Here is a 112,980-nt window from a genome sequence, read left to right on the forward strand (position 1 = left end):
CCTGCACGCCCATCGTTGCCTGCGGATACTGCGTGATGTCGGCGAACTTCGACGCGCCGGAGCCGATGAAGAGCTGGGGCACGTTCTTCGATTGCAGATATTTCGCGATCGCCGTGTTGTGGGCGGTGCCGATCGAGGAGAAGATCAGCGCGACCTCGTCGCTCTCGACCAGCCTGCGCGTCTGCTCGACCGATTTCGGCGGCGCGTAGCTGTCGTCGAGCGAGATCAGATTGACCTTGCGGCCGTTGATGCCGCCCTTCTCGTTCAGCATCCTGAAATAGCCGACCTCGCCCTTGCCGAGCGCGCCGAAGGCCGACACCGGCCCGCTATAGGGCATGGTCTGGCCGATCCTGATTTCGGTGGCGGTGACGCCGCGCAGCTCGGCGGCGTGAGAGGGGACGGTGATCGACAGGAACGATATGGCGCAAAGCGCGTCCAATGCCCTCGCAAAGCGCATCGGCTTCCCCTCCCCTTTTGTCCGGCGCGGTCACGCCGCACCTTTATTTGGGAAGAGCATGCCATGACATCGGCACGGACTCCAATCACTATCGAACCGGGTGGGCCTGCGAAAGCGTGCCCACCACGGCCTGTCGCGACTTCCGAGGGATGGCGGGCCCGGCGCGAGGGCGCCCTTGCCCAACCTGTCCGCTCGGACGACCGGCTTGCACCGGTGAGCTTTACCTGCAGGGATGGCGGTTGCCGTCGAAGCCCAGATAGGTGCCGGTTGCCGGATCGAAGGAACGATAGCGCGCGGCGCAGGACCGCGACATCGCGCCGTCCGCGCGGGCCACAACGTTGCCCACGCCTTGCACGCCCGCGGCACCGTCCGGCAGCTCGAGGCCGAGCCGGCCGGCCGGCGTCAGCGTGCCATTCAAATTGCGATCGGGATTTTCCGCCTCGTACGTACCCGGATGACTGCTGGCAAAGCCGGATTGAGCGAAAGCGGAGCCTGCGGTCAGGGCCGACAACACAATCACGGCGGCGAAAGTCTTGAATCCAGTCATGGTCGAACTCCATCATGGCCGGTGCATCGTGCGGCCGGTGCGAGGGAAGTGGATCGACATGGCGCGCGGGACAAGCGCGACTTGCGGCCCGGCGCGATCTCACCGTTCAAATGCAGAAAGAGCCGTGTGTTTGCGGAACACGCGCGCATGATTGCGTCGCCGCCGCGCGGCAGGCTCTGTCATCTTCACGTCTCGGTGCGACACTGTCTCGAGAGGTGACGCAATGGCGGCGCAATGCGCTAGTATCCGGCGACCGAACAGGAAGACGCACATGATGTTTCGCAATCTCTTCGCCGCGCTTCTCGTCGTGGTCTCGGTCAACGCAGCCCATGCGGCGCCGCGATGGCTGAACCTGCCGCCGACGCCGACCTTGCCCAAGGCCGCGCAGAGCGGCCTCGCACCCGTCAACGGCATCAAGGTCTGGTACGCAATGTTCGGCCGCGGCGAGCCCGTGCTGCTGCTGCACGGCGGCCTCGCCAACGCCAATTACTGGGGCCACCAGGTCCGCGCGCTGCAGCGGCATTATCAGGTCATCGTCATGGAGAGCCGCGGACACGGGCGCAGCACGCGCAACCAGGAACCGTATGGCTACGATCTGATGGCCTCGGACGTCATCGGGCTGCTCGACCATTTAGGGATCAAGAAGACGGCGATCGTCGGCTGGAGCGACGGCGCGATCATCGGGCTCGACATCGCGATGAAGCACCCGGAGCGGGTGAGCAGGCTGTTCGCCTTCGCGGCGAACTCGGATCCCTCGGGCGTTGCCGACATCGCATCGAGCGAGGTCTTCAATGCGTACATCGCCAGGGCCGGAGAGGAATACAAACGCCTCTCGCCGACGCCAACGGCGTACAAGAGCTTCGTCGAGGAGATCACCAAGATGTGGGAGAGCCAGCCGAAATGGACGGCTTCAGACCTTGCGGCGATCAAGGTGCCGACCTGGATCGTGGACGGCGACCATGATGAGGCGATCAAGCGCGAGAACACCGAGTTCATGGCCGCGAACATTCCGGACGCGGGTTTGCTGATCCAGCCGGAGGTCAGCCATTTCTCGTTCCTGCAGGATCCCGGGCAGTTCAATGATGATGTGCTGCGGTTTTTGGAGCGTGGGGCAGCCGCGGCGAAGTGAGATCTCGTAGGGTGGGCAAAGCGCAAGCGTGCCCACCATCTCTATCGCGACATCCAAGAGATCGTGGGCACGGCGCTACGCGCCTTTGCCCACCCTACGGGGCCGGTGCGCGTGATTGCGCCCGCGGCTCTTCGCTGCGCTCGCAATGACGGAGTATGGGGTTGCGGCGTGCTTTCTCTCGTGTCCCGGACGCGCTGCAGCGTGCAACGCTGCTGCGCAGAGCCGGGACCCAGGAGGCCACGCACTCCGCTGCAGCATGGGCCCCGGCTCTGCGGAGCGGCGCTTCGCGCCGCACCGCGTCCGGGGCACGAGAGCTGGGTTCAGGGCGCAGTTGCGCCCCCACCGTTATTGCGAGCGCAGCGAAGCAATCCAGAACTTCTCCGCGGTGGCAGCCTGGATTGCTTCGCTGCGCTCGCAATGACGGAGCTTGCGGTTGCGGCGCGCCGCCCTCTCGTGTCCCGGACGCGCTGCAGCGTGCAACGTTGCTGCGCAGAGCCGGGACCCAGGAGGCCACGCACTCCGCTGCAGCATGGGCCCCGGCTCTGCGGAGCGGCGCTTCGCGCCGCACCGCGTCCGGGGCACGGGAGCTGAGCTTCTGGCGCGTCAGCACCACCCAATAAAAAACGCGGCGTTGCCGCCGCGTTTTTCAATTCGTCCTGCCGCTTGCGTTACGCCTGCGGCTGGGGCTCCAGGCCGGGATCGGCATCGGGCCGCGGGCGCGGCGACTTGCCGGCCGGGGGCACGGCGGAGGCGCGCGGGGTGGTCGGCTCGAGCACGGACTCGCGGTTCGGCTTCTTGCCCTTGAGCAGGTCGACGATCTCGTCGCCCGAGAGCGTTTCGAACTCGAGCAGGCCCTTGGCCAGCGCTTCGAGGTCGCCATGCTTCTCGGTGAGGATGCGGGTCGCTTCCTTGTAGCCTTCCTCGACCAGGCGGCGGATCTCGGAGTCGATCTTCTGCACGGTCGCCTCGGAGGCGTTCTGCGTGCGCGAGACCGACATGCCCAGGAACACCTCGTCCTGGTTCTCGCCATAGGAGACGGTGCCGAGCTCTTCCGACAGGCCCCAGCGCGTCACCATCATGCGGGCGAGGCGCGTGGCCTGCTCGATGTCGGAGGCGGCGCCCGAGGTCACCTTCTCGCGGCCGAAGATCAGCTCTTCGGCGACGCGGCCGCCCATCATGATGGCGAGGCGCGAGGTCATCTGCTCCAGGGACATCGACAGCTTGTCGCGCTCCGGCAGCTGCATGACCATGCCGAGTGCACGGCCGCGCGGAATGATGGTCGCCTTGTGGATCGGATCGGTCGCGGGCACGTTGAGGCCGACGATGGCGTGGCCGCCCTCGTGATAGGCCGTCAGCAGCTTCTCTTCCTCGGTCATGACGAGCGACTTGCGCTCGGCGCCCATCATCACCTTGTCCTTGGCTTCCTCGAACTCGGCCTGGGTCACCATCCGCTTGTTGCGGCGGGCGGCGGTGAGCGCGGCTTCGTTGACGAGGTTCATCAGGTCGGCGCCGGAGAAGCCCGGGGTGCCGCGCGCGATGGTCTTGAGGTTGATATCCGGCGCCAGCGGCACCTTGCGGACGTGAACCTTGAGGATCTGCTCGCGACCAACGACGTCGGGATTGGGCACCACGACCTGACGGTCGAAGCGGCCCGGACGCAGCAGCGCGGGATCGAGCACGTCGGGGCGGTTGGTCGCGGCGATCAGGATCACGCCCTCGTTCGCCTCGAAGCCGTCCATCTCGACAAGCAGCTGGTTCAGCGTCTGCTCGCGCTCGTCATTGCCGCCGCCGAGACCGGCGCCGCGATGACGACCGACCGCGTCGATTTCGTCGATGAAGATGATGCAGGGCGCGTTCTTCTTGGCCTGCTCGAACATGTCGCGGACGCGGCTGGCGCCGACGCCGACGAACATCTCGACGAAGTCCGAACCCGAAATGGTGAAGAACGGCACGTTGGCTTCGCCCGCGACCGCACGCGCGATCAGGGTCTTACCGGTGCCGGGAGGGCCGACCAGCAGCACGCCGCGCGGAATACGGCCGCCGAGGCGCTGGAACTTGCCGGGGTCGCGCAGGAATTCGACGATCTCCTGCAGGTCCTGCTTGGCTTCGTCGACGCCGGCGACGTCCTCGAAGGTGACGCGGCCATGCGCTTCGGTCAGCATCTTGGCGCGCGACTTGCCGAAGCCCATCGCCTTGCCGGCGCCGCCCTGCATCTGCCGCGACAGGAAGATCCACACGCCGATCAGCGCGATGAAGGGCAGCCAGGAGACCAGCAGCGAGACGAACCACGGCACGTTGTCGCCGGGCGGCTTCGCGGTGATCTGGACCTTGCTGTCATAGAGGCGCTTCACCAGCGTCGGGTCGTTCGGCGCATAGGTCTGGAAGCTCGAGCCGTTGGTGAAGGTGCCGTGGATGTCCGGCCCCTGGATCACGACGTCGCGCACATTGCCGCGGTCAACTTCGCTCAGGAGCTGGGAGAAGGCGATGTCCTGCGAGGAGGCGCGCTGACCCGGATTCTGGAAGAGCGTGAACAACGCCAATAGCAACAAGACAATGATGACCCAGAGGGCGAAGTTGCGCAGATTGGCGTTCATCGATCTTCCTTCGTGGTCGCGCGGATCGCGGCCCTGATCCTTCAGGAGTTACTCGACCCAGTTACTTGGGGCTATTCGAGGAAATCCCCAAGGAATCCTCATCGTTAGACGCATACAATTTAGGTGCCGCCCCGCTCGATGCCAAGGGAACGAGATGGGACTATTTATCCCATCTTAGGGCGATTCCCGCTGAAATAATGGCGCCCGAAGCGGGGTTTTTCCTGCCTGGTTAAGGTGTCCTGACAACCTCGGCCGGAAGCGGCCGGTGTCATGATCCGCCCTCATCCGCCCTTGAAGTCCCCTCGGGATCGCCGGGCCGGCGCAGGCACGATGGAGATACGCCCCCCGGCAAGGCTGATCAAGGCTCCCGCAAGGGTCTGCTTCAAGATCGCACGGCCATTTGCGGCTGCGCGGGGGCCTGCAGCCAGGGCCTGATCGAGCGCGGACAGCAGGGTTTCGACCTTGCCGAGTTCCGCCGGCCCCTCATGGCCGAGGGCATCGATGGCCCGCAGCAGCAGCCGCAGGCGAACCTCCTCCGGCAGGCCCGCGAAGGCGCGCGCCTCGAAGCTGCGCGCGGCCGGCCCATGCGGCGCATCGTCGCGATCCCTCAAACGGAGGAAGCGCTCGGCACCGTCGGTCAGCACCTCGACCGCCGCATTGGCACGCGCCAGCCGGCCCGCGAGCCGCGCCAGGCTCCTGGCATCGCCGCCCTCGGCCGCGAGTTGCGGCAGCAGCGCGCGTAGCCGCGGCCGGGTAAACGTCGTGTCGCGATTGGTGGGATCCTCGGCGAAGCCGATCTTCGCCCGCCTCAACGTCGCAACGAGCTGCGACTTCGGCACGTCGAGCAGCGGACGCGTCAGCACGACGCCATCGCGCTCGGTCAGCTCCGCCATCGCCGACAGCCCGGCCAGCCCGCTGCCGCGGAGCATGCGCATCAGCAGCGTCTCGGCCTGGTCGTCGCGGGTATGGGCCGTCAGCACATGGCTCGCGCCGGCTTTTCGCGCGGCTTCCGCGAGCAGGCGGTAGCGGGCTTCGCGTGCGGCGGCAGGCAGTCCGGTCTTCGGCTTGGCGCCGCGCCAGCGCAGGGTCCGGTGCGGCAGGCCGAGCTCGGCCGCGAGCCGCTTGACCTCGCGCGCCTCGCGCGCCGCTTCCGGACGCAGGCCGTGATCGACGGTGACGACGGTGAGAAGAGGCCCGCGCGCAAGACTGCGCCGCCAGCGCGCCGCGAGCCACATCAGCGCGACGGAGTCAGGCCCGCCGGAGACGGCGAGCACGAGCGCCGGCGCGCCTTTCAACGCGGCGAAGAGCTGCTTCGCCGTGCGCGCCGAGATCGGTGAATTGTCGTCGTCTGACATGACGCTGCAATCGCCCGCGGATGGACCGACTGTTTAGCGCAATGCCGTCCGCCTTGTCAGCGGATCAGCACTTCACCCGCTTCTGCTCGCGGTCGACCGCGGCTTTGACGCCGGCGGAGGCACGCGGATATTTGCGGCCGATCTCGCCGAAGGCGGCGCAGGCCGCCTCCTTCTCCTTCAGCGCGGCGAGCGACTGGCCGAGCCGCAGCAGCGCATCGGGCGCCTTGGCCGATTTGTCGTATTTGGTGGTGACCGCGAGGAATGCTTCCGCGGAATCGCGATATTGCTGGCGCTGGAAATAGCTTTCGCCGAGCCAGTATTGCGCGTCGCCGAGCAGCGGGTCGCTCGGATATTTCTGCGCGAAATTCTTCATGGTCTGCTCGGCGAGCGCATAGTCCTTGCGCTGCATGTAGCCGATGCCGAGGTCGAACTCGTCGCGCGGCGTCGCCGAGGGCGGCAGCGTCGTGAGGCCGGCGCCGCCACCCGGTGCCGGATAACCCTGCTGCTGGGCCGGCGGATAGCCGGGCTGGGCCGCGGGCGGCACGCCCTGCTGGTAGCGCGGGCTGGTGTTGGCGAGATCGAGCGGCTCGCCGGCGTTGCGGCCACCGGGCGCACCGGCCTGCTGGCCTGCCGGCATCGGCTGCTGACCGCCGCCGAGCGCGCGCGGTGCGCCGGGGGCATTGGGATTCTGGTTCGGATCGAACGCATCGCCGCGGCGGCGCGAGCCCGGAGCACCGGGGGCCGGCTGCTCCTGCGCGATCGGCGCGGGAGGCGCGCCCTGCGGCTGCTCGTAATTCGGCTGCATGGCCTGCTGCTGTTGCGGCGGCTGCTGGCGATAGGCTGGGGCGACCTGCGCGGGCGGCACCGCGGTGACGCTGGGCTGCACCGGCACCTGCCCGGGAGCGGCTTGCGCGCCGCCCTCGAGCGCGCGCAGGCGCTCCTCGAGCTGGCGGTTGCGGTATTGCAGCTCCTCGTTCTGGCCGGTGAGCTGGCGCAGCTGGTTCTCCAGCCGCTCGATCCGAATCTCGGGATCGTCATCGGTCTGGGCGAAGACGGGCGAGCACAAGGAGAGCAGCGCGGCGGTCGCCACGGAGCCGGTGAAAACCTTCAATCTGGATGACATCTTGCCCTGACGACGAAAGCAAATGGCCTGCGACGGAACTTTCGACGCGCCACACATCGAAGTGGAGTACGCCAAAAATGTGACTGCGACAAAGGGGTTTCTGTCACAGATCGCTGAAACGAAACCGGCGCCCGTGAGGGCGCCGGCATGATCTATTCCTGAAGATGAACGGCGCCTGAAAGCGTCAGGAGCTCGCGTTCAGCACGGTGACGGCGCGGCGGTTCTGCGACCAGCAGGAGATGTCGTTACAGACGGCCACCGGGCGCTCCTTGCCGTAGGAGATCGTGCGCATGCGGTTCGGATCGATGCCGCGCGAGGCGAGGAACGAACGCACAGACTGGGCACGACGGGCGCCGAGCGCGATGTTGTATTCGCGGGTGCCGCGCTCGTCGGCATGGCCTTCGATGGTGAAGGAGTAGCGCGGATAGCTCTGCAGCCACTGCGCCTGCTTCTCCAGCGTCACGATCGCCTGCGGGGTCAGATCGGTCTGGTCGCTCTCGAAGAACACGCGGTCGCCGACGTTGACGACGAAGTCCTGCTGACTGCCGGGCGTCGCCGCATTGGCCATCGCATCCGTCGCGGCATTCTTGTTGGCGCAGGCGCCCATCGACAGTGCGACGGCAAGCACCGCGGCCAGCTTCAATCCCTGGAGGATACGCATAGGATGTTTCATTCCGGAGCCTCCACGCTCACGTTAGTCCACTGCTGTCCGGTCTACAGGGGGTTGGTTAAGCGAACGTTCCGTCAACCTTGACGGAACCTTGCCTCAGCCGGTCAAATGCCCCCAACCCGCGAAAAGCAACCGTCATGGTTAATGGTTTGTAAATGTGGCGCGAGGGTGAAGGCAAGCCGCACCGGCAGGCAAAATCGCTGGTTTTGCTGGAATTTTGGGCCTTGAGCGGGATGTGATGCGGTACGAGCCGTGGCCGAAGGCTCAAGCGACCGTCATGTAGCCGACGCAGATCCTAGGCGTGGACGGCGTCGTGAACGGCCTCCGGCACCAGCATCGGCCGCGCCGGGACCTGGCGCTGGACGCCGCGCCCGAACAGCATCCGCCGCTCGAAGGCGGTGGAGCGCATGATCGGATAGCGCTCGAACACCTTCTTGCGGAAGGTCGGGAAGTCCGCCGCCATCAGCCCGAACGGTTTCGTCAGACCCGGAACCAGACGCGGCTCGGCAATGGTCTCGTGCAGGAACACCCGGCGGTAGAAGGCCTGATGCTCGGGGCGCACGATCGCAAGGCCGAGATCGGCGTTGAAGTGCTCGCAGGCCATGTAGGCGAGCCGGGTGGTCAGATAGGGCAATTCCGGGACGCGCTTGACCTGGTCGGGATCGGCGACGAACCGCGTCGGGTCGATCATGACCTCGCCGCGATCGAGCCGCGGCAGCAGGATATCCGGGAAGACGTCGGCCGAGGTGGACTGGCGCCAGTCCGCGGTCAGCACGCTGATGCGCACCGAGCTGCAGAGCTTGCCCTGGAGATAGACGCCGAAGGTCCACGCGTTCGGCAATTCGTCATATTGGTCGGTGACGCGTGCTTCCGCGGATTCCTTGACCGCGCCCTCGCGCAGGTAGGCGCGGTAGCGGAGATTGTAGATCTCCTCCTTCTCCGCGGCGGTTTCGGCGAGGTGATAGTCGACGTCGGTCAGGAGCTCGGCACCCCGTCCAACAGCCGAAATGATCGCTCTGGCTGAGGACTGCATTCCAACTCCCTTACCCACCACCGCTCACACAAACGCGCGGGACAACTTCCACGCGCGTGATGATTTCTTAACAGCTTCTTAACAATGAAGCAAAGCAATCGAATGGTTAGGGTTAACCCCCCGTAGCACTACGGTAGGTAGCAACAGTCTGAAACCACAGCATATTCCCGATAGTGGGATTAGGCGAAAGAGCGCGAGGCGACGACCTGGAGCAGGCTCTCGCCGCGCCGTCCATGCGAGGCGTTGAGGAGCTGGCGCATGCGCACGGCGGGCACTGGGCGGCTGAACAGATAGCCCTGCGCCTCCGAGACGGTGCCGTCGGCGCTGATCAGTTCGAGCTGTTCGTTGGTCTCGATGCCCTCGACCACGACCGCCATGCCGAGGTCGGCCGACAGGCGGGCCACGCCGCGCAGCAGCGTCAGCGGGCGGTCGGTGTCGATGCCTTCCAGGAAGGAGCGGTCGATCTTGACCTTCTGCATCGGGAAATTGTGCAGGTAGCTGAGGCTCGAATAGCCGGTGCCGAAATCGTCGAGCGAGATGCGCACGCCGAGCGCATGCAGTTGCGACAGGATATCGTGGGTGAGCTGGGTGTTGCGCAGCAGCGAGGACTCGGTGATCTCGATCTCGAGCCGATGCGCCGGAAGCCCCGAGACCTCCAGCGCATAACGGATTTCGCTCAGCACGTCGCGCTGGTGGAATTGCTGCGGCGAGAAGTTGACGGCGACGCTGACGCCCTCCGGCCACTTCATGCATTCCATGCAGGCGCGGCGCAGGATCCAGCGGCCGAGATCGACGATCAGGCCCATGTCCTCGGCAACCGGAATGATGTCGATCGGGGAGACCGTGCCGCGCACCGGATGATTCCAGCGCAGCAGCGCCTCGCAGGTGGTGATCTTGCCGGACTTGAGGTTGACCAGCGGCTGGTAGAACAGCTCGAACTCCTCGTTGGCGAGCGCCTTGCGCAGGTCGAGCTCGAGGATGCGGCGGGCTTCGACGGTCGCCGCCATCTCGTCGCGGAAGAAGCAGAAGGTGCCGCGGCCGTCGGCCTTGGCGCGGTACAGCGCCATGTCGGCGTTCTTGAGCAGGGTGTCGGCGCTGACCTTGGCGTCCGGCGAAGTCAGCGCGATGCCGACGCTGGCGCCGATCTCGACCAGGTGATTGTCGATGCGATAGCGCTCGCTGAGCCGCTCGACGATGCGGCGGGCAAGGCTCGCGGCATCCTCGGCCGAAGAGATGTTCTGCTGGAACACGACGAACTCGTCGCCGCCGAAGCGGGCGACGAAATCCTCCGGCCGCAGCATCTCGCGCAGGCGGTTGGCGACCGCGCACAGGAGCTGGTCGCCGCAGGGATGGCCGAGCGTGTCGTTGACCTGCTTGAACTGGTCGAGGTCGACGAACAGCAGCGCCGAGAGGCGTTCGGCATGGTGCGCGTTTGCCAGCAGCCGCTCGATCTCGTCGCGGAAGGAGACGCGGTTGGGCAGCGCGGTGAGCTCGTCATAGCGGGCGAGATGGCTGATGCGGGCTTCGGCGTTGGTGCGCTCGGTGATGTCCTCGAGCAGCAGCACGGTGCCGCCGCCGGTCATCGGCTGGAACGTCCAGGCCAGCGTGCGGCTGCGCGCGGAATCCGGATCGGCGGTGACGATCTCGCAGATCCGCGCATGTGCGATCTCGGCCAGGATCTGGTTGCCGCTCTCCGCCGAGATGGTGCCGGCGGCGATGCAGGCCGAGACGATGTCGGCCGCGGTCGCGCCGCGCTTGACCAGGTCCTCGGGCAGGCCCATCAGCTCGCCGAAGCGATGGTTCATCACCGCAAGGCGGCCGTCGGCGCGGAACATGCACAGGCCGTGCGGCATGTTGTTGAGCGCGGTGTCGAACTGGCTGGCCAGCGCGGATTCGCGGAAGCTCGAGGTCAGCGCCTTGACGAAGATCGCGTGCAGGCTGAGGTTGATGTTCTTCAGGCCGATGAAGAAGAACATGAGCAGGATCGCGAGGCCGACGTGATAAGGGCCGCCGTGCAGCAGCAGCGCGAGCGACATCGGACCGCAGGCGAGTGCGACGTGCCACTGGATCACCCGGGGCTGACCGTAATTGCGTGCGGCGCCGCCGGCGGTGTAGCCGATGCCGATGGCGACAGCGAGCATGTCGGCGACCGGATCCTCGTTGTTGTAGATGACGACGAAGGCCCAGATACCGAGCACGGCCGCATAGCTGAGCGCGCCGATCCAGTAGCGCGGCTCCAGGTGCTTGGCCTCTTCGAACGACAGCGGGTGTGCGCGGTTCTCGTATCCGCGCATCTGGAACGCGCGGGCGGTGCCGATGGCGATCAGCAGGAACGCGAGCGGCCACAGCCAGACGTCGCCGGTCTTCAACGCAGTCATGACCGCGGCCACGGCTGCGGAGGCCGAGCCGAGGAAGATCGCCCAGAAATTCTGAACCATAGAGTTGATGAGAGCGGCGTAGAGTATCGGCTCCAGCTCGTCTCGATCGCTCTGCTTCTGGTCGGCCAGCTGCATTGGCTACTTACGCGTCCTGTTTAGCGCGTACTTTTACCCAGCCCAGGTGAAGCCTTTCTGAGGGAACATCGTTAAAGTCGAGTTGTTTTTCGGCAATTGCGAACCCAATTGCGCTGAAATATCAAGCAACTAGGCAAGCGTTGCCGGGCACAAGGTGAAGGAAAGCTTGCTTTCCCCACCGAACGCGAAAAAAACGGCGCTTTTTTTCGGAAACATCGCGCGTCTGAACGCGCGATTTATTGGCCAGCGGTCGAGGACAATAGCGGCGACCATGCCGGGTCGGAGGCGAAGCCCGGCGTCGGCACCTTCAGCTCGTTGCGGCCGGAGATGTCGACCGAGTAGAGCGACGGTCCGCCGTTGCCGCCGGGATCGCGGAAGAACATCAGCACGCGGCCGTTCGGCGAGAAGGTCGGGCCCTCATTGTGGAAGCCGGAGGTGAGCAGCCGCTCGCCGCTGCCATCAGGCTTCATGACGCCGATCGAGAACTGCCCGCCGCCCTGCCGGGTGAAGGCGATGTAATCGCCCTTCGGCGACCACACCGGCGTCGAATAGCTCGCGTTGGTATCGTCCTTGGAGAACGAGATGCGCTGCGCCGCTCCTCCGCCCGCGCCCATCACGTAGATCTGCGACCTGCCGCCGCGATCGGACTCGAAGCAGATGCGGGTGCCGTCCGGCGAATAGGACGGAGACGTGTCGATCGCCGGTGTGTCGGTGAGGCGCGTGGTCGAGCGCGAGCGCAGATCCATCACGAACAGGTTGGAATTGCCGCCCTGCTGCAGGCTCATGATGACGCGCTGGCCGTCCGGCGAGAAGCGCGGCGCAAAGGTCATGCCCGGGAAGTTGCCGACGATCTCGCGCTGGCCGGTCTCGATGTTGAAGAGATAGACCTTCGGATCGCCCTGCCCGAACTCCATGTAGGTGATCTCTTGCGAGTTCGGCGAGAAGCGCGGCGTCAGCACGAGGTCGGAGCCGCGGGTCAGATAGCGCACGTTGGCGCCGTCCTGGTCCATCATCGCGAGCCGCTTGACGCGGCGCTCCTTCGGACCGGTCTCGTCGACGAACACGACGCGGCTGTCGAAATAGCCCTTCTCGCCGGTCATGCGCTCGTAGATCTGGTCGGAGATGATGTGGGCAATGCGGCGCCAATATTCCGGCGAGGTGAAATATTGCTGGCCGGCCAGCTGCTGTCCGGACACGACGTCCCACAGACGGAATTCGGCCTTGAGGCGGCCGTCCGGCTGCCGCGTCATGCGGCCGGTGACGAGCGCCTGCGCGTTGAGGGTCTTCCAGTTCTGGAATTGCGGCGCGACGTCGATGTTGCTGATGCGCTCGATGAAGGCAGCCTGGTCGATCGGGGCGAACAGGCCCGAGCGCTTCAAATTGTTGGTGATGACCTGCGTCACGCCATTGCTGACGTCGCCGTCGGACGGCGAACCCGGCACGAAGCCGCTGATCGCGATCGGGATCGGCTGGAAGCCCGTGGGATCGATGCGGAGGCGGCCATCCTGACCTTGAGCGAAGGCGCGTCCGCCACCGAGCACGGCAAGCGTCGATCCAGTCAGGGTCATGAAGCGGCGGCGGTTCATCGAACGGGCATCATTCATTGCAAAATTCTTTTGTTCGGATGTCACAACATGTCTTTCAGGCCGAAAGTCATCGGGATGAGCTTCCAGCTCTCGTATTGCTGCTTCGGCATGAACGAATAGACCTGGCACTGCACGATGGCGCGCTTCGCGCTCTCGGCGACCGCCTGGGCGATCGATCGCGACGGTCCCCTCACCGCGACGACAACGGGCTCGGATGCGAGCGAGCCATCGATCTTCATGGAGATGTCGATGTCGGCTTCATACTGATCGGCGTCCTGCCCGTCATAGGGGACCGAGAAGCAGCGCTTGACCGCGCTCCCGAAAGCACCCCGCCAGGTCGCAACGTTGTTGGCGGCAGTCCCGGTCGCCGATCCCAGCGACGCCGACGCATTCAGCGCCGAGCCGGTCTGTTCGTGCCGGGTCGCGGCACGCTTGTCGAGGTCGCGCTGGATCTGCGCGGGATCGAAGCTGCGCTCCTTCGGCTTCGGCTGCTGCTGCGGCTGCACGGCCGCGACCTTCTGCTCGACCGGCTTCGGCGGCGGCTTCTTGGTGTCCAGCTTCTTCTGCAGCTCGGCGATCGGATCTTCCTTGGCCGGATCAGGCTTCTTTTCCTGCGGCTTCGGCTCTTCCTTCGGCTTGGCTTCGGCGACCGGCTTCGGCGGCTCGGGCTTCTTCTCGACCGGCTTCTCGACGGGCTTCGGCGGCGGCTCCGGCTGCGAATTGGTCTTGATCAGCTCTTTCTTCTCGGTGACCTTGCCGACCGCGTCTTCCTCAGGCTTGGCTTCCGCGATCTTCTCGACCTTGGGCTTCGGCTCTTCCTTCTTGCCGGTCTTCTGCCCTGCCATCATCTTGGCGAGCTGATCGGTGGAGATGATATCGACCGGAAGCGACTCCTCCGGCGCGATGTAGGCCTTGCTGCTAAAGGTGACGAGGCCCCACCCCAGCACGAGGATGTGGAGGGTAATCGACGCAACGAGTGTCTTGTCGACCTTCACCTTCACTGGCTTTAAGACCCCTGATCCGCTTCCGTGACGAGCGCCAGCTTCTTGAATCCGGCACCCGACAACAGGCCCATCACCTTGGCCACGGTGCCGTAATCCGCCTTCTTGTCGGCGCGCAGATAGATGCGCTCCTCGAGCCCGCCGCGGGCATCCGTGATCGCCTTCAGCTTCGGCACCAGCTCGTTGATCGCGACCTCGGCGTCGTTGATGAAGACCTTGCCCTTGATGTCGACCGACATCTGCAGCGGCTTCTGGTCGTTGTTCTCGAGGCTCTTGGCCTGGGTCTGCGGCAGGTCGAGCGGCACGCCGACCGTCAGCATCGGCGCCGACACCATGAAGATGATGAGCAGCACCAGCATCACGTCGACCATCGGCGTGACATTGATCTCGGCCACGACGGGCTTGCGCCGGCCACGGCGCCCGCCGCCTCCGGACGAACTCGCAACGTTCATCGCCATGATCGCGTGCCCAAATTGCCCTTCACACTATACATGCCGTCCGTCAGCCCCGCTCGTCGATCTGGCGGGACAAAATGGCTGAAAATTCATCAGCGAAGCCCTCGAGCCGCTGGGCCTGCCGGTTCACCTCGGAAGTGAACTTATTGTAGAAAATAGTGGCAGGAATGGCAGCGATAAGGCCGACCGCGGTCGCAAACAGCGCTTCCGCGATGCCCGGGGCGACCACCGCCAGGGAGGTATTTTTCGACGCCGCGATCGACTGGAAGCTCGACATGATGCCCCAGACGGTGCCGAACAGGCCGACGAAGGGGCCGGCGGAGCCGACGGTGGCGAGCACCAGAAGGCGGCGTTCCAGCCGCTCGACCTCGCGCGCGATCGAGACGTTCATGACCTTGTCGATGCGCATCTGCAGGCCTGCGACCGAGCGGGCGTGGCTCTCGAACGAGCGTTTCCACTCGCGCATCGCCGCCACGAAACAGGCCGCCATGGAATGCGTCGGCTTGGCCGAGAGCGTGCGATAGAGTTCCTCGATCGACTCGCCCGACCAGAAGGCCTGCTCGAAACGGTCCATCGAGCGGCGGGTGCGGGCGAACAGGAAGATCTTGTCGATGGCGATCGCCCAGACCCAGACGGAGCAGGACAGAAGTCCCAGCATCACCGCTTTCACGATCCAGTGAGCCTGCCAGAACAGCGCGATCAGCGACACGTCCGCGGAAGCGGCAACCGGAAGGGCTGACTGAGCCACGTCGGCCGGATTCATAAGCAGTATCCTCTCAAGGCGATCTCTAAACCTCATGTCCCGGCCAGCAAATGACCGCCGGTTCCCCAACCGCCGCGCTAACCGCGCAGCCGGCAAGCCCGCTCAAAGCCTTGTCTTTCTGGGGTGCAGGGCTCGTCCAAAGCCGGCCGCCTGCATTCCCTGCCAACATGTCAAAACTAAGGGCCTTGGCCCCACGCCTTGACTTCGGGCTCCGGGCACGCCTGTCCACCCTTACCAGAGCCCGCCGATGGTTAATGCGGGGTTACCGGCGGCGAATTTGGCTGCGGGAAAGGTAGGCGGTGCAGGGGGATGGCAACTGCGCGGCGTTGCTGGAGGCGAAAACTGCCAGCTCCGAGCAGGGTCGGTTCCCTCCCCCCTTGCGGGGGAGGGTTAGGGAGAGGGGTGCCACACGGGCACTCGCTCTGAGACGAAGATCCCTGGCGCGCAATAAACACCGTTTCCTGGGCTACCCCTCTCCCCCACCCTCCCCCGCAAGGGGGGAGGGAGCGCAGGGGTGCGCCTTGGCGAGCATCGTGCGTCACCACTCCTCATGCTCCATCAGCGCCCGCGAGCTGATAGGGTCCGTTCGCGGACAACAACGTGCCGGCACCACCGGCCAGCCCAAGGGAACTCCCCATGCCGAAACCACAGACAAATGTGCGGTGGATGACCGCCGCGGTCGTATCGATCTGTCTCGTCGCATACAGCACCGCGCGTGCGGCCTCGGTTGCGCCGGTCGCGGCGGAAAACGGCATGGTGGTGTCGGCGCAGCATCTGGCGACAGAGGTGGGCGTCGAGGTGCTCAAGCGCGGCGGCAATGCCGTCGATGCGGCCGTTGCCGTCGGCTATGCCCTTGCCGTCGTCTATCCGGCGGCGGGCAATCTCGGCGGCGGCGGGTTCATGACGATCCAGCTCGCCGACGGCCGCAAGACCTTCCTCGATTTCCGCGAGACCGCGCCCAAGGGGGCGACGGCCAACATGTATCTCGACAAGGACGGCAACGTCATCAAGGGCATCTCGACCAAGGGGCATCTGGCCGTGGGCGTGCCAGGGTCCGTCTCGGGCATGGAATATGCGCGCGAGAAATACGGCACCATGAAGCGCGCCGATCTGCTCGCCCCCGCGATCCAGCTCGCCGAGCAGGGATTTGTGCTCGACCAGGGCGACATCGACCTGCTGCGCACGGCAACCGACGATTTCAAGGACGATCCCGCATCGGCCGCGATCTTCCTCAAGGATGGCCAGCCGTTCGGCGTCGGCGACAAGCTGACGCAATCCGAATTGGCGAAGACCCTGCGCGAGATCAGCAGCAAGGGCACCGACGGTTTCTATAAAGGCTGGGTCGGCAGCGCGATCGTGGCGTCGAGCCAGGCCGGCAAGGGCCTGCTGACGCAGGACGACCTCGACGGCTACAAGACGCGCGAGCTCGCACCCGTCGAATGCGACTATCGCGGCTATCACGTGGTGTCCGCGCCGCCACCGAGCTCGGGCGGCGTCGTCATCTGCGAAATCCTGAATATCCTGGAGGGGTATCCGCTCAAAGAGCTGGGCTATCACTCCGCGGCTGCCACGCACGTGCAGATCGAAGCGATGCGGCACGCTTACGTGGACCGCAACAGCTATCTCGGCGATCCCGACTTCGTGAAAAATCCGCTCGACCGCCTGCTCGACAAGGCCTACGCGGCCAAGATCCGCGCCGTGATCGACCCGAACAAGGCCGGCATCTCCAAGGACATCAAGCCAGGCGTCCCGCCGCACGAGGGCAGCAACACCACGCACTATTCAATCGCGGACAAGGACGGCAACGCGGTGTCCGTCACCTACACGCTGAACGACTGGTTCGGCGCCAAGGTCACGGCTGCGAAGACCGGCGTGCTGCTCAACGACGAAATGGACGACTTCACCGCCAAGGTCGGCGTTCCCAACCTGTATGGACTGGTGCAGGGCGAGGCCAATTCCATCGCGCCCGGCAAGCGGCCGCTGTCCTCGATGAGCCCGACCATCGTCAGCAAGGACGGCAAGCCGGTGATGGTGGTGGGCACGCCCGGCGGCAGCCGCATCATCACGGCCGTGCTGCAGACCATGATCAACGCCATCGACTACGGCATGAACGCGCAGGAAGCCGTCGACATGCCGCGCATCCACCAGCAATGGCTGCCGGACCTGACCAATGTCGAGAACTATGCGCTGTCGCCGGACACGCAGAAGATTCTGGAGGGCATGGGCCACAAGTTCGGCCCGCCGCAACCGGCCAATCATCTCGCGGTGATCATCGTCGGCGCGCCGTCGCTTGGCGGCAAGCAAGTCGGCAACAACCGCTACTACGGTGCGAACGATCCGCGCCGCAACAGCGGGCTGGCGGCGGGGTATTAAGAGAATGCGTACGGCGTAATCCACCTTTTGATCTCAGCGGTGGCAGAAGAGGTGGGTTACGCCAGCGGACTGCGCTTCGCGCAGCCGCAGGGCTAACCCACCCTACAGCCGCGTCGCTACCACTTCTCCTTCGAGGTCCGCACGTCGAGCTCGAACGACCAGGCGCGTTCGGGCTGGCGGTAGAGAAAGGCGAAGGCGTCGACGATGCCTTCGATGTCGATCAGGCTGTCCTCGCACCCGGCGGCGTCCGGGAAGCGCGAGAAGATCTTGTCGCCGGCAATGGCACCGTCGACCACGACATGGCCGACATGGATGCCGTCGGGCGCATATTCCTTGGCCATGGCCTGCGCCAGCGTGCGCAGGCCGGCCTTGGACGAGTTGAAGGCGCCGTAGCCGGAGCGGCCGCGCAGCGAGGCGCTGGCGCCGGTGAAGAGCAGCGTGCCGGTCTTTTTCGGCACCATGCGGCGCACCGCCTCGCGGCCGAACAGGAATCCGCCGAAGCACACGACGCGCCAGGCATTCTCGAAATAGCCGGCGTCCATCTCGATGATCTTGCCAGGCGTGTTGTTGCCGGCGTTGTAGATGGCGAGATCGAGGTCAGCGCCGGCGGCATCGAACAGGGCGACGATGTCGCGCTCGCTGGTCGCATCCGCGACGATGGGTACGGCGCTGCCGCCGGCTTTGGTGATGTCGTCGGCAACGGCCTGCAGCGCGGACAGCGTCCGGCCCGCGACGATCACCTTGAGTCCATCGGCCGCCAAGCGCTTGCAGAGCCGGGCTCCGAGCCCGCGGTCCGGGCCGACGCCGATCACGATTGCCGTCTTCATTGAAGTCTCCGAGGAAATGAGGGGATCAGGCCACCGATGCGGGCTCGGGGCAGTTGGTCAGTCGCGCGGGGTTGCCGACCGCGGTGCAGCCGGCGGGGACGTCCGACGTCAGCAGCGTGTCCGCGCCGATCTTTGCGAAATCGCCGATGGCGATGTCGCCGAGGATGGTCGCGCCGCCGCCGATATAGACGCCGCGGCCGATGCGCGGCGAGCGTGTCGGCAGCTCGCTGCGACGGCCGATGCTGACGTTCTGCAGGATGGTGACGTCGTCGCCGATCACCACATGGGCGCCGATCACGATGCCGGTGGCGTGGTCGAGATAGACCCCCGCCCCTACGCTGGCGGCCGGATGAATGCTGACCTGCAGGACGTTCGAGGCTTCGTTCTGGAACAGCAGCGCCGCATCGATCTGGCCGCCATGCCAGAGCCAGTGCGAGACGCGAAAGGCCTGCAGCGCCACGTAGCCCTTGTAATGCAGCCATGGCGGCAACAGCTCGGCGATGGCGGGATCGCGCAGTGCGATGGACTGCAGGTCGCGGCTGGCGGTCTCGATCAGATCCGGCCGGCTGCGAAAGGCGTCGCGGGCAAAGGACGCAAAGCGCGCATGCTCGGCGGCGCTGCGGCCAAGCCGCTGGCCGATCAGATCGGCCAGCGCCGCGGCAAGATCGTCATGCGCGAGAATGGCGCCGGCGAGCGCCTGGCCGAACACGGGGTCGGCGGCCGCGGCGCGCTGCGCCTCGCTGCGAAGCTTCCGCCACAGGCCATCGCTCGCCATGATCGCAGCTTCCGCCATCGTCGCCTCCGCTCCGCCCTCGCACGTGTGCAGGCGAATATAGGCGGTCCGGATCAGGGCGCCAGTGATGCCGGAGGGACGCAACGCCGCTCGGGTGCGCGCCCTGACCGCGTCCGCTTGCGCAGATTGAGCGCGTACAGCCAGCCGCCGCCTGCGACGAGGACCGGAAGGACGTAAAGCGCGAAATCGCGGAGCAGGATCATGGGACGAGGTCCGACTTGGCGAACTTGACCGCGCGCCGGAGCGCGAACGCGGCGAGCTGATAGAGTCCAAAACTGAGAAAAACCTTCCAGGCGTTGCCGACCACGAATTCGGGATAGAATTTGATCTCGGTCGGCCAGTGATTGAGGAACGCAATCGTCAGCGGAACATAATCCCCGAACCGATCGAATAGCGTCGACGCGCGCTCAAGCAGCGCAGTGTCCCGGATGATCTCCTTGCCTTCGTTCGTCATAGCCTTGCCCGTTGGCGCTGTCAGGGCTTGGTCGGGCCCGGCACGGACGAGGTTCTATCGATCCTGCACATGTGCGTGATCAACGCCACAAAGCGACCGCCCGCCGGCACAGAGGCGAAAATGGCAGTCGGGATCGCGCGCGCAGCCGCCATAGACGATGCCGATATAGCCCAGCAGCGCGAAGGCGGTGAGGCCGAGCAGGAGGCGGGTGCGGAGGTCCATGGGCTCTTAGTGTCGGCGCACCGTGAGCCGGTTCTATGGGGCACCGTCATGGCCGGGCTTGTCCTGGCCATCCAGGTTGTGCCGAGCACATCGAAGGACGTGGATGCCCGGGCCTTCGCCGCGCCGAAGCGGCTTCGGCCGCGCAGGCGGGACGAGCCCGGGCATGACGACCGCCGCCAAAAGCCAAACCGCCCGCCTGCGGGTTGCGCAGACGGGCGGCTCGGGGCCATCAGGACTTTGGGGGCATGTGCCTGAAGGCTTTGAGATCTGGCAGCCTTGCTAGATCAGCCCTGCTAGATCAGCCTTGGGGCTGGTCGGTCGGCGGCGGGGTCGGACGCGTCTTGTGCTGCGCCATGAACTGGTCGAACTCTTCCTTGTCCTTGGCGTGACGCAGACGGTCGAGGAAGTTCTTGAACTCGACCTGCTCTTCCTCGAGCCGGCGCAGCGTCTCGCTGCGATATTCGTCGAAGGCGCGGTTGCCGGAGGACGGCGGGCCGAAGCCAAAGCCGAAGCCACGGCGCTCCATGCGGTCGCGCATGCGGTCCATCTTGTACTGCATCCGCTCCATCTTGTTCTGCCAGCGATCCTGGTTGCTCCAGCACGACATTCTTCTGCTCCCGAGTGTGAAAAAGAGAAGGGCAAGTCCGATCGGCCACCAGATGATGAAGCCGAGAATGGTCACGGCGATCCAGCCGGGATGCCAGGGCGTGTCGAGCATGCGGGGCCGCTCGTACTGCTGCTGGTGGTCCGAGGGGCCGCGCCAGCGATTGACGTCAGCGGTGTAGGCCATTTCCCATCTCCATCACGGCATCAGCGCCGTTGTGAATGTAAATAACATTTACATAGCTAGCCCATCCCGCGATTTTGTCAAGCTGGCGGCCTGACACGCCCGCGTGATTATTTGCGCAACTTTATTTCGGCTTGCCCCAGGGGCCGCCCGGCGGCACGCCCGAACCGGAGGAAGCCTCCGGCGGCACCGGCGGCGGCTCGGCGCCTTTCGCGGGCGGACGGCGGTCGGTCGGGAAGCCGAGCCCGCGCAGATAGATCAGCACCTCGGCCTCGAGCAGCTCGTCCGGCGACATCGGCAGCTTCCGCCGCGCCGCATCGCCGCGCGAGAACAGCGAGGCCACGCCATGGGCCATCGACCAGATGTGCAGCGCCATCATCATCGCCGGCGGGCGCGGCGTGCCGGGCGGGGCTAGCGCGGCAAGCCGCTCGGCCGCGGCACGAATAATGTTGAAGGCGCGCTCGCTGGCGGCCTGAAGCGCGGGATTGGCATCGACCGGCAGGCCCGATTCGAACATCGCGTTGTAGAACGCCGGCTCCTCGCGGGCGAAGGCGAGATAGGCCTTGCCGACGCGCTCGAACGCCGTGACCGTGTCGGGCCGGCCGTCGTCCCAGGCCGCGGTAAGGCGGGATTCGAACTGCTCGAAGCCGCGCTGGGCGATCGAGGACAACAGCTCGTCGCGGTCGCGGAAATGCCGGTAGGGCGCCGCCGCGCTGACGCCGGCCATGCGCGCGGCATCGGCGAAGGTGAAGCCTGCCGCGCCCTTCTCGGCGATCAGCCCGAGGGCGGCCTGCAACAGGGCCTCCTTCAGATTTCCGTGGTGATAGCCGCGCTCGGCGCGGCGCTGCTCCTTGCGCCAGCTCATGTGAACGGCTTTTACATGAGCCGGGCGTGAAGGTCACTAGCGGCGATGAGGCGTGATTAACCCCGTATTCTCCGCAGTCATCCCGGCCCGGGGCGGCTCAAGGAGCCGAGCCCGGAATCTCGAGATTCTCAGGTGCGCAACTGTGCGCACCATAGTTCGGTCCTGCGGACCGCCCCGGAATGACTGCTAGCAGCTACATCTGCGGAATCGCCAGCACGGGCATGACCTCGATCGCCTCGCCCGGGAAGATCGCAAAGTGCGGATGGTTCTCGAACAGTTTTGCAGCCTCCTCCTGCGAGGCGGCGCGCACCACGGTGAAGCCGGTCAGCGCGTTGCTGATCTCGGTGATGCCCCGTCCGTCGATCCGGCGGGTCTTGCCGAGCGGGCCACCCAGTTCGACGATGACAGCCTTGTGCTTCTCGACCCAGCCGTGCCAGGCGGCCATGCCCTCGCGCTCCCTGGCCTTCCGTTCGGCCTCGGGAAGCGCCTGCCAGGCCTTCATCCTTTCGCCGCTCATGCTGCCGAGATAGACGGCGAGGAATTTGTGTTCGGTGCTCATCGGTTCTCTCCTTGGTTGATCGATTGACGAGGGGTGCGATGTCATCGCGGGCGGTGGACTATTTCTTCAGATCGTCGAAGCCGGCGGCGGCGGCCTGCACCTCGGGCGGAAAGTCGGCCATCTCCTGCACCTGGCGGATCTCGATGACTTCATTGGCCGAGGCCGGGCACTTCTTGGCCCACGCGATCGCCTCGGCGCGCGAGCCGACCTCGATCATCCAGTAGCCGCCCAGAACTTCCTTGGCTTCCGCGAAGGGACCGTCGGTGACGACCGCCTCGCCGGTCGCGAACGAGACGCGCGCGCCCATCGAGAGCGGGTGCAGGCCGTCCAGCGTGATCAGCACGCCGGCATCCTTGAGCGCCTCGTTGTAGCGCATCATCGCGGCGACGCGCTCGGGATCGAGTTGGACGTCCGGCGGGGCGTTCTCGTAGCCGAGCGGGATCATCAGCATCATGAATCGCATGGGGGGTCCTTGCTTTCACTGTCGGCGAGAGCGGCGGCAGAGCCGCCCACCCTCACCTGCAAGACGAGCGGGACCTCACGGAACCGACAAGGGCGGCGAAAATTATTCGGCCGGTTTCGCGCGCCGCTAGCGCCCCTGGGGCAGGAAGCGGCCGTCCTGACGGGCTGCGCCGAAATAGACCTCGATCCGGCGTACCTTGCCACCGGCAAAAGTGAAGAACTCTGTGTTGCGGAAGCTCCTGCCGTCTGTTGCCAGGCAGCGATAGGTGACGAAGGCCTCGTCGCCACGCACGAAGATGCGCTCGATCTCGTGACGCGCGATCCAGCCGGTATCCTTCCAGCAGCGTTCGAAATAGGCCGCCTTGTCGAGATCGTCGTCGAACGGGCTGGTGAAACGGAAATCGTCCGCGAGCGCGTCGCTCACGCGTTGCCGGTCATTGGCGAGATAGGCGGCGAACAGGTCCCGAATCATGCGCTCATTGTCGTCAGGCATCGATCGTCTCCGTGGCGAGCATTTCAATGAAAGACGATCGGCGATCGGCGACGCCGACAACGATCAGACACGGTCTGCGGCACCACGCCGCGAAAAAAATGCAGATTCATTTCCGTACAAATACGGCCCACCTATGAACCACGCCGTGCATATGAAGCGAGAACCCTCGCAAGTTGAAATAGATGATCCACGCAAGCGCGACCGCGGAACCCGTCGCGGTTTTTGCCAAGGTTTACAGATGCTCAAGAAGAGCATGCAACTTTTCGTCTTAGGGGAGCACTACGGACATGCTCTCGATTGTCACCGGGATATTGCGGGGCTCACGTGTTCAATTTTCAGAGCAAGAAGGTCAAGCATGCGGTCGCAGAGGTCGAGGCGCTCGATCGTTCGCAGGCCGTGATCGAATTCGGTCTCGACGGCACCATCCTCGATGCCAACGAGAACCTGCTCAAGATGAGCGGCTACACGCTCGCCGAGATCAAGGGCAAGCACCACAGCATCTTCGTCAGCCCGGCCGAGCGCGAGAGCGCGCGCTATCGCGACTTCTGGGCCAGCCTGAACCGCGGCGAGTTCCAGACCACGCAATACAAGCGCTACGGCAAGAACGGCAAGGAGGTCTGGGTCCATGCCTCCTATGCGCCGCTGCTCGACGACAACGGCAAGGTGGTCAGCTTCATCAAGTTCGCCACCGACATCACGGCCTACAAGATGCGGACCATGGAGGATGCGGGCAAGCTCGCCGCGATCGGCCGTGCGCAGGCGGTAATCGAGTTCAACATGGACGGCACCATCGTCACCGCCAACGAGAACTTCCTCAATGCGATGGGCTACTCGCTCGACGAAATCCAGGGCAAGCACCACTCCATGTTCGTGACGCCGGAGGACCGCGCGGGCTCGGCCTATGCAGATTTCTGGGCGCGGCTGAACCGCGGCCAGTTCGAGGCGGCCGAATACAAGCGGCTCGGCAAGGGCGGCAAGGAAATCTGGATCCTGGCGACCTACAACCCGATCCTCGACGAGATGGGCAGGCCGTTCAAGGTGGTGAAGTTCGCCACCGACGTCACCGCGCAGAAGATGAAGGCGGCCGACAATGACGGCCAGCTCGCCGCGATCCAGAAGTCGCAGGCGGTGATCGAGTTCAACATGGACGGCACGATCCGCACCGCCAACCAGAACTTCCTCGGCGCGATGGGCTATTCGCTGGCCGAGATCAAGGGCCAGCATCATTCGATGTTCGTCGAGCCGAACGAGAAGAATTCCGCGGCCTACCGCCAGTTCTGGGACGCGCTCAATCGCGGTGAATATCAGGCCGCCGAGTACAAGCGGATCGCCAAGGGCGGGCGCGAGATCTGGATCCAGGCGTCCTACAACCCGATCTTCGACCTCAACGGCAAGCCCTACAAGGTGGTGAAATACGCCACCGACATCACGGCGCAGGCGATCGGCCGCAAGAAGGCCGACAACGCCCGCGGCATGATCGAGGCGGTCGCCGCCGGCAGCGAGCAGATGAGCGCATCGATCCGCGAAATCTCCGAGACCATGACGAAGTCGCGCGAGACGTCCAAGGTCGCGACCACAAGGGTCGAGTCCGCCGACCACCAGGCCCAGAAGCTGACGGCCGCCGCCCAGGCCATGAGCGGCATCGTCGAGATGATCTCGGGCATCACCAGCCAGATCAATCTGCTCGCGCTCAACGCCACGATCGAATCGGCCCGTGCCGGCGAAGCGGGACGCGGCTTTGCGGTGGTCGCCTCCGAGGTGAAGAACCTCGCGAGCCAGGCCAAGCAGGCGACCGACACGATCACGTCGGAAATCGACGCACTGAACACCATCTCCGGCGACGTCGCGAGCTCGCTGACCGCGATCAAGGCCGCGATCGCCGGCGTCAACGAGTTCATCGCCTCCACCGCCGCCGCGGTCGAGGAGCAGAGCATCGTGACCGCGGACATGTCGGCCAACATGCAGCGTGCCTCGGCGGAGCTGGCGTAAGGGCTCGCTCTTCGCTATCCCCGTTATCACTATCTCCGTCATCCTGAGGTGCTCGCCGTGCGCAAGCGCGGTGAGCCTCGAAGGATGAATCGGCCCGGATGCAGCCGGACCGTCGCCCTTCGAGGGCCGCTGAAGAAGCGGCCGCCTCAGGGTGACGGATTGGCATTTTTCCAGCCGTACGCAGCCCTCGCCTGCCTCTTCCTCGCCGGCACAAAAGCGCAGTAAAAGGAGCCCGCACTCCCGCGCCCTATGCTATCCGAGGACACATTTCCCATGCCGCAAGCCCCGCAAAAAGTCGCCCTCGTGACCGGAGCCGCTCGCGGCATTGGGCTTGCGACCGCGAAGAAGTTCCTTGGCGAGGGCTGGCGCGTGGCGCTGCTCGACATCGAGGGCGAGCTGCTCGGCCGCGCGGTCGCGGAGATCGGCCAGGACGAGGCGACGCTGGCGCTGACCTGCGACGTCTCCGACGCAACCGCGGTCGGCGCCGCGATGACGGCGGTCGAGCGGCGGTTCGGCCGGCTCGACGCGCTGGTCAACAACGCCGGGATCGCCGTGTTCGCGCCGCTGACGGAGACGTCGGACGCCGACTGGCGCCGCGTGCTCGAGGTCAACCTCACCGGCCCGTTCCTCTGCACCAAGGCCGCGGTGCCCCTGATGCGCGACAGCGATGGCGGCGCCATCGTCAACATCACCTCGATCTCGGCCGTGCGCGCCTCGACGCTGCGCTCGGCCTACGGCACCAGCAAGGCCGGGCTCGCCCATCTGACGAAACAGCTCGCGGTCGAGCTCGCCTCGCTCAACATCCGCGTCAACGCGGTCGCGCCGGGACCAGTCGACACCGCGATGGCCAAGCAGGTGCATTCCAAGGAGATCCGCGCCGATTATCACGACGCGATCCCGCTGAACCGCTACGGCCTGGAAGAGGAACTCGCGGAGGCCATTTATTTCCTGTGCTCAGGCAACGCGAGCTACATCACCGGCCAAATTTTGGCCGTCGATGGCGGCTTCGATGCGGCAGGCATCGGCCTGCCGACGCTGCGCGGGCAAAGGCGGAACGGGTAGAACCTTGGAGGAGCGTTAGCACTGCGGCTACGCGAAGCGTGACCGCGGGGCGCAACCCACCTCTTTTCACGCGGCGCGAAAGATGGTGGGTTACGCCAACGGACTGCGCTACGCGCAACCGTCGGCTAACCCACCCTACGAAACCGAGTTGGTGGAGAGTTCATGCGACGCGTCATCATCCTCACGGCCCTGGCGCTCGCATCCGCCCTGCTCGCCGCCGCGCCCGCCGCGGCGGAAATCCGCATCATCCAGTCGCCGGGCGGCCAGGTCGGGCCGTTCCTCGATCTGTTCGAGAAGGTGCGCGAGAGCGGCGAGCGCGTGGTGATCGACGGTCCGTGCCTGTCCGCCTGCACGCTCGTGCTCAGCATCGTGCCCGGCGAGCGCATCTGCGTCACCCGGCGCGCCGTGCTCGGCTTCCACGCCGCGCGTTCGATCGACCGGCGCGGGCGCGTCTACGCCGAGCCGGAGGCATCGGATGCGGTGCTGGCCGCCTATCCCGGACCGGTGCGCGACTGGATCAGCCGCCGCGGCGGACTCACCTCGCGCCTGTTGCTGCTGAAGGGGCGCGATCTCGCCGCGATCTATCCGCGCTGCCGGTGACGCCGGCGCACTGCATCTGACCGCGATCGATCCGCCATTGTCCGGCGATTAGGCAGTTCGGCGAAATTCCCTCGCTGCAGGCGCCAAATCCGCTCAAGCGCTTTGCAAGCGCTGCACAATTTACGCGGTTTCCAGCTTTTTCCTGCGGATTATGATGCGCTTGGCCGGACTGAGGCCGCGGCGGCGTCACAATCTCAGCAGTGGTCACAGTTTAGGAATGGTTCCGCGTTTTCAAGATTGCTCATTTTCAGACGGCTCGCAGACCATGCAGCCCATCGATTTCCGCTACTGCCTGTCCGACCAGGGACGGATCGTCCTCGGTCGGCTGAGCTCCGAGGAAACCGCCGAGTTCGAATTGCTGTCGCGACGCGACCGCGAAGGCCTGATGGACCTCGCCTCCGAGCTGCGGCTGCTCGAGCTCTATGTGAAATATGCCGGCCCGAGCGCAGACGTCACCCGCACGCCGCCGCAAGCCGGCCGGCGCGCTGGCGAGCCGCTGCGGCCGAGGAGACAGCCGTCCTCCCGGACGGCGCGACCGCGCAACTACGTCGTTTCGATGCTTGTCATCGCAAGCGTCAGCTTCACGCTCATCGCATTGCTCGTGAGCTGAGGGGCAGGCGCGCCGGCGTCGTTGCCCGTCACGCGCTCGAGCGGTTCTAGTAGAACCGCTGGATCATCTGCGCCATTTCCATGCTCGCGCAGATGAGCATACCCCAAAGTGCAAAGTTGATCTGTAGCGCCGCCGCCATCGGTCGCTCCCCTTCCAAGTCGCGCTCACCCCAGTTTGTAGAATTTATGAAGGAATGATTAGCGATTCTGACACGGAGTTCACAGCCTAATATTGCGCCAGTTGTTGTGCGATGCGGGCCGCACCGTCTTCACGAAGCGGCCTCACTGCTCTCACACAATCATGCGAGATTTTGATTCCATATTCGGCCATGCCGGCCGCCGTTTCCCTTAAGTTCCATTTAACCGGCGCGGCGCAAGATGTCCCAAGCGGATTTTGCGTGTCGCGTACCGCACCATTAGGCCCGGCATGATTCGACACGCCCTCGTCTTGCTTACTTTTTGCGCAACACTCATGGGATGCGCGGCCGCGCCGGCGCAGGAGCGGCGGCCGATCGCCTGGGACGGTCTCGGCCAGAATCCGAACCGCGCTCACGTCACGAAGCGGCGCACGGCGAACCCGACGCCGGTGAAGGACAATCCCAATCAGGAACGGGAACGCGTGCTCGCCACCCTGCGTCCGTATTCCGAGGCGTGGTGGGCGGTCCACGACGAGATCGAAGCGGAAAACGACAGGAAGCTCGGCACCAAGCTCGTAATCTGCCCCCGCTGTGTCGGCTCGCCGCCGCCTGGCGACGAAGTGACCGGCTCGATCCGATGAGAGGCTTTCTGCTCGATCAGTGCATGACGTGACCGGCCCGAACGCGCCTCCTGCTCGCAACGATCGAGCGAGGCGCGCCGGTCCTGTCAGGCGGTGACGGCTGTCACATTCCTTCGGCGGGACAGTTCACCATCCAGGGAATGCCGAACTTGTCGACGCACATGCCGAAGCCCTTGGCCCAGAATGTCTTGCTGTAGGGCATGTTGACGGTGCCGCCGTCGGCCAGCGCGTTGAACTTGCGCTCGCCATCCGCGGGATCCGCGACCGTGATCGAAACCGCAAAACCCTGCGGCTTGCTGAAATGCTCGGGCGGCACGTCGGAGGCCATCAGCACAGTGCCGCCGGGCAGCGACATCCGTGCATGCATGATCATCTTCTCGCGGCCGGGCGCGGCGGGCATGTCCGGCGGCGCGTCCGACGAACGCATCATGGCGTCGATCTTGCCGCCCAAGACCTTGGCGTAATAGGTGAACGCCGCTTCGCAGGTGTCCTGATAGAACAGATAGGGATTGAGCATCGTTTCTCTCCTCTTCACTTCCTGGGCAATCGTTGGCGTTACTTCTCGGTGAGCTTCTTGAGGCTGGCGAGACCCGCCTCGAAATCCTTGCCGATCATGCTGTCCATGTTGATGAACACCTGCATCACCTTGGACAGGAACGGCGCCGGACCGTACATCGCCCATGTGACCAGCGTAGTCTCGCCTTGCGGCACAAAGGTGAACTCGGCGGTGTTTTGGCCTTCGAAGGGGCGCTCGAAATCGAGCTTGATGCGGAGCTTTGACGGCGTGCTCGCGTCGAGGATCTCCATGTGGCCGGCGCCGACATTGTTGTTGCCGTCCCAGGCATAGGTCGCGCCCTTTCCGGCCGCAGTTCCACCGTAGCTGCGCTTCATGGCGGGATCGCGGTTCTCGTAGGGCGACCAGCCGGTCCAGAAGTGGAAATCGGAGACAAGCGGATAGATCGCGGCCGCCGGCGCCTTCACGGCGAGCGAGCGCTCGACACGGAAGGTGTCGGGCTTGGTCAGGGCAAAGACCAGGACGCCCGCAATTCCGACCGCGAGCACGACGGCGATGACAGTAATGGCTTTCAGCATGAATGGCTCCCTTGATGGGATTAAGACGAAGGGGGATGGCCGGGGCCGACAAGGAAGAAGTGAAATTGTTTGGCTGTCATTCCGGGGCACCCGAAGGGTGAACCTGGAATCTCGAGATCCCGGGTTCGATGCTGCGCATCGCCCCGGAATGACGGTGCGCGTGGATGCCCGGGACAAGCCCGGGCATGACGATGTGGAAGCACCCTGCCCTACTTCGCCTTCGCGCTCTGCTTCGCGCCCTCGCCGGCCGCCTTCGGCTGGCTGTCCCGGATCAGCCGATCGAGATGCATGCGGATGTGGGCGGCTTCCGCGGAGGTGTTGGCCAGCGCGATGGCGCGGTCGAAGGCGACACGGGCCTCGTCGTTGCGGCCGAGCTGCATCAGGAAGGCGCCGCGCACGCCGTAGAAATGGAAGTAATTGGCGAGCTTCGGCGCCAGCGGCTCGATCAGGTCGAGCGCGGCTTGCGGTCCGCGCACCTTGGAGACGGCGACCGCGCGGTTGAGCGTCACCACCGGCGAGGGCTGCACCACTTCGAGCGCGCCATAGAGCAGGTCGATCTGGGTCCAGTCGGTCTCCTCCGGCGTCGCAGCGCGGGCATGCAGTGCGGCGATCGCGGCCTGGATCTGGTAGGGCCCGGTGCGGCGATGGCGCATCGCCTTGTCGATCAGCGCGAGGCCCTCGGCGATCATGGGGCCGTTCCACAGCGAGCGGTCCTGGTCGTCGAGCAGGATCAGCGAGCCGTCCGCGGCAAAGCGCGCGGCGCTGCGCGCATGCTGCAGCAGGATCAGCGCCGTCAGTCCCATGATCTCCGGCTCGCTCTGGAACAGCCGCAGCAACAGCCGCGCCAGCCGGATCGCCTCCTCGCACAGCGGCTTCCTGATTTCGGCGGTGTCGCCGCTTGCCGAATAGCCCTCGTTGAAGATCAGGTAGATCATCGCGGCGACGCCGGCGAGCCGCTCCGAGCGTTCGATCGCGCCCGGCGCCTCGAACGGTGTCCCGGCCTCGGCGACCTTCGCCTTGGCGCGCGTGATGCGCTGCTCCATCGCGGCGTCCGAGACCAGGAAGGCGCGCGCGATCTGCTTCACCGTGAGGCCCGAGACGATGCGCAGCGCGAGCGCGATCTGCTGCGTCGCCGGCAGTTGCGGGTGACAGCAGATGAACATCAGCCGCAGAATGTCGTCGCGATAATGCGAGCCATCGAGCCGTTCGGCCAACGCGCCTTCCGCATCGTCGAGGTCCGAGATGGCCTGGTCGTCCTCCGGCAGCGGCTGCTGCTTGCGGGCACGGCGCACCTCGTCGATTGCGACATTGCGGCCGACCATGATCAGCCAGGCCGCGGGATCGCGCGGCGGTCCGTTCTGCGGCCAGGTCTTCAGCGCCCGCAGGCAGGCGTTCTGGAAAGCTTCCTCCGCGGTATCGAGGTCACGGAAGTAGCGCAGCAGCGCGCCCACCGCCTGGGGTCGCGCCGAGGTCAGCGCAGTCTCGATCCAGGCGGTATCGGTGTCGCTCACGCCGAAATTCCTCCGGGCCGGAACACGCCGACGGGACGCACCTCATAGGCGCCGCCGGGATTGGCCGCGCCAAGGTCGCGCGCGACATCGAGCGCCTCGTCGAGATTCTTGCAGTCCACGATGTAGAAGCCGAGCAGTTGCTCCTTGGTCTCGGCATAGGGACCGTCGAGCACCAGCGGCGGATCCTCCTTGCGCAGCGTCGCCGCCGCCGTGGTCGGCAGTAGCCGCGCTACCGGCCCGAGCCGGCCCTGCCGTGTCAGGTTCTCCTGCACCACGGCGAGCTTCTTCATCACGGCCTCGTCCTGCTCCTTGCTCCAGGAGCCGACGAAGTCCTCATCGTGATAGCAAAGTATCGCATAAAGCATGGGCAGCCACCTTCCCCGACCTCTTGTTCTGAAGACGGTCCAATATGCCCCGCCCCGACAGGGATGCGGAAAAAATTTGCAAGAAAAATCCGGCGGATCGTGTCAAGGAGGGCCTGCAAAAGCGGAACCTTATGAGGCACTACGAATGACCAAGGGCACACTCGCCGTCCTGATCAACAGCACGCAGCAGAACTGGCTGCCGGAACGCTGGAAGGTCCGGTTCGATGCGGTCTGCGGCGGCCGCCGCGTGGTGCTGCTGCCCGATGGCACGCTTGATCCGGCCGAGGTGCACTATGCCGCGGTGTGGAAGCCGGTGCCGGGCGATCTCGGCTCTTTTCCCAATCTGCGGGCGATCTTCAACCTGGGCGCCGGCGTCGATGCGCTGATGGCCGACAAGAGCCTGCCCGGCGTGCCGCTGGTGCGCGTCGCCGTGCCCGACCTGACCAACCGTATGACCGAATATGTCGTGCTGCACGTGCTGATGCACCACCGCCAGGAGCTGTACTTGCGGGACTCGCAGCGCGTAAAGCGCTGGGCGCCGCTCTATCAGTGGCCGGCAAGCGCCGTCACGGTCGGCATGATGGGGCTCGGCACCCTCGGCGCGGATGCGGCCGACGTGCTGCGGCGCCTCGGCTTCCGCGTCACCGGCTGGAGCCGCAGCCCGCGCGTGATCGATGGCGTCGAATGCTTCCATGGCACGGACGGAATGGATGCGTTCCTGCGCAAGACCGACATCCTGGTCTCGCTGCTCCCGCTGACGCCCGACACGCACGGCATCCTCAACCGCGACGTCTTTGCAAAGCTCAACCGCACCAGCCCGCTCGGTGCGCCCGTGCTGATCAATGCCGGCCGCGGCGGCCTGCAGAACGAGGCCGACATTCTGGCCTGCCTCGACGACGGTACCCTCGGCGCCGTCTCGCTCGACGTCTTCGTGCAGGAGCCGCAGCCGAACGACAGCCGGTTCTGGACCCACCCCAAGGTGGTGCTGACCCCGCACAACGCCGCCGACACCGACGCAGAAGCCATCTCGGCCTATGTCGCCGAGCAGATCGCGCGGTTCGAGGCGGGCGGCGCGCTGGAGAATGTGGTGGATCGGGTCAGGGGGTATTAGCGGCTCGCTGTTTTCGCGAACGCCAGCGCCTCGTGCTCTGTGTCGTCCCGGCCTAGTGCGCGATTGCGCACGGGGGCCGGGACCCATAACCACAGGCCGTAGTTTGGCGGAGGGTCGCAGTTCGGTACTACGACCAATCGTGCTCGATAGATTCCACGGTATGGGTCCCGGCCTGCGCCGGGACGACACCTGTGTCGGAGCAGGCAGCCGAGGCAATAAACCCACAACCACCCCGCGCCCTGTCCCGTTCACCCTCTCTTAGCGAGAAGTTGATAGGCGTTGTTAACCAACGCTCAAACAACGAGTCGGACATGCGGACGAGCCTCGGCCTCAGGATGCGGATCACGGTTGCGCTGGCGGTGACGGCGGCGGCGACTGCGCTGATCGCGGTGCTCGGCGCGATGTGGATCATCGCCGGGATCATCGACCGCGCCGACCAGCGCGAGCTGCGCAGCCATTACGACGCGCTGCTGTCCCGGATCGCCGAGGAGTCCCGCCGCGCCGCCGCGATGAGCACGGTGGTGGCCGCGATGCCGGCGACGCAGGACGCGATGGCGAAGCAGGATCGCGACGCACTCGTCGGCCTGTTCGGACCGGTGTTTGCCGCGACCAAATCGGAATACGGCGTCGAGCAGTTCCAGTTCCACCTTCCACCGGCGACCTCGTTCCTGCGCGTGCACCAGCCCGCCAAGTTCGGCGACGATCTCTCCGGCTTCCGCAAGACCGTCGTCCTCACCAACCAGGATCGCAAGGTCGTGGTCGGCCTCGAGGGCGGCGTCGCCGGGCTCGGCATCCGCGGCGTGGTGCCGATCGCGCAAGGGAGCAGGCATCTCGGCTCGGTCGAATTCGGCCTGACCTTCGGCCAGTCCTTCCTCGACGACTTCAAGGCCAACCGTCATGTCGACGTGGCCTTCCACCTCGCCGACGGCGCGAACTTCAAGCTCTTCGGCGGCACGCTGAAGGGCAAGAGCTTCTTCGATGCGGCCGAGTACGGCCGCGCCGCCGGCGGCGATTTCACCGTGCGGCAGGCGAAACTGGACACGACGCCGGTTGCCGCGCTGCTCGGACCGATCAGGGATTTTTCCGGCAAGCCGATCGGCGCCGTCGAGCTCGTGATGGACAATGCCGACTACGAGGCTTCGGCCGACCGCGCCTGGATGCTCGCGATCGGCATCGCCGCGCTCGGGCTCGTGCTGGCGGGCATCGTCGGCTATCTCATCGCCCGCAGCATCTCGCGGCCGATCCTGTCGATCACGAACGTGATGCGCGAGCTTGCGGACGGACGTCTCGACGTGGCCGTGCCCGAAAGCCGGGCGAACGACGAGGTCGGCGCGATGGTGAAGGCGGTCGCGGTGTTCCGCGACAACGCGGTGAATTTTGCAAAACTCCAGGCCGAGCAGCTCGAGGCCAAGGCGCAGTCGGAAGCGGAGAAGCGGCGCGCCTTCGCCGCACTGGCCGACAATTTCGAAGCCAGCATTCGCGACGTGGTCACGACGGTGTCGGCGGCCGCCGTCGAGATGGAACACACCGCACGCTCGATGTCGGCCATCGTCGCGCAGTCGCGCGAGCAGACCCGCACGGTGTCGTCGGCCTCGGCGCTCGCCTCGGAGAACGTCCAGACCGTCGCGGCCGCCGCGGAAGAGCTGTCGTCGTCGATGACCGAGATCAGCCGGCGGCTGGCGCATGCGACCGAGGTCGTCGGCAAGGCCGCCAGCGACGGTCGGCAGTCGAATGCGCGCGTGCAGAGCCTCGCCGACGCCGCGCAGAAGATCGGCGATGTCGTCTCCTTCATCAACGGCATCGCGGGACAGACCAACCTGCTCGCGCTCAATGCGACCATCGAGGCGGCGCGCGCGGGCGAGGCCGGCCGCGGCTTCGCCGTGGTCGCCTCCGAAGTGAAGGCGCTGGCGACGCAGACGGCAAAGGCGACGGAAGAGATCGGCGCACAGGTGACGGCCGTTCAGGGCGAAACCAGCGGTGCGGTGGACGGCATCCAGTCGATCTGTGCGACGATCCAGCAGGTCGACGAGATCTCCGCGGCGATCGCCGCCGCCGTCGGCCAGCAGGGCACCGCCACGCAGGAGATCGCACAGAACGTCCAGCAGGCCGCCGCCCGCACCGGTGAGGTCTCGCAGAACATCGCCGGCGTCACCGACGGCATCGCAGCCACGGGCACGGCCGCCGAGGAGGTGCTGGGCTCGGCAATCGAGCTGGCCAAGCAATCGCAGCGGCTGCGCGACGAGGTCGATCGTTTCCTCGCGAATATCCGCGCGGCGTAGGTAGGCGACGACTGGCCCCTCGGGCGTCGTCCTGGCGAAAGCCAGGACCCATTACCTCAGGCCAAGGTTTTAGCGCGGCGGCGGCAACTCCGAGTTATCGCCAAACTGCATTCGGTGGCTATGGGTCCTGGCTTTCGCCAGGACGACGTTGGGGGGAGAGCTTGCGCCACATACTCACTGTCGTTCCGGCGCGCCCCGGGACGACGGCCTACCCCTTCGTCCCCAGCATCACGTCGATCGCGCCCTTCACGATCGCTTCGAGCTCCTTGCGCGGGACGCGGGCGCGCGAGCGGATGGCGATGGTATGGACAGTGGCGGAGGCGATTTGCGCCAGCGCGAACGGATCGGCGCTCTCCGGCAACTCGCCTTTCTCTTTCGCGCGGCGGAAGCAGCTTGCGAACGCCTTGTCGAGCCCGGCAAGGCCGTCGAGCACCATGGCGCGGATGTCAGGATCGCCGACGGCTTCGGAGGCCGCGGTGACGACCGTGAAGCAGCCGCGCGGGCCCGTGTCGCCGGACAGATAGATGTCCAGCGCGGCCGCGTAAATGCGCTCCAGCCGCTGGCGCAGCGGCATCTCCTGGCGGAAGATCTCGACCATGGAGGCGACCGCCTGTTCGCGATAGCGCTGGTAGCTCTTGATGTAGAGCTCGCGCTTGTCGCCGAACGCACCGTAGAGGCTCGGCCGGTTCATGCCGGTCGCTTCGCTCAAATCATCGAGCGAAGTCGCCGCGAAGCCTTGCTTGCGAAACAGATCGAGCGCCTTGCCGAGCGCGACATCGGGCTCGTAGGCGCGTGGGCGGCCGCGGCGTTTCGGTTCGCTACGGCGCTCGGGTGGATTGGCAGCAGATGGCGGTTTCGATTTTTGTACCATTTCGCAAAATAATCCTTGACCACCGATATATTATGCAAGATGGTACAAAAATCAATCTGGCCAGGTTGAGCGACACCCGAAAAGGAATTGCCCAAGGAGGCTACAGATGGATCTCTATTTCTCGCCGCTCGCCTGTTCGATGGCGACGCGCGTCGCTTTGTATGAAGCCGGCGCCGATGCGAACTATCTCGAAGTCGATCCGCCGACCAAGAAGGTGCTGAGCGACGGCTCCGACTTCCGTACCGTGAACCCGATCGGCCTCGTGCCGACGCTGCGCACCGACGAGGGCGTGGTGCTGACCGAGAACGCCGCGATCCTGCAATATGTCGCGGACCGTTTTCCGCAGTCCGGCCTCGGCGCCACGGCAGGCATCGAGCGCACAAGGCTGCATCAATGGCTTTGCTTCATCGGCACCGAGCTGCACAAGGGGCTCTTCATTCCCGTGCTCGATCGCAAGGCGCCGCAGGAAGCCAAGGCCTATGTGCTGGAGAAGAACCTGTCGCGGCTCGACTATCTCGACAACTACCTGAAGGGCCGCGACTTCCTGCTCGACCATTTCAGCGTGGCCGACGCCTATCTCGTCACGGTCATCAACTGGACCATGGCGACGCCGCCGATCGAGCTCGCGAAATGGCCGAACGTGAAGGCCTACTTCGAGCGCCTGCGCCAGCGGCCGTCGGTCGCAAAGGCCATTGCGGAGGAGTTCGAGCTGTACAAGGCCGAGCTCGCGCGGAAGAAGGCGGCGGCGTAACCGAGAATGTCGTCATGCCCGGGCATAGCCGTCCAGAGGACGGCGTCGCTTCGGCTCGCCTATGTCCCGGGCATCCACGTTCTTCGTACCGAGAACAGGGCGTGGATGGCCGGGACAAGCTCGGCCATGACGGTGTTGAACCTTCGGCGTCCCCATGTGGGGCCGGGACGCTCTACCCGTACAGCACCCGCGGCAGAATCGTGACGATGCCCGGCCACAGCGTCAGCAGCAGCACGAAGCCGATCATGATCACCAGATACGGCAGCGTGACGCGCGCGATGTAGCCGAGTCCGTCCTCGGTCAGGCCCTGGATCACGAACAGGTTGAAGCCGACCGGCGGGGTGATCTGCGCCATCTCGACCGCGAGCACGAGGAAGATGCCGAACCAGATCTCGTCGAAGCCGGCGCCCTTCACGATCGGCAGCACGATCGGCAGCGTCATCACGATCATCGAGAAGCCGTCGAGGAAACAGCCGAGGATCAGATAGAAGATGACCAGCACGACGATCAGCATGAAGGGCGACAGGCCGAGCCCCTTGACGAAGGCGGCCACCGCCTGAGGAATGCCGAGGAACGCTGCGGCATTGCCGAGGATCGAGGCGCCCAGCACGATCAGCGCGATCATCGAGCACGTCACGACGGAGCCGATCAGCACGTCGCGCATTACCTGTTGCGACATCGAGCCCTGCGCCCAGGCGACCAGCCCCGCGCCGAGCACGCCGACCGCCGCGGCCTCCGAGGGCGTCGCGAGCCCGCCATACATCGAGCCGAGCACACAGGCGATCAGGAAGAGCGCCGGCGCGAGGTCCTTCAGCGCGGCGAAACGTTCGCCCCACGGCACCAGCGAGAGCTTTGCTTCGGTCTCCGGCACCATCGATGGCTTGAGCGTGGTGTGCAGCATCACCCAGCCCATGAAGGTGGCGGCGAGCAGCAGTCCGGGCAGCACGCCCGCCGTGAACAGCTTGAGAATGGAGACGTCGCCGAGCACGCCGTAGATGATCATGATGTTGGACGGCGGGATCAGGAAGCCGAGCGTGCCGGCGCCGGCGAGCGAGCCGATCGCGATGTCGCGCGAATAGCCGCGGCGCAGGAGTTCGTTGAGCGACATGCGGCCGATCACCTGCGTCGTTGCGGCCGACGAGCCCGAGATCGCCGCGAAGATGGTGCAACCGATCACGTTCACATGCAGCAGGCGGCCCGGCAGCAGTCCGGCCCAGGGCGCGAGGCCCTGAAACAGCGAGCGCGACAGGCGGGTGCGGAACAGCAGCTCGCCCATCAGGATGAACAACGGCAGCGCCAGCAGCTCCTGCGTGGTCAGAATGTTCCAGGCGTATTGCGGCAGCAGCTTGTCGAGCGGGATCGAGCGGAACATCGCCAGCAGCAGCGTGGCGGTGAGCGCAAGCGTGAGGCCGATCCACACGCCGCAGGCCAGCAGCGCAAACAGGATCGCGAACAGAGCGAGGACTTCGATGGTCATGCGATCCAAAATCCGGGTGCGGGCAAGACGGTCATTCGACGGGCGAGGCCTTCATGCGGTGGTCCTCCAGCGGCAGGCCGAGCACCGCCTGGATCGCGCGCGCCAGGAACTGCAGCGTGAGCAGCAGCATGCCGAAGGTGACGACGGCCTCCGGAAACCACAGCGGCGTGTCGCTCGAGGTCGAGACCTGGCCGCGCACATAGGCGCTGAAGGCGAACTTGGCCATGGCCGAGGTCAGGAACGCCATGAAGGCGAAGCCGGCCGCCGCCGAGAGAATCTCGAGCGCGCGCTGCACCGGCGCCGGCGCATTCTTCAGCAGCAGCACCACGCGGATGTGGCCGCCGACGCGCAGGGTCATGGCGGCGCCGAAGGTGAACGAGGCCGCCATGAGGTAGGAAGAATATTCCCACGCGATCGAGATGCTCGGCGGGAAGAACGGCAGGAAGTTCGAGAGGAAGCGGGTTGCGACCTCGCACAGCATCAACAGCGTCAGCGTCAGCAGGCAGCCGCCGCCGATCCAGCCGTCGAGCCGGCCGAGACGGTCGATGCCGTCGAGGAGGATGCGCAGCGGCGCGGGCGCCGCTGCATTGAGGCTTTGCGGTGCTTCAGGCGAGACGCTCACCACGGCTCCGCCCTCAGCCGCGCTTCATTTCAGCGAGATAGGCCCGCACCGGCTTTTCGGCCGCCGGCACGCGCTTGACGAAGGCATCGAGCTGCGGCGCGGTCTTGGCCCGGATGTCCTTCATCATCGCGCCCGACACCGGCACCACCTCCATGCCGCCCTCCTTCAGGCGAGCGAGGCTGTCGGCGTCGGCCTTGAGCGAGTTGGCCCAGAAGCCCGGCTCCATCTTCGCAGCGATATCCGCGACGAGCTTCTGCTGATCGGCGCTGAGCGCCTTCCAGGAGTCGAGATTGACGGTGAGCATCTGCGACGACCAGACATGGTTGGTCGGGTAGACGTATTTGAGGAATTCCCAGAACTTGCCGTCGACGCCCGACACCGACGACGTCGAGACGCCCGAGACGGCGCCCGATGCCAGAGCGGGAATCGTCTCGCCCCAGGGGATCATCACCGGGGCCATGCCGACCACGGCCAGCATGTCGACCGCGTTCTTGTCGGGTACGCGGATCTTGATGTTCTTCAGGCCCTCGACGTCGGCGACCTTGACCTTGAGATGCAGGTACTGCGTCGGCCACGGCACGATGTAGAGGATCTTCTGGTTGTTGCGCGCCGCGACCTTCTCGTATTCGGGCCGCACATATTTGTGCAGCACCTTGAGCTCGTCCATCGAGCCGCACAGGAAGGGAATGCTCTCGACGCCCATGAAGGGCTCGTCACCGACCTGCTGGATGTTGAGGACGTCGGCGAGCGGCACGAGGCCGTCGCGCACCGCGCGCAGATGCTCGGGACCCTTGAAGCCGAGCTGACCGCCCGCCTTCACGGTGATGGCGACCGAGCCGTTGCTCTGCTTCTTCACTTCCTCAGCGAACGCCATCGCATTCTGGGTGTGGAAATTGCCGTCCGGCCAGACCGTCGACATGTCCCAGCTCGTCGTCGCCGCCCGCGCACGGGTGGAGATGTGTCCGGCGGCGAGCAACGTCGCTGCGCCCGCGGTGAAGTTACGTCGCGTGATCATCGAGCCCCTCCGTTTGTTACCGCGCGCGCTGACGCATCAGCGCGCGTACCCATAGACTGCAGCCGCATTGTCGGCGGACACAAGCCCGCTGTCGATGTCGTCCTTGACCGCAGCGCGGTCGCGCTCGGTGGGAGCGCCGATGCCGGCGCCGCCGGGCGTGTGCACCACCAGCCTGTCATCCGGCGGCACCTGCTGAAAGCCTTTTCCACGCAACTTCTTGCCGGATTTCAAACCGACATAGCCGGCCTCGCCGTTCTTGCCGCCATCGCGCCCGCGCGGCGGATGGTCGATGCGGTCGAATGCGGCGAGGATGTCGAACGGCGCATCGACGCCGCTGCCGACCTCGATGATCTGGCCGAGGCCGCCACGGGTGCGCCCTGCTCCGCCGGAATCCGGACGCAGCTCCTTGCGCCAGAAGATCAGCGGCGTCTGCGTCTCCGCGATCTCGACCGGCGTGCCGCGCACGCCGCTTGGATAGGCGGTCGCCGACAGCCCGTCCTTGCCGAAGCGCGCGCCGGTACCGCCATTGGAGGTCACCGCCATCGAGAACCCGTAATTGCCGCCGACGCCCGAGCGGGTCTGGCCGCGCACGTTGAGATTCCACAGGCAGGACGTGCCCTCGGCCGGCACGCGCTCGGGAATGATCTGGCGCAGGCAGCCGAACACCACGTCGGGCAGCATCTGACCGATGATGTGGCGCGAGGCCACCGGCGCGGGCTTCGGCGCATTGAGGATCGCTCCAGCAGGCGCCGACACCGTCAGCGGCGAGAGCGAGCCGGCATTGTTGGGGATCTGCGAGGCGACGACGCAGCCGAGGCCGAACACGGTATAGGCCGTGGTGTAGGACAGGGGCACGTTGATGCCGAACTTCGAGGCGGCGGAGGTGCCGTCGAAATCGACGTGGATGCCGTCATCCGAGATCGTCAGCGTCGCCGCCAGCGTGACCGGCGCATCGTAGCCGTCCACCACCATAGTGTTGCGCCAGCTCCCCTTCGGCAGCTTTGCGATCTCGGCCAGAACCGCCTCGCGCGAGCGGTCGCAGATGTAGTCGCCGAGCACGTCGAGCGTGTCGATGCCGAACTCGGTCATCATCTCGACCAGGCGCTCGCAGCCGACGTCGTTGCAGCCGGCGAGCGAATAGGTGTCGCCCTCGGTGTCGATCGGCAGCCGCGTGTTGGTGCGGATCATCGCCATCAGCGTTTCGTTGACGACGCCCTGGTCGATCAGCTTCAGCATGGGGATGTAGAGCCCCTCCATGAACACGTCGGTGGCGTCAGGCCCGAAGCCGATGCCGCCGATGTCCATGAGATGGCTGGTGCAGGAGAACAGCGCAACGACCTTGCCGTCCTTGAAGCAGGGCGTGGTGACGACGAAGTCGTTGAGATGGCCGGTGCCCATCCAGGGATCGTTGGTGATGTAGGCGTCACCTTCCTTCATCGTTTCCAGCGGGAAATGATTGATGAAGTGCTTGACCGATTCCGCCATCGAGTTGACGTGGCCGGGCGTGCCGGTCACCGCCTGCGCCAGCATGCGCCCCCTGAGGTCGAACACGCCGGCGGAGAGGTCGCCGCATTCGCGCACGATCGGGCTGAAAGCGGTGCGCAGCAACACCTGCGCCTGCTCCTCGACCACGGCGATCAGCCGGTGCCACATGATCTGAAGGTCGATCAGGCTCGCGCCATTTGCCTTGCTCATGATCAGGCCGCCTTCCGTTCCATGACGATGCTGCCGGCACCGTCGATATGCGCGTCAAAACTGGTCGAAACAAAAGTAGACGTCTCGTCTTCCGCGATCACGGCGGGGCCCGCGATGGTCGCGCCCGGCGCCATGTCCTCGCGCCGATAGAGCGGGATCTCGATCACCTCGCCTGCCCTTCCGTCGAAGAACTTTCGGCTGCCGGAGGCCTTGGCCGCAGGCTTGCGCGTGACGGCCGCGACAGTAGACGGATTGCGCGCCTCGGTGGTCGCGAGCACCGACCAGCTCAAGACCTCGATCGCAGCGCCCGGGATCGGACGCTCGAACATCGCCGAATAATCCGCCTCGAACTTCTGGCGCAGGCCGGCGAGATCGGCCGAGGTGAGCGGCCGGTTCGGCAGCTCGACGGTGATCTCGTGGCCCTGGCCGACATAGCGCATGAAGGCCGCACGGCGCTCCCGCACCGGTGCACCGGCCGCACCCGGCTCGACCAGCGCGCGGGCTTCGGTCACCATCTCCTGCAACAGGTCGGAGACAGCCTTGGTGTCGAAATCATCGAGTCGCACATGGCGGCTGCGCACCAGCTCATAGGCGATGGGAGCCGCGAGGAAGCCGACCGCCGAGCCGACACCGGCATTCGACGGCACGATCACCTTGGAGACGCCGATCTTCTCGGCGACACGGGCCGCATGCAGCGGCGCGGCGCCACCGAACGCGATCAGCGTGTGCTGGCCGACGATCTCGCCGCGTTCGACCGCATGCACGCGCGCTGCGCTCGCCATGTTCTCGCAGACCACCTCGTGCACGGCATAGGCGGCCGTCTCCGCCGACAGGCCGAGCGGCTCGCCGACACTGCTCAGCAGGGCTTTCTTCGACAGTTCCGGATCGAGCTTGATCGTGCCTCCGGCAAAGGCGTCGGGATCGATCATGCCGAGGGCAACGTCCGCATCCGTCACCGCCGGACGCTGGCCGCCGCGGCCGTAGCAGGCCGGACCCGGCTCCGACGAGGCACTCTCCGGGCCGACGGTGACGCGCTTCATCGCATCGACATGGGCGATCGAGCCGCCGCCGGCGCCGATCTCGACCATCTCGATCACGGGAATGCGCACCGGCAGGCCGGAGCCCTTGAGGAAGCGCGCCGCGCGGTCGACCTCGAACACGCGCGAGGTCTCGGGCTGATACTTTTCAATCAGGCAGATCTTTGCGGTGGTGCCGCCCATGTCGAAGGAGAGCACCTTGCTCTCGCCGAGGCGTGCGGCGATCTGCGCCGAGAAGATCGCCCCGCCGGCGGGACCGGATTCGACGAGACGCACGGGAAAGCGCCGCGCCGTCTCGATCGAGGTGACGCCGCCGCCCGAGGTCACGAGATAGATCGCGCCGCGGAACTGCTCGACCTGCAGGGCATCGGCCATGCGGGCGAGATAACCGTCGATCAGCGGCTGCACATAGGCATTGGCGACCGCCGTCGATGTGCGCTCATATTCACGGATTTCCGGGCAAACGGCCGAAGACACCGTCACGGAGATGCCGGGCATCTCCTCGGCGATGATCGCCGCAGCGCGGCGCTCGTGCTCGGGATTGGCGTAGGAGTGCAGGAAGGCGATGGCGACGCTCTCGACCTTCAACTCGCGCAATTTCGGCGCGAGTGCGCGCACGGCCATCTCGTCCAGCGGGAGGCGAATGGCGCCGTGGGCGTCGATACGCTCGGGCACGGTGAAGCGCAGGGAACGCGGCGCCAGCGGCTTCGGCTTGTCGATGCCGAGATCATACTGGTCGTAGCGGCTCTCGGTGCCGATATCGAGCACGTCGCGGAAGCCATCGGTCGCGATCAGCGCCGTTTTTGCGCCGCGGCGCTCGATGATCGCGTTGGTCGCGAGCGTCGTGCCGTGAATGAAGACGTCGATGTCGCTGATATGGGCACGCGCATCGGCGAGGATGAGACGCATGCCGTCCAGCACCGCTTGTTCGGGGCGCTGTGGCGTCGTCAGCACCTTGCGGGTTTTGCGCACCTCGCCCACGTCCAGCACGATGTCGGTGAACGTGCCACCGATATCAACGGCAAGCCGCACCTCGGCTCCCTCAAGCATTCCAAATTCTCCGGCTGATCGTCAAAACTCAGGGCGAAAACGCAGCAATTTCCATGCCATGGACGACGAGGACAACGCAGCGCCCGGCCATTCTGCTTGGCACCTATGCAATAGGCAAGGCGTGTTCGCCGCCCGCGCGATCAGAGCAGGAATGCAAGCGCCGCTTCGCAGCGCTCCTCGACCTTGAGCGTCAGGAGATCGTCGGCCCGGGTGCGCCCGAGATTGACCGCAGCGATCGGGATTTTGCGGTTCGCGGCGGCCTGCACGAAGCGGAAGCCGGAATAGACCATCAGCGACGAGCCGACGATCAGCATGGCGTCGGCCTGCGACAGATGGTCCTGCGCGGTCGCGACGATGTCGCGCGGCACGTTCTCGCCGAAGAATACGACGTCGGGCTTGAGAATGCCGCCGCAGGCTTCGCAAGCAGGCACGCTGAACGAGGAAAAATCCGCATGCTCCAGATCGGCGTCGCCGTCAGGCGCATCCGCGGCGTCGAGCGCCAGCCATTCCGCGTTCATGCGCCCCAGCGTGTCCTGGAATTCGCTGCGCGGCGTCTTCGCTCTGCAACCCATGCAGCGGACGAGATCGAGCCGTCCGTGCAGATCGATCACCTGCCGGTGGCCGGCGGATTGATGCAGCCGGTCGACATTCTGGGTCAGCAGCATCTCGCAGCGGCCGCCCGCCTCGAGGCGGGCCAGGGCATGATGCGCATCATTCGGCCTCGCCTGGCCGAACCGCCGCCAGCCGATCAGGCTGCGGGCCCAATAGCGCTGGCGCGTGTGCTCCTCATTCATGAACGCCTGGAAATTGACCGGCTGGGTCCGTTTCCAATTGCCATGGCTGTCGCGGTAGTCGGGAATGCCCGAATTGGTGCTGCAGCCGGCGCCGGTCAGAACGAACAGTCGTTCGTGCCGGCCGACGAAGTCCTGGAGCGGGGAGTTTGCCACCGGAGGGTTTGCCATGGCGCAGATGTAGTCTGCGCCGGCGGATTCTGCCAGATGCCGCACGGCCCCCCTTCGGCGCTCCGGACTAGCTCGCCCAGTTCTCGCGAAACTCCGGAAACAGCGTCAGGCCCCCACAGGCATAGATCGTCTGCCCGGTGATGTAGCTCGCATCGTCGGAGGCGAGGAAAGCGAACACGGCCGCGATCTCCTCCGGCGTACCGACACGGCCGAGCGGAATGTGGCTGGTGACGACGCCGCGCTTTTCGGGATCGCCGGTCCAGGCCGCGTTGATCGGCGTGTCGATGGCGCCGGGACCGACCGCATTGACGCGAATGCCGCGGCTGGCGAACTCCAGCGCCAGCGTGCGCGTCAGGTTGGCCATGCCGCCCTTGCTGATGGAGTAGGCGAGATAGCCGGGTTTCGGAATGATCTGGTGGACGCTGGAGCAGTTGATGATGCTGCCGCCTCCGCCGCGCGCCACGAAATGCGCAAGCGCCTTCTGCGCGCAGAGCACGGCGCCGTTGAGGTTGACGTCGATGATGCGGCGATAGGTTTCGACGTCGAGCGCATCGCTCGGCGATTCCTGCTGGAAGCCGGCATTGTTGACGAGACAGTCGAGGCGCTTGAAGCGCGCCAGCACCGTCTCGAACATCGCGGCGATGTCCTGCTCGTTGCCGACGTTGGCCTTGACGATGATGTGATCGAGCCGGCCGTGGCCACGGTCGCTCGATGCCGTCCGCGCCAGCGCCAGCGTCTCCTCGGCCCTTCCGGCGTGTTCGAAATAGTTGATGGCGACGGTCGCGCCTTCCTGCGCGAGCCGGATGGCGACGGCCCGGCCGATGCCTTGCGAGGCGCCCGTCACCAGCGCGTACTGGCCGACGAGGCGCGAGGGAAAGGAAGTTGAGCGTTCGGTGTGCGGCATGTGTTTTCTCCAGATGCGATCATCATGGATGGAACCGGCATTTTGTTCCATCCCTCCCGCGCATTCCTGGGATTCACTCCACGCGACGTGCCAGCGGCGAGGTCAGGATCTGATAGAGGATGATGGCGCCGAAGGTCGCGGTACCGATGCCTCCGATCGTGAACGCGCCAAACTTGAGCGTGAGGTCGCCGGCGCCCGCGGTCAGCGCCACGGCGACGGTGATGAGATTCGCAGGGTTTGCGAAGTCGACCTTGTTCTCGACCCAGATCCGGCCCGCCATCGCGGCGATCAGGCCGAACAGCACGATCGAGAGGCCGCCGATGACCGGACCCGGGATCGAGAGAATCAGCGCGCCGAATTTCGGTGAGAAGCCGAGCAGGATCGACACCGTGGCAGCGAAGGCGAACAGCAGGGTCGAATAGACCTTCGTCGCCGCCATCACGCCGATATTCTCGGCATAGGTGGTGACGCCGGTGCCGCCGCCACAGGCCGCAACGATGGTCGCAAGGCTGTCGGCGAACAAGGCGCGCCCGAGATAGGCATCCAGACTCCGGCCCGTCATGGCGCCGACGGCCTTGATGTGCCCGAGATTCTCGGCGACGAGGATGACCGCGACCGGCGCGATCAGAAAGATCGCATCGGCCTGGAAGGTCGGCGTGGTGAAGCTCGGCAGGCCGAGCCACGGCGCGGCTGAAAGCTGGGTGAAGTCGATCGGCTTGCCGAAGCCGAGGCCGTTCGCGAACAGCATGTACAAAAGATATCCGCCGATCGCGCCGAGGATGATCGGCAGGCGGCGCCACAGGCCGGGCGCTGCAACGGCCACCACGCCGATCATCAGCACGGTGGCAAGCCCGATCCCGGTGTCGAACCCATTCGCGCTCACCGCCTTGACCGCGACCGGCGCGAGGTTGAGGCCGATGGCGGCGACGACGGCGCCGGTGACGGCCGGCGGCATCAGGCGCTCGACCCAGCCCGTGCCCAACCACATCACGATCAGCGCGATCACGCCATAGAGCACGCCCGCGCCGACGATGCCGCCGAGCGCAACCGAGATGTTCGGGTTCGGTCCATGCCCGGCATAGCCTGTGGCGGCGATGACGACGGCGATGAAGGCGAAGCTGGAGCCGAGATAGCTCGGCACGCGCCCGGCGACGATGACGAAGAAGATCAGCGTGCCGATGCCCGAGAACAGGACCGCGACGTTGGGATCGAACCCCATCAGCAGCGGCGCGATGATCGTCGAGCCGGACATCGCAACGCAATGTTGCAGACCGGAGACGATGGTCTGGCCCCATGGCAGCCGCTCCTCCGGCATGATCACGCCCGAGGTCTTGAGTTTCCAGCGCGGGAAATAGCCCTGTGCCTGCTCGTCCGAGCCCGTTGCGATCGTCATGTTCCCCCCATTGCGGTGCAGCGATTGATGTTCGTGCGATCCGACAAAAATGTGATTGTCGCTTCTGCGGCGTCCATCACATGATGCGAGTCATGCAAGATTCAAATCTTGCGGAATCAATGCGTTCCGGGGCTCATCATATGACACAGATTGCGATCCAGCCAGCCGCTCACCGCCGGCATCAGCCCTGGTACAAGATCCTCTATGTGCAGGTTCTGATCGCAATCGCCCTCGGCGTGCTCGTCGGCTATTTCTATCCCGACCTCGGCAAGGCCTTGAAGCCGCTCGGCGACGGCTTCATCGCGCTGATCAAGATGATGATCGCGCCCGTCATCTTCTGCACCGTGGTGCACGGCATCTCCTCGATGGGCGACCTCAAGCGCGTCGGCCGGGTCGGGCTGAAGTCGCTGATCTATTTCGAGACGGTCTCGACCGTGGCCCTCGCGGTCGGCCTGCTCGTCGGCGAGATCCTGCAGCCCGGGCACGGCTTCAACATCGACCCGGCCACGATCGATCCGAAGTCGGTGGCGACCTACGTCACCAAGGCCAAGGAAGAAGGCATCGTCGCTCATCTGATGGCGATCATCCCCGACAGCTATGTCGGCGCGATCGCGCGCGGCGACCTGTTGCAGGTGCTGCTGATCTCGATTCTCTCCGGCTTCGCCATCGCCTTCCTCGGCAAGGCCGGCGAGCCCATCGCGGAGGCGATCGACAAGGCGGCGAAGATGTTCTTCGGCATCATCCGCATCATCGTGCGCGTGGCACCGATCGGCGCCTTCGGCGCGATGGCGTTCACCGTCGGCGCCTACGGCCTCGGCTCGCTGCTCAACCTCGCCGCCCTGATCGGCACGTTCTATCTCACCAGCATGCTGTTCGTGCTGATCGTGCTGGGTGCGATCGCCCGCCTCGCCGGCTTCTCGATCCTGCGTTTCATCGCCTACATCAAAGACGAACTGCTGATCGTGCTCGGCACCTCGTCGTCGGAGACGGTCCTGCCGCAGATGATCCAGAAGATGGAGCATCTCGGCGCCTCGCGCTCGGTCGTCGGCCTCGTGATCCCGACCGGCTACAGCTTCAATCTCGACGGCACCAACATCTACATGACGCTGGCGACGCTGTTCCTGGCGCAGGCGACCAACACGCATCTGACCATCTGGCAGGAGCTCGGCATTCTCGGCATCGCCATGATCACCTCGAAGGGCGCTTCGGGCGTGACCGGCGCCGGCTTCATCACGCTCGCCGCGACGCTGTCGATCGTGCCCGACATTCCGATCCAGTCGATCGCGATCCTGGTCGGCATCGACAAGTTCATGAGCGAATGCCGCGCGCTGACCAATTTGATCGGCAATGGCGTCGCCTGCGTCGTCATCAGCATCTCCGAAGGCGAGCTCGACCGCGAGGCGCTGCATGAGACCATGGCGCATCCACTGGAGATCGGCGAAGCGCTGGAACCGGGCGGCAGCGCGGCATCGTAGGCCGCGCACGGCGTTTCAATCTCTCCCCGCACGTTCAGCGCGCCCGGTTCCACGCGGTAGTTTACCGGAGTGGTAAGTTGATGCGGTTCGAGTCACAACAGCGGTGTTGGGATCACTTATTGATAGTTATTCTTTCCACCCGACGCGCTGGGGGCAGGGTGTCGGGTATTTGATGGTCACTGCCAAGACTCGCTTTCAAGACTCGCTTCTAGATCAAGACCGCGAGGCGGGATCAGACGATCCCGCCATGCTCGCGTTGCATCTTGCCGGCAAGATCGAGCCGCCGCGTGACCCCGATTGCCTGCAGGAACGCCTCGTCGTGGCTGACGACGAGCAGCGCGCCGTCATAGGCCCGCAAGCCTGCTTCGACGGCCTCGATGGAGTCGATGTCGAGATGATTGGTCGGCTCGTCCAGGATCAGCAGCGACGGCGGCGCTGAACCGCCCAGTACGCAGGCGAGCCCTGCGCGAAACATCTGGCCGCCGCTCAGGCTTGCAGCCTCTTGCAAGGCCGCATCGGCGCGAAACATGAAGCGCGCCAGCGCCGCATGGCATTCATTCGCCCCCGCCTTCGGATTGAGACGCCGGAAGTTCTCCAGGATCGAGATCTCAGGATCGAGCAGGCTGACCGCCTGGTCGAACAGCGCGAAGTCCGGCCGGACCCGCACGATGCCCGAGAACGGTCGCAGCTCGCCGGCGATCAGCTTCAGCAGCGTCGTCTTGCCGGAGCCGTTGGGCCCGACCAGCGCGACGCGCTCGGGACCGACGATCGCGAGCGAGAGATCGCGCAGGATCGGCTGCTCCGGCCGGTAGCCGGCATTGACGCCGTCGAGCCAGAGCACCTCCCTGCCCGCCGGCAGATGTGTCGCGGGCAGCTTCACCGACAGCGGCTGCAGAATCTCGATGCGCCGGCGCGCGGTGTCGACGGCGTGGAGCGCTTCCGCGCGCCGCCGCTCGGCGATTTGCGCGGTTTTTCCACCGGAATCCTCGCTGCGATCCCTGCGGGCACCGGCGAGGATGCGCGGCATGTCGCCCTTCGCGCGCTTCTTCCGGCCGCCGCTGTCCTTCTGCGCTTTCCTCTCCACGGCCTCCTGCGCCTTGCCGTCGATCTCGGACAGGCGCTTCTCGGCATGCGCGAGATCGTGCCTGACGGCTGCGAGCGCGATGGCCTTTTGCGCACGGTAGCTCGTCCAGTTGCCGCCGTAGCGCGTGGCGCCGAGCGAGGTCAGCTCGACGATCGCGTCCATGGTGTCGAGCAGGCCGCGGTCGTGGCTGACAACGATCGCGCCGCCGCGCCAGGCAACGAGCAGATCGGTGACCGCCTTGCGTCCATCCCGGTCGAGATTGTTGGTGGGCTCGTCGAGCAGCAGGAAGTCCGGTTCGGAAAAGACCAGCGCCGCGAGGCGAACCCGCGTGATCTGGCCGCCGGACAGACGGGACAGCTCCGTCTCAGTGGACGGCCCGAACCCGAGGCGCGCCAGCGCGGCCTCGAGCCGCGATTCGAGGGTCCAGTCGATCGTGGCGATGTCGTCGGCGGAGGCATCGCCTCGTTCGGCGCGGCGCAGCAGCTCCAGCGCCCGCCGCACGCCGAACAGATCGGCCACGGTCGCACCCGGGGGCGACTGCACGTCCTGACGCAGCAGGCCGATGGTTCCGTTGACCGGGACGCGCCCGGACTGGGGAACATGATGCCCCGAGATCGCGGCCAGCAGCGTCGTCTTGCCGACGCCATTGCGGCCGACGAGACCGGTCCGCTCGGCCGCGAATGTCAGATCGATGTTGGAGAGGAGAGACCGGCCGTCAGGCGTGGACAGCGACAGGTTCGACAGGATGATTGAAGCAGGCATGGAATTCCCCGTGAGCAAGGCGGATGAGCGTTGCGGTCGGGGTGAAATCCATGGCTTTCGAATATCCTGATTGAGGGAGCCTCTAACTAGTCCCTTCAAAGGGCGAGATCAAGGCGGCGCGAAGGGACGCCAGCACGAGAGGTGCCGGCGTCTCCATGCGCAATCAGCCCTTGAGCGCGGTGACAACGACCTCGATCAGCGCGCCGCCACCGAGATCGGCGACGCCGACGGTGGCACGGGTCGGCAGATTGTCGCCGAAGAACTCGGTCCAGGCCGCGTCCATTTCCTTCTTCTTGGAGAGATCCGTGACGAAGATCGAGGCGCTGACGACGCGGCTCTTGTCGGTGCCGGCTTCCTTCAGATAGCCGGCGATCTTGCCGAGGATGTTGCGGGTCTGGTCGCCCATGGAAACGCTGGTATCGTCGGCGATGGTGCCGCCGACGAAGACGAAGCCGTTGGCTTCGACGGCGCGGTGCATGATGGGCGTGCGGATGCTGCGGGTGATGCTCATGATGTCCTCATTCCTAGAGCGTGGAGGGATGGAAGCGGTCGATGCCGAGATCGCCGACGCGGGTCTGGGTGCCACCATTGACGATCAGCTCCGCCATGACGGCGCCGGCGCCGGGGCCGAGCTGGAAGCCGTGCAGCGAGAAGCCGAACTGGTGATAGAGCCCCTTGTGACGGCTGCTCGGGCCGAACACGGGGATGTCGTCTTTCATCTTCGCCTCGATGCCGGCCCAGGCACGGACGATGGTCGCGCTGCGCATCACCGGGAACAGCTCGAACACGGTCTGCGCGCTGGTCGCGAGGCTCCTCCAGTCCAGCACCGTCTCGTTGCGGTCCTGGTAGGGCGTCGCCAGATGGCCGCCGCCGATCAGCACGGTGCCGTTCTTGAACTGCTTGAAGGACAGCTTTCGCCCGCGCAGGATCACGACGGGGTCGATGAAGTGCGGCACGCGCGAGGTGATCATCAGCATCGGCGCCACGGTCTCGACCGGCACCGGCTCGCCGAGATCAGCCGCGATCTTGCCGGCCCAGGCGCCGGCCGCATTGACCAGCACCGGCGCGGCAAAGCTCTCCGGACCGACATCGACATGCCAGAGACCGTCGCTGTAGCGGATGTTGGTGGCCGCGACGCCTTCGCGCACGGTCGCACCGAGCTGCTGGGCCTTGCGGCGGAACGCCGTCGTCGTCTGCGCCGGATTGGCTGCGCCGTCGCGCCGTGACACCACGCCGCCCGGACAGGTCTCGGCCACCGCGGGCACCAGCCGTCGCAACTCGGCCGCGTCGATCAACTCTTCATGGGTGAAACCGAGGGCGTTGAGCTCGGCAACACGTGCGCGACAGACCGCGAGTTCCTCTTCGTTTTCCGCGACGAGGACCTGGCCGTAGCTCTCGAAGCTGCAATCGTCGTCGAGGAGATCGTTGATCTTCTCCCAGATGCCCATCGAGCGGATCGAGAGCGGGATCTCCGGAATGTGCCGTGCGAGTTGGCGCACGCCGCCAGCATTGACGCCGGAGGCGTGGCGGCCGGCATAGTCCTTCTCGATCAGCACCGGCTTCAGGCCGGCGAGACACAGATGCAGCGTGGTCGAGCATCCGTGGATGCCGCCGCCGACGACGATCGCATCCACGTTTTGGCTCATCCGCGCACCACGGCCTTCACGTCGGCCTCGCTCTTCGGAACGGCGGCGAGCTCGGCCAGCGTGATCGGCTTCACCGGCGCGCGCAGCCGGTAGTAACCGATCTCCTGCGGGGTCTTGCCGCGCGCCTGCGCCATCAGCTCGGTGACGGTGAGGCCGCAGAGCCGGCCCTGGCACGGGCCCATGCCGGTGCGGCGATAGGCCTTGAGCTGGTTCGGCCCGGTCGCGCCGATCGCGACGGAATCGAGCACGTCCTTTGCGGTGACCTCCTCGCAGCGGCAGACGATCGTATCGCCCGAGGGAATGCGGAACTGCGGCGCGGGACGGAACAGCGTGTCGAGGAACAGGCGACCGCGCTCGGCCTTGGCGAGATCGGCGCGCAGCGTCGCCATCGGTGCGAGCTTCGCCGCAGCCGCGGGCGCCAGTGCTTCCACCGCGGCGCGCGCGGCAATGCGACCGCGGACCACGGCAGCGTTCGCGCCGCCGATACCCGCGCCATCGCCGGCGATTGCGATGCCCGCGACCGACGAGCCGCCGCTCGCATCCAGCACTGGCGACCAGCACAATTGCAGATCGTCCCAGCGATGCTCGATGCCCGCGGACATCGCGAGGTTGACGTTGGGCACGACGCCCTGATGCAGCAACAGGAGATCCGCAGGAATGGTGTCGCGCTTGCCACCTGCGACATAGCTGACGCCGGCAAGCTGGCCATCACCGGAGGCCGCAAGCTCGGTAACGCCCGAGACGACCTGCACCTTGGCCTTCACCTCGCGCATCATCGACAGGCCCTTGCTGAAGTAGGGCGAGGTCAGGAAGGCGAAGGCGTGCGGCAGCGCCGCGAAGTAATTGCCGCGCTCGGTGGTGTCGAGGATGCGGTCGATACGGCCGCCGAGGCGAAGGATCTGCGCGGCGAGAAGCCAGAGCAGCGGCCCCTGCCCGGCGATCACGGTGCGGCCATCAGGCACCAGCGCCGATGACTTCAGCATGGTCTGCGCCGCGCCCGCGGTCATCACGCCCGGCAGCGTCCAGCCGGGAATCGGGAACGGCCGCTCCAACGCACCGGTCGCGAGGATCACACGCTTCGCCTTGACGAAGGCGGAGGCGCCGCCGATGGACACGGCGATGTCGAGATTGCGGTCGAGGCTCCAGACGGTGGCACGATGGATGACCTCGGCATTGCTCGCGCGCAGCGACTTCACGAGATCGGCTCCGACCCAATAGTCGGCGCCGAGCTGATTGCGATCGGTCACGGGCGTCGAGGCGATAGCGCGGAACACCTGGCCGCCCGGGCCGATGTTCTCGTCGAGCAGCAGCGTGGAGAGGCCGGCTTCGGCGGAGGTCGCGGCAGCAGCAAGGCCTGCCGGGCCGGCGCCAATCACCACGACGTCATAGTCTTCGCGCTTGGGAGCCACAGTCATCTTCCGATCTCCCGCTTGCCCTTCTGGATCTCGACCTGCATGCCCTCGGCGACAGGCACGAGGCAGCCCTGGCAATTGCCGACGCCGTCGATGGTGACGAGGCAGTCGAAGCACACGCCCATCATGCAATAGGGCAGACGCGGCGCGCCGCTCACCGCGGTGGAGCGCCGCGCGTCAGCGCCGGACGCCAGCAGCGCGGCGGAAACGGTGTCGCCCTGGCGCGCCGCGACGGCAACGCCGTCGACGAAGATCTGCACCTGCGGACGTTTGTCCTGATCGGATCGTCTAAACATGGGATGCCCCTTGGCTCCTTGATATCTCTAGTAGCCGCTGTTGTTCGCAGCACCGGCGGCGCCAAAACGGCTCGCCGAGAACGCGCCGACCAGCTCGGGCTCAAGCGCGCCTTGCGCCACCATGCGCGCGATCTCGAAGGCGTGGTTCGAGGCGAGCGTCACGCCGGAATGGCAGCAGGCGACGAAGGCGCCGGGATGCGTCTCCGACTGGTCGTAGATCGGGAAACCGTCCTGCGGCATGACGCGGATGCCGGACCAGCTCCTGACCACGTTGAGCCGCGCCAAATGTGGGAACATGCGCTGCGCGCGATCGGCCATCACGCCGCTGATCGAGGGCTTCAGGGTGCGATCGTCGAGCTCGTCTTCCTTGCTATCGCCGATCATGACCGTGCCCTCGTCGGTTTGGCGGATCGTGGTCAGCGGATGCGGCAGGAACGGCATGGTGCGCTCGGTCACGACGACCTGGCCGCGGGTCGGGCCCATCGGTGCGTAGAGGCCGACCATCGGCGCCAGCGTCTGGTTGGCATTGCCGGCGGCAAGCACGATCTTGGCGGCGCGCAGCTCGCCCTTCGGCGTGGTCAGGCGGAATTCGCCGCCGCTCCTGTTGATCGCCGAAACTGGACGCTCCGGAAAATAGTCGATGCCGAATGCCTTGAAGCCGGTGTGGAAGGCGCGGAACGTGCGCAGTGAATTGACGTGGCCGTCGAGCGGGCAATAGCTGCCGCCGGATACTTCGGGCCCGATCAGCGGCAGCGCCTTCTTCACTTCCGACGGCCGCAGCATCTCCATCTGGTAATCGGCCGCACCGGCCTGGTTGTGCATGCGCTTGACGAGCTCGGTGCGCTGGCCGAATTCGTCCTCGCCGAGGGTGAGGTGAAAGCCGCCGTTCTGCTGCAGGGCGACGTCGAGGCCGGTCTGCTGCTTCAGCTCGGAGGCAAGCCGGCCCCACGCCTGCGAAGCCTGCACGGTCCACACCGTGTAGGCGGGCATGCCGAGCCCCTTGCTCTGCACCCAGACCAGCGCAAAATTCGCGCGCGAGGCGCGCTTGGTGATGTCGCCTTCGTCGAGCACGGCGACCTTCTTGCCGAGGCGGCCGAGGCCCCAGGCAATCGCGGAGCCGAGCAGTCCGCCGCCGACGACGGCGACGTCATAATCTCCTGACATAGGTTCTCCTATCGCCCCGCATCGCCCTTGCCGGCGAGCACGCGGTCGAGCCCGTAGAAGCGGTCGAGCAGAATGAGGGCGGTCATGGTGATCGCGATCACGCAGGCCGAGACCGACGTCACCAGCGGATCGATGTTGTCCTGGATATAAAGGAACATGCGCACCGGCAACGTCTCGGTGCCGGGCGCAGCAAGGAAGACGGTCATGGTGAGATCGTCGAAGGACTGGATGAAGGCCAGCGCCCAGCCGCTGATGACGCCGGGCAGGATCAACGGCAGCGTCACGCGGCGGAACAGCGTCCAGCCGCCGGCGCCGAGCGAAACCGCGGCCATCTCGACGGTGCGGTCCATGCCGGTCGCCGCAGCCAAAGTCAGGCGCAGCGCGAACGGAAACACGATGATGACATGCGCGATGATCAGCGCGGCAAAGCTGCCACCGAGCCCGGCCGAGGTGAAGAAGCGCAGGAAGGCGATGCCGAGCACGACATGCGGGATCATCAGCGGCGACAGGAACAGCGCCGCCAGCGCATCGCGGCCGCGGAAACGATAGCGCGCAATCGCGAGCGCGGCCGGCACCGCGAACAGGAGCGCGACGAACGAAGACAGAGCACCGAGGCCGAGGCTGACCCAGAAGGCGTGGATGAATTCGGGGTAGCTCGCGATGGTCCTGAACCAGCGCAGCGAGAAGCCGTTGGTCGGCAGCGACAGGAAGCCCTCGGGCGTGAAGGCGACGAGGCAGACGACCAGGATCGGCGCCACCATGACGATGACGAAGATGGTGTGGAAGATCAGCGCGAGCGGGCCGTTCCGGCTCATCGGAACACCTCCGCATAGCGCCGCTCGATCAGCGCGTTGCTGCCGACGACGATCAGGACCAGGGCGACGAGCAGCAGTGTCGCGACCGCTGCACCGAGCGGCCAGTTCAGCGTGTTGAGGAACTCGTCATAGGCGAGCGTTGCCGCGACCTTGAGCCGGCGGCCGCCGATGATCGCGGGCGTCGCGAAGGCGCTGGCCGAGAGCGAGAACACGATGATCGCGCCCGACAGCACGCCCGGCATGATCTGCGGCATGATGATGCGGCGGATGATGGTCGCGGGTCCCGCGCCGAGCGACATCGCGGCATTCTCGATCTGCGGATCGAGCCGCTGCAGCGCCGCCCACACCGACAACACCATGAACGGCATCATGACATGCGCGAGCGCGACGACCATGCCGGTTTCGGTGAACATGAAGGGGATGGGGGAGCGCATCACCCCGAGCGACATCAGGAGCTTGTTGACGAGGCCGTTGTTGCCGCCGAACAGCAGTGCCCAGCCGAGCGTGCGCGCCACGACGGAGATCAGGAGCGGGCCGAGAATGACCAGCAGGAAGAAGCTCTTCCAGCGGCCGCTCATGCGGTTGAGGATGTAGGCTTCGGGCGCCCCTAACAATGCGGTGAGCAGCGTGGTCAGGATCGCGATGCGAAACGTCCGCCAGAACATCTCGGCGTAATAGGGATCGGTCGCGATCTCGTGCCAGTTCTTCAGGATGAAAACGGGCTCGATGCCCTTGTACTGGCCCCAATCATGGAACGACAGCATCACCGTCATCGCCAGCGGAATCAGCAGCACGCCGACGAACAGCATCAAGGCAGGCGCCGTCAGCGCCCACGGCGCACGCGCGCTGCGCTCCTCGGCGGCCATGCTCATGCGACGGCCCTCGCGCGCACGCTCATGTCCTCGGGCCGCCAGGCGAGACGCACCGCATCGCCTTCGGCGGGCTGCGCCTGCCCGTCGTTCTGGCGGATCACGATCGCCGGGCCGCACTCGCTGTCGCACTGGAACAGCCAGTGATTGCCCTGGAAGATACGGGTGACGATTTTTGCGCTGAGGCCGGCATCGCCGAAGCCAATGCGCTCAGGGCGAATGCTGACGGTCACGGCGCCGTTCAAGCCAGCCGGCGCCGGCGCGCTCCAGGAGCCGGCTACGAGCCGTGCCGGCGTCGCGGTCCGGTCGATCGTGCCGGCAAAGTCGTTGGTCTTGCCGAGGAACTGCGAGACGAAGGCCGAGGCCGGCCGCTCATAAGTCTCCTGCGGCGTGCCGATCTGCTCGATCTTGCCCTGGCTCATCACCACAATGCGGTCCGACAGCGACATCGCCTCGTTCTGGTCGTGGGTGACGAGGATCGTGGTGGTGCCGATGGTGCGCTGGATCTGGCGCAGCTCGATCTGCATCTCCTCGCGCAGCTTGGCGTCGAGGTTGGACAAGGGCTCGTCGAGCAGCAACACGCTCGGCTTGATCACCAGCGCGCGCGCCAACGCCACGCGCTGCTGCTGGCCGCCGGACATGCGGCGCGGATGGCGGTCCTCGTAACCGGCGAGGCCCACCATCGCGAGCGCGGCACGGACACGCTCGGCCCTATCAGCCCGCGTCACGTTGCGCATTTCCAGACCGAAGGCGACGTTCTCCGCCGCCGTCATGTGCGGAAACAGCGCGTAGCTCTGGAACACGATCCCCAGCCCGCGCTTGGCCGGATGGATCGCGGTCAGGTCCTTGCCCTCGAGGCGGATCGCGCCGCGGGTGGGATCGAGGAAGCCCGCGATCATCTGCAGCGTCGTGGTCTTGCCGCAGCCAGACGGGCCGAGGAAGGAGATGAACTCCCCCTTCCCCACCGACAGGCTGAAGTCGTCGACCACAGTCTGCGCGCCGAACTGTTTTGCGACCCGATCGAGCTCGAGATAGGCCATGACGCTGTCTCCGCTGCGACCGATCAGCGCTCGACCTCGCGATTCCAGCGCTTGGTCCACTCCTCGCGCTTCTCGTTGATGACGGTCCAGTCCGGATTGTAGAGCTTCGCCGCGCGCTCGCCGATCGGCGCCATCTTGCCGAGCTCCGGCGGGATCACCAGCGACTTCAGCACCGGGCCGTAGCCGTAGTCCTTCAGCATCACGAGCTGGATTTTCGGGTCGAGCAGCATCTTGACGAAGCTGGATGCCAGCGGCGAAGCGTTCGGCTTGGTGATCGGACAGGCCGTCGTCAGCAGCGTTGCCGCGCCTTCCTTCGGATAGACGAAGTCGACGGGGAAGCCGGTATTGGCAAAGCTCTGCACGCGGCCGGTGCCCCACACCGCAATCACCGCCTGGCCGGACTGGAACAGCTCGGTCATCTTGCCCGGCGACGGCTCATAGGCGAGCACGTTCGGATTGATCTCTTCCTTGAAGATCTTGAAGCCGGAATCGACGTTGGTCTCGCCGCCGCCGTTCATCTTCGACAGCATCACCAGCGCTTCGAGACCGTAGGTGTTGTTGATCGGCGGGATCACGAGCTGCTTGGCGTATTTCGTGTCCTTCAGGTCGTTCCACGAGGTCGGCGGCGCCCAGCCTTTCTCCTTGAACACCTTGGTGTTGTACATCAGGCCCGTGGCGACAATGCCGATCGCAACGGCGCGATCGTCCTTGAAGCGTGCGGTAGTGTAGAGATCGGCCTCCGGCAGTCCCTCGAGCTTGCCGCAGAAGCCGAGCTGGATCGCCTGATACATCGGGCCGTCGTCGACGATGGCGACGTCGATCTGCTGATTGCCCTTCTGCGCCTGAAGCTTGGCCAGCGTATCGGTGGAGTTGCCGGCGACGTACTCGACCTTGACGCCGTTCTCCTTCTCGAAAGCCGGGATCACCTCGTCGCGGATCGTCTTCTCGAACGAGCCGCCGTAGCCGGCGACATAGAGCGTCTTTTGCTGGGCCGACGCGACCGAGGGGACGGCGATGAGCGCTGCGAAGCTGACCGCGGTCAGAAGGCGAAAAGTCTTCATGTGGACCGATCTCCAATACCGGAATGAGGTGACGTGCCGACGAGTCTCGCTGGCTGAAGCGCGTTGCCGCATTCCCTTCCGCGCCAATCCGCGTCCGATCAGGGCTCCGGCCCCCATTCGGCGGATTTTGGTGCGATCTGGAGGTTTGAACCCCTCCAATCTGCCGAAAAAGCGGGCTGTCTCCAGTCCTGATGAAAAAGATCGCAACGTATACTTCCATCGTCCAATGAATAATGGCACCCTCTGCATGCCAAAATGTTATGGATGAAAAGGGTATGGCGCGGATCAATTCGCGGCAGGTCGAGGCCTTCCGGGCGACCATGCTGACCGGCAGCGTCACCGAGGCTGCGAAGCTGATGGTGGTGACGCAACCGGCCGTGAGCCGGCTGCTGCGCGACCTGCAGGCGCTGCTGAAAATGGAGCTGTTCGAGCGGCGCGGCACCGGCCTCGTGCCGACCGCCGCGGCGATGGCGCTCTACACCGAGGTCGAGCGCTCCTTCGTCGGCCTCGAGCGCATCACCGCGGCGGCCGAGGAAATCCGCGGTCGCCGCACCGGCTCGCTGCGCATCGCCGCGCTGCCGGCGCTGGCGAACGGCTATTTGCCGCGCCTCGCCGGACATTTCCTGATGGAGCGGCCCAACCTCAACCTCGCCTTCTTCGGCGTGATCTCTCCGATCGTGGTCGACTGGGTGCTGAACAACCAATGCGACATCGGCTTTGCCGAGGTGCCGATCGCGCATTCCGGCCTGCCGAGCCTGCGGCTGCCGGCGCCCGCGCGCGTCGCGGTGCTGCCGACGGGTCATCGCCTCACCGAAAAGGAAGTGCTGGAGCCGCGCGATTTCGAAGGCGAGACCTTCATCTCGCTGTCAGCGGGATCATCGAGCCGCCACCTCGTCGACCAGGTGTTTCATCGCCATGACGTCCGCCGCGTGCTCAGGGTGGAGACCACGCTGTCGGAGATCATGTGCGGCATGGTGTCGTCGGGACTTGGCGTCGCCATCTGCGACCCCTTCACCGCGAGGGAATTCTCCACCCGCGGCGTGGTCGCGCGCCGCTTCCTGCCACGCATCGACTTCGAGTTCTCCGCCGTCTTTCCGGCGCAGCGCAGTCCTTCGCCGGTGGCGCTGGATCTGGTGGAGACCATGCGCAAATCGCTCGCCGCATTCGACGATCTGCCAGAGGCCGCGAGTTAGGACAATCTGGCCACAGGCTCGCTGCAACCTCTCCCGCTTGCGGGGGAGGTCGGCGCGAAGCGCCGGGTGGGAGCTTTCTCCTCTAGGGGAGTATCCCCGGTCGGAGAGAGCCCTCTCCCCTACCCTCTCCCGCAAGCGGGAGAGGGAGCATACCTCCTTCGGGGCCGCGCTCACCCGTTGAAGGCCGCCTGCGCCTCCGGCAGGTCCCAGATCTTGCCGATCGCGGCGCTGCCGGCCGCGGTGATCGCCGCCTCATCCGCACCGAGATAGCGCCCTTCATCGACCAGCACGCGGCCGTCGACCATGACCTGGTCGATGTTGGCGCGGTTGGCGAGCGCGATCAGGGCGCGGCGCGGATCGAACAACGGCTGGAGATGCGGGTGAGTGAGATCGACGATTGTGAGATCGGCGGTCGCGCCCGGCTCGATGCGGCCGAGATCCGGCCGCTTGATGACGTCGGCGGCAACAGCCGTGTTCGCCTCGATCAGCTCGGGTGAGTTCGCGACGTCGGGGCGCGCCGAGGTGACCTTGGAAATCAGCGACGCCGCGTTGAGCTCGCCGAGCAGATCCATGTTGTAGCCGTCGGTGCCCACCACGGCGCGGACGCCGTGCTCGGCGAACCGGCTGAACGCCGCGGTGACGCCGGCGCGTGCGAACACGCGCGGGCAATTGAGCACGGTCATGCCGCGCGCGGCCATCAGCTTGAGATCGTCATCGCTGCTGAACATGCAGTGCGCCGCCATCAGGTCGGGCGCGAGCAGGCCGAGCCAGTCCAGATACTCCGCCGGGGTGCGGCCGCCATAGCGCTTGCCGATGGTCTCGACCTCGGCGCGGCTCTGCGCCATGTGCGTCGTGATGGGCACGCCGAGCTCGCGCGCCCGCGTGGCGCAGGCTTTGAGCAGATCAGGACCGCAGGTGTCGGTGGCATGCGGGCTCATGGCGAGGCTGATGCGGCCATCGCCGCGATTGTTCCAGCGCTGATAGAGCGCATCCCACGTCGCCATGTCGGCGGCGCCGTCGTCGCCGGAATAGCGCACCACGCCGTCCGGACCAGCCTTGGCATCGGAGGTCGAGAACAGATAGGGCGCGCCGTAGAAGCGGATGCCCATCTCTTCCGCCGCGTCGAACATTTCGGGGATCGAATTGCGGAACGGCTCCATCACCGTGGTGGCACCGCCCTTGAGGAGCTGGAGGATGCCGAGCCGCGCGACGGCCATGCGCTCCTCCGCCGACAGGATGTCGGCGCCACGCTTGGTCAGCGGCAACAGCACCGTGTAGACGATGCTCTGGTTGTTCTTGCGGCCGTTGCCGTCCTCGGTGTGGCTGCGCGCCACCGCCTCCGAGAAGCAGTGATTGTGCAGGTTCAGAAGGCCCGGCAGCACGAAGCGGCCGGGACGATCATAGACCGCGTCGGCGCGCGGCCTGTCGCGCGTGACGGCCGCGATCCGCTTGCCTTCGACCAAGACCCAATGGTCGCGCAATACGTCCTGCGCGCCGTCTTTGCGTGACAGCACATAGCTGCCGAAGATTGCTGTGGTGCTCATGCGGGGCGTACGTTCCAGAACACGGCGGTGCCGTCGAGAATGCCGGTGATGGTTTTGCGATAGGCGGTCGGCTGCTTGTACAGGCCGATCGGAATATACGGGATTTCTTCGAACGCGACCGCCTGGATCTCGCGGCAGATGCGCTGCTGCTCGGCAAGCTCGGAGGCTGCCAGCCATTGGCTGCGCAACTCACCCATCTTCGTGCTCGCATACCAGCCGGCGACCTTGCCCTCGCCGCGGATATTGGTGTTGCCGGCCGGGTTGAGCCAGTCGATGCCCTGCCAGTTGCCGACCGCCGCGCTCCAGCCTCCCTGCCCGATCGGATCCTTCTTGAGCTGGCGCTGCAGCACCACGGCAAAATCGAGCCCGGCATATTCGACGTTCATCCCGGCCTTGCGCAGACTGTCGACCGCGATTTCACCGAGCGGCTTCTGCGCCAGCGAGTTGGTGGGGACGAGCAGCACGATCTTCTCGCCGTTGTAGCCGGCGGCCTTCAGGTCGGCCTTGACCTTGTCGTAGTTGCGCGGGCCGCGGAACACGTCGAGCCCGACGTCGCTCGCCATCGGCGTCGCCGGGGCGAAATAGCCGATGGGCGAGACCTGGAAAGCCGGATCGACACCGGCGACGGCCGTCATGAACGAGGACTGATCGATCGCGCCCAGGAGCGCGCGACGGATGGCGGGATTGTCGAACGGCGGCTGCAGATGATTGAGGCGCAGCATGCAGGCATAGCCTCTGGGGTCGAGGACGCGCGTCTCGATGTCGCCGGCCGCCTTGATCACCGGGAGCAGATCATGCGGCGTGGTCTCCTGCCAGTCCTGCTCGCCGGTCTGGAGCGCGGCGACGCCGGTGCCGGCGTCGGGCGTGGTGGTCCAGACCACGCGGTCGTAATGCACGATCTTCGGCCCGGCCGTCCAATCCGGCTTGCCGTCGGTGCGCGGCTGGTAGCGCTCGAATTTTGCGTAGGCGTTGCGGGCGCCCTGCACGCGCTCATCGGCGAGATAGCGGAACGGGCCGCTGCCGATCACCTCGGTCAGCGGCTTGAACGGGTCCTGGCTCGCCAGCCGCTCCGGCATCATGAAGCAGGCATTGATCGCGGCCTTGCCGAGCGCCTGCGGCAGCAGCGGGAACGGGCGCTTGAGACGGAAGCGAATGGTGCGGTCGTCGGCGGCCGACAGCTCAGCGGTTGCCTCGATCAGCTCGCCGCCAAAGCCGTCGCGTGCCGCCCAGCGGCGAATGCTGGCAACGCAGTCGCGGGCGAGCACACGTTCGCCGTCATGCCAGAACAGGCCGTCGCGAAGCGTGAGGTCCCATTGCAGCCCGTCACCCGAGATCGTGTGACCCGACAGCATCTGCGGCGAGACCTGGAGCGAGGAGCTCATGCCGTAGAGCGTGTCGTAGACCATGAAGCCGTGGTTTCGCGACACCTGTGCCGTGGAATAGATGGGATCGACGAAGGCGAGGTCGATGACGGGGATGAAGCGCAGCGTGGACTGGGATTCAGCACGCACGATGCCCGGCAGCGACAGCGCCGGTACTGCGGCGGCGGCCTTGAGGAGCGAGCGGCGGGAGATAGACATTACGAGAGGCTCCTGAAGAGATCGAACTTCATTGTTCGTTTTTACGTGTTCAACAAGACCGCGCCGATCGCGGCGGCCACCGCCTGCTGCGCAGGCTCGACCACGGGCACGCCGATCGCATCCGCGATCGCCGCGCGGTGCGAGGCCATGCCGGCGCAGCCCATCACCACCACGTCGGCCCGGCATTGGGTGACCAGCGCGCGGCCGGCGTCGATCAGGCGGCCGCGGATGTCGGCGCCTGCCGTCTCCGCCGCGCTCGCACCGACAGACCAGCTTCCGGCATAGCGACTGTCGACGCCCATCACCCGCGCCATGCGCTGCTGGCGGCGAATGCTCGACGGCGACAGCGCGATGATGCCGAAGCGTTCGCCCAGCATCATCGCGCGAAAGATGCCGCATTCGGCGATGCCCATCACCGGACGTCCGCCGGCGGCTTCGCGCACCGCATGCAGCCCGGGATCGCTGAAGCAGGCCAGCACGAACGCATCGGCCTTGTCCCGCGACACACGATTGACCAGCGGCATGACGACACTGTCGGCATCGCGCTGCGAGCTGATGCCCGGCGGCCCCTCGGCGAGGCCAACCACCTCGATGTCAGGCCCGCCGGCGATGCGCAGCGGCGCGACCGCATCGTCGATCGCCGCCGTCACCGACGCCGAGGAGTTTGGGTTGATGACGAGGATACGGCGGCGGGTCATGGCACTGCTCAGCGGTTGCCGGCTTCGTGGCGCAGGAAGTTTTCCGCGATCTTCTCGCCGGTCGTGATCCAGACATCGGGACACGATTTCGCGTAGGTGAGAAACTCGCGGAGCAGCCGCAGCCGCATCGGACGGCCGCTGCATTGCGGATGCAGCACCGTCGTCACCATCGCGCCCCAGTCGCGGACCTCATCCAGCTCGTCCTTCCACATCGAGAGCACGTGCTCCTTGGGGAAGATCGAGCGCGGGCTGAAGCGGGCGGAGAGGCCATGCATCCAGTCGTCATAGCTCGCGGTGACCGGCAGCTCGATCGTGCCGGGCTTGCCGTCGGCAAGCCGATGGCGATAAGGACGCACATCATCGCGGAACGAGGAGGTGTAGACGATGCCGTGGCGCACCAGCGCGACGCGCAGCTCCTCGGTGAACTCGCCATAGGGCGCGCGATAGCCGGTCGGTTTGACGCCGAGCCGGCGCTTCAGCGCCTCGAAGCCGCGCTCCAGCTCCTCCTCGATCCAGGGATCGCCGGGATCGGGCAAGAGATGATGATAGCCGTGATGCCCGATCTCGTGCCCGGCCTTCAGGATGGATTCGGCCATCGCCGGATGCGCGTCGACCGACCATCCCGTGACGAAGAAGGTCGCCTTTAGATCGAGCTGGTCGAGCAGCTCCAGCAGTTTCGGCGTGCCGACACGTGCCTCAAAGCCGCCATAGCTCATGGTGATGAGCCGCTGCGCGTGCACGGCGTCCTTGCTGGTCCACGCGCTCTCCGCATCGACGTCGAACGACAGGAACATCGCCGAATTGTACGGCTTCGGCCAGGGATAGTCCGGCGCGGGATCCGCGGTGTTGGCTGGGGTGAGCGGGATGCTCTGGAGTGCCTTACTGTCCAGCATTGATGGTCGCCTTTTCGAGTGCGTTGTCAGTCAGTTTCCACTTGGCAAGCAGGGTCTTGTAGGTGCCGTCCGCGATCAGCGCGTCGACCGCCTCGAGCATGGCCTGCTGCAGCGTCTTTTCCTTGACCGGCAGCGCGATGCCGGTGAATTGCTGCGCGATGGGATCGCCCACGGTCGCATAGGTGTTGGGCTCGAGGTCCATGATGTAGGGCAGCGTCTCGTTGCCCTGGGCGGCGGCGTCGATGCGGCCCTGCCGGAGCTGGGTGCGCGCGTCGGCCGAGCCGTCGGTGCCGACGAACTGGATCGGACTGCTGCCGCAATTCTTCTCGCTCCACGCCGCGATCTGCGCCGGGAACATGGTGCGGCGGCTGGCGCCGACCTTCTTGCCGCACAGCGCCGCCGCGTCCTTGAATTCAGCCTTGCGCGACTGCTGCACGAAGAACTGCGGACCGCTGCGCAAATAATCGACGAAGGTCGCGATCTCGTGCCGGCTGGCATAGTCAGTGAAGCCGGACAGGATCGCGTCCACCCGCCCGGTCGAGATCGACGGCATGAACTCTGCAAAGCTGGTCTCGGTCCATTCGATCTTGACGCCGAGCTTGCGGCCGATCGCCTCGCCGAGATCGATGTCGAAACCGGACAGCGCATTGGTGGCGGGGTCGCGGAACTCCATCGGCGGATAGTTCGGCACCAGCGCCACCTTGAGGCTGCCGCGCTTGGCGATGTCAGGCGGCAGCTCGATCGCCATCACCGATGTGCTGATGGCGCCCAGCAACGCCGCCGCAAGCAAAAATCTCTTCATCACCACGCCCCCATGTCAGATCACAGCCGAAAGAAATGCCTTGGTCCGTTCCTCGCGCGGCGTGCCCAGCACGTCCGAGGCGCGGCCCTGCTCGACGATCGCGCCCTGGTCCATGTAGACGACGCGATCGGCGACCTCGCGCGCGAAGCCGAGCTCGTGCGTCACCACCATCATGGTCATGCCGCTCTTCGCCAGCTCCTTCATCACCGCGAGCACCTCACCGACGAGCTCGGGATCGAGCGCGCTGGTCGGCTCGTCGAACAGCATCAGCATCGGCTTCATGGCGAGCGCCCGCGCAATCGCGACGCGCTGTTGCTGGCCGCCGGAGAGCTGCGCGGGATAGGAGTCAGCCTTGGCGGCGAGGCCGACGCGGCGCAGAAGCTCGAGCGCTTCGCTGCGCACCTCGTCGGCCTTGCGTCCCTGCACCTGGGTCGGGCCTTCGGTGATGTTCTCCAGCGCGGTCTTGTGCGGAAACAGGTTGAAGCGCTGGAACACCATGCCGGTCTTGAGCCGCTGCCGCCCGATCTCACGCTCGGAGAGACGATGGAGCTTGCCGCCCTGCTCGCGCACGCCGAGCAGCTCGCCATCCAGCCAGATCCCGCCACTGTCGATCATCGCGAGCTGGTTGATGCAGCGGAGCAACGTGGTCTTGCCGGAGCCGGAGGCGCCGATCAGGCACATCACCTCGCCTGGCCAGACGTCGAGCGAGACGCTTTTGAGGGCCTGGAACTCGCCAAAGCTCTTGCTGACGGAGCGGATCGCGACGAGGGGCTTTGTCATCGCGCCAGCCGCAATGTGCCGCGGGCAAAGCGGCGTTCGAGCAGCATCTGCAGCGGCGTCAGGATCGAGACCACGAGCAGGTACCAGAGCCCGGCGACGATCAGGAGCTCGATGACGCGGGAGTTGGCATAGTAGATGTTCTCGGCGTTGTGCAGCAGCTCCGGATATTGGATGACGCTCGCCAGCGAGGTCGCCTTTACCATGCCGATGAACTCGTTGCCGAGCGGCGGGATGACAACGCGCATCGCCTGCGGCAGCACGATCCGCCGCAGCGCGCGCAGCCGTCCCATGCCGATCGCCTGCGCTGCCTCGTATTGTCCGATGTCCACCGACAACATGCCGGCACGCATCACTTCCGAGGTATAGGCGCCCTGGTTGATGCCGAGCCCGAGCAATGCGGCGAGGAACGGCGTCATGACATCGACCGCCCGCGCGCTCCACAGGCCGGGAATACCGATGGTCGGAAACACCAGCGCGAGGTTGAACCACAACAAGAGCTGAAGGATCAGCGGCGTGCCACGGAACAGCCAGGTATAGCCGGCGGCGACCGTCTTCAGCACCGGATTGGGCGACAGCCGCATGATCGCGACGACGATGCCGAGCACGATGCCGAGCGTCATCGCCAGCACCGCCATCACCATGGTGTTGACGATGCCTTCGAGAATGACCTTGGCTGTCAGGAAACGGCTGACATAGGACCATTCGATCTGACCGTTCGCGAACGCGCGGGCGATCGCCGCCAGCACGAGAACGATCAGGGCGGCGCTGATCCAGCGAAACCAGTGCGGCTCGCGCGCGATCCGCATCCCCGACAGATCGGGGAAACCCTCCGCGAGTGCCGGGGCCGGCCTCATTGCGGCGCCGCGTTCAGCATGGGCTTTTCGACCGCATTGGCCGCCAGGCCCCATCTGTCGAGGACGGCCTTGTAGGCGCCGTCGGCAATCATGGTGGCGAGCTTCTCGGTCACCACCTCGCGCAGGGCCACGTCGTCCTTGCGGAACATGATGCCCTGATAGCCCTTCGCAAAGGCCTCGCCGACGATGCGGTATTTGCCCGGCTCCTGGGATTGCGCATAAGGCAGCGTCTCGCTGCCCTGCACGGCGGCGTCGATGCGGCCCTGCTTGAGCTGGTTGCGGACGTCGATCGAGTTCTCGCCCGGCACGTACTGGATCGCCGGCTTGCCGGCCGCCTCGCAGTTCTGCTTGCTCCACTTCTCGATCTCGACCGGGAAGCTGGTGCTGCGGGTGGTGCCGACCTTCTTGCCGCAGAGATCGGTCGCGTCCTTGGCGGCGCTGTCGGCCATCACGAAGAACTGCGGACCGGTGGCGAGGTAATCGACGAAATCGGCGGTCTCGCGCCGGGAGGCGCGATCCGAGATGCCGGAGATGATGAAATCGGCGCGCCTGGTCTGGAGTGAGGGAATCAACTCCGCGAATGGCGTCTCGCTCCAGACGATCTTGAGGCCGCCGAGCCGCTTGGCGAGTTCGTTGGCGAGATCGATGTCGAGCCCGACCAGCTCATTGGTCGCGGGATCGCGATATTCCATCGGCGCATAGGTCGAATTGACGGTGAGCTTCAGCGTGCCCGCCTGCTTGATCTCCGCCGGAAGCTCGGCTGCCTGCGCCGATGTCACGGCGGCCAAGGCTGCCAACCCAAGGAAATGCGAGAGGCGTGTCATGTCAGCTCCATTGCCAACGCCGCGACCGGCTGTTTGAAATCAATCTGCGTCGAGAACGGCCGGCTCGACGACGCCGGCGCGTTCGGTGATCACCCTGTATTGCTCGGGCCGCCGGTGGGCGGCGAAGTTGAACATCTTGTCCTTGCCCTGGCGGCACATATCGAGATCGATGTCGGCGACGATCACCTCATCCGCCAGCGTCTGCGCCTGTGCGACGATGCGACCGTTCGGATCGACGATGCAGGAGCCGCCGATCAGCCCGGAGCCGTCCTCCTCGCCCGCCTTCGCCACCGAGATCGCCCAGGTCGCGTTCATGTAGGCATTGGCCTGCGTCACCAGCGTCGAGTGGAAGGTGCGGAGCGCGCCGTCTTCCGTGGTGCCACCGTTGGGATCGTAGGCCGCCGAATTGTAGCCGATGCAGACAAGCTCGACGCCCTGCAGGCCGAGCACGCGCCAGGATTCCGGCCAGCGGCGGTCATTGCAGATCATCATGCCCATGATGGCGTGGGCCCAGGCCGAGCCGGCGCGGAAAGCGGGAAAGCCGAGGTCGCCATATTCGAAATAGCGCTTCTCGAGCTGCTGGTAGCGCGCGCCCTCGCGCGGCTCGACCGAGCCCGGCAGATGCACCTTGCGATAGCGACCAAGGATTTCACCGTCGCGATCGACCAGGATGGCGCAATTGTAGCGGCGGCCGTCCGGCGTCAGCTCGGCATAGCCGACATAGAAGCCGACACGCAGCGCACGCGCGCGGTCGAACAGCTTTGCCACCGCCGGGTTCGGCATGCCGCGCTCGAAATACCGGTCGAGCGCGTCGCCTTCGAGCAGCCAGCGCGGGAAGAAGGTGGTGAAGGCGAGCTCGGGAAACACCACGAGACTGGCGCCGCGGCTAGCGGCCTGCTCCAGCATGTCGAGCATCCGCTTCAGCGTATGCTCGCGGCTATCGGCTTTTTGCGTCGGCCCCATCTGGGCGGCTGCGGCGCGAAGGACACGAACCAAGATTGCCTCCAATCTGTGCGCAGTGCTGCCTCAATGGGCGAATGAACCCTTTGATGCGACGTGCAAATCCGCTGCCATTACGCGCAAGCGGGGCTGCAAAATCAATTCGTTCTGCTATGATGTTTTGGCCCAGAGTATAAACGGCAGTGATATGAACCTGCGTCAGCTCGAGATCCTCCGTGCCGTCATCCGCCACCGCACCACGGTGGCGGCGGCGGACGAGCTGGCACTGTCGCAGCCCGCGGTCAGCAACGCGCTGAAGACGATGGAGGCGCAGGCGGGCTTTGCGCTGTTCGAGCGCGTCAACAACCGGCTGTTTCCGACCGCCGAAGCGATGGCGCTCTACAAGGAGAGCGAGGCCATCTTCGCACTGCACGCCAAGCTCGAGAGCCGCGTTCGCGATCTGCGCGAGAACCGATCGGGGCATCTCGCCATCGTCGCGACGCCGCCGCTCGCCTACAGCATCATTCCCTCGGCACTCTCGGGCTTCCTGCGCCGCCGCCCGGAGACACGCGTCTTCTTCGACGTGCGCCGCTATGAGGGCATCATCGAGGGCGTGCTCAGCCGCGTCGCCGAGCTCGGCTTCGCCCTCGGCCTGACGCATCATCCCGGCATCGCGCACGAGGTGGTGCACACCGGCGAGATGGTGTGCGTGCTGCCGCCGCAGCATCCTCTCGCCGGCAAGCCGGTGATCTCGGCCGCGGATCTGTCCGGCCTGCCCTTCATCGGGCTCGAGCGCGGCACGCGGCTTGGCGAAGCCGTGCGCGACAGCTTTGCCCGGGCCGGCGCGCCGTTCCGCCCCACCGTCGAGGTCCGCTACTGCAACACGGCCTGCGTACTTGCCGCTGCCGGTGTCGGCGCTGCGGTGGTCGATCCGTTCTCGCCGCGGCAGAACGGCGGCAACGGCCTCGTCGTGCGGCCGTTCACGCCGACGACGCATGCAGTGGCCTATATGCTGTGGTCGGAAGCCGAGCCGCTGTCGCGCCTCGCCAAGGCGTTCCTCAACGAGGTCCGCAAGGAAAGCGCGCAGCTGGAGCGCACAGCGCCACACCAGCAACATGGGGCAGAAAACAGCTAGGCTTCGCAACCTTTTGACCGGGGGGCACATGGCACGCATCACCATCATCGAGACCGGACAGGTCCCGCAAAAGTATCGTGAGCAGCATGGCTCGTTCCCTGACATGTTCGCGCGCATGGTCCGCGCCGAGGATCCGACCGCGACGGTCGAGGTCGTCAGCATTCCCAATGGCGACGCGCTGCCCGATCCCGGCGAGCTCGAGGCGGTGCTGATCACCGGTGCGGCCGCCGGCGTCTATGACGGGCTCGACTGGATCGCGCCGCTCGAGGACTTCGTCCGCAAGGCCTACACCAACAAGACCCCGATGGTCGGCGTCTGCTTCGGTCACCAGTTGATCGCGCAGGCGCTCGGCGGCACCGTGCGCAAATCCGAGAAGGGCTGGGGCATCGGCCGCCACGTCTACCAGGTGCTGCCGGAGAATGGCGTCGTCGACGGCGCAGCGGTCGCGATCGCCGCCTCGCATCAGGACCAGGTGATCGAGTCGCCAAGCGACGCACTCACGATCCTCTCGTCGGAATTCACTCCGCATGCCGGCCTGCTCTACGCCAACGGCGCGACGCTGACCGTGCAGCCGCATCCGGAGTTCGATGTTGGGTTCGCGGAAGTGTGCTGCGAATTGCGCGACGGCAAGGCGCCGGAGGATGTCGTGGCAACGGCACGGGCTTCACTGGCGGAGCCGATGGACAGCGCGAAGCTCGGTGGAGCGATTACGAGGTTTCTGGCAAGGCGCACGTCCGCGTAGTTCGCCGCGCTGGCCGCACGCTCCTCTTCCCTTCTCCCCTTGCGGGAGAAGGTGGCGCGAAGCGCCGGATGAGGGGTATCTATCCGCGCATTCGATGAGAGTTGGATACGCCGAGAGAGACCCCTCACCCGGCTTCGCTTCGCGAAGCCACTCTCTCCGCAAGGGGAGAGGGTGCAGCGTGCTCGCTGCGCTATCTCGCAAACTTCAGAACGGATCCGTCCCCAGCCCCGGCACATCGGCCGGCCGCGGCCCGGGCGCCGGCCAGTGAAACCGGCGGTCCTTCTCCGCAATCATGATGTCGTTGATCGACGCCTCGCGTCTCCGCATCAGGCCGTGCTCGTCGAACTCCCACTGCTCGTTACCGTAGGAGCGATACCACTGGCCTTTGCCGTCGTGCCATTCGTACTGGAATCGCACGGCGATGTGGTTGCCGTCGAAGGCCCAGAGGTCCTTGATCAGGCGGTAGTCGTGCTCCTTCTCCCATTTGCGGGTGAGGAAGGCGACGATGGCTTCGCGGCCCTGGAACACTTCGGAGCGGTTGCGCCAGCGGCTGTCCTCGGTATAGGCGAGCGAGACTTTCACGGGGTCGCGTGAATTCCAGGCGTCCTCGGCCATGCGGGCCTTCTGCGCGGCGGTTTCACGGGTGAAGGGCGGAAGCGGCGGGCGCGACATGATGGCCTCATCGGTTGGTCGGGGCCGCAAATCTATCGCCGCACGCGATGGAGTCGATAGGCCAGGGCCCATCGGCCGATCACTTATCGGGCGATCAGGAAATCAAATCGGCTTTCATCAGCGTACGAATTGATTTCGGGATCGGTTGGGCGCGGCCGCCGCTGATGAAGGCGACGCGCACCTCGGCCTTCACCAGTACGTCCTCACCGCGCCGCACCTCCTGCGCCAGCATGATGGACGCGCCCTTCACCGCGACCGGCCAGGTCACGATGTCGAGCACGTCGTCCATCCGCGCCGGCTTCAGAAAATCCAGATGCATCGAGCGCACGACGAAGGCAAAGCCGGACCCTTCCGTCTCGGCCTGGTCAAACAGCGCCTGCTGCTCGGCGCCCATCAGCCGGAGATGATTGGTGCGCCCGCGCTCCATGTAGCGCAGATAGTTGGCGTGATAGACGATGCCAGAAAACTCTGACTTGACGATGTCGCAACAAGCCAACGCATTGATTTCATTGGGGCGCTGGAGCGTTAAGGCGTGAACTAAAGGTAGACTCATATGTGATTTTCCATAGCAAGCCTCAGAGCCTTCGGGATACGCTGCGCTTTTCCGCCCGAGATAAACGCGACCCGTACCCGCGCCGAGACCAAGAGCTCGTCCCCGCGCCTGCACTCCTGCAGCAAATCAATTGACGCGCCTCTCATCTCTTGTGGGAGCGTGACAATATCAAGGACGTCGTCCAAAACTGCGGGTTTGAGAAAATCGATTGTCATCGAACGGACGACGAAGGCGAAGCTAGGGGCATCATTCCGCGCTTCCTCGAGCAGGGCCCGCTGATTGGTGCCGAGCAGGCGTAGGTAATTTGTTCGACCGCGCTCCATGAAATGCAGAAAATTAGCGTGATAAACAATCTGGCCGGCGTCGGTATCTTCAAAATAGACTCGCACCTGCATGCAGTGCCGGCCGTCTCGAATTTCGCCGTCAAGAGAAACTGTCACAGCTCGATCCCCTTAATTGCCCGTACAGCGACCAGTTGTCTTGCACAGAGGCGTTTTTCTGCGCAAGTGCAAAAATCCCGAGCGAGAGAATGCGCGAGAAGTTATGTCGCTCACTCACCCTGACGCGGTACACGGATAGCACCATGGTGGATTGCGCCACTCTCCTGAAGCTTCTCGCCGAGACACGCCGTCGCGGTTGGGCGAAGACCAATGAGAAATACGTGAAGGGCGTCTCGGCTGCGCGGTCCCCGTCGTTTCCCCTGACCGACAGCTAATAGCTTGTCTCGGCGTATCGGTGCCTCTGGTGCGAGTAAGCGCTGCAGAGCTTGATCGCTTCATCCCTCCCACTTCAAAGAGCCGCCGTGCTCCTGTCGCAAACCATCCTTCAGACGGACAGCGTTCGAGCATACTTGAGGATCAAAGACTTTCGGCACCGGCCCATAATGTGATCGTCTCCCGCCGAAGGCAAAGGTTACACGTTCGTATCGTGTCAGGTACGCTAGTGTAAGCTAGCCTCGGGACAACTCTGCCCAAGTGCCAGATTTTAGGCATCGGCATCAGCCATTTCGGTCCGAGCCATATGATCCAGGCGAGGCAGGAAAGACGATCGTTTTTTCGTCGTTGACCAGTACGCGGCGGTGTATGTGCGCATGGACCGCCCGCGCGAGAACTTGGCTCTCCACATCCCTTCCCAGACTCGCATAGTCCTCCGGGCTCTGCGCATGCGTCACGCGGACGGTGTCCTGTTCGATGATCGGGCCCTCGTCCAGGTCCGCCGTTACGTAATGCGACGTCGCTCCGATCAGCTTCACGCCGCGCTCGAACGCCTGCCGGTAAGGATTGGCGCCTTTGAAGGATGGCAGGAACGAATGGTGAATGTTGATAATCCGCCCCGACATCTTGCGGCACATCTCGTCGGAAAGAATTTGCATGTAGCGCGCCAGGATGACGAGTTCGGCCCCGGTCTCCTCCACGATTTGCATCTGCTGAGCCTCGGCGTCGGGCTTGTTCTCCTTCGTGACGCGGATGAAATGGAACGGGATGTCGTGATTCACGACGAGCTTCTGGTAGTCGAGGTGGTTCGAGATCACCGCGACGATATCGATCGGGAGCGCGCCGATCCGCCAGCGGTACAGCAGATCGTTCAGGCAATGGCCGAAGCGCGACACCATGATCACGACCTTCATTCGCTTGGATGCGTCATGTATCGCCCACTTCATGTCGAACTTCTCCGCGACAGCGGCAAAGCCTTCCCGCAAGGTTGAAAGCTGCGCACCTTCCTCGGAGAGGAAGCTCACGCGCATGAAGAAGCGATCACTCTCGGCATCATCGAATTGCGAACTGTCCGCTATGTTGCAGCCGCTCTGCGCGAGGAACGTAGCAATGGCGGCAACGATGCCCCGCCTGGCTGGGCACGTGACCGAGAGAAGGAAATGGCTCATGGACGATCTCGACTGGATTGGCAGGAATGCTGCCGGTTGGTGAAACGGCGCGGGCCTCTCAAACCGTCAAACCGAGCGGCTCTGGCAAATTTCTGGCGCGATGCGCTGCTGTCAGCGTGTTGACAAGGAGACAGGCGATCGTCATGGGCCCCACACCTCCCGGAACAGGTGTAATCGCACCAGCGACGGCTGCCGCCTCGTCAAAATTGACATCGCCGACGAGCCGAAACTCGTCGTCGCGCTCGACACGGTTGATGCCAACATCGATCACGGAGGCGCCTGGCTTGATCCAATCCCCTCGAATCATCTCGGCTCGCCCGACCGCGGCGATGAGAATATCGGCTCGTCGACATACCGAAGGAAGGTCACGCGTTCGACTGTGGGCCACGGTCACCGTGCAATTCGCCATCATAAGGAGCTGCGCCAGGGGCTTACCTACGATGTTTGACCGCCCTACGACGACCGCCTCGAGGCCCGAAAGGTCGCCGTGACGCTCTTTCAGCATCATCATGCAGCCGAGCGGGGTGCACGGCACCAACGCCTTCTGTCCGGTCCCCAGAAGCCCGACATTGGAGATGTGAAAGCCGTCGACGTCCTTGTGCGGCGCTATTGCGTTGACGACACGATCCGTATTCATGTGCGGCGGCAGCGGCAGCTGGACCAATATGCCGTCGACGGCATCGTCCCGATTGAGCTTCGCAACCAATTCCAGAAGCGCATCCTCGGAAGCATCAGCGGGCAGCCGATGTTCGAACGAGTTCATTCCGACTTCGCGAGTTTGGGCGCTCTTGTTCCGGACATAGACCTGGGAAGCCGGATCCTCACCCACGAGCACCACAGCCAAGCCACAGGTGACTCCGTGGTTCTCGCGGAGCCGCTTAGCAGCGTCAGCCGCCAGTAATCGAACTTGGGCCGCCCTGGCCTTTCCATCGATGATCTTACTTTTCATTCAGTTGCTCCGCTTGCGTTGGCGTTACGCAATTCTCTGCTTGAAGAACGCCAGATCGGCATTTCCACCGGAACGCACGACCACGGCTGCTCTATCTCGCAGATCGACATGGCCAGCCAACAGTGCGGCGAGCCCCACGGCGCCGCCGGGTTCGACAACCAATTAGGCTGCCGTGAATAGCAGCCGAACGGATTCCGCGACGTCATGGTCGGAAACCGCGAAACCGCCGGCGAGATTACGTCGAGAAGAGGCGTAACGACGTGCTTTCCATGCGGCCGTACTCGCGCCTGCGCAATATCGTCGATCGTTATCATAAGGTTATCCGTTGGCGTTCCGATGGCTACTTCGAGACAGCCTTCCCCAAACCGATGGCACGCTCCACAATCAGCACGATGCCGAGTGTGCCCAGCACCAGGAGCGCGGAGACGGCGGCGACGAGCGGATCGGTCCAGCTCTCGACGTAGTGATAGAGCGAGACCGGGAGCAGCTTCAGCTGCGTTCCCGCGATAAACAGCGAAAGCACGACTTCGTCGAACGAGACGATGAAGGACAGCGCCGCGGATGCGACGAGTGCAGGCGTCATCAGCGGGAGCGTGATCCGGCGGAAGATCTCCCAAGGGTCGGCTCCGAGCGTCCCGGCTGCGTCCTCGACAAAGGGCGGCATGGTGCTGAGACCGGTGATGAGCACTCGCAAGGCGTACGGCAGGGTAATGACAAGGTGTCCAATGATGACGCCAGGCCAGCTGCCGACCAGACCGTAGCCGGCGAATACGACGAGGATGGCGAGGCCCAAGACGATGCTGGGCAGCAAGAGCGGCGCGGTGAACAGGGACGTCAGAGCATCGCGCCCCCGAAAATGCCCGCGCGTCAACGCGACGGCAGCGGGCATCGCGACAACGAGCGTAATGGCAGTCACGCACGAGGCAACGATCAGGCTGTTTCGAAACGCCGTTACCATCTCGTCATTATGAAGGAGCGCAACGTACCATTTCGTGCTCCAGGCCGACGGCGGCCAGGCCACATAAGCGTCGGCGGAGAATGATATCGGGAAAACCAGGATCACCGGAGCGAGCAGGAACATCATGATCGAGACGATGGCCAGCGCGTGAAGGCTTCGGGAGATCTTTGTCAGCACGACCCGCCTCCTCACTCGACGATCTTTGCGAGCTGACCGTAGAACAGCAAGGCCGTTCCGAACACGATCAGTATCAGGACCGACAGGCAGGCTGCGACCGGCCAGTTCAGAGTGACGATGGCCTGATCGTAGATCTCGGTTGCGAGCAGCGCCACCCGGCCGCCGCCCAGCATCTTGGGCGTTATGAAACTGCTCACGGCGAGCACGAAGCAAAGCAGGCACCCCAGCAGAACTCCGGGCATGCTGAGCGGAAAGACAATTCGGCGGAACACCGTGAGCGGACCGGCTCCAAGCGTCTCGGCGGCCTGTTCCAGGGTCGTGTCCAGCTTCCCGAATCCGGAGAGCAGAGAGAGGATCATGTAGGGCATGAGAATTTCGGTCATGCCGATGATGACGCCGAGCTGGCTGTTGATGAGGCGCGGCGGCGTCACGTTGAATGAACGCAGCAGCGCCGGCAGGAAGCCCTGATCGCCGAGGATGACCATCCAGCCGTAGGTGCGCACGACGGCAGAGATCAGCAGCGGCGAAATGCACAGCACGATGAGCAGCGCCTTGGCCCTCTCGGCGCGGCTGACGAACAGCGCAAGAGGATAGGAGAGGACCAGCGTGATGAACGTGATGAGCGCGCCGATCCAGACCGTTCGCCACAGCATCGACCAATAGTATGTGTCGGTGACCAGGGAACGCCAGGTCGCGAGGTCCATGCCCTCCTTCATCGATCCGGTCGCCGTGGCTTCCCGGAACGACATGGCCACCAGATTTGCGACCGGTGCAATGAAGGCTATGACGTTCACAAGGACGATGGGCAGAAGAAGCGTTATGAGCAGCCTTCCGCCGCTGGTTCCTGTCCCTTCGTCGGCGGTCGACACGGTCATCCCGCGACCTCCGTGGAGAACGTCAGTGTGTCCTGCGTTTTCCAGCGTAGCGTGACGGCGTCGCCGGGCTGCAAGGGCTCCGCCGCCGAGCTCGTGGCCTTTTCGACGTGCAGGAGACCGCCCGTGGTCGCCACTTCATACTGAAACGTATCGCCGACATAGGTCACATGACGGACCGTGCCGGTGACGGCATTCTCCTCCGGCGAGGTCACGCTCTCCGCACCCGATGCACTCAGGTCGATCCGATGAGGCCGGATCATGATCAGCACACGGCCCGCGCCGCTACCGTCCTTCGCCCGGATCAGGGAGTCACCCACGGCGATGGCGCCGTCATTCCGCCATTGCCCCTCCAGTCGATTGATCCGGCCGACGAACTCGGCCACCATCGGCGTAGCGGGATTCTCGTAGATGTCGTGAGGACTGCCGATCTGCTCCAGCTTGCCGCGATTCATCACGACGATCCGGTCGCAAATGGCCATGGCTTCCGTTTGATCGTGCGTGACGAAGACGGTGGTCATCCGCAGGCGCTGCTGGATCTCCCGAATCTCGTTGCGCATGCTGTCGCGCAGCTTCGCGTCCAGATTGGATAGCGGTTCATCGAGCAGCAGAATGTCGGGCTCGATCACGAGCGCGCGCGCAAGAGCAATTCGCTGCTGCTGCCCGCCCGAAAGCTCGCGGGGCTTGCGTTCCGCAACGCCAGCCAGATGAACCATTGCGAGCGCGGATTCGACTCGCTTGGCGATATCCGATTGCTTCACCTTGCGCATCTGCAGGCCGAACGCGACATTCTCCGCGATCGTCATATGCGGGAACAGGGCGTAGGACTGGAACATCACCCCCATATTGCGTCGGTAGGTCGGCAGCCGGGTGACATCCTGACCGCCGACCTTGATCTTGCCCGACGTCGCCTGAACGAGACCGCTGATCATCCGGAGGGTCGTGGTCTTGCCACAACCCGATGGGCCGAGAAGGCCGAGCAGCTCGCCCTGTCCGAGCGAGAACGACAGATCGGACACCGACGGCGCAAAGTTGCCGTACCGCTTTTCTAAAGACTCTACCTCTAGGTACAATTTAACCCGTCACCTGCGTGACGCCCCTGCGCTGGATGCCGATCTTCGAGAGGCCTAGCTGCGGCTGATCACGTTCCGACGCCACTGCTCGGTGATCTTGTCCCTGAACTTGGCAACCTCGATCCAATCCACGTCGATCATCCGGGCCATGCGCTCCGGCGTTGCCGCCGTCCGCTTCCGCGCTTCCTCGGAGATTGAAGCGCCCTTGTTGGTCGGCACGTAGTAGAGTGCCTCGGTGAACGCCGACTGCGCTTCCGGGCTCAGTGCATGTGACATGAACTGAAGCGCTGCCTCAGGCTGCTTGGACCCGTTGACGAGGTTGATCGTGTTGATCTGGGCGATCGACCCTTCTTCAGGCATCGCGACCGCCATGCGATCCGGATTCTGCTTGGAAACGGTTTGCGCACGGGCATTGTAGCCGATGCCGAGGTCGACAACCCCGTTCGCAAGCGCCGCATAGGGATTGGGTTTGGGATCCCAGGTCTGCACCAGCGGCGCCATTTCGCCCAGCAGCTGGATTCCCTTGTCGATCGACTGGCGATAGTCTCCACCTCCCGCCAGCTTGTTCGCGATCAGCGTCAGCCCGACGCCGAGCAAATTGGGCGGAGCATCGATTGCGATGCGACCTGCATGCTGCTTGTTCCAGAGCTCCCTCCACGACGTCGGCGGGGTCGGGAACTTGTTCAGGGCGTACATCATGACGATGGTATCAAACGTTACGGCCGGACCTGGCACACCCTCGATGAGAGCTGCGGGGACCAGTTCCTTCATGACCGGAAGCTGTTCCGCGGTGACCGGCTTGTAGATGCCTTCATCGCCGCCGGCCTTGGCCACGACAACGTCCATGATGCAGACGTCGATCTGCGGCGCCGCCCTCTGTGCCCGCAACATTCCGAGGTTCTGGGCGGACGTCGGCATTCCCATGTAGTCCACACGGATGCCGGGGTTCGCCTTCATGAACGGCTCGATGACCGTCTTCTTGTAGATATCCTCGAAGATGTCGCTGTACGCGGCGACGGTGATCTTCCGCTCCTGTGCGCTTGCCTTGGTAACCCACGGCATTGCCACGCCCATGGCGCCCAGAGCCAGAACTTTACGTCGTGTGAAATCCTGCATCGGTTTCTCCTGTCTCACGTTGAACAATCGTCTTGCTGCGCGCTCATCTTCGGAGTCATTTTTTTGGTAACCGTCCCGGCATTGGCCCGGGCCAGGATCCTGAAGAGCTCAGGCCCCGCCGGGGTAATGCTGCTTCACGTATTCATCAGAGAATTTGCCCGACGCCAGATCCTCGCGGACCGCCTCGGGGCGTCGCTCGGCCGCAGGACCGTAACCGCCGGCCCCGGCGGTCTCGAGCACCGCGACATCGTTCGGCCGCAGCCGAATGCAACACGCCTTGGCGGCAAGTTCCTTGACCTGGCCGTCGTCGGAGCGAATGTAGAAGCGGCCGGTGGCTCCGTCCTCGCCACCGAACAGCCCCCAGGGCTTGTGAACGAACCGCTCTCCGACCCCGTTGAACTCGCAGGCGTGACCGATCGGCCGGATGGTGCGCCGGATCCCCAGTCCGCCCCGGAAACGACCTGCGCCTCCGGTGTCCTCGATCAGGGAATATTCCTCGACACGAAGAGGATATTCGAGCTCGATCGCTTCGACGGGAAGGTTGGACGTGTTCGTGATGTTGACCTGGACGCCATCCTTGCCGTCGAAAGTCGCACGCGCACCCATGCCGCCGCCGAGCGTCTCGAGATAGACGTAGAGCTGCCCCGTCCGCGGATCGGTGCCGGCAAATACGGCGCTTGTATTTGCGCCGTTGGTGCCCGCGACCACGCGGTCCGGGACCTGCTCGGCGAGCGCGCCGAACACGCAGTCGACGACCCGCTGACATGAGTTGGCGCGCAAGGCGACCGCCGCGGGAGCGACGCAATTCACGAATGAGCCGAGCGGCGCCTTGATTTCGATCGCGTCGAAGATGCCGTGATTGTTCGGCACGTTCGGGTCCAGCAGGGCCTTGAGCGCGAAGCACACCGCCGACTGGGTCGCATTGAAGACCATGTTGAAATTGCCACGCACCTGCGGGTCGCTGCCCTCGAAATCGAAGAGAATCCGATCGTCCTTCTTTTCGATCTTGAGCGCGATCTTGATGTCCTCGGTGCCCGCGCCGTCATCGTCCATGAAGTCGGTGAAGGAGTAGACGCCATCCGGCAGCGAGGCGATAGCCTTGCGCATCCGCATTTCGGTGCGCGCAATCACTTCGGAGAAGATGGTCGAGATCCTGTCGCCACCATGCTCTCGCAACATGTCCTCGAGCCTGGACACTCCGAGCTTGCAGGCCGCGATCTGCGCGTTGAGGTCGCCGCGGCGCTCCTCCTCGAGACGCATGTTGAGCAGCAGGAGCGTCAGCAGATCTTCATTGAGCACGCCCTTGGAATAGAGCCGGATGATCGGAATCCGCAGCCCTTCCTTGTAGATCTCGTCGAGGCCACCAGACATCGAGCCGACCGCCGCTCCCCCGACATCGGCATGGTGAATGATGTTGGCTACGAATCCGATCAGGCGGGTGCCTTCGAAGACCGGCATTGCCATGTTGATGTCGGGGAGATGCGTGCCGCCGGCAACGTGCGGGTCGTTGGCGATGAAGACGTCACCGGGATGGATGTCACTGCCATACCTTTTCAGGATGAAGTCCATCAGGCCCCGCATCGATGCGAGATGGATCGGCAGCGCCATTTCCGCCTGCACCACCAGCCTCCCCTGCGCGTCGGCAATCGCCGTCGAGTGATCGTGGCGCTCTTTCACATTGGTGGAAAACGCACTCCGCATGATGCTGATGAAGCATTCGTCGGCGATCGACTTCAGGCCATTCCAGGCGATTTCAAGGGAAATCGGATCAATCGCGATCTCAGACATTGTTGATTTCCATGATCATGTTGAGGGCCGCATCGACCGTGATTTGGGCCCAGGGCGGGACCACCGTGGTCGAGTCGAGCTGCGTGATAATCGCCGGGCCCTTGATGGTGGCGCCCGTCGGAAGGCCTGAGCGGTCGAACATCGGCGTCGGAACGGATCCCGCTTCGTCAAACCAGGCAGCTTTGGTATCGCGCGGCTCAAGCCGCTGGGCCGGAGTTTCGGTTGCCGACTGCCGCTGGGGAAGCTTGGCAATTGTCCGTAGCCGGACGTTCACGATCTCGATCGGCGCCTGCTCGTCGTAGTGGCCGTAAGCCCGCAGATATTCGGCGAAGAACGCCGCCCGCAGGGCATCGGCTCCCGGCAACACCGGGCGGCCGGAGCCGTTCGCGACCTCGACGCTAAGCTCATAGTTCTGACCGACATACCGCATGTCCAGCGACAGGACGAGACGGGTTTCGAGCGCGCCTTCGCCTTCCTGGGCAATCCAGGCCTCGCCTTGCTTGATGAGGTCCGCAACGACGGTTGCGGCGACCTCCATGTCCCCGGTGACACGGGTCCGGCAGCTTGCGACGAAGTCTTCCTGCAGATCCGACAGGATCAGGCCTTCGGCACACAGAATTCCCGGCGCACGCGGGACGATGATGCGCTTGATGCCAAGCGAACGTGCGACGTCGGCCGCGTGCAGCCCACCGGCACCGCCGAAAGGCATGAGAACGAACTTGCGCGGATCGTAGCCTCTTTCGATCGTCACGGCCCGAATGGCGCGAACCATATTGGATGTCACGATGCCGACGATGCCGAGCGCCGCCTTCTCCACGCTGAGGCCGAGTTCGGACGCGATCGGCTCGACAGCCTTGACGGCAAGGTTGCGATCGATGGTCATGTCTCCGCCGGTCAGCGTGACGGGCAACCGACCCAGAATCACATTGGCGTCGGAGACGGTGGGAAGCGTGCCGCCACGGCGATAGCAGGCCGGTCCCGGCACTGCCCCCGCGCTTTCGGGGCCGACCTTCAGCAGGCCATCCCCGCCCAACCTTGCGATGGATCCGCCGCCTGCGCCAACCGTGTGAATGTCAACCATCGGCAACCGGATTCGGAAGCCGGAAATGTCCCGGGTGCTCGCGATGGCGGTCCTGCCGGCCTGGATCAGGCAGACGTCGGTGCTGGTGCCTCCGATGTCGAGCGTGATGATGTCGAGGATGTCGGACATCGCGCCTGCGCCGGCCGCGCCGACAGCGCCCGCGGCGGGACCGGACAATGCCGTGCGGACCGGGAAATGCGCGGCCCTGTCCACCGACATCAGACCCCCGCTCGACTGGAAAATGCCGAACTCCGCGTTTGGCGCGACCGTCGTCACCTCGGCTTTCAGCCGATCCATGTAGCGGCCTACCTCGGGCTGAAGGAACGCATTGATCAGCGTGGTCGAGAACCGCTCGAACTCACGAAACTCCGGCTGGACCTCGCTGGACACGGAAACGAAAACATCGGGGAATGCTGCACGCAGCGCCGCGGCGACGCGCTTCTCATGAGCGGGATTCAGGAACGAGAAGATCAGGCAAACTGCCACCCCTTCGATCTGCGGCTGCTTCTTCAATTCCGCGACCATTGCGTCGATTGACGCGTCCGACAACTCGCGGATCACCTCACCCGCCGGCCCGATACGCTCATCGACCTCGAAGCGAAGCGCGCGCGACGCCAGAGGCTGGGGGGCGTCGAGTTGCAGATCATAGATGTGCGGCCGGACCTGACGGCCGATCTCGACGAGATCGCGAAAGCCCTTCGTCGTGACCAGAGCCACTTTGGCGCCCTTGCGCTGAAGCAGCGCGTTGGTCGCGACAGTCGTGCCATGTGCGAAACGCGAAATTGCCTTTGGGTCGATACGATACTTCTCGGTGAGCTCTCGCAGCCCATGCAGAACAGCGCGCGAGGGATCGTCAGGCGTCGAGGGCCGTTTGTGAACCAGCACGCGCCCCGTCGCTAGATTCCTGGCCGAAAAGTCGGTGAAGGTACCACCGACGTCGACGCCGACGACCCAGTTTTCACCCGAGCTGTTTTTTTGAAGCATTGTCGGCCTACCTATCCCTCGTCGGAAGGCAATCCCTCGATTGCCCATCTCCTAGCCATTGACGATTCCTTCGGACGCCAGAATCCGCCGCACCGAGCCGGCAGCCGATCTGGGGGTGTAAGCCCCCGTGACGCCGCCAAGCGAGCGCGATGCGACCGAGAAGTCCCAAGCGAACCCTTTTCCGGAAACTTGAATGCGATGATTCATCTCGTCGGTTCCTCGCTTCACCACCACGATGCTTTTGGTCCGATCAAAACCGATGCCGGCAATGGCGATCGCGGCATGCACATTCACGTTTCGCGGGAATTTCCGACAGACTTCCCTGGCGGGGCCCTCGAAGACGACGCCCTCGGCACTGTCCTGCAAACCCAATCCAGCGGCGCTCTTGGTGGTTGTGATCGTCACGTCTTCGATGCAGTCGCGTCCATCGACGAGACCATCGAGACCCAGGATCGCGCCGTGGGGCAGAAAGAACCGTGTGCCATTTGCCCGGCAGCTCTCGGTGATGGCACGTTCGACATCAGGTCGGGCCAGGGCGGAGCAGCTGAACCCGCAAAGATCGGAAGACACGAGGACACGTGGCGCGATCGCCGCCAGTACGTCGGCATGAGCGGCCTCGAACACGACGTCGACCGGTCGCGCCAATGCCTCTTCGAGGTCGTGGACGCAGAGCCCGGGATCCAGCCACTCGGAACTCCGCATGGAAGCGCGACCTGCGCGCGACGCGAGGACATACGCCACTTCGGCCTGCTCGCAACGGAGCACCTCGTCGTAGATGGCCTTTCCGATCAGGCCCGCGCCGATAATGCCGATCCTACGATACTTCATCGACGTAGCTTCCCACCAGGGACGGAGCGAAGTGCACGCATGGGCAAGCGCATGAATTCAACGTGGTCATGCCCTCCGCGCGATACGTTGAACGCGATATCGATCGATCAACGCGGCGGTCCTCTCAACTGCCGCGACAGCCGCTTCATGATCCTGCGAGTAATTGAACCGGATGCTCCCGAAGCTGCGCGGGCCGAACTCCGCTCCCGGCGTCACGGTCACGCCGGCCTGCTGCCTCAAGGCGCGCACGAAGTCGATCGGGGAGATCGTCAGCTCCGGCAGCCTCGGGAACAGATAGCTGCCGGCCTCGGGGATTCGTAGCGCAAGTCCCTCGACGCGATTGAGAATGCCGATCAGATCGTCGCGGATCGCCTGGTGCTGCCGAATGCGGTCACGCATCCAGCCGTCCGGTTCGGCGAGCCAGGTATTGAGAACAGCCTGGCTGTAGCCGGCGGCGCGCAATGAGACGATGGCTTGCAGCTTGGCCATGCGCTCGATGATTGCGCTTGAGCCGAAGGCCACGCCGAGTCGAAAGCCGCTGAGCGACTCCGTCTTCGAAGGCCCCATGATCGTGATGAGGTTTTCCCGCGCCGTCGACCTGGCCCGGAGATGAGTATACGCCTGTCCCTCATAGAGCAGGCGCGAGTACAGCTGGTCGACGATAACCGTCGCACCGAACTTGTCGGCCAGTTGCGCAATCGCGTCGATCTCGGCTTCCGAATAGACGACACCGGTTGGATTGTTGGGATTCGAGAGAACGAGCACCTCGGCGCCGCCCCTGAAGGCCGTCTCGAGCTGATCGAGGTTGAGGCCCGCCCGCCCCGTCGATCCCAGATAGTCCAGATCGACAGGAACCAGCACGCCATCGAAGAACCGGACCAGTTTTCGATTAGCGAAATAGTCGGGCTCGACCACGGCAACCTTGGTCCCCGAGGTCACGGTGGCTCCCATGGCCAGAAACAGGGCCCCCTGCGTTCCCGGCGTGACGATCAGGTCCTCGGCAGCCGTCAGCGGAGCCCCGGTAAAGGCCCCCAGTCGCTCCGCTACGACATCACGAACTGCAGCGTCGCCGAGATATTCGGTGTAGGCTTGGGAGCCGCCTCGGCGATAACCGTCAAGAAACGCATCGAGCGCCCCGGGAGCCGGCAGGAACGCATCCACATCGCCATGAGAGAAATCGACCGGCTTGCCGTCGATCACAGCCCCGTGCAAGACGCTCTCCGAGGACGTCGACTTTAGTCGCACCTCCTGGCCGGGGGCGTTTTCGGTGGCGAGATCAGCGAACTTTCTCTGGATCGAATTCATCGTCAACGCCCGCCATCCTCTGCCGTTTTATCCGCAAAGTGCTGATTGCGACTTATGCAGCGTCTTTGCCGCCAGGATCATCCCCTCGTCATAATCGGTAGGGCTTGCGGGCCGGCGGTCCAAGAAATAAAAATCGGCCCAGTGACCCTGTTTTCATTTGGCGGTCGTTTATGAGAAATTTGCCTCCCCTCAGCGGGCTTGAGGCGTTTGAGGCGGCCGCGCGGCATCTGAGCTTCACAGAGGCTGCGAAGGAGTTGAATTGCACGCAGGCCGCGATCAGTCAGCGTGTGCGCGGCCTGGAAGCATATCTTTCGCGGCAACTTTTCGTGCGCCGGCGGAACGGGCTGCAATTGTCCGAAGTGGGCGAAGCCTACCTCCCCGGTGTTGCGGAAGCCCTCAATCTCGCGGCGGCGGCAACCGAAGGCTTGCGCGGCAAGAATGTGCCTCGCACAGTGACCGTCTCGGCCCCGGTATCGTTCCTGAATTTGTGGCTGGCCGCCCGGCTTAGCGACTTCCTGAACGACAACCCGAATGTCCCGGTTCGCCTGAACAGTGCGATCTGGACCGATCCCAACGCCGAATTGGCCGACATCGTCGTCGAGGTTCACGACGTCTCGGAGCTGGACCCGCACACGCCTCATTTGCCGACCGAAAGCCTGGAGCTGGTCTGCGCACCCGCATTAGCCGAGCAGCTTTCCACCGGGACGCTGCAGAATGTGATGAACTCGTCGAGGAAAATATTGATCCAGGGCCGACATAGTGTCTGGGAACGCTGGGCGGCGGAGCTTGGCATCAATCTGGACGGCGACGTCCCCGCCATGAAGGTCGACAACTCGGCGACTGCGCTCGAGGCAGCCGCCCAGAACCTTGGCTTCGTCGTCACCTACTCGTCCTATTGCGAGCCCTACCTCAAATCCGGTCGCTTGGTCAGCTGGAGCAAGGCTACCGTGAAGACCACGCTGTGCCTCGCCCTCACAGGCACGCCCGACAAGCCGCTGTGGCATCCCGCTCACAAGGTTCTTGAGTGGCTCAAACACGAATTTCAGAAGGAAGTACGTTCAGGGTAGACACGGCAGCGCCCCTTGATCGCACAGTGTCGTTGCAGGCCCGAACTATCCGATCGCGAGCTCTCGCAAGCTCCGCATCATGAAACTTGCCGAGGCAACATCAAAGAACAGGTCGAAGCCATGCCGGCCAGTCCGGTCCGTGCGAACCAGGATGCAGTCCATCTGCGCAACCCGTGACTGCACGACGCTCCGAACCGGCAAGCGATCGGCATTGAGATCGACCGGGCAGGTTTTGGCGAGAAGCTCGGCCACGTCAGCCCCGCCGACGTGAAACCAGGCCCAGACCTCTTCCCGCCAGGCATTGAAGCCCTTGCGCGCGGGGCCGCCAGCTTCCCAGTCAGCTCGTAGGGCGCCCAGGGATGATGACTGTTCCAGGGATTGGGGCAGGAACAAATAGTCCTCGGCGCCAAGGCGCACGATGTCCAGTCCCCGCGCGGCGATCGGTGCCAGGGTGTTGATCCTCTCAGGGAGCGCAATTCCCTTGGATCGTAGCCAGTCGCTGGCACCTCTACCCTTCACTCCGAAACGACCATATCGGGTGAGATCCATCAGCTCGATGGGTCTTCCGCCTTTCCTTTCGAACAAGATCATCGTGTTGTGGGAGACCCCATGGCTGGACGGAGGCTCGCCATCCGAGATTTCGGCATATGCGTCGCCCAACGGCGTCCGCCGACTCGTCGCAAGCAGAGCCATGTCAGACCTCCTGACGCTTGTTTGCGGGGTCGAAGAAGTGCGGAGACACAATTCCCGCCTGCAATTGCACGCCCTTTCGGGTCTTGATCACCGCGGTCTTACCCGGCTCCGCCAGGTCCGCCGGCACGAAGGCCAGACCGATCCATTTTCCCAGAGTTGGCGAGAAACACGTCGACGTGACATGGCCGACGGCCGCGCCGCCTTGCAGGATCAGGCAGGCTTCGTCCGGCTTGTCCTGCACCGACGCCGGAAGCTCGAAGCCGACCAGCCGGCGCTTGGCAGGAAGACGGCGAAGCAGTTCGATCGATCTCTTGCCGATGAAGAAAGGCTTCTTCATCGCCAGAGCCCATTCCATTCCCAGCTCGTCCGCTGTGCTGACGGCATCGGTATCCTGGCCGATGATGATGTGGCCTTTCTCCAGCCGGAGGATACGCGACGCTTCGAGCCCGTACGGACGAAGTCCAAATGGCTTGCCCGCATCCATGAGAGCGTCCCACAAGGCCTCGCCATAGGATTGAGGCGTATGCAGCTCGAAGCTGAGCTCGCCGGAATAGCCGATGCGCATGATGCGGACCGGACAATTGGCGACCCGGCCGGCGCACCCGCCCAGGAAGGGGAGCGCTTCCGAGGCAACGTCCATGCCTCCGGCCGCTTCCAGAACCTGCCTCGCGAGCGGCCCGGTGAGATTGAAGGCCGCAAAGCCGGCGGTCACGTTGTGGATGTCAACGTCGAGTCCCCACTGAACGTTCTGCCAGCACATGTCGGCGTAGATGCGATCCACCCCGCCCGTGGTCGCCGTGACGTAGTAATGATCCTCTGCGATCCTGAACGCGACGCCGTCGTCGATGACCGACCCCATCTCGTTCAGTGTCAGGCAATAGCGTACCCGGCCGACCGGCTGCTTGGCGTAGTTCATCGTGCAGAAGCGATCGAGGAGCACACCTGCGTCCGGTCCGCGCAGCTCGATCTTGCCGAGCGTGGAAACATCCAGCATACCCACTCGCTGCCTCACGAGGTTTACCTCGTCGACAATCGCGGCATCTCGCGTTCTCTCGTCGCCGTAATACAGCGGTCGCCACCATGCTCCCACCGGCGTCATCTTTGCGCCGGCCTCGACATGGCGATGATGCACCGACGTGTGACGATAGCGGCTCTGCTGAATTCCAGCGAGGAGCCCGAGCTTTTCGGGCCCGAACGGCGGACGCGATGTAGTGACGCCGATATCGGCGACCTTGCGCGCGGTGGCTTCAGCGACGATGCGGGCGGTCGCCAAGGCCGAATGGCGGCCTTGCGACGGCCCCATGCCGACCGTCGAGAAGCGCTTGACCAGCTCGAGCTCGCCGTAGCCGGTCCGGACAGCGTCCACGATGTCCTTGATCTGGAGATCTTCATCGAAATCGACGAAATCACGCCCCTTCGGATGCCCGACAAGGGGAAGCTCGAAGCTGCTGACGCCTCGCTCGTCGTCTTGAGGGATGTCGATGTCGGCCGCAGAGAGGCCCAGCGTTTTTGCGGCCCCCGCTCCCGCCTTCCGCCCCGCGGCGAGAACCGCCGACAGGGAAAAGTTGCCGGCGACGGATCCTGCCAGCGTCAGATGAGCCGGGACGTTGGAGAGAGCAAATTGCGCTGCCCCGTCGTCATAGCTCAGCTTCGCCCCGGCCTGCAGGGCGAGCTGATAGGTTGGCGTGTAGGCGCAGGAAACCGACAGAAGGTCGCAATCGATCCACTCCGATACTCCGCTGCCTGCAATCACAATCCTCGCGGCCTTCAGATGCTTGTTGCCCGCGTTGCCCGCAGCTTCCGCCACCGTCGCATTCAGGATGACTCGCACGCCCTTCGCCGCGAGGTCTTCGGCAAGCGAGGCATGCTGCTGCGTGCTCCGGGGATCAACGACCGCCGCCACCGCGACGCCGGCCTCGACGAGGTCGAGCGCGACCCGGTAGCCGTCACGGTTGCCGGCGAACACGACCGCGCGCCCGCCTGGCTTCACGGCATAGTGCCGCATCAGTCGCTGTACCGCCGAACCCAACACAATTCCCGGCAGGTCGTTATTGCGGAACGGAATCGGTTGGTCGAGCGACCCCGTGCACAGGATCACCTCTTTCGCGCGAACCTTCAGTAGCCGGTTCCCACTGATGATCGGCACCCAATTGTCGGCGTACCAGCCGTTCGCGACGGCGCTCGTCAAAACGTCAATGCCCAAATGCGCTTCGACCTGTCGCCTCAAATCGCGAAGCAGCTGCGCCGTCGACTCCGGCTTGTCGTCGAACCGCGCATAGGTCAGGGAGCCACCAAGCTCGGGATTCTCGTCGACCAGCAGGACGCGCGCACCCGCGGTGCCGGCTTCGATCGCGGCCGACATGCCAGCGGGTCCGCCACCGACGACCAGGACGTCGCAGAAGCGGTTCTGCTTCTCATAGCGAACCCGAGGCGCGGTCAGGTCGACCTTGCCGAGACCTGCTTTTTTCCGGATCAGCGGCTCCCAAAGCCGAAGCCAGCTGTTCTTGCCCGGACCGAAGAACGTTCGGTAGTAGAAGCCGACCGGCATGAAGCGTCCGAGCCGATCGAGCAGCGCGTCGCGGTCGTTGTCGAGCGAGCCATTCACATTCTGAGCCGTGGCCTGGAGGCCCTCGCGCAGCGGATAGACATCGGCCAGGACGTTTGGCTCACCCGCCACCTGGACAAGCGTGTTCGCATCCTGTCCCGCCATGGTCAGGACGCTTCTCGGCCGGTGATATTTGAACGACCGGGAAATCAGCCACTGGCCGGACGCGACGAGCGCGCTCGCTATGCTATCGCCGGCGAGCCCGCGAAATAGCTTGCCTTCGAACGTGAAGGCCAGCGTCTCGTTTCGATCGATGCGGGTCCCGTATGGTGCGGGTAGACGCGGAATCATGACTTGCTTTCGGTGCGTGGAAGTTCGCTCGGGCTGTAGGTCGCGATGATTTCGTCGGTCACGGTGTGCCGTTCGGCGATGAAGAAGTAATTGGACGGCGTATGCCGCCACCACTCGCGAATGATTCCAGCCTTGTTCTCGTGATAGAAGAGATAGTGTGACCAGCCGGAATCGTTGATGGATTGCGCATCGAACGCGTCGTGAACCGGCCCGAAGCAAGTGAATTCGCTGATGTTGCGCGGCCCGTTCAAAGGGCAATTCATGATCTTCATCGGTGAATCCTAGTGGCTTGCCGCCGTAGCACCCATTTCATTGATGAGAGCCATCTTCCCGAAACGGTCCAGGCTGAAGGGCAGCAGGATGTCGGCGACGCGGTCGTTCGCGACGGTCTCGGCCATGTATTTCCCCGCGACCGGCGTCGCCTTGAAGCCCCACGTCCCCCAGCCGCAATCGAGCCAATAGTTCTTGAGCGGACTGGCTCCCATGATCGGCGTATAGTCCGGCGTCATGTCGGTGATCCCGGCCCATTGCCTCAGCAGCTTCACGTTATGCAGGAACGGGAACAGCTGCAGCGCGCCGTGAGCAAGCTGCTCCTTGAGGTCCAGCGTGGAGCGCGTCGAGATCAATTGATACGGATCCGAGCCGCCGCCGATGACGATCTCGCCGCGGGAAGACTGCACGAGATAGGTGTGAAGATTGGCCGAGGACACCAGCGTATGGAGGAACGGCTTCAGCGGCTGCGTCACCATCGCCTGCAACGGAAAACAGCGAATGGGCATGTCGATGCCGGCCATTTTCGCGACGTGCTGGTTGGCGCCGCCGGCCGCCTGGATCACATGTCCGACGTTCACCGTGCCACGGTTCGTCCTGATGGACGACACCCTGTCGCCGACCTTGTCGAAGCCGAGCACCTCGGTCCGCTGGTGGATTTCCACGCCGCGACTCGCGGCCTGCGCCGCATATCCCCATGCGACCGCGTCGTGCCGCGCCGTGCCACCGTCCTCGTGCCAGAGCCCGCCGATGACCTCGTGCTGTCCCCCCTCGTCCATGTTGAGATGCGGGCAGATTTCCTTCACTTGAAGCGGATCCACGACCGAAATCCGCGTGCCATGATGCTTGCCCATCTCGGCGCGCAGATGGAAGGACCTGAGGGTCGCCTCGGAATGCGCCAGCGTCAGCTGGCCACGCTGCGAGAACATGACGTTGAAATTCAACTCATGCGACATGTTCTCGTACAGCGAGACGGCTTCCTTGTAGAACCGTATCGATTGATTTGTGATGTAGTTTGAACGAATTGTGGTGGTGTTGCGCGCCGTGTTGCCACCGGCGAGATAGCCCTTTTCCAGAACGGCTATTTTGTTGATGCCGTGATATTTGGAAAGGTAGTGCGCGGCCGCCAATCCATGCCCGCCGCCACCGACGATGACGACATCATAGTGCCGCTTGAGATCAGGCGTTAGAGGGATCTCGCGATGCGGGACGTGGTTGCGCTTCAGCCCATATTTGAGCAGCGTGAGAGGCATTTCGCAGGGCTGCCTTCGTTGAAATCATGACTTGTTTTCAGCCCATGCTCGCCTCGTTCGCCCAGCCCAGCAAGCAACGTTATCTGGATCAATGACCACGAAATTGTTTTGCAGGTGCCCGCCGTTGGATGGCCTCGGGATCCAGCGACGCCTCTCGTGCTGGGCAACCCATTCGGCGGGTTTAGCTCGCCGAAATTGTTGGGCGGACAACCAGACGGCCTACCGTCGTCTCGAGAGCCGGCGCGTCACCGCAACTGCCATTACGGAACTTCCAGTCGCGCTTCGCTCAATAGATGCTCGCGCCATCTCCTCGCGGGTTCTGCAAGAATCCCATCCCGCTCCTTGGCGAACCGTCGACAGTCGATCCTGGCGAGTCTTGCCGCATTCGGCGAAGCCTGGCCCGTGAAGCCGAGCCAGGCTAGCGTGCCGAACGTTACGGCCGCTTGCCGACCTCATGGGTGGCGCGCGCCCAAGCGCGGGCTTGCTCCGAGAGGCTGAAGCCAAGGCCCGGACGGTTCGGCACGATCATGCGGCCGTCCCGAACTTCCAACGTCTCGTTGAACATGGCCTCCGACCATTCGAAGTGCTCGACCCAGGGCTCGCGGCCATAGGCCGCCGTCAGATGCAAATGGATCTCCATGCAATAATGCGGCGCGAGTTGCAGCTTCTTGTGATCGGCGAGCGCCAAGATCTTGAGGAAAGGCGTGATGCCGCCAACGCGCGGGGCGTCGGGCTGAATGAAGTCGACCGAATTGTGGCGGATCAGCTCGTAGTGCTCGTCGACGCTGGTCAGCATCTCGCCAGTCGCGATCGGCGTTGCGAGCTCGGCCGCGAGCGCGGCGTGGCCCTCGTAGTCGTAGGCATCGAGCGGCTCTTCGATCCAGGTCAGGCTGAACTGCTCAGCGATGCGGCCGAATCTCAATGCGGTGGTGCGATCCCATTGCTGGTTGGCGTCGATCGCCAGCGGCAAGTCGCCGATGTGCTTGCGAACCGCCTCGATGCGCTGCAGATCGACCATCGGATCGGGTTGGCCGACCTTCAGCTTGATGGCTCCAATGCCCTTGTCGAGCGCCATCGAGACGCGCTGCTTGACCTCCTCGATCGGCATCGAGAGATAGCCGCCCGACGTGTTGTAGCAGCGCACGGAATCGCGATGCGCGCCGAGAAGTTTGGCTAGCGGCAGCCGCGCGCGCTTGGCCTTGAGATCCCACAGCGCGATATCGAACGCCGCGATCGCCTGCGTCGACAGGCCACTGCGGCCGACCGATGCGCCGGCCCAGACGAGCTTGTCCCAGATGCGCCCGATGTCACTCGGATCCTCGCCGACGAGTTCGCCGGCGATTTCCTTCGCGTGCGCGAACTGGCCCGGCCCTCCCGCGCGCTTCGAATAGCTGTAGCCGATGCCGCTGTGACCCTGCTCCGTTTCGATCTCGGCGAACAGAAATGCGATTTCCGTGAGAGGCTTCTGCCGCCCCGTGAGAACCTTGGCGTCGCTGATCGGCGCCGCAAGCGGCAGGAAGACCAGCGATAGCTTGACCCAGGCGATGCGATCGGTCGTGGCTTCGCCGGGCGCCAGTCCCGCGGCAAGTGGATTGGCGATGATGCGCGGAGGGGTTTGCATGAAGTTCATTTGGTGTATCCTCGTGAGTGGGGGGTGAAGGTTTCTATTCGGCCGGAACGGCTGTGCCGCTGGGCACTCCGGCCTGTTCGGGGATGATCATGCGCTGGATCGGACCGACGATGACCCAGTAACTGATGATGGCGAGCAAGCCATGCAGGCCCACATAAAGCAGCGCGCCGTTGAAGGATCCTGTGGCCGCCAGGATGTAGCCGATCGCCACTGGCGTGGTGATACCCGCCGTGTTGCCGATGGCATTGAACACACCACCGGTGAGACCGATTACGTCCTTTGGCGCCGCATCGGCAACGACCGTCCAGCCCAGCGATCCAAAGCCCTTCCCGAAGAACGCCGCACTCATCAGAACGAGCACAAGCGTGGTGGAATCGGTGTAGTTGCAGCCAATGATCAGCGTTGTTATCAGAAGGCCGATCGTGATGGGAGTCTTGCGGGCAAAAGTGAGCGATCCGCTTTTCGTCAGCAGCCAATCTGAAAAGAAACCGGTCGCAACTCCGCCGATGAAGCCGGCAATGGCGGGGACGGTTGCAATCAGGCTGGCGTCCAGGACCGAGAAGCCGCGGGCCTTGACGAGATAGCTTGGAAACCAGGACACGAAGAACCACGTGATGGACGAGATGCCATATTGCGCGAGAAAGATGCCGACAAGCATTCGGCTACGGAACAGCGCGGCAAGGTCCGACCATTTCGGGCCGACGCGTCCGTTTGTGTGAACGGGTGCCGCGCCCAAATCGACGAGTCCGCCGCCCGCGCGCACGTACTCCAACTCTTCGCTGCTGATTTTCGGATGATCGGCGGGCGGATAATAGGCGACCGCCCATAGTGCGGCGAAAGCCAGCCCCATAACGCCCATGACGGAAAAGATGTGCTCCCAGCCGAAGCGATGGTCGAGATAACCCATCAGCGGTGTGAAGACGACCAGCGACACATACTGCGCGCTGTTGAAGATCGCGCCGGCTATGCCGCGTTCGCTCGAGGGAAACCAGGCTGCGATGATGCGGCCGGCCGCCGGGCCGACTGGCGATTCGAACACGCCAAGCAGGAAGCGCAACACCAGCATGGTCAGGAAGGGGTGGACCAGCCATCCCACGCCACTCATCGCGAACGTGACGATGGACCAAAGGGTCAGTCCGACCAAGATCGTGAATTTCGCGCCGAGCTTGTCGGTGATCCAACCCATGGGCACTTGCGCGAGCACATAGGCCCAGGCGAAGGCGGAAAACATCCAGCCAAGCTCGACCGGGCTGATCCCGAGAGCCTTCGACATGCTAGGGCCAGCGATCGACAATGTCGCTCGATCACCGCTGCTCAACGCGAGCAGCATGGTGATGAGCGCCAAGATCACGAAGCGGACTTGGATTCGAGCGAACTTGCGATCTGACATGCCGTTGATCCTCCATTGCTGATTTTCCGGATCGATCTGGCGTCGACCGCGGAGCGAAACCTAGACGGAGGATCAATTCACGTCTAAGCTCAATTTTGGATCAGATTATTACCTAAAAGGTATCAATGATCGAATTTGCGCAGATCCGGGCCTTTGTGGCAGTCGCCGATGAGCTGCACTTCGGGCGTGCGGCCAAGCGACTGAACATGACCCAGCCGCCGCTGAGCCGGCACATCCAATTGCTCGAGCAGTCGCTCGACGTGATGCTGCTCGAACGCACCAGCCGCTCGGTCGAATTGACGATGGCGGGCCGCGCATTCCTCGGCGAGGCGCGCGCACTGCTCCAGCAACGCGAGAATGCCATCAAGGCGGCGCGCGAGGCCGGCGCGCTTGCTGGCGGTTCGGTCAAGATCGGCTTTGTGGGAGCGACCACCTACGGCTATTTGCCTTGGCTCGCCTCGCGTCTGCGCACTGAATTGCCGCAAGTTGAAACCGACTTCGTCGAAATGACGTCGCGCGAGCAGCTCGATGCACTCAAATCCGGTCAGATCGATCTCGGTCTGGTCCGCCCGCTCAAGACAGTCGACTCGGTCAGGAGCGCTTGCGTTTTCCGAGAGGAATTGGCGCTCGCGCTGCCGCTCGAACATGCGCTTGCGGCGCGCCGCCGCCCCGAGCTCGAGCAGCTCGATGGACAGCCCTTCATCATGTACTCCACCGCCGGCCCCTATATGAATTCGCTGCTCACCATGGCGTTCGCCGCGGCGGGAATCCGGCCGAACGTCGTGCAATCGATGAGCCAAGCCCAGTCTATTCTCGCTTTGGTCAGCACCGGCCTTGGCCTTGCGATAGTCCCGGGGGAGACCCGCAACGCCTGCTTCGACAATGTCGTGTTCCGGCCGATCCGGCTCGGCGCTGCGGTCTTCGCGGAATTGCATGCCATCTGGCGGAACGACAATCGCAACCCGGTTCTGCCGCGCCTGCGTGAACTCGCCTTCCGCAACGAAAATTGACTGGCGAGTCTCAAGATGTGGGCATTTCAGTCAAAGAAGACGTTGGAGGTCTCGCGGCCGGCTGGATGGTCTCATCCTTTGAAACTAACATTGCGCCATGTCTGAACACGAAGTCGAGTGGTCGCCGGATCTGATCCATCCCAAGAACGTCGCCGGAACGGCTCTTCTGGGCAAGGCCTGCGACATCCTCGAACTGATTGGCAGATCTCCAGGGGCGCTAGATCAGGCGAGGCTCGCCGAGATGACCGGCATACCCAGGGCCACGCTTTACCGCATCTTGGCGGCGCTGATCTCGCGCGGCCTAATCCGGACCGATCCCCGCGCACAAACCTACACGCTCGGCTTCAACTTCCTCGATCTCGCTCAGAATGTCTGGTCGTCATCGGACCTCGCTTCGATCGCATCGACCGAGCTCAGGCGGCTACGCGATCTGACCGGAGAGACATCCTATCTCGCGGTGCAAGAAGGAAGCCACGTTCTCTCCCTCGGCCGCTTCGAGAGCGCTCATTCCGAGCGCTCGAACGCTCGGCTTGGTGCGCTCAAGCCGATGCATTGCACCAGCCAGGGCAAAGCCATCCTCGCCCATCTCTCGGAGACGCAGGTCGAGATCGTGCTGCGCGCCGGGCTGACGAAGTTCACCGACAAGACGATCTGCGACGCCGAGCAGCTGAAGACCCATCTCTCCATCATCCGGGCGCGCGGCTATGCGATCGACGACGAAGAAATCGTCCTCGGCACGCGCTGCGTTGGAACGGCCGTTCTCGATCCCGACGGAAAGCCGCTCGCAGCAATCAGCGTGGCCGGCCCGACCTTCCGCGTCACCGCCGAGCGTGCGGAGCAACTCGGTCAGGAGCTCGTTGAGGTCGCCAAGCGGATCTCCAACTTGCTCGCCCCGACCATCAAGAGCATCCGACACGACGGCGGCGACTATAGGGTATGGTCGACGACTGCTGGATTCGTCGGCGCGGCGCCGCGTTGGGACGTGCGGACTCGGACCCTGATTTGGGTCGATCTGCTGGCGCCGGCTATCAGGGCCGACGGTGAGAGCACATATACGATCGCACTGCACGAGCTCTCCGAGAGCATCAACTCGCTCTGCCTGCTCGAGGACGGCATCGTGTTTTCGGTCGGCAATGACGTCGTCATCGATAATCTCTCCGGCGCACGCGAGCGTATCCAGGGAAAACCGGGGCGCCCCCTCAAAGCGCTACGCGCCTCGCCACAGCACGAGCTCTGGGCCACGGCCTTCGACGCAGAGGCCAATATCAGCAAGATCGGCATCTGGCGGAAACAATCGGGGCTCGAGCCCATGTTCGAGTTGCAGGGACAAGTGACCGACATCGCCTTCGTGGGCGATGCCGGACTTTTCGCGGCGTTGCCATCACGACAATGCATCTATTCTCTCGAACTGAAAACCGGGCGAAAGCGCAGGTACGCCGACATTCCCAAGGTCGCGGGGGCGCCTTGCGCCCTCGCCGTGGACGAGACCTTCACCCCATGGATCGGACTGTCCGAAGGCTGGAGCGTCGTCAAGCTCAATGACAGCGGCGAGATCGAGCGGACCATCGCGCTGCCTGTCCCTAGTCCGACCGGAATCACCTTTGGCGGCACAGCGATGTCTGAGCTGTTCGTGACGAGCGCACGGACCGGCCTGTCTCGTGAAAGTCTCGCGAACGCTCCGCTATCCGGCCACTTGCTCTCGATCGACGTCGGTGAGCGCGGCTCCGCAGAATCCATCGCAAAGCTGTAAAGGCAAAATATGCAGGCTCCCGGCGTCGATAGTTCCGTGCCGCAAATCGTCTCGCTGGACACTTATCCGGTGCGGATTCCCTTCATGGATGGGGGACGGGGCACAGGCGGAACGCCATCCCGCTGGCACACGCTCGATATGGTTCTCGTCCGGATCGAAGACGAGGCAGGGAATGTTGGGTGGGGAGACTCCTTTGCCTATTTCTGCCTGGACGCAGTAAAGGCTGCGGTCGATCACATGATCGCACCGTTCGTCACCACCGCGAGGATTGACGACATCACCGCCTGGAATCTCGACGTGCAGCGGAAGCTGCATCTCTTCGGCCGCTATGGGATCACGCTGTTCGCACTTTCTGGCGTCGACATCGCACTATGGGACCTGAAGGCGAAACGGCAACGCGTGCCGCTCTGGCGCCTGCTCGGAGCGGACGTGCCAGTACGACGCCCAGCCTACGCGAGCCTGGTGCGGTATGGCGACAAGGATGAGGTCACCCAACAATGCGAGCGTGCTCTCGCGCTCGGGTATAACCATATCAAGCTGCATGAGATCGCGCCCGAAATCATCAAGCGTGCCCGCGACGTCGTCGGGCCTGGCGTCGCCCTGATGGTAGACGCCAACTGCGCATGGACAAAAGATGAGACCGCTGCGCTGCGCGGGACGTTCAAGAGCTGCAACGTTCTCTGGGTGGAAGAGCCGGTGTTCCCGCCCGACGACTACCAAAGCATGGTTGAGATCGAGTCCCTGGGCCTCGCCGTTGGAACCGGCGAGAACGCCGGCACCGCCTTCGATTTCCGCCGGATCATCAGCACGGTGACCTATCCGCAGCCGAGCATGACGAAGGTTGGAGGGGTCTCAGAATTCGTGCAGATCCTCCGTTCATGCGATCGCGGCGGCAAGGTCCCGATGCCGCACTCCCCGTATTTCGGACCAGGCTATTTCGCGACTTTGGCAACGCTGCCGCTAATGCCGGAGGAATCACTATTCGAATTCCTGTTTGTCGAGCCCGAGGCTTGGACGGCCCCCACGCCGGCACCACTGAAGGGCGTGGTGTCTGCATCCAACGGCATCGGCATCGGCTTCGAGCCAGATCTCGACGTTCTGAAGCGCTATGCCGTCAGAGCGTGATCTCACGATGTGAGACGTCCGCCCGCTCGTCTGCCTTCCCGACCTTACTCTCATCGTAATGAGGATTATGCTGCACGCAACGCGGGCAAGCTCGCTTCGCGCGATCCCGCTCCGTAACATTTGCCGACGGCGACGACCTGGAGAGAACCACGATGGCTCCGATTTCGATTCAAACGCTCAACAAGCTGAAATCCTGCTCGACAGCAACGCTCACGACGCAATTGTTCAAGCGCAACTACCGTCAGCAATTCCTTGTCGGGGTCAGGCCACTCAATCCGAATGCGGGCTCTTTCGCCGGTGAGGCCTTCACCCTGCGGTTCATCCCTTCCCGCGAAGACAAGGATTGGGATCTCTCCGACCTGCGCAAGCGCGGCGAGGACAACATGCAATGGGAAGCCGTAGAAGCGATCGGCGCCGGCCAGGTCCTCATGATCGACAGCCGCGGCGACCCCCGCGCCGCATCTGCCGGCAACATGCTGATGACGCGAATGATGCGCAAAGGCGTCGCGGCTGCGATCACAGACGGCGCATTCCGCGATGGGACCGAAATTTCCAAGATGCAGTTCCCAGCCTACTGCACGGCTAATACGGCCTCGACGCGCCCGGCCTATCACCGCGCCGTCGACATGCAGCTCCCGATCGGCTGCGCCGGCGTTGCGGTCTACCCTAGCGACATCATCGTCGGCGACAGTGACGGCGTGGTCGTGGTGCCCCGCTCGATCGCGCAAGAAGTGGCCGAGGACTCCTACGAGCAGGAACTTCGTGAGAAATTCCTGTTCACCAAGATCGACGCGGGCGCGCCGCTGTGGGGCACCTACCCGCCCAACGAGGCGACGATGAAGGAATATGCCGAGTGGCGCGCTCGCCAGGCCGCGGAGTAAGCCCATGACCGGTCCCACCCAGGCCAAGCAAGCCGAAGCTCTCATTCGGCGCTACTTCCAAGCCTGCAACGACGCCGATCACCAAGTCCTGCTGGATTGCTTCACGAGCGACGCCATCCACTACTTTCCCCCAGGCCTTCCGGGCGCGCCCTGGCGCGGCGCCAAGGCAATCGCAGACGGCTGGATATGGTGCGTCAAGACCTTGGGCTCCCGCTGGACTATCGAAAAGGTATTGGCGAGCGAAAATGGCCGCGAGGCGGTGATCGAGTGGACGCACTGGAAGACCGCACTCGGCGAAGTGCTGCGCGGCGACGAATGGTACGTGTTCAATGACGACACCACTCGCATCGCCGAGATCAGGGCCTACTACGCCTCACCGGTCAACAAGGCCGAGTCCGTAAACGGGCTACACGACTTCGATTACAAGGCCAGGGGCTACGCCGTGGCGCCGCCCTCGCCCGCACCCAAGATATCCTAGCGGAGCCCGATGCCCCTCACTGGAAAAACGCGCATTCACACCCTGATCGGATCGCCGATTGCACAAGTTCTCGCGCCGGGCTGGCTGACCGAACGGATGAAGGCAGCCGACTATGACGGTCTGCTCGTGCCTCTTCACATCGAGAAGGGCAATCTCGATACTGCGCTTCCGGTGCTCAAGGCGATGCCCAACATCGACAGTATCCTCATCACATTGCCGCACAAATTCGGCGCGATCGCCCATTGCGACCGCCTCTCGGGGCGCGCACGGTTGCTCGGCGCAATAAACGCCATGCGCAGAGAGGAAGACGGCCGCTGGTTCGGCGACAATTTCGACGGCGCAGGCCTCGCTGCCGGCGTGAAGAAAGCGGGGCATGCGATCAAGGGGAAGAGCGTTTTCATGGTCGGTGCTGGCGGCGCAGGCTCATCGATAGCCGTCTCCATGCTGGAGGAAGGCGCGCACCATCTGACTTTTCACGACATCAATACGATCAATCAGGGCATGCTCTTCGAGAAGCTCAGTTCCGCCTACCCCGGTAAGGTTTCCATTGGCAGCGTCGTTCCAGCTGGCTGCGATATCGTCGTCAATGCGACATCGGCGGGTTTGGAGAAGGGCGATCCTCTCCCGATCGACGTCTGCCAGCTCGCGCCGCATATGGTCGTGGCTGATGTCATCACCGACCCAATACCGACGCGGCTGCTCGCGGAGGCCAGCAAGATCGGCTGCGCCACGCGAGACGGGACGCATATGCTCGATGGGCAAATCGAACTGCTGTTTTCGTTCATGCTCAGACGATCCTGACAGGAAGCGGGCTCCCGCATCTGGCGGCAGAACGCGAAGTCTCACGAAGTGAGACGAACATTCCGATCGCAAAAGATCGTGCTTCTCCTCGATCGCAGCGATCGGTAACGTCTCAAACAACAAAAACAACCAAGAGACCTTCGGGAGGACGACCCGCGAGCATTCGCAGGATCCACCATGCCCGTCGCGATGTGCCCGACCGCCACGTGCTTTTACCCGGTGGCAGCGGTTGCGCGCGTGCCTGACGGATGTGCCGCGGCGCTCACCTGAAATCAACGGCTCACGAAATGTGCTTTCTCGCCGGCACCGAATCGGTCACTCGCGCCTCGGAGGATTGAATGAAGACCCTTGCAACCGCCCTCGCCGCCACCCTAGCTGTGCTCACTCTCAACCAAGCCGCGTCCGCCGACGTACTGGAAAAGATCAAATCGGACGGCGTCATCCGTATTGCGGTCGATCTCAGCGTGCCGCCATGGTCCTTCAAGGACGAAAACCTAAATCCCACAGGGTCCGAGGTCGAGGCCGCGAAGCTGCTCGCTGCAGACCTCGGCGTCAAAATGGAAATCGTCGCCACGAACAGCGCCAACCGCATCCCGTTCCTGATGTCGCATCGGGCAGACGCCGTGTTGTCCGCATTGTCGATCACTGACGAGCGCAAGAAGCTAATCGCGTTCTCGCTGCCTTATTCCGGTGCCACCTCGTATATCGCGGCGCCGAAGAGCATGCAGATCAAGACCTTCGCCGATTTGTCGGGAAAGCGCATCGCGGTGACGCGCGGCACGACGAACGATGCCGACGTCACCGCGGCAGCGCCGCGCGATGCCGAAATTGTTCGGTTTGAGGACGAGGCGACGACCATGACGGCTGTTGTCTCCAACCAGCTCGACCTGGTCGCACAGGTACCGACCCTGGTCGAACTCATCAACAAGAAGAACCCCGCGAAAGACCTCGAGCTCAAGCTTTCCCTTCGCACAGCTCCCATGGGCGTCGGAATGCGTAAGGAGGATACCGAGCTCAAGCAATGGATCGATGGCTGGGTGAAGAAGAACATTGCCAACGGAAAGCTCCAGGCGATCTTTAAGAAATTCCAGGGCGCCGACTTGCCCCAGGAGGTCATTGCGGCATCCCAGTGACGCCTCGTCAGTGACGTCTCGGCTCGCGGAACAGGCAAACACTTCATGACTTACGATTTCGATTTCGGAGCAGTGCTGGCCTACTGGCCCCTCCTTCTGGAGGGAGTCTGGACGACACTGCGCCTCACTTTCTTCTCCACTGTATTGGGCATTCTAATCGGGGCCTTTTGCGCCGTGGTCCGAACCAGCGGAGCAGTCTGGGCACGATCCATAGTTTCGCTGTACGTCGAGTTCATCCGCAACACGCCACTGCTGGTTCAGTCCTATTTCTTGATCTTCGGAATTGCCAGCCTGGGAATCCGGCTGCCGATCCTGCTCGGAGCGACGATTGCCCTGACCGTCAACATCGGCGCCTACACGACGGAGATCGTCCGAGCCGGCATCGAGTCGATCCACAAGGGCCAGCTCGAGGCCGCGGCCTGCCTCGGCCTGTCGCGAACGCAGACCTATCTGCATGTCATCATCCGGCCGGCGCTGGAGCGGGTCTATCCCGCCCTATCGAGCCAGTACGTTCTGCTGATGCTCGCCTCCAGCATCGTCTCGTCGGTCGGCGTCGGGGAGCTTTTCGGCATGTCCAATCGCATCCAGAGCGCGACATTCCGCAACTTCGAAATCTTCGTCGTGCTCGGCGTGATCTATCTCCTGCTCGCCGTGCTCGTGCGCGCCACGTTTGCACTGCTGGGGTTTGCGATGTTTCCGCGCCGCCGCAAGCTCGGCACCCCTATCTGAGCGACGGGAGACGGCCAATGAATAGCGCTTATGTTGGCTCGCTGCTGTGGGGCCTTTGGGGGACGGCAGTCCTGAGTGTTCTGACATTCCTGTTCGGCGGCTTGATCGGGTTCATCGTCGGGCTCGCCCGTATCTCGCCCATATGGCTGATTTCATGCGGGGCAGCGGCCTATATCGAGGTCCTGCAGGGCCTGCCGCTCCTCGTGCTGATGGGCCTTTGCTTCTATGGGCCGAGTATTCTCGGCTACGAATCGCTGTCACCTCTGGTCGCAGCGACCTCTGCGCTCACGCTTTACAGCAGTGCCTATCTCGGCGAGATCTGGCGGGGGTGCATTCAGGCGGTGGCAAGGCCGCAGTGGGAGGCGGCCGAATGTCTCGGCCTGAGCCGATGGCAGCGCATGAGAGCGGTCATCCTGCCGCAAGCCCTGCGCATAGCCATTCCGCCGACAGTCGGGTTCATGGTCCAGATCGTCAAGAACACCTCGATCGCCTCGCTCGTCGTCGGCTATGCCGAGCTCTCCTACAATGCCAAGATCATCAATAACGCAACGTTTGAACCATTCCTCTATTTCGGAATCGCGGCGTTGATGTACTTCGCCATCTGCTATCCGCTGTCGGTCCAGAGCAGAGCGCTCGAAAGGAAGCTCAATGTCGGTAATCGTTGAACTCAAGGACGTTCATAAGAGCTTTGGCAGGCTGGAAGTCCTCAAAGGCGTCAGCTTCGAGGTCAACAAGGGACAGGTCGCCGCGATCATCGGACAGAGCGGATCGGGCAAGAGCACGGCCCTGCGTTGCATGGATCGGCTGGAGACGATCCAGGGCGGATCGATGCTCATCTGCGGCCATCAACTGCATGATACGGACGTCGACCTGGGGGCGTTGCGACGCGACGTTGGAATCGTTTTCCAAAGCTACAACCTCTTCCCGCACCTCACAGTTGCGGAGAACGTCATGCTTGCGCCACGCCTAGTAAAAGGGATGAAGCGGCGTGAAGCTCGCGGGATCGCTGACTCCGTGGTTGCGAAGGTGGGGCTCCGTGAGAAGATGGATTGCTATCCCGAGCAACTCTCAGGCGGCCAACAGCAACGCGTGGCCATCGCCCGCAGCCTCGCCATGGAGCCCAAGCTGATGCTGTTCGACGAGGTCACTTCGGCGCTCGACCCGCAACTCACCGGCGAGGTCCTGCGCGTCATGGAGCAGCTCGCCGGCGACGGAATGACCATGATCCTGGTGACTCACGAGATGACGTTCGCCCGCAAGGTGGCCGACCGGGTGATCTACATGCGGGATGGCAAGGTTCACGAAATGGGATCTTCGGACATCCTGCGCGCGCCGACCACTCCCGAGTTGGCCGCCTTTGTATCGGAGGCGGCGGAGCACTAGACGACCACGAACAAGCGCTACTACCAGGGACTTGGTGCGAGATGGTCAGATCGACCAGCCTTGCAGCGAACCCGATCAGTTTGATGGGCACTTCATGTACACGTTGACCGCCGGTGCGGCTCGTCTTGGCTTCTTGGCGTCAGCGGGCGGGCGCGTAACGTCACTTGAGCTATGCAGCAGCGATCTGGACGAATCGGCGAAATGCGTGTTGCGTCCATTTCCGGGCAATGTCGAGCCGGCGCAATTGCTGCGTTGGCCCAAAGGTGGAATCTATCCCCTTATCCCCTACAGCAACCGCGTCAAGGATGGTATACTTCGTTTCCGTGGCAAGCAGTACGATCTGCCATCGCTCCCCGACGCCCACCCGCATACGTTGCATGGGCACGCTCATCGGATGGCCTGGGAGACGATGTCGCTGACGCGCTCGCACGTAACGATGCGATACGTGTATTCGGGAGGCTCCGAGTGGCCTTGGCCATTCAGCGCAACACAGGGTATTGATCTCGAACCTACTCGTGCGCGCATCTCGTTGTGTCTTCAGAACGATGGGCCAGCGCCGATGCCAGCAGGCATCGGCCTTCATCCTTATTTCCAGCACGACCTGGACGACCGCATCGCGTTCGACGCTCCAATCGATTGGCCCGTAACGACAGACTATCGCGCCGATCTCCCCCGAGATCACTCCGCGCCGCACGAGTCTGGTCCGCTCCCCCCCGGTGAGGTGACGCTTTATCGCAGCGGATGGCGTGGACTTTGCGTCATTGACCGCGCGAACGGCGACCGGATTAAGATGGAGGCTGATTCGACATTGTCACACTTTGTCCTGCATCGACCGGCCAGTGCAGAACATCTCTGCGCTGAGCCCGTCAGCCACGTCGCTGATGGATTCAACCTCTTCGCCGAAGGGCACCAAGGCACCGGAACGGTTGTTCTCGAACCAGGAGAAACGTTGAAAGGCATTGTCACTATTTCGCTCGGCGCCACTTGAATTCCATCGCCGTGCACTGTCGCTTGGATGTCGAAAGCGCTTGTTCGCAGCGACCTCCACATTCTTCGGAGACGCAGCGTATCGATCCAAAACTAGTCTAGTCTAATGAGCCGGATGCATTCTTTGGCGGATCGCCAACTCGCGTAGATCTTCGAGCTGACGTCGCGACAGCGGAATTCCGCGGCTCTGTGCCAGCGAACGGTAGGCAAAGCGCCGCTCGCCCGGCAGGCGGTCCTGTCCGGCCTCCTTTACGACCTCCAGCAAGCCACGAAGCCGCATTTGGAAATCGGTCGGGTTGCCGCGCCGCCCATCAATCAACAACAGAAATTGACCAGTTCTGGGAGTCTGTGCGCCGGGAAAATCAGTCCAGTCGACCTGGTGGGAAAACGCACCACCACTCAGAGCCGCCGACAGAACTTCAACCATTAGCGCAATAGACGCCCCCTTGTGGCCGCCGAACGGTAACAAAGTTCCACCACATAAGACAGCATTCGGATCGGTCGTAGGCTCTCCTGCCAAATTGAGCGCCTGATCCGGCGCGAGTTGGCGTCCCTCGTTGGCGGCGATCAGGAGGTCTCCATGAGCAATTGCACTCGATGCCTGGTCAAATACAAAGGGACGAAAACCCGCAACGGGACAAGCAAATGCCAGGGGGTTGGTTCCGAGGACTGGCTTCCGACCTCCGTGGGGAGCGACGCATGCCATGCTGTTGACGACTGACAAGGCCATTAGCCCTTGATCGGCGAAGGGTTCTACATCGGGCCATAATGCGCTGAAGTGATGCGAATTCCTTATGGACAGTAATGCGACGCCTGTTTCCTTGATCTTCTCCAGCAGCAGCGGCTTTGCGGCTTCAAGCGCAACTTGAGCAAAGCCGTTCTTGGCATCACAACGGAGAAGCGCGGGAGCGGTATTCTCCAGGATGGGCTCGGCCGCACCATCGACCCACCCGCTACGGAGCGATGCAACGTAGCCGGGCATGCGAAATACGCCATGACTGGCAGACCCGTCGCGTTCGCACGAGGCGCAATTTGCGGCAAGCAGTGCGGCTGAATCCCTTGTCACGCCATTCTTGGCGAAAACATCCGCCAAGATTTCTACAAGCTCAGGAAAGCTAAGGTAGACTTCATTCCCGCACGACATAATGCCTCTTCGCAAGTCGCTAAAAAATTCCGCCCTCGAAGACCAAGGATCCTGCTCCCGCCACCGCGACGGATGCGGAGATTCGAACGCCAGTGGATGATACGTCGCAGACGAGCTCGCCTCCGCGCTCCGAGGCCTGGTAGGCTCTTAGTCTCGTTTTCTGGAGACGATCTGCCCATAGCGGCGCGATCGAGCAATGGGCAGAGCCGGTTACGGGATCCTCATCGACTCCTATTCCGAATGTCGGACAAAAGAAACGAGACACGCAATCGTAGTCGCGACCTGGAGCTGTTGCGATGATTCCGCGCCGGCCGAAGGCACGCAGTGCGCCCATGTCAGGCACGAGGTTGCGAACCTCGCTGTCATGGCGATAGACCGCAATCAGGTCCCGCCCTGCATCCAGCACCTCGACCGGGATGGCTCCAAGCGCCTCCGAAAGGCCCGGAGGAATTTCGGTTGTGGTCGATTCCCAGCGCGGGAGAGTGGCTGCAAAGTTGCTTTCTTCGCGTTCAACAAGGACCGAGCCGCCGGAAGTATTGAAGACAAAGCTCATCCATTCGGGGTGACGATCGCCGACAAACTTTGCAGCGGCTAACGTTCCATGGCCACACATGGAAGCAACTGCGGTTCCGGAACGGCTGAACCAGCGCAACCCTATGCCGCCCGACTCCTCGACCACGAATGACGTCACCGGCAACGCGATTGCGCTTGCAAGTTTCCCCATTGTTGCGTCCAGCGGCCATTGGCCCAACGAGCACACGCCAGCCGGATTCCCACCACCGGGCAATCGGCTAAAGACCGACATCGTCACATAATCAAACTGCTCAGCGCTCATAGGGCTTACGAAGCTCCCTGTTGATTCTACCCCCGAGCCACGCGATGAGGCCAGCGGCACCAAAGTAGATTGCCGCTATGAAGACATACACCTCCACATAGGCATTGGCCCACTCCGCGTTTCCATACGCCGATTGCGCGGAAGCTGTGAAATCGAAGAAGCCGATAACCGCGACGATGGACGTTTCTTTGAACATGGCGACCAGCAGGTTGACGGTCGCCGGGAATCCGTTAGCGATCGCCTGAGGTAGCAAAACCAACCGCATCCGGTGGATGACGGAAAGTCCGAGTGCGCTCGCCGCCTCTGCCTGGCCGAATGGAATTGCCTGGAGGCCCGCGCGAACGATTTCCGACTGATAGCAGCCGTTCACGAAGGCAAATGCGAGGGCAACTCGCCACAGCTTGCCACCCGCCAGAGCCCCCGGGAATACCAACGGCGCGAGCACTGCTATGGAAAAAAGCACCATCACCATCGGCAGGGATCGCACGCCGTCGACAACGACCGCCGTTGGTCCCGCGATCCAGCCTGTCCGAGAGCGACGCAGCAGAGCCAACATCACTCCAATCGGCATGCCAACCAAGCAGCCAATAAGGTAAAGGAACAAGGTGAGAGCCAAGCCTCCCCAAACGTCGGTAGGAACGTAGGTCAGTCCCGCCAGCCCGCCGTAGAGAAGCCCGAGGAATCCCGCGATCACGCCGACGGTTGCCGCCAGTAAGCGCTTGGGTCGCCTGGTTCCCAACCAAGGCAATAGAAGAATGAAGGCAAAAACGAGCAGGACCGCGAGGCCAGCGCGCCATCTCTCTTCGGCTGGATAAAGTCCAAAGAGAATTAGTCCGACACGTCGAGGAATGACAGCCCAGCATGCACCACTCGGTTTACAGCTCGCATAGCTATCCGCATTCCATGTTGCATCGAGGATTCCCCATTGCAAGAGGCTCCAGGAAGCCCACCCCAGCAGCAACGCGCCAACGCCACTTGAAGCAATCGACACGATATCTGTATTCGAGCGGAAAGCTCTCAGGCGTTCACCGTTGACCATAGTTCGGAATCTCGACAGCACGATTGATGAACCCGAACAGGGACAGAATGAGCTGATTTATCAGGACGAAGCCAACCGTCATCAACCAGAGCAGGCCGATTGTGCGCCCCGACTGGTTGATTGACATGAGCGTGACTGCGAATAGATCGGTAAACCCCACCGCAAGACCTATCGACGTGGCCTTTATTAGCACAGTGAACTGGCTGGCGAGTGGCAGGACGATCGCGCGAAGCGCTACCGGTATCCGCACTTTCGCCTCTATCGCCCACAATGGAAGCGCAAGAGACTTGGCCGCTTCGATCATTCCAACCGGCACGGTCTGAAAGCCGCCTCGGACGATTTCAGCGACATACGCTGACCCATACATGGAAAGAGCTATCCAGATCGCCAGAAATTCGGTTGGCACGTGCAGTCCGCCCGCGAAACTAAAGCCTTGCAATTGGGGAAAGCTCACCATCGATTCCGGAATAGAGAATACGTACGCCACACCAATCGCACCGCAGGATGCGAGCGAAGCAAAGCCCAGCCTGCCCCATTGCGGAGGAATGAAGCTTCGACTCACCCAGAAAACCGCAAGCAGCGTGAATAGCCCTGCAGTCAACGCAATCAACCCACTCAGAGTTAAAATCGGGATCTCCATGCCACGGTTGGTTAAACGTACTCCGATAAAGGAATACGCCTGCCGTGGAGCGGGCCCGTGCGCAATTACGGCGAACCAGAAGAGCGCCTGTAGTAGTAAAGGCATATTTCTGAATAGCTGGACGTAGGCTACGGCCACCATCTTCCATACAGGGTTTCTCCCCACGATGATGATCGCCATCACAGTTCCGACCACCGTCGCAACGATCACTGCAAGAAGAGCGAGAACAACTGTGTTGAGGTACGATAGGCCGATCGTCCACCAGTATGGATCCGAAGAGCGTTGCGGCAAGATCGAGAAGCCCATCTGCCAGCCCGTCGGCCGAATGAGGAAGTCGAACAGCCCCAGCATCAGCCCGGCAGTGGTGGCCGCGACGACGACTGCCATGAATATCGACGCAGGCGTTAGTTGCAGCCGCTTAATATCCGCAGCCGATGATGGACTCATTGCTCAGCACTCGAAACCCTAATCCAGAACGGGAGCGTAGATGAGACCGCCGTCCTTCCACAGCCGATTAAATCCGCGGTCCAGGTGGTAAGGCGACTTTTCTCCTAGCTCCCTGTCATAGACTTCCCCGTAGTTGCCGACGTGTTTGATCACGTCATAGGCCCACCGATCTGGCAGATTGAGCATTGCACCATAGTAAGGCTGGACACCCAACAGTCGAGCTACAGGAGGATTGGCAGACGGATTGGCCTTTGCTTCCGACAACGCCTTATCGACGTTCTGACTGGAGATACCGAGTTCCTCGGCCTTGATCATCGCAGCGATAACCCAATCCACGACCAAGCCGAACTTCTTGTCACCTGATTTGTATGCGGCGGCGATCGGCTCCAGCGTAAGGGTTATCGGGAGAACAACGTGCTCGGTGGGATTCTTGATCCTCGTTGATCGAGTAACGGCAAGGCTGGGCCCCCAAGCAGCTTCCGCGTCACATCGCCCACTGAGATACGCAGACAGTTCTTCCTCGCCGCGCTCGTAGGTGACGATTTTGAACGTGAAGCCTTCCTTGGCCATGAAGTCGGCAAGAATTGGCTCGAGGCTTGTGCCGGCAGCAGTGCAAACGGTGGCGCCCTTGAGGTCCGAGGCTTTCGTTACCCCGGCAGACTTCGGGACCATGAATTGGAAACCTCCAAGAAAATATGGAAGGCTGAAGTCGAGACCCTGGGTCGCATCGCGCGATAATGTCCAACCCGTGGCTTTGAAAAGTACATCGACATCGCCTGACTGCACGGATGGGAATCTCTGCGCCCAACTCAGCGGAACGTATGTCACTTTGTCGGGCGATCCCAGGATGGCAGAGGCGACGGCCTTGCAGAACTGAATATCAAAGCCCTTCCAATTGCTCTTTTCGTCGATTTCGAAGAATCCGCCGAAGCTCCCGTTGTGAGCGCTGCAGCGGAGACTGCCACGAGCCTTCACCGCATCTAGAGCACTGGCCGATTGCGCTGACGCCGCCAGCGGAAGCAGTGCCGCGCTGATCGCCACCGCAGCGACTATCGAGCTCACTATCCGAGTTTTCTCACTAGTTTTCATTTTCGCGCCTTTCCTCGGATTGACAGCAGAGATAATGAAGGCACATCTTTGGAGGATTGGCAAATAAAATTTCTTATTAGAAAAAATATCGCCTATAAGAATATTTCTGTGATAGGAAAGTCTATGTCCGAACGTGAACCCACGCTCCTGCCGCTCGCAGCCGACCGCGATCAATCTGTAAAGATCAGTGGGATCGTAAAGACGCTCCGCAAGCGAGCAGGTCTGACGCTCGCTGAATTGGCGGAACGATCAGGCGTATCAACTTCAACAATCTCGAAGATTGAAACCGGGCAATTGCTGCCCGGTTATGAGGTCATTCTCGGACTGTCGATAGGACTGGGCGTTGAGGTCGCCGAACTTTTCCGGATGAACCTCACGGAAGCCCCAACCGGGCGCCGTGGGGTGACCCGGTCCGGCGCCGGTGCGAAGTACAACTCGCCGCGCTACGTCTACGAAGCCTTGGCTCCCGACGTGTCGAAAAAACACTTCCTGCCGCTGGTTGCGACGGTCAAAGCTAGGAGCGTTCGAGAATTCGGCCGGTTGCCGTCGCATGAAGGGGAAGAATTTGTCTACGTGCTCTCTGGCTCGGTGCGGCTCTACAGCGAACACTACGAACCGCTAGAACTCGACGCCGGGGACAGCGCCTACTTCGACAGCCGATCGGGCCACGCCCTGATCTCGACGAGCCCCGACGATGCGACCGTCGTCTGGGTGTGCTCCGACATTGACGCGCTTCGCGTGTCCACGCGGGAGCCGTCATGAGCAACGACGTAACAACGGTGACAAGCAGGGTTGAAGCGATCGTAGCTCAGGGCCTGAACAAGTGGTTTGGAGCACATCATGTTCTGCATGACATCGATATCGCCATCGGTCGCGGCGAGCACGTCGTGGTGTGCGGCCCATCCGGCTCGGGCAAGTCAACTTTGGTGCGCTGCTTCAACGGCCTGGAACCTTATCGCTCCGGAAGACTGACTGTTAACGGGCACGACATGAGCGTCCTGAAGAACGCCTCGGTCGTTCGACAGAACGTCGGCATGGTGTTCCAACAGTTTAATCTTTTTCCACACATGACAGTGCTGGAGAACTGCACATTGGCTCCAATCTGGTCGCAAAAGCTGCCCTCTTCCGAGGCTGCAGACATTGCGATGGAGTTGCTGCGACGAGTTCACATTGCCGCTTACGCAGATCGATACCCCGGACAATTGTCCGGTGGTCAGCAGCAACGAGTTGCCATAGCGCGGGCGCTTTGCATGCGACCGAACATCATGCTCTTCGACGAGCCGACATCGGCACTGGATCCTGAGATGATCGCAGAGGTCCTGGATGTCATGATCGACCTAGCCAAATCCAATATCACAATGGTCTGCGTCACTCATGAAATGGGCTTCGCACGCGCCGTCGCAAACCGGATTGTATTTATGGCGGACGGCCGCATAGTCGAGGAAGCGGAGCCGCAACAATTCTTCGAGAATCCTCGAACAGAACGCGCGCAAAAATTCCTCCGTCAAGTATTACCGCACTAAGGCCTGTCCGTCCCCTGCGGGCGGCGAGCGTTAACCGGTCGCCGCCCGCAACAACTACGGCGCTAATGCTGCGCGAATGCAGCAATCGGCCCTGCAACGGGACGACCACGATGCCAGACTGCGGAGATCCGGTGGACATTCGCGATGTTTGCGGACGGATCTGCATCCAGCACGACGATATCTGCGAGCTTGCCCGCCTGAAGGACACCTCGATCATCAAGCTTGAGCAGCTTGGCTGCATTGCTGGTGGCGATCGTTATGGCCTGGAGCGGCGTCAGACCGGACTCCACGATCAGATCGAGCTCGCGGTGCTCTGCGATACCCGGGAACCGCAGGCCAACGCCGGAGTCCGATCCGAAGCCGATATTCACGCCTGCCTTGTAGAGGGTAAGCAGGTTCTTCTCGTTCATCGCGAGCGCGGCGCGAGCGCGTTCCGAGCCGGGTGCGTTGTGGACCTTCTCGCGCCAAGCGGGATCGTTGAACAGCGCCTTAGCGGCAGGGTCGAGGCCGAGCTGCACAAAAGGATCGTTGGTGATCTGCGGCTTGTCAGCGAAGATGAAATTGGAATCATCGAGCGCCAGCGTTGGGATATACCAGGTTGCGCCTTTTTTCATCAGATCGATCGTCGAAGCATCGACTTCCTTGTCGCGAATGCCGTGCGCCAGGATATCGGCTCCGCCTTTGAGAGCGGCCTGAGCGTCTTCGATATCGTTGATATGAAAAGCGACCCTGATTCCGTTCTTGTGGGCCTCATCGACGACAGCCGTGTAAATTTCCGGCTTGACCTTGACGGGGAGTGAGTGGCCAAAATCGTCAAGCCACACCTTGATGAGGTCGGTCTTTCGACCTGCCATCTCCTTCACGGCAGCGCGGGCAGCATCTGGCGTGTCGGGACGATAGATCTGGTCGGGCCCGACCGGAACGATGGAGACAGGCGGAGCGCCCATGGCAACACCGACGCCGCGGTCGGCTCCAAAGATGTCCGAGCCGGGCGCTGTGCCAGCATGGAGCTCCGCGCGCAGTTCGTAGAACAGGGGAGCATTCAATCCCAGCGACGTCAGGCTGGTCACGCCATAAGCCTCCCACTGGCGAAGCTGGGACAGAATATATTCGCGATTGTAGTTGTCGGGGCTGGCCTTCAGTTGTTTGACAATGCCAAGATGAGAATGGTTTGAGATCAGGCCGGGGATGATCGACTTGCCAGCAAGATCGATGACCTGGGCTGCCGGCGGAATTTTGATCGACTCTGATGGACCGACGGCAGAGATTTTGCCGCTTTCGATGATGACGACCGAATTCGCAACCGGCTGGCCACCGAGGCCATCGATGAGCGTAGCGCCCTTCAGCGCGATCGGTTTGGTTGGATCGACGCTCTGCGCACGCGCCGGCGCGTACAAGGCGGACAGCCCCACCGCGACCAGCGCGGCAAGCCTCAGCATTCTCATTGCGTTACTCCCTTCTGATTTTCGTTCTCGTACTGTCTGATCCGCGCCAAGCTCCTCAGCTCGGATCATTCTCGATGCCTTGCCGGCATCGGAATTTGTGAGACGGCTCAAAGCATGCAGGTGGTCAGCCAGGGAATGGCAGCCACGGCGATGAGACCTAGGACCAGGGCGACCAGGTAGAGCCAGAGGGGGCGAATTCCTTCGGTCGGATCGACTTTGCCGATGGCGCAAGCCGTGTAGTAGCCGATGCCTAAGGGCGGAGCGAAAAGCCCGATGCCCATGGCGAGGATGGCGACCATTGCGTAATGGACCTCGTTTATTCCCATGGCCTTTGCCACCGGAAACAGAAGGGGGCCAAAGAGAACGATGGCCGGGATACCTTCAAGGACCGAGCCGAGTACGATGAGCGTTACAATCGTAATCGCCAGGAATCCGTACTGGCCTCCGGGCATTGTGCTCATCGCGGCGACGAGCTGTCGCGAAAAGCCCGACTGCGTAAGCGCCCATGCCATGGCTGTCGCCGTCCCGATGATCAGAAGGATGGCGCCCGACAAAGCCGCGGTTTCAAGCAAGACGGTTCCCAAGCGGCTCCACCCGATCCTCGCACCGAAAAACGCCCAAGCCACGAGCCCGTAGAGCAACGTATAGATGATGCCAATCGTCGAAACTTCGGTCGCCGTGGCGACTCCTTCGATCACAGCCGCGCGAATAAGAAACGGAAGAGCGATCCCGGGTGCGGCGACAAGAAGGGCCCTTCCAATCTCCGAAGCGCCCGCACGCCTGACATGCGACAGATCGGCTTTTCGTGAACGCCACCAGACGACGATGCTGAGCGCAACCGCCAGGACGAACGCCGGGATAAGCCCACCGGTGAACAGTGCGGCAATGGACACTCCTGTCACCGAGCCGATCGTAATGAGAACGAGGCTTGGCGGGATGGTTTCAGACATGGCGCCAGAAGCCGTGAGGAGAGCCACGAGTTCACCTCCCTTTTCTCCGCGCCTCTTCATTTCCGGGAAAAGCACTGGCGCAATAGCCGCCATGTCGGCGGCCTTTGATCCCGAGATGCCTGAAACAAGATACATCGCCGCAAGCAGGACGTAGGAAAGTCCGCCTCTCAAATGGCCGATCAGGCTAGCCAGAAGATTGACCATGGCGCGCGCCATGCCGGTGAGCTCGATCAACAGGCCCAGGAAAACGAACAAGGGCACCGACAGCAGGATGAGATGCGACATCCCCTCGTCCATGCGCGAAACAATGAC

109 protein-coding genes (2 of these 109 only partly in view) are annotated in these 112,980 nt (G+C 63.9%); 29 read left to right on the forward strand and 80 right to left on the reverse strand.

The genetic code is table 11. The features are described from left to right. Positions 1-457: the start of an ABC transporter substrate-binding protein gene (locus JQ617_RS14235; RefSeq protein WP_212026864.1), read on the reverse strand. Its footprint begins 749 nt before the window's first position; the window shows 457 of its 1,206 coding nt (coding positions 1-457); the start codon lies at positions 455-457; its stop codon lies off the left edge, out of view. 220 nt (positions 458-677) lie between these two features. Continuing rightward, a complete protein-coding gene (locus tag JQ617_RS14240; protein ID WP_145668482.1) occupies positions 678-1,004 on the reverse strand; it encodes a BA14K family protein in 327 nt (108 codons plus the stop codon). 271 nt (positions 1,005-1,275) lie between these two features. Here JQ617_RS14240 and JQ617_RS14245 point away from each other — a divergent pair, with 271 nt between their 5' ends. Then, the gene (locus JQ617_RS14245) at positions 1,276-2,133 is read left to right on the forward strand and encodes an alpha/beta fold hydrolase (RefSeq protein ID WP_212026865.1); all 858 of its coding nucleotides are present in this window, start codon (positions 1,276-1,278) and stop codon (positions 2,131-2,133) included. 668 nt (positions 2,134-2,801) lie between these two features. Here the strand turns inward: JQ617_RS14245 and ftsH are convergent. The 10 genes from ftsH to tolQ form a co-directional block, all read right to left on the reverse strand. Next, a complete protein-coding gene (gene ftsH, locus JQ617_RS14250) occupies positions 2,802-4,727 on the reverse strand; it encodes an ATP-dependent zinc metalloprotease FtsH (protein ID WP_063694090.1) in 1,926 nt (641 codons plus the stop codon). Positions 4,728-5,008: 281 nt separating this feature from the next. Continuing rightward, complete coding sequence (gene tilS, locus JQ617_RS14255; RefSeq protein ID WP_212026866.1) at positions 5,009-6,082, reverse strand: tRNA lysidine(34) synthetase TilS; 1,074 nt, start codon at positions 6,080-6,082, stop codon at positions 5,009-5,011. A gap of 64 nt (positions 6,083-6,146) precedes the next feature. Then, on the reverse strand, positions 6,147-7,205 hold the full coding sequence (ybgF, locus tag JQ617_RS14260) for a tol-pal system protein YbgF (protein WP_212026867.1): 1,059 nt from the start codon (positions 7,203-7,205) through the stop codon (positions 6,147-6,149). A 184-nt stretch (positions 7,206-7,389) separates the two neighbouring features. After that, positions 7,390-7,878, reverse strand: a complete 489-nt coding sequence (gene pal / locus JQ617_RS14265; protein ID WP_024337630.1) for a peptidoglycan-associated lipoprotein Pal — start codon at positions 7,876-7,878, stop codon at positions 7,390-7,392. A gap of 292 nt (positions 7,879-8,170) precedes the next feature. Further along, complete coding sequence (locus tag JQ617_RS14270; protein ID WP_212026868.1) at positions 8,171-8,908, reverse strand: N-acyl amino acid synthase FeeM domain-containing protein; 738 nt, start codon at positions 8,906-8,908, stop codon at positions 8,171-8,173. Positions 8,909-9,087: 179 nt separating this feature from the next. Continuing rightward, the gene (locus JQ617_RS14275; RefSeq protein ID WP_063694094.1) at positions 9,088-11,421 is read right to left on the reverse strand and encodes a putative bifunctional diguanylate cyclase/phosphodiesterase; all 2,334 of its coding nucleotides are present in this window, start codon (positions 11,419-11,421) and stop codon (positions 9,088-9,090) included. 236 nt (positions 11,422-11,657) lie between these two features. Then, positions 11,658-13,007, reverse strand: coding sequence for a Tol-Pal system beta propeller repeat protein TolB (gene tolB, locus JQ617_RS14280; RefSeq protein ID WP_212027421.1), 1,350 nt, complete (start codon positions 13,005-13,007; stop codon positions 11,658-11,660). 41 nt (positions 13,008-13,048) lie between these two features. Beyond that, the gene (gene tolA / locus JQ617_RS14285) at positions 13,049-14,008 is read right to left on the reverse strand and encodes a cell envelope integrity protein TolA (RefSeq protein WP_212026869.1); all 960 of its coding nucleotides are present in this window, start codon (positions 14,006-14,008) and stop codon (positions 13,049-13,051) included. A gap of 5 nt (positions 14,009-14,013) precedes the next feature. Continuing rightward, positions 14,014-14,466 (reverse strand): protein TolR, encoded by a 453-nt coding sequence (tolR, locus tag JQ617_RS14290; protein ID WP_080139316.1) that lies wholly within the window; start codon positions 14,464-14,466, stop codon positions 14,014-14,016. A gap of 43 nt (positions 14,467-14,509) precedes the next feature. After that, a complete protein-coding gene (gene tolQ, locus JQ617_RS14295; RefSeq protein ID WP_018641591.1) occupies positions 14,510-15,226 on the reverse strand; it encodes a protein TolQ in 717 nt (238 codons plus the stop codon). 636 nt (positions 15,227-15,862) lie between these two features. Between tolQ and ggt the strand changes: the two genes are divergently transcribed. Then, positions 15,863-17,599: a gamma-glutamyltransferase gene (gene ggt, locus JQ617_RS14300; protein WP_212026870.1), complete on the forward strand. Its 1,737-nt coding sequence runs from the start codon at positions 15,863-15,865 to the stop codon at positions 17,597-17,599. Positions 17,600-17,715: 116 nt separating this feature from the next. Here the strand turns inward: ggt and JQ617_RS14305 are convergent, their stop codons facing one another. From JQ617_RS14305 to JQ617_RS14345, 9 genes are all read right to left on the reverse strand, one after another. Next, positions 17,716-18,426, reverse strand: coding sequence for an SDR family NAD(P)-dependent oxidoreductase (locus JQ617_RS14305; protein WP_212026871.1), 711 nt, complete (start codon positions 18,424-18,426; stop codon positions 17,716-17,718). 25 nt (positions 18,427-18,451) lie between these two features. Then, entirely contained in the window at positions 18,452-19,219 is a 768-nt protein-coding gene (locus JQ617_RS14310; protein WP_212026872.1) for a serine acetyltransferase domain-containing protein, read from the reverse strand. A gap of 199 nt (positions 19,220-19,418) precedes the next feature. After that, positions 19,419-19,673, reverse strand: a complete 255-nt coding sequence (locus JQ617_RS14315) for a hypothetical protein (RefSeq protein WP_212026873.1) — start codon at positions 19,671-19,673, stop codon at positions 19,419-19,421. 54 nt (positions 19,674-19,727) lie between these two features. Then, entirely contained in the window at positions 19,728-19,895 is a 168-nt protein-coding gene (locus tag JQ617_RS14320; RefSeq protein WP_212026874.1) for a hypothetical protein, read from the reverse strand. Positions 19,896-20,193: 298 nt separating this feature from the next. Further along, positions 20,194-20,685: a DUF2852 domain-containing protein gene (locus JQ617_RS14325; RefSeq protein WP_063694104.1), complete on the reverse strand. Its 492-nt coding sequence runs from the start codon at positions 20,683-20,685 to the stop codon at positions 20,194-20,196. A 121-nt stretch (positions 20,686-20,806) separates the two neighbouring features. Then, positions 20,807-21,547: a TetR/AcrR family transcriptional regulator gene (locus JQ617_RS14330; RefSeq protein WP_063694105.1), complete on the reverse strand. Its 741-nt coding sequence runs from the start codon at positions 21,545-21,547 to the stop codon at positions 20,807-20,809. 193 nt (positions 21,548-21,740) lie between these two features. After that, positions 21,741-22,106, reverse strand: a complete 366-nt coding sequence (locus JQ617_RS14335) for a YciI family protein (RefSeq protein WP_212026875.1) — start codon at positions 22,104-22,106, stop codon at positions 21,741-21,743. Between the two features lie 58 nt (positions 22,107-22,164). Then, complete coding sequence (locus tag JQ617_RS14340; RefSeq protein WP_212026876.1) at positions 22,165-22,569, reverse strand: YciI family protein; 405 nt, start codon at positions 22,567-22,569, stop codon at positions 22,165-22,167. Positions 22,570-22,695: 126 nt separating this feature from the next. After that, positions 22,696-23,061, reverse strand: a complete 366-nt coding sequence (locus JQ617_RS14345; RefSeq protein ID WP_212026877.1) for a nuclear transport factor 2 family protein — start codon at positions 23,059-23,061, stop codon at positions 22,696-22,698. A gap of 324 nt (positions 23,062-23,385) precedes the next feature. Here JQ617_RS14345 and JQ617_RS14350 point away from each other — a divergent pair, with 324 nt between their 5' ends. The 5 genes from JQ617_RS14350 to JQ617_RS14370 all read left to right on the forward strand — a co-directional run bounded on the left by JQ617_RS14350 (position 23,386) and on the right by JQ617_RS14370 (position 28,099). Further along, positions 23,386-25,050: a methyl-accepting chemotaxis protein gene (locus tag JQ617_RS14350; protein ID WP_212026878.1), complete on the forward strand. Its 1,665-nt coding sequence runs from the start codon at positions 23,386-23,388 to the stop codon at positions 25,048-25,050. A 273-nt stretch (positions 25,051-25,323) separates the two neighbouring features. After that, the gene (locus tag JQ617_RS14355) at positions 25,324-26,112 is read left to right on the forward strand and encodes an SDR family NAD(P)-dependent oxidoreductase (RefSeq protein WP_212026879.1); all 789 of its coding nucleotides are present in this window, start codon (positions 25,324-25,326) and stop codon (positions 26,110-26,112) included. A gap of 162 nt (positions 26,113-26,274) precedes the next feature. Next, entirely contained in the window at positions 26,275-26,712 is a 438-nt protein-coding gene (locus tag JQ617_RS14360) for a hypothetical protein (protein ID WP_063694111.1), read from the forward strand. A 265-nt stretch (positions 26,713-26,977) separates the two neighbouring features. Next, positions 26,978-27,322 carry a hypothetical protein gene (locus JQ617_RS14365; RefSeq protein WP_212026880.1) on the forward strand — a complete coding sequence of 115 codons (345 nt, stop codon included), beginning with the start codon at positions 26,978-26,980 and terminating at the stop codon, positions 27,320-27,322. Between the two features lie 426 nt (positions 27,323-27,748). Further along, on the forward strand, positions 27,749-28,099 hold the full coding sequence (locus JQ617_RS14370) for a hypothetical protein (RefSeq protein ID WP_212027422.1): 351 nt from the start codon (positions 27,749-27,751) through the stop codon (positions 28,097-28,099). A 103-nt stretch (positions 28,100-28,202) separates the two neighbouring features. Here the strand turns inward: JQ617_RS14370 and JQ617_RS14375 are convergent, their stop codons facing one another. From JQ617_RS14375 to JQ617_RS14390, 4 genes are all read right to left on the reverse strand, one after another. Continuing rightward, positions 28,203-28,616, reverse strand: a complete 414-nt coding sequence (locus tag JQ617_RS14375; protein WP_212026881.1) for a VOC family protein — start codon at positions 28,614-28,616, stop codon at positions 28,203-28,205. A 38-nt stretch (positions 28,617-28,654) separates the two neighbouring features. Beyond that, complete coding sequence (locus tag JQ617_RS14380) at positions 28,655-29,191, reverse strand: SRPBCC family protein (RefSeq protein ID WP_212026882.1); 537 nt, start codon at positions 29,189-29,191, stop codon at positions 28,655-28,657. 209 nt (positions 29,192-29,400) lie between these two features. Further along, entirely contained in the window at positions 29,401-30,702 is a 1,302-nt protein-coding gene (locus JQ617_RS14385) for an RNA polymerase sigma factor (RefSeq protein WP_212026883.1), read from the reverse strand. Beyond that, entirely contained in the window at positions 30,699-31,067 is a 369-nt protein-coding gene (locus tag JQ617_RS14390) for a YciI family protein (protein WP_212026884.1), read from the reverse strand. Before JQ617_RS14390 ends, JQ617_RS14385 begins: the two co-directional genes overlap by 4 nt. 145 nt (positions 31,068-31,212) lie before the next feature. Here JQ617_RS14390 and JQ617_RS14395 point away from each other — a divergent pair, with 145 nt between their 5' ends. Together JQ617_RS14395 and JQ617_RS14400 are read left to right on the forward strand one after the other, a co-directional pair. Continuing rightward, positions 31,213-32,178, forward strand: a complete 966-nt coding sequence (locus tag JQ617_RS14395) for a 2-hydroxyacid dehydrogenase (RefSeq protein WP_212026885.1) — start codon at positions 31,213-31,215, stop codon at positions 32,176-32,178. A gap of 311 nt (positions 32,179-32,489) precedes the next feature. After that, a complete protein-coding gene (locus tag JQ617_RS14400; protein ID WP_212026886.1) occupies positions 32,490-34,457 on the forward strand; it encodes a methyl-accepting chemotaxis protein in 1,968 nt (655 codons plus the stop codon). Between the two features lie 208 nt (positions 34,458-34,665). Here JQ617_RS14400 and JQ617_RS14405 read toward each other — a convergent pair whose 3' ends face one another. Continuing rightward, positions 34,666-35,328: a TetR/AcrR family transcriptional regulator gene (locus JQ617_RS14405; RefSeq protein WP_212026887.1), complete on the reverse strand. Its 663-nt coding sequence runs from the start codon at positions 35,326-35,328 to the stop codon at positions 34,666-34,668. A 106-nt stretch (positions 35,329-35,434) separates the two neighbouring features. Between JQ617_RS14405 and JQ617_RS14410 the strand changes: the two genes are divergently transcribed. After that, the gene (locus tag JQ617_RS14410) at positions 35,435-36,079 is read left to right on the forward strand and encodes a glutathione binding-like protein (RefSeq protein WP_212026888.1); all 645 of its coding nucleotides are present in this window, start codon (positions 35,435-35,437) and stop codon (positions 36,077-36,079) included. Positions 36,080-36,251: 172 nt separating this feature from the next. Here JQ617_RS14410 and JQ617_RS14415 read toward each other — a convergent pair whose 3' ends face one another. The 8 genes from JQ617_RS14415 to JQ617_RS14450 all read right to left on the reverse strand — a co-directional run bounded on the left by JQ617_RS14415 (position 36,252) and on the right by JQ617_RS14450 (position 46,234). Beyond that, a complete protein-coding gene (locus tag JQ617_RS14415) occupies positions 36,252-37,556 on the reverse strand; it encodes a TRAP transporter large permease (RefSeq protein WP_212026889.1) in 1,305 nt (434 codons plus the stop codon). Between the two features lie 31 nt (positions 37,557-37,587). Beyond that, positions 37,588-38,181, reverse strand: a complete 594-nt coding sequence (locus JQ617_RS14420) for a TRAP transporter small permease subunit (RefSeq protein ID WP_063694123.1) — start codon at positions 38,179-38,181, stop codon at positions 37,588-37,590. Positions 38,182-38,191: 10 nt separating this feature from the next. Further along, positions 38,192-39,193 carry a TRAP transporter substrate-binding protein gene (locus JQ617_RS14425; protein WP_212026890.1) on the reverse strand — a complete coding sequence of 334 codons (1,002 nt, stop codon included), beginning with the start codon at positions 39,191-39,193 and terminating at the stop codon, positions 38,192-38,194. 36 nt (positions 39,194-39,229) lie between these two features. Beyond that, positions 39,230-40,888, reverse strand: coding sequence for a hydantoinase B/oxoprolinase family protein (locus JQ617_RS14430; protein WP_063694125.1), 1,659 nt, complete (start codon positions 40,886-40,888; stop codon positions 39,230-39,232). A gap of 2 nt (positions 40,889-40,890) precedes the next feature. After that, positions 40,891-42,975: a hydantoinase/oxoprolinase family protein gene (locus tag JQ617_RS14435; RefSeq protein ID WP_212026891.1), complete on the reverse strand. Its 2,085-nt coding sequence runs from the start codon at positions 42,973-42,975 to the stop codon at positions 40,891-40,893. Positions 42,976-43,115: 140 nt separating this feature from the next. Then, positions 43,116-43,937: an NAD-dependent protein deacetylase gene (locus JQ617_RS14440; protein ID WP_212027423.1), complete on the reverse strand. Its 822-nt coding sequence runs from the start codon at positions 43,935-43,937 to the stop codon at positions 43,116-43,118. A 67-nt stretch (positions 43,938-44,004) separates the two neighbouring features. Then, positions 44,005-44,841, reverse strand: a complete 837-nt coding sequence (locus tag JQ617_RS14445) for an SDR family oxidoreductase (RefSeq protein ID WP_212026892.1) — start codon at positions 44,839-44,841, stop codon at positions 44,005-44,007. Between the two features lie 73 nt (positions 44,842-44,914). Further along, positions 44,915-46,234 (reverse strand): solute carrier family 23 protein, encoded by a 1,320-nt coding sequence (locus JQ617_RS14450; RefSeq protein ID WP_212026893.1) that lies wholly within the window; start codon positions 46,232-46,234, stop codon positions 44,915-44,917. 140 nt (positions 46,235-46,374) lie between these two features. Here JQ617_RS14450 and JQ617_RS14455 point away from each other — a divergent pair, with 140 nt between their 5' ends. Next, complete coding sequence (locus JQ617_RS14455) at positions 46,375-47,709, forward strand: dicarboxylate/amino acid:cation symporter (protein WP_212026894.1); 1,335 nt, start codon at positions 46,375-46,377, stop codon at positions 47,707-47,709. Between the two features lie 232 nt (positions 47,710-47,941). Here the strand turns inward: JQ617_RS14455 and JQ617_RS14460 are convergent, their stop codons facing one another. The 10 genes from JQ617_RS14460 to JQ617_RS14505 all read right to left on the reverse strand — a co-directional run bounded on the left by JQ617_RS14460 (position 47,942) and on the right by JQ617_RS14505 (position 57,858). Further along, a complete protein-coding gene (locus JQ617_RS14460) occupies positions 47,942-49,555 on the reverse strand; it encodes an ABC-F family ATP-binding cassette domain-containing protein (RefSeq protein ID WP_212026895.1) in 1,614 nt (537 codons plus the stop codon). 163 nt (positions 49,556-49,718) lie between these two features. Then, a complete protein-coding gene (locus JQ617_RS14465; RefSeq protein WP_018641632.1) occupies positions 49,719-50,066 on the reverse strand; it encodes a RidA family protein in 348 nt (115 codons plus the stop codon). Positions 50,067-50,079: 13 nt separating this feature from the next. Next, complete coding sequence (locus JQ617_RS14470; protein ID WP_212026896.1) at positions 50,080-51,201, reverse strand: NAD(P)/FAD-dependent oxidoreductase; 1,122 nt, start codon at positions 51,199-51,201, stop codon at positions 50,080-50,082. Continuing rightward, positions 51,198-52,616 (reverse strand): FAD/NAD(P)-dependent oxidoreductase, encoded by a 1,419-nt coding sequence (locus JQ617_RS14475; RefSeq protein WP_212026897.1) that lies wholly within the window; start codon positions 52,614-52,616, stop codon positions 51,198-51,200. Before JQ617_RS14475 ends, JQ617_RS14470 begins: the two co-directional genes overlap by 4 nt. Beyond that, a complete protein-coding gene (locus tag JQ617_RS14480; RefSeq protein ID WP_212026898.1) occupies positions 52,613-52,909 on the reverse strand; it encodes a (2Fe-2S)-binding protein in 297 nt (98 codons plus the stop codon). Before JQ617_RS14480 ends, JQ617_RS14475 begins: the two co-directional genes overlap by 4 nt. A gap of 27 nt (positions 52,910-52,936) precedes the next feature. Next, a complete protein-coding gene (locus tag JQ617_RS14485) occupies positions 52,937-54,073 on the reverse strand; it encodes an NAD(P)/FAD-dependent oxidoreductase (protein ID WP_212026899.1) in 1,137 nt (378 codons plus the stop codon). A gap of 8 nt (positions 54,074-54,081) precedes the next feature. Further along, positions 54,082-54,888, reverse strand: coding sequence for an ABC transporter permease (locus JQ617_RS14490; protein WP_212026900.1), 807 nt, complete (start codon positions 54,886-54,888; stop codon positions 54,082-54,084). Then, positions 54,885-55,760, reverse strand: coding sequence for an ABC transporter permease (locus JQ617_RS14495; protein ID WP_145668420.1), 876 nt, complete (start codon positions 55,758-55,760; stop codon positions 54,885-54,887). Before JQ617_RS14495 ends, JQ617_RS14490 begins: the two co-directional genes overlap by 4 nt. Next, on the reverse strand, positions 55,757-56,797 hold the full coding sequence (locus JQ617_RS14500; protein ID WP_212026901.1) for an ABC transporter ATP-binding protein: 1,041 nt from the start codon (positions 56,795-56,797) through the stop codon (positions 55,757-55,759). Before JQ617_RS14500 ends, JQ617_RS14495 begins: the two co-directional genes overlap by 4 nt. A gap of 23 nt (positions 56,798-56,820) precedes the next feature. Then, positions 56,821-57,858 (reverse strand): ABC transporter substrate-binding protein, encoded by a 1,038-nt coding sequence (locus tag JQ617_RS14505; protein WP_212026902.1) that lies wholly within the window; start codon positions 57,856-57,858, stop codon positions 56,821-56,823. 275 nt (positions 57,859-58,133) lie between these two features. Between JQ617_RS14505 and JQ617_RS14510 the strand changes: the two genes are divergently transcribed. Then, a complete protein-coding gene (locus JQ617_RS14510; protein WP_212026903.1) occupies positions 58,134-59,051 on the forward strand; it encodes a LysR substrate-binding domain-containing protein in 918 nt (305 codons plus the stop codon). A 170-nt stretch (positions 59,052-59,221) separates the two neighbouring features. Here JQ617_RS14510 and JQ617_RS14515 read toward each other — a convergent pair whose 3' ends face one another. From JQ617_RS14515 to JQ617_RS14555, 9 genes are read right to left on the reverse strand one after another with little or no spacing between them, the layout of a single operon-like run. After that, positions 59,222-60,595, reverse strand: coding sequence for an amidohydrolase family protein (locus tag JQ617_RS14515; protein WP_212026904.1), 1,374 nt, complete (start codon positions 60,593-60,595; stop codon positions 59,222-59,224). Next, positions 60,592-62,175 carry an ABC transporter substrate-binding protein gene (locus tag JQ617_RS14520; protein ID WP_212026905.1) on the reverse strand — a complete coding sequence of 528 codons (1,584 nt, stop codon included), beginning with the start codon at positions 62,173-62,175 and terminating at the stop codon, positions 60,592-60,594. Before JQ617_RS14520 ends, JQ617_RS14515 begins: the two co-directional genes overlap by 4 nt. 41 nt (positions 62,176-62,216) lie before the next feature. Then, entirely contained in the window at positions 62,217-62,873 is a 657-nt protein-coding gene (locus JQ617_RS14525; protein WP_212026906.1) for an aspartate/glutamate racemase family protein, read from the reverse strand. An 8-nt stretch (positions 62,874-62,881) separates the two neighbouring features. Further along, entirely contained in the window at positions 62,882-63,766 is an 885-nt protein-coding gene (locus tag JQ617_RS14530) for a polysaccharide deacetylase family protein (protein ID WP_063694145.1), read from the reverse strand. Then, complete coding sequence (locus tag JQ617_RS14535) at positions 63,753-64,568, reverse strand: ABC transporter substrate-binding protein (RefSeq protein WP_212026907.1); 816 nt, start codon at positions 64,566-64,568, stop codon at positions 63,753-63,755. Before JQ617_RS14535 ends, JQ617_RS14530 begins: the two co-directional genes overlap by 14 nt. Positions 64,569-64,583: 15 nt before the next feature. Continuing rightward, positions 64,584-65,348, reverse strand: coding sequence for an amino acid ABC transporter ATP-binding protein (locus JQ617_RS14540; protein ID WP_212026908.1), 765 nt, complete (start codon positions 65,346-65,348; stop codon positions 64,584-64,586). Next, on the reverse strand, positions 65,345-66,202 hold the full coding sequence (locus JQ617_RS14545; protein WP_063694148.1) for an amino acid ABC transporter permease: 858 nt from the start codon (positions 66,200-66,202) through the stop codon (positions 65,345-65,347). Before JQ617_RS14545 ends, JQ617_RS14540 begins: the two co-directional genes overlap by 4 nt. Beyond that, entirely contained in the window at positions 66,199-67,026 is an 828-nt protein-coding gene (locus JQ617_RS14550; RefSeq protein WP_212026909.1) for an ABC transporter substrate-binding protein, read from the reverse strand. The genes JQ617_RS14545 and JQ617_RS14550 overlap by 4 nt, the downstream gene beginning before the upstream one ends. Positions 67,027-67,065: 39 nt before the next feature. Next, positions 67,066-68,022 carry an N-carbamoyl-D-amino-acid hydrolase gene (locus JQ617_RS14555; protein WP_212026910.1) on the reverse strand — a complete coding sequence of 319 codons (957 nt, stop codon included), beginning with the start codon at positions 68,020-68,022 and terminating at the stop codon, positions 67,066-67,068. 151 nt (positions 68,023-68,173) lie between these two features. Between JQ617_RS14555 and JQ617_RS14560 the strand changes: the two genes are divergently transcribed. Both JQ617_RS14560 and JQ617_RS14565 read left to right on the forward strand, forming a co-directional pair. Further along, a complete protein-coding gene (locus tag JQ617_RS14560; protein WP_212026911.1) occupies positions 68,174-69,100 on the forward strand; it encodes a LysR family transcriptional regulator in 927 nt (308 codons plus the stop codon). Positions 69,101-69,128: 28 nt separating this feature from the next. After that, on the forward strand, positions 69,129-69,842 hold the full coding sequence (locus JQ617_RS14565; RefSeq protein ID WP_212026912.1) for a type 1 glutamine amidotransferase: 714 nt from the start codon (positions 69,129-69,131) through the stop codon (positions 69,840-69,842). Positions 69,843-70,046: 204 nt separating this feature from the next. Here JQ617_RS14565 and JQ617_RS14570 read toward each other — a convergent pair whose 3' ends face one another. The 3 genes from JQ617_RS14570 to ybgC form a co-directional block, all read right to left on the reverse strand. Further along, positions 70,047-70,514, reverse strand: a complete 468-nt coding sequence (locus JQ617_RS14570; protein ID WP_212026913.1) for a nuclear transport factor 2 family protein — start codon at positions 70,512-70,514, stop codon at positions 70,047-70,049. Between the two features lie 94 nt (positions 70,515-70,608). Further along, positions 70,609-71,010 carry a YbgC/FadM family acyl-CoA thioesterase gene (locus JQ617_RS14575; RefSeq protein ID WP_212026914.1) on the reverse strand — a complete coding sequence of 134 codons (402 nt, stop codon included), beginning with the start codon at positions 71,008-71,010 and terminating at the stop codon, positions 70,609-70,611. Between the two features lie 53 nt (positions 71,011-71,063). Next, complete coding sequence (gene ybgC, locus JQ617_RS14580; protein WP_212026915.1) at positions 71,064-71,507, reverse strand: tol-pal system-associated acyl-CoA thioesterase; 444 nt, start codon at positions 71,505-71,507, stop codon at positions 71,064-71,066. A 35-nt stretch (positions 71,508-71,542) separates the two neighbouring features. Here ybgC and JQ617_RS40460 point away from each other — a divergent pair, with 35 nt between their 5' ends. After that, positions 71,543-71,782 carry an IclR family transcriptional regulator domain-containing protein gene (locus JQ617_RS40460; protein ID WP_502754881.1) on the forward strand — a complete coding sequence of 80 codons (240 nt, stop codon included), beginning with the start codon at positions 71,543-71,545 and terminating at the stop codon, positions 71,780-71,782. Between the two features lie 282 nt (positions 71,783-72,064). Here the strand turns inward: JQ617_RS40460 and purU are convergent, their stop codons facing one another. From purU to JQ617_RS14640, 11 genes are all read right to left on the reverse strand, one after another. Continuing rightward, entirely contained in the window at positions 72,065-72,949 is an 885-nt protein-coding gene (gene purU / locus JQ617_RS14590) for a formyltetrahydrofolate deformylase (RefSeq protein ID WP_212026916.1), read from the reverse strand. 58 nt (positions 72,950-73,007) lie between these two features. Beyond that, positions 73,008-73,898: a bifunctional methylenetetrahydrofolate dehydrogenase/methenyltetrahydrofolate cyclohydrolase FolD gene (folD, locus tag JQ617_RS14595; RefSeq protein ID WP_212026917.1), complete on the reverse strand. Its 891-nt coding sequence runs from the start codon at positions 73,896-73,898 to the stop codon at positions 73,008-73,010. Continuing rightward, on the reverse strand, positions 73,895-74,212 hold the full coding sequence (locus tag JQ617_RS14600) for a hypothetical protein (RefSeq protein WP_212026918.1): 318 nt from the start codon (positions 74,210-74,212) through the stop codon (positions 73,895-73,897). The genes folD and JQ617_RS14600 overlap by 4 nt, the downstream gene beginning before the upstream one ends. A gap of 26 nt (positions 74,213-74,238) precedes the next feature. Continuing rightward, positions 74,239-75,033 (reverse strand): ABC transporter permease, encoded by a 795-nt coding sequence (locus tag JQ617_RS14605; protein ID WP_349630613.1) that lies wholly within the window; start codon positions 75,031-75,033, stop codon positions 74,239-74,241. An 11-nt stretch (positions 75,034-75,044) separates the two neighbouring features. After that, a complete protein-coding gene (locus JQ617_RS14610) occupies positions 75,045-75,908 on the reverse strand; it encodes an ABC transporter permease (RefSeq protein ID WP_212026919.1) in 864 nt (287 codons plus the stop codon). Continuing rightward, positions 75,905-76,924 (reverse strand): ABC transporter ATP-binding protein, encoded by a 1,020-nt coding sequence (locus JQ617_RS14615; protein ID WP_349630615.1) that lies wholly within the window; start codon positions 76,922-76,924, stop codon positions 75,905-75,907. The genes JQ617_RS14610 and JQ617_RS14615 overlap by 4 nt, the downstream gene beginning before the upstream one ends. Before the next feature lie 108 nt (positions 76,925-77,032). Further along, complete coding sequence (locus JQ617_RS14620; protein WP_212026921.1) at positions 77,033-78,094, reverse strand: ABC transporter substrate-binding protein; 1,062 nt, start codon at positions 78,092-78,094, stop codon at positions 77,033-77,035. A 108-nt stretch (positions 78,095-78,202) separates the two neighbouring features. Beyond that, positions 78,203-79,882 carry a hydantoinase B/oxoprolinase family protein gene (locus JQ617_RS14625; RefSeq protein WP_212026922.1) on the reverse strand — a complete coding sequence of 560 codons (1,680 nt, stop codon included), beginning with the start codon at positions 79,880-79,882 and terminating at the stop codon, positions 78,203-78,205. After that, complete coding sequence (locus JQ617_RS14630; protein WP_249157112.1) at positions 79,875-81,995, reverse strand: hydantoinase/oxoprolinase family protein; 2,121 nt, start codon at positions 81,993-81,995, stop codon at positions 79,875-79,877. Before JQ617_RS14630 ends, JQ617_RS14625 begins: the two co-directional genes overlap by 8 nt. 3 nt (positions 81,996-81,998) lie before the next feature. Continuing rightward, complete coding sequence (locus tag JQ617_RS14635) at positions 81,999-82,775, reverse strand: aspartate dehydrogenase domain-containing protein (RefSeq protein WP_212026923.1); 777 nt, start codon at positions 82,773-82,775, stop codon at positions 81,999-82,001. A gap of 66 nt (positions 82,776-82,841) precedes the next feature. Beyond that, positions 82,842-84,080, reverse strand: a complete 1,239-nt coding sequence (locus JQ617_RS14640) for a pyridoxal phosphate-dependent aminotransferase (protein ID WP_212026924.1) — start codon at positions 84,078-84,080, stop codon at positions 82,842-82,844. 170 nt (positions 84,081-84,250) lie between these two features. Here JQ617_RS14640 and JQ617_RS14645 point away from each other — a divergent pair, with 170 nt between their 5' ends. After that, entirely contained in the window at positions 84,251-85,147 is an 897-nt protein-coding gene (locus JQ617_RS14645; protein ID WP_212026925.1) for a LysR family transcriptional regulator, read from the forward strand. 45 nt (positions 85,148-85,192) lie between these two features. Here JQ617_RS14645 and JQ617_RS14650 read toward each other — a convergent pair whose 3' ends face one another. From JQ617_RS14650 to JQ617_RS14675, 6 genes are all read right to left on the reverse strand, one after another. Beyond that, complete coding sequence (locus JQ617_RS14650) at positions 85,193-85,840, reverse strand: hypothetical protein (RefSeq protein ID WP_212026926.1); 648 nt, start codon at positions 85,838-85,840, stop codon at positions 85,193-85,195. Between the two features lies 1 nt (position 85,841). Then, the gene (locus tag JQ617_RS14655; protein ID WP_212026927.1) at positions 85,842-88,736 is read right to left on the reverse strand and encodes a 2Fe-2S iron-sulfur cluster-binding protein; all 2,895 of its coding nucleotides are present in this window, start codon (positions 88,734-88,736) and stop codon (positions 85,842-85,844) included. After that, the gene (locus JQ617_RS14660; RefSeq protein WP_212026928.1) at positions 88,733-89,008 is read right to left on the reverse strand and encodes a sarcosine oxidase subunit delta; all 276 of its coding nucleotides are present in this window, start codon (positions 89,006-89,008) and stop codon (positions 88,733-88,735) included. The genes JQ617_RS14655 and JQ617_RS14660 overlap by 4 nt, the downstream gene beginning before the upstream one ends. A gap of 9 nt (positions 89,009-89,017) precedes the next feature. Continuing rightward, positions 89,018-90,259, reverse strand: a complete 1,242-nt coding sequence (locus JQ617_RS14665) for an FAD-dependent oxidoreductase (protein WP_212026929.1) — start codon at positions 90,257-90,259, stop codon at positions 89,018-89,020. Positions 90,260-90,692: 433 nt separating this feature from the next. Next, entirely contained in the window at positions 90,693-91,880 is a 1,188-nt protein-coding gene (locus JQ617_RS14670; protein WP_212027426.1) for an L-talarate/galactarate dehydratase, read from the reverse strand. A gap of 43 nt (positions 91,881-91,923) precedes the next feature. Continuing rightward, complete coding sequence (locus JQ617_RS14675; protein ID WP_212026930.1) at positions 91,924-93,279, reverse strand: MFS transporter; 1,356 nt, start codon at positions 93,277-93,279, stop codon at positions 91,924-91,926. A 125-nt stretch (positions 93,280-93,404) separates the two neighbouring features. On the opposite strand from JQ617_RS14675, the gene JQ617_RS14680 reads away from it, so the two are divergent. The 11 genes from JQ617_RS14680 (at position 93,405) to JQ617_RS14730 (ending at position 103,557) form a co-directional block, all read left to right on the forward strand. Continuing rightward, entirely contained in the window at positions 93,405-94,289 is an 885-nt protein-coding gene (locus JQ617_RS14680) for a LysR family transcriptional regulator (protein WP_212026931.1), read from the forward strand. Between the two features lie 97 nt (positions 94,290-94,386). Then, positions 94,387-96,039, forward strand: coding sequence for an IclR family transcriptional regulator domain-containing protein (locus tag JQ617_RS14685; RefSeq protein WP_212026932.1), 1,653 nt, complete (start codon positions 94,387-94,389; stop codon positions 96,037-96,039). A 36-nt stretch (positions 96,040-96,075) separates the two neighbouring features. After that, on the forward strand, positions 96,076-97,164 hold the full coding sequence (locus tag JQ617_RS14690; protein WP_212026933.1) for a mandelate racemase/muconate lactonizing enzyme family protein: 1,089 nt from the start codon (positions 96,076-96,078) through the stop codon (positions 97,162-97,164). 152 nt (positions 97,165-97,316) lie between these two features. Beyond that, a complete protein-coding gene (locus JQ617_RS14695; protein WP_212026934.1) occupies positions 97,317-98,045 on the forward strand; it encodes an RraA family protein in 729 nt (242 codons plus the stop codon). A 4-nt stretch (positions 98,046-98,049) separates the two neighbouring features. Continuing rightward, positions 98,050-98,523 carry a nuclear transport factor 2 family protein gene (locus JQ617_RS14700; protein ID WP_212026935.1) on the forward strand — a complete coding sequence of 158 codons (474 nt, stop codon included), beginning with the start codon at positions 98,050-98,052 and terminating at the stop codon, positions 98,521-98,523. Positions 98,524-98,532: 9 nt separating this feature from the next. Next, positions 98,533-99,324 (forward strand): shikimate dehydrogenase family protein, encoded by a 792-nt coding sequence (locus JQ617_RS14705; RefSeq protein WP_212026936.1) that lies wholly within the window; start codon positions 98,533-98,535, stop codon positions 99,322-99,324. Positions 99,325-99,662: 338 nt separating this feature from the next. Then, positions 99,663-100,457, forward strand: a complete 795-nt coding sequence (locus JQ617_RS14710) for a transporter substrate-binding domain-containing protein (RefSeq protein WP_212026937.1) — start codon at positions 99,663-99,665, stop codon at positions 100,455-100,457. Positions 100,458-100,502: 45 nt separating this feature from the next. After that, on the forward strand, positions 100,503-101,186 hold the full coding sequence (locus JQ617_RS14715) for an amino acid ABC transporter permease (protein ID WP_212026938.1): 684 nt from the start codon (positions 100,503-100,505) through the stop codon (positions 101,184-101,186). Between the two features lie 17 nt (positions 101,187-101,203). Beyond that, positions 101,204-101,851: an amino acid ABC transporter permease gene (locus JQ617_RS14720; protein WP_212026939.1), complete on the forward strand. Its 648-nt coding sequence runs from the start codon at positions 101,204-101,206 to the stop codon at positions 101,849-101,851. After that, positions 101,835-102,569: an amino acid ABC transporter ATP-binding protein gene (locus JQ617_RS14725; protein WP_212026940.1), complete on the forward strand. Its 735-nt coding sequence runs from the start codon at positions 101,835-101,837 to the stop codon at positions 102,567-102,569. The genes JQ617_RS14720 and JQ617_RS14725 overlap by 17 nt, the downstream gene beginning before the upstream one ends. A gap of 94 nt (positions 102,570-102,663) precedes the next feature. Next, positions 102,664-103,557 (forward strand): aldose epimerase family protein, encoded by an 894-nt coding sequence (locus JQ617_RS14730; protein WP_212026941.1) that lies wholly within the window; start codon positions 102,664-102,666, stop codon positions 103,555-103,557. Between the two features lie 102 nt (positions 103,558-103,659). Here JQ617_RS14730 and JQ617_RS14735 read toward each other — a convergent pair whose 3' ends face one another. From JQ617_RS14735 to JQ617_RS14755, 5 genes are all read right to left on the reverse strand, one after another. Then, complete coding sequence (locus JQ617_RS14735; protein WP_212026942.1) at positions 103,660-104,700, reverse strand: Ldh family oxidoreductase; 1,041 nt, start codon at positions 104,698-104,700, stop codon at positions 103,660-103,662. A gap of 19 nt (positions 104,701-104,719) precedes the next feature. Continuing rightward, positions 104,720-105,535, reverse strand: a complete 816-nt coding sequence (locus JQ617_RS14740; RefSeq protein ID WP_212026943.1) for a PhzF family phenazine biosynthesis protein — start codon at positions 105,533-105,535, stop codon at positions 104,720-104,722. Further along, positions 105,525-106,574: an amino acid ABC transporter permease gene (locus tag JQ617_RS14745; protein WP_212026944.1), complete on the reverse strand. Its 1,050-nt coding sequence runs from the start codon at positions 106,572-106,574 to the stop codon at positions 105,525-105,527. The genes JQ617_RS14740 and JQ617_RS14745 overlap by 11 nt, the downstream gene beginning before the upstream one ends. Next, a complete protein-coding gene (locus JQ617_RS14750; protein ID WP_212026945.1) occupies positions 106,561-107,601 on the reverse strand; it encodes an ABC transporter permease subunit in 1,041 nt (346 codons plus the stop codon). The genes JQ617_RS14745 and JQ617_RS14750 overlap by 14 nt, the downstream gene beginning before the upstream one ends. Positions 107,602-107,679: 78 nt before the next feature. Continuing rightward, on the reverse strand, positions 107,680-108,723 hold the full coding sequence (locus tag JQ617_RS14755) for an amino acid ABC transporter substrate-binding protein (protein ID WP_212026946.1): 1,044 nt from the start codon (positions 108,721-108,723) through the stop codon (positions 107,680-107,682). Positions 108,724-108,873: 150 nt separating this feature from the next. On the opposite strand from JQ617_RS14755, the gene JQ617_RS14760 reads away from it, so the two are divergent. Together JQ617_RS14760 and JQ617_RS14765 are read left to right on the forward strand one after the other, a co-directional pair. Beyond that, complete coding sequence (locus JQ617_RS14760; RefSeq protein WP_212026947.1) at positions 108,874-109,512, forward strand: helix-turn-helix domain-containing protein; 639 nt, start codon at positions 108,874-108,876, stop codon at positions 109,510-109,512. Continuing rightward, on the forward strand, positions 109,509-110,273 hold the full coding sequence (locus JQ617_RS14765; protein ID WP_212026948.1) for an amino acid ABC transporter ATP-binding protein: 765 nt from the start codon (positions 109,509-109,511) through the stop codon (positions 110,271-110,273). Before JQ617_RS14760 ends, JQ617_RS14765 begins: the two co-directional genes overlap by 4 nt. 62 nt (positions 110,274-110,335) lie before the next feature. Here JQ617_RS14765 and JQ617_RS14770 read toward each other — a convergent pair whose 3' ends face one another. Beyond that, positions 110,336-111,718: an amidohydrolase family protein gene (locus JQ617_RS14770; RefSeq protein ID WP_212026949.1), complete on the reverse strand. Its 1,383-nt coding sequence runs from the start codon at positions 111,716-111,718 to the stop codon at positions 110,336-110,338. 107 nt (positions 111,719-111,825) lie between these two features. Beyond that, a protein-coding gene (locus tag JQ617_RS14775) for a TRAP transporter large permease (protein WP_212026950.1) crosses the window boundary here: on the reverse strand, positions 111,826-112,980 show its 3' portion. Its footprint extends 726 nt past the window's final position; the window shows 1,155 of its 1,881 coding nt (coding positions 727-1,881); its start codon lies off the right edge, out of view — the gene reads right to left on this strand; the stop codon is at positions 111,826-111,828.

It is taken from the genome of Bradyrhizobium sp. KB893862 SZCCT0404 (assembly GCF_018130885.1).
Classification (GTDB): domain Bacteria; phylum Pseudomonadota; class Alphaproteobacteria; order Rhizobiales; family Xanthobacteraceae; genus Bradyrhizobium; species Bradyrhizobium stylosanthis.

What these genes read in the sequence shown, in the direction of transcription:
- JQ617_RS14675 (WP_212026930.1), bottom strand. Translation starts at nt 93,279, where the DNA reads ATGTCAGATCGCAAGTTCGCTCGAATCCAAGTCCGCTTCGTGATCTTG.
- JQ617_RS14470 (WP_212026896.1), bottom strand. Translation starts at nt 51,201, where the DNA reads ATGAGCCAAAACGTGGATGCGATCGTCGTCGGCGGCGGCATCCACGGA.
- tolQ (WP_018641591.1), bottom strand. Translation starts at nt 15,226, where the DNA reads ATGAATCCGGCCGACGTGGCTCAGTCAGCCCTTCCGGTTGCCGCTTCC.
- JQ617_RS14390 (WP_212026884.1), bottom strand. Translation starts at nt 31,067, where the DNA reads ATGCTTTATGCGATACTTTGCTATCACGATGAGGACTTCGTCGGCTCC.
- JQ617_RS14640 (WP_212026924.1), bottom strand. Translation starts at nt 84,080, where the DNA reads ATGAATTCGATCCAGAGAAAGTTCGCTGATCTCGCCACCGAAAACGCC.
- ybgF (WP_212026867.1), bottom strand. Translation starts at nt 7,205, where the DNA reads ATGTCATCCAGATTGAAGGTTTTCACCGGCTCCGTGGCGACCGCCGCG.
- JQ617_RS14705 (WP_212026936.1), top strand. Translation starts at nt 98,533, where the DNA reads ATGCCCCTCACTGGAAAAACGCGCATTCACACCCTGATCGGATCGCCG.
- JQ617_RS14660 (WP_212026928.1), bottom strand. Translation starts at nt 89,008, where the DNA reads ATGAAGATCATGAATTGCCCTTTGAACGGGCCGCGCAACATCAGCGAA.
- JQ617_RS14765 (WP_212026948.1), top strand. Translation starts at nt 109,509, where the DNA reads ATGAGCAACGACGTAACAACGGTGACAAGCAGGGTTGAAGCGATCGTA.
- JQ617_RS14545 (WP_063694148.1), bottom strand. Translation starts at nt 66,202, where the DNA reads ATGAGGCCGGCCCCGGCACTCGCGGAGGGTTTCCCCGATCTGTCGGGG.
- JQ617_RS14335 (WP_212026875.1), bottom strand. Translation starts at nt 22,106, where the DNA reads ATGAGCACCGAACACAAATTCCTCGCCGTCTATCTCGGCAGCATGAGC.
- JQ617_RS14380 (WP_212026882.1), bottom strand. Translation starts at nt 29,191, where the DNA reads ATGCTGAAAGCCATTACTGTCATCGCCGTCGTGCTCGCGGTCGGAATT.
- JQ617_RS14485 (WP_212026899.1), bottom strand. Translation starts at nt 54,073, where the DNA reads ATGTCAGGAGATTATGACGTCGCCGTCGTCGGCGGCGGACTGCTCGGC.
- JQ617_RS14425 (WP_212026890.1), bottom strand. Translation starts at nt 39,193, where the DNA reads ATGATCACGCGACGTAACTTCACCGCGGGCGCAGCGACGTTGCTCGCC.
- JQ617_RS14525 (WP_212026906.1), bottom strand. Translation starts at nt 62,873, where the DNA reads ATGACCCGCCGCCGTATCCTCGTCATCAACCCAAACTCCTCGGCGTCG.
- JQ617_RS14395 (WP_212026885.1), top strand. Translation starts at nt 31,213, where the DNA reads ATGACCAAGGGCACACTCGCCGTCCTGATCAACAGCACGCAGCAGAAC.
- JQ617_RS14245 (WP_212026865.1), top strand. Translation starts at nt 1,276, where the DNA reads ATGATGTTTCGCAATCTCTTCGCCGCGCTTCTCGTCGTGGTCTCGGTC.
- JQ617_RS14400 (WP_212026886.1), top strand. Translation starts at nt 32,490, where the DNA reads ATGCGGACGAGCCTCGGCCTCAGGATGCGGATCACGGTTGCGCTGGCG.
- JQ617_RS14630 (WP_249157112.1), bottom strand. Translation starts at nt 81,995, where the DNA reads ATGGGCAATCGAGGGATTGCCTTCCGACGAGGGATAGGTAGGCCGACA.
- tolR (WP_080139316.1), bottom strand. Translation starts at nt 14,466, where the DNA reads ATGGCGATGAACGTTGCGAGTTCGTCCGGAGGCGGCGGGCGCCGTGGC.
- JQ617_RS14270 (WP_212026868.1), bottom strand. Translation starts at nt 8,908, where the DNA reads ATGCAGTCCTCAGCCAGAGCGATCATTTCGGCTGTTGGACGGGGTGCC.
- JQ617_RS14275 (WP_063694094.1), bottom strand. Translation starts at nt 11,421, where the DNA reads ATGCAGCTGGCCGACCAGAAGCAGAGCGATCGAGACGAGCTGGAGCCG.
- JQ617_RS14375 (WP_212026881.1), bottom strand. Translation starts at nt 28,616, where the DNA reads ATGCTCAATCCCTATCTGTTCTATCAGGACACCTGCGAAGCGGCGTTC.
- JQ617_RS14530 (WP_063694145.1), bottom strand. Translation starts at nt 63,766, where the DNA reads ATGCTGGACAGTAAGGCACTCCAGAGCATCCCGCTCACCCCAGCCAAC.
- JQ617_RS14370 (WP_212027422.1), top strand. Translation starts at nt 27,749, where the DNA reads ATGATTCGACACGCCCTCGTCTTGCTTACTTTTTGCGCAACACTCATG.
- ftsH (WP_063694090.1), bottom strand. Translation starts at nt 4,727, where the DNA reads ATGAACGCCAATCTGCGCAACTTCGCCCTCTGGGTCATCATTGTCTTG.
- JQ617_RS14340 (WP_212026876.1), bottom strand. Translation starts at nt 22,569, where the DNA reads ATGCGATTCATGATGCTGATGATCCCGCTCGGCTACGAGAACGCCCCG.
- JQ617_RS14460 (WP_212026895.1), bottom strand. Translation starts at nt 49,555, where the DNA reads ATGCCTGCTTCAATCATCCTGTCGAACCTGTCGCTGTCCACGCCTGAC.
- purU (WP_212026916.1), bottom strand. Translation starts at nt 72,949, where the DNA reads ATGAGCCATTTCCTTCTCTCGGTCACGTGCCCAGCCAGGCGGGGCATC.
- JQ617_RS14570 (WP_212026913.1), bottom strand. Translation starts at nt 70,514, where the DNA reads ATGTCGCGCCCGCCGCTTCCGCCCTTCACCCGTGAAACCGCCGCGCAG.
- JQ617_RS14435 (WP_212026891.1), bottom strand. Translation starts at nt 42,975, where the DNA reads ATGCTTGAGGGAGCCGAGGTGCGGCTTGCCGTTGATATCGGTGGCACG.
- JQ617_RS14715 (WP_212026938.1), top strand. Translation starts at nt 100,503, where the DNA reads ATGACTTACGATTTCGATTTCGGAGCAGTGCTGGCCTACTGGCCCCTC.
- JQ617_RS14565 (WP_212026912.1), top strand. Translation starts at nt 69,129, where the DNA reads ATGGCACGCATCACCATCATCGAGACCGGACAGGTCCCGCAAAAGTAT.
- JQ617_RS14475 (WP_212026897.1), bottom strand. Translation starts at nt 52,616, where the DNA reads ATGACTGTGGCTCCCAAGCGCGAAGACTATGACGTCGTGGTGATTGGC.
- JQ617_RS14345 (WP_212026877.1), bottom strand. Translation starts at nt 23,061, where the DNA reads ATGCCTGACGACAATGAGCGCATGATTCGGGACCTGTTCGCCGCCTAT.
- JQ617_RS14415 (WP_212026889.1), bottom strand. Translation starts at nt 37,556, where the DNA reads ATGACCATCGAAGTCCTCGCTCTGTTCGCGATCCTGTTTGCGCTGCTG.
- tilS (WP_212026866.1), bottom strand. Translation starts at nt 6,082, where the DNA reads ATGTCAGACGACGACAATTCACCGATCTCGGCGCGCACGGCGAAGCAG.
- JQ617_RS14620 (WP_212026921.1), bottom strand. Translation starts at nt 78,094, where the DNA reads ATGCAGGATTTCACACGACGTAAAGTTCTGGCTCTGGGCGCCATGGGC.
- JQ617_RS14655 (WP_212026927.1), bottom strand. Translation starts at nt 88,736, where the DNA reads ATGATTCCGCGTCTACCCGCACCATACGGGACCCGCATCGATCGAAAC.
- JQ617_RS14685 (WP_212026932.1), top strand. Translation starts at nt 94,387, where the DNA reads ATGTCTGAACACGAAGTCGAGTGGTCGCCGGATCTGATCCATCCCAAG.
- JQ617_RS14465 (WP_018641632.1), bottom strand. Translation starts at nt 50,066, where the DNA reads ATGAGCATCACCCGCAGCATCCGCACGCCCATCATGCACCGCGCCGTC.
- JQ617_RS14550 (WP_212026909.1), bottom strand. Translation starts at nt 67,026, where the DNA reads ATGACACGCCTCTCGCATTTCCTTGGGTTGGCAGCCTTGGCCGCCGTG.
- JQ617_RS14695 (WP_212026934.1), top strand. Translation starts at nt 97,317, where the DNA reads ATGGCTCCGATTTCGATTCAAACGCTCAACAAGCTGAAATCCTGCTCG.
- JQ617_RS14410 (WP_212026888.1), top strand. Translation starts at nt 35,435, where the DNA reads ATGGATCTCTATTTCTCGCCGCTCGCCTGTTCGATGGCGACGCGCGTC.
- JQ617_RS14645 (WP_212026925.1), top strand. Translation starts at nt 84,251, where the DNA reads ATGAGAAATTTGCCTCCCCTCAGCGGGCTTGAGGCGTTTGAGGCGGCC.
- JQ617_RS14710 (WP_212026937.1), top strand. Translation starts at nt 99,663, where the DNA reads ATGAAGACCCTTGCAACCGCCCTCGCCGCCACCCTAGCTGTGCTCACT.
- JQ617_RS14560 (WP_212026911.1), top strand. Translation starts at nt 68,174, where the DNA reads ATGAACCTGCGTCAGCTCGAGATCCTCCGTGCCGTCATCCGCCACCGC.
- pal (WP_024337630.1), bottom strand. Translation starts at nt 7,878, where the DNA reads ATGAAACATCCTATGCGTATCCTCCAGGGATTGAAGCTGGCCGCGGTG.
- JQ617_RS14735 (WP_212026942.1), bottom strand. Translation starts at nt 104,700, where the DNA reads ATGTCGTGCGGGAATGAAGTCTACCTTAGCTTTCCTGAGCTTGTAGAA.
- JQ617_RS14540 (WP_212026908.1), bottom strand. Translation starts at nt 65,348, where the DNA reads ATGACAAAGCCCCTCGTCGCGATCCGCTCCGTCAGCAAGAGCTTTGGC.
- JQ617_RS14310 (WP_212026872.1), bottom strand. Translation starts at nt 19,219, where the DNA reads ATGGCGGAAGCTGCGATCATGGCGAGCGATGGCCTGTGGCGGAAGCTT.
- JQ617_RS14305 (WP_212026871.1), bottom strand. Translation starts at nt 18,426, where the DNA reads ATGAAGACGGCAATCGTGATCGGCGTCGGCCCGGACCGCGGGCTCGGA.
- ggt (WP_212026870.1), top strand. Translation starts at nt 15,863, where the DNA reads ATGCCGAAACCACAGACAAATGTGCGGTGGATGACCGCCGCGGTCGTA.
- JQ617_RS14355 (WP_212026879.1), top strand. Translation starts at nt 25,324, where the DNA reads ATGCCGCAAGCCCCGCAAAAAGTCGCCCTCGTGACCGGAGCCGCTCGC.
- JQ617_RS14535 (WP_212026907.1), bottom strand. Translation starts at nt 64,568, where the DNA reads ATGAAGAGATTTTTGCTTGCGGCGGCGTTGCTGGGCGCCATCAGCACA.
- JQ617_RS14455 (WP_212026894.1), top strand. Translation starts at nt 46,375, where the DNA reads ATGACACAGATTGCGATCCAGCCAGCCGCTCACCGCCGGCATCAGCCC.
- JQ617_RS14740 (WP_212026943.1), bottom strand. Translation starts at nt 105,535, where the DNA reads ATGAGCGCTGAGCAGTTTGATTATGTGACGATGTCGGTCTTTAGCCGA.
- JQ617_RS14725 (WP_212026940.1), top strand. Translation starts at nt 101,835, where the DNA reads ATGTCGGTAATCGTTGAACTCAAGGACGTTCATAAGAGCTTTGGCAGG.
- JQ617_RS14360 (WP_063694111.1), top strand. Translation starts at nt 26,275, where the DNA reads ATGCGACGCGTCATCATCCTCACGGCCCTGGCGCTCGCATCCGCCCTG.
- JQ617_RS14440 (WP_212027423.1), bottom strand. Translation starts at nt 43,937, where the DNA reads ATGGCAAACCCTCCGGTGGCAAACTCCCCGCTCCAGGACTTCGTCGGC.
- JQ617_RS14405 (WP_212026887.1), bottom strand. Translation starts at nt 35,328, where the DNA reads ATGGTACAAAAATCGAAACCGCCATCTGCTGCCAATCCACCCGAGCGC.
- JQ617_RS14320 (WP_212026874.1), bottom strand. Translation starts at nt 19,895, where the DNA reads ATGGACCTCCGCACCCGCCTCCTGCTCGGCCTCACCGCCTTCGCGCTG.
- folD (WP_212026917.1), bottom strand. Translation starts at nt 73,898, where the DNA reads ATGAAAAGTAAGATCATCGATGGAAAGGCCAGGGCGGCCCAAGTTCGA.
- JQ617_RS14315 (WP_212026873.1), bottom strand. Translation starts at nt 19,673, where the DNA reads ATGACGAACGAAGGCAAGGAGATCATCCGGGACACTGCGCTGCTTGAG.
- JQ617_RS14325 (WP_063694104.1), bottom strand. Translation starts at nt 20,685, where the DNA reads ATGGCCTACACCGCTGACGTCAATCGCTGGCGCGGCCCCTCGGACCAC.
- JQ617_RS14510 (WP_212026903.1), top strand. Translation starts at nt 58,134, where the DNA reads ATGGCGCGGATCAATTCGCGGCAGGTCGAGGCCTTCCGGGCGACCATG.
- JQ617_RS14515 (WP_212026904.1), bottom strand. Translation starts at nt 60,595, where the DNA reads ATGAGCACCACAGCAATCTTCGGCAGCTATGTGCTGTCACGCAAAGAC.
- JQ617_RS14240 (WP_145668482.1), bottom strand. Translation starts at nt 1,004, where the DNA reads ATGACTGGATTCAAGACTTTCGCCGCCGTGATTGTGTTGTCGGCCCTG.
- JQ617_RS14625 (WP_212026922.1), bottom strand. Translation starts at nt 79,882, where the DNA reads ATGTCTGAGATCGCGATTGATCCGATTTCCCTTGAAATCGCCTGGAAT.
- JQ617_RS14745 (WP_212026944.1), bottom strand. Translation starts at nt 106,574, where the DNA reads ATGGTCAACGGTGAACGCCTGAGAGCTTTCCGCTCGAATACAGATATC.
- JQ617_RS14445 (WP_212026892.1), bottom strand. Translation starts at nt 44,841, where the DNA reads ATGCCGCACACCGAACGCTCAACTTCCTTTCCCTCGCGCCTCGTCGGC.
- JQ617_RS14700 (WP_212026935.1), top strand. Translation starts at nt 98,050, where the DNA reads ATGACCGGTCCCACCCAGGCCAAGCAAGCCGAAGCTCTCATTCGGCGC.
- JQ617_RS14365 (WP_212026880.1), top strand. Translation starts at nt 26,978, where the DNA reads ATGCAGCCCATCGATTTCCGCTACTGCCTGTCCGACCAGGGACGGATC.
- JQ617_RS14430 (WP_063694125.1), bottom strand. Translation starts at nt 40,888, where the DNA reads ATGAGCAAGGCAAATGGCGCGAGCCTGATCGACCTTCAGATCATGTGG.
- JQ617_RS14490 (WP_212026900.1), bottom strand. Translation starts at nt 54,888, where the DNA reads ATGAGCCGGAACGGCCCGCTCGCGCTGATCTTCCACACCATCTTCGTC.
- JQ617_RS14770 (WP_212026949.1), bottom strand. Translation starts at nt 111,718, where the DNA reads ATGAGAATGCTGAGGCTTGCCGCGCTGGTCGCGGTGGGGCTGTCCGCC.
- JQ617_RS14505 (WP_212026902.1), bottom strand. Translation starts at nt 57,858, where the DNA reads ATGAAGACTTTTCGCCTTCTGACCGCGGTCAGCTTCGCAGCGCTCATC.
- JQ617_RS14665 (WP_212026929.1), bottom strand. Translation starts at nt 90,259, where the DNA reads ATGCCTCTCACGCTGCTCAAATATGGGCTGAAGCGCAACCACGTCCCG.
- JQ617_RS14680 (WP_212026931.1), top strand. Translation starts at nt 93,405, where the DNA reads ATGATCGAATTTGCGCAGATCCGGGCCTTTGTGGCAGTCGCCGATGAG.
- JQ617_RS14670 (WP_212027426.1), bottom strand. Translation starts at nt 91,880, where the DNA reads ATGCAAACCCCTCCGCGCATCATCGCCAATCCACTTGCCGCGGGACTG.
- JQ617_RS14450 (WP_212026893.1), bottom strand. Translation starts at nt 46,234, where the DNA reads ATGACGATCGCAACGGGCTCGGACGAGCAGGCACAGGGCTATTTCCCG.
- JQ617_RS14330 (WP_063694105.1), bottom strand. Translation starts at nt 21,547, where the DNA reads ATGAGCTGGCGCAAGGAGCAGCGCCGCGCCGAGCGCGGCTATCACCAC.
- JQ617_RS14610 (WP_212026919.1), bottom strand. Translation starts at nt 75,908, where the DNA reads ATGACCGTGTCGACCGCCGACGAAGGGACAGGAACCAGCGGCGGAAGG.
- JQ617_RS14600 (WP_212026918.1), bottom strand. Translation starts at nt 74,212, where the DNA reads ATGATAACGATCGACGATATTGCGCAGGCGCGAGTACGGCCGCATGGA.
- JQ617_RS14730 (WP_212026941.1), top strand. Translation starts at nt 102,664, where the DNA reads ATGTACACGTTGACCGCCGGTGCGGCTCGTCTTGGCTTCTTGGCGTCA.
- JQ617_RS14520 (WP_212026905.1), bottom strand. Translation starts at nt 62,175, where the DNA reads ATGTCTATCTCCCGCCGCTCGCTCCTCAAGGCCGCCGCCGCAGTACCG.
- tolB (WP_212027421.1), bottom strand. Translation starts at nt 13,007, where the DNA reads ATGAACCGCCGCCGCTTCATGACCCTGACTGGATCGACGCTTGCCGTG.
- JQ617_RS14760 (WP_212026947.1), top strand. Translation starts at nt 108,874, where the DNA reads ATGTCCGAACGTGAACCCACGCTCCTGCCGCTCGCAGCCGACCGCGAT.
- JQ617_RS14750 (WP_212026945.1), bottom strand. Translation starts at nt 107,601, where the DNA reads ATGGCAGTCGTCGTCGCGGCCACCACTGCCGGGCTGATGCTGGGGCTG.
- JQ617_RS14480 (WP_212026898.1), bottom strand. Translation starts at nt 52,909, where the DNA reads ATGTTTAGACGATCCGATCAGGACAAACGTCCGCAGGTGCAGATCTTC.
- JQ617_RS14495 (WP_145668420.1), bottom strand. Translation starts at nt 55,760, where the DNA reads ATGAGCATGGCCGCCGAGGAGCGCAGCGCGCGTGCGCCGTGGGCGCTG.
- JQ617_RS14635 (WP_212026923.1), bottom strand. Translation starts at nt 82,775, where the DNA reads ATGAAGTATCGTAGGATCGGCATTATCGGCGCGGGCCTGATCGGAAAG.
- JQ617_RS14500 (WP_212026901.1), bottom strand. Translation starts at nt 56,797, where the DNA reads ATGGCCTATCTCGAGCTCGATCGGGTCGCAAAACAGTTCGGCGCGCAG.
- JQ617_RS14720 (WP_212026939.1), top strand. Translation starts at nt 101,204, where the DNA reads ATGAATAGCGCTTATGTTGGCTCGCTGCTGTGGGGCCTTTGGGGGACG.
- JQ617_RS14650 (WP_212026926.1), bottom strand. Translation starts at nt 85,840, where the DNA reads ATGGCTCTGCTTGCGACGAGTCGGCGGACGCCGTTGGGCGACGCATAT.